105 protein-coding genes, 6 tRNA genes, 1 rRNA gene and 1 pseudogene (2 of these 113 running past the window's edge) are annotated in these 115,343 nt (G+C 42.1%); 3 read left to right on the top strand and 110 right to left on the bottom strand.

Annotated elements, in window-relative coordinates:
* From H9Q76_RS04035 to rpsF, 5 genes are all read right to left on the bottom strand, one after another.
* Nucleotides 1–1,762, bottom strand: the 5' portion of a protein-coding gene (locus H9Q76_RS04035) for a biotin/lipoyl-binding protein (protein ID WP_249321703.1). The gene continues 548 nt to the left of window position 1, outside the view; 1,762 of the gene's 2,310 nt are visible here — the first part of the coding sequence; it begins with the start codon at nt 1,760–1,762; its stop codon lies beyond the left edge, outside the window.
* Nucleotides 1,759–2,772, bottom strand: coding sequence for an efflux RND transporter periplasmic adaptor subunit (locus H9Q76_RS04030; protein WP_249321702.1), 1,014 nt, complete (start codon nt 2,770–2,772; stop codon nt 1,759–1,761). The genes H9Q76_RS04035 and H9Q76_RS04030 overlap by 4 nt, the downstream gene beginning before the upstream one ends.
* 144 nt (nt 2,773–2,916) lie before the next feature.
* Complete coding sequence (gene rpsR, locus H9Q76_RS04025) at nt 2,917–3,189, bottom strand: 30S ribosomal protein S18 (protein ID WP_021984140.1); 273 nt, start codon at nt 3,187–3,189, stop codon at nt 2,917–2,919.
* A 25-nt stretch (nt 3,190–3,214) separates the two neighbouring features.
* Nucleotides 3,215–3,670 (bottom strand): single-stranded DNA-binding protein, encoded by a 456-nt coding sequence (locus tag H9Q76_RS04020; protein ID WP_117780326.1) that lies wholly within the window; start codon nt 3,668–3,670, stop codon nt 3,215–3,217.
* An 18-nt stretch (nt 3,671–3,688) separates the two neighbouring features.
* The gene (rpsF, locus tag H9Q76_RS04015; RefSeq protein ID WP_021984141.1) at nt 3,689–3,979 is read right to left on the bottom strand and encodes a 30S ribosomal protein S6; all 291 of its coding nucleotides are present in this window, start codon (nt 3,977–3,979) and stop codon (nt 3,689–3,691) included.
* Between the two features lie 258 nt (nt 3,980–4,237).
* Between rpsF and H9Q76_RS04010 the strand changes: the two genes are divergently transcribed.
* Nucleotides 4,238–5,509 (top strand): O-acetylhomoserine aminocarboxypropyltransferase/cysteine synthase family protein, encoded by a 1,272-nt coding sequence (locus tag H9Q76_RS04010; RefSeq protein ID WP_021984142.1) that lies wholly within the window; start codon nt 4,238–4,240, stop codon nt 5,507–5,509.
* 67 nt (nt 5,510–5,576) lie between these two features.
* On the opposite strand, the gene H9Q76_RS04005 is transcribed toward H9Q76_RS04010, so the two are convergent.
* From H9Q76_RS04005 to H9Q76_RS03735, 56 genes and pseudogenes are all read right to left on the bottom strand, one after another.
* Nucleotides 5,577–6,524, bottom strand: coding sequence for a hypothetical protein (locus H9Q76_RS04005; RefSeq protein WP_118373956.1), 948 nt, complete (start codon nt 6,522–6,524; stop codon nt 5,577–5,579).
* A 26-nt stretch (nt 6,525–6,550) separates the two neighbouring features.
* A complete protein-coding gene (locus tag H9Q76_RS04000) occupies nt 6,551–8,560 on the bottom strand; it encodes a hypothetical protein (protein ID WP_249321701.1) in 2,010 nt (669 codons plus the stop codon).
* Between the two features lie 94 nt (nt 8,561–8,654).
* Nucleotides 8,655–9,380 (bottom strand): pseudouridine synthase, encoded by a 726-nt coding sequence (locus tag H9Q76_RS03995; protein WP_021984145.1) that lies wholly within the window; start codon nt 9,378–9,380, stop codon nt 8,655–8,657.
* 121 nt (nt 9,381–9,501) lie between these two features.
* A complete protein-coding gene (gene fliD, locus H9Q76_RS03990) occupies nt 9,502–10,188 on the bottom strand; it encodes a flagellar filament capping protein FliD (protein WP_118373954.1) in 687 nt (228 codons plus the stop codon).
* Nucleotides 10,189–10,269: 81 nt separating this feature from the next.
* On the bottom strand, nt 10,270–11,298 hold the full coding sequence (locus H9Q76_RS03985; protein ID WP_021984147.1) for a hypothetical protein: 1,029 nt from the start codon (nt 11,296–11,298) through the stop codon (nt 10,270–10,272).
* Nucleotides 11,299–11,338: 40 nt separating this feature from the next.
* A complete protein-coding gene (locus H9Q76_RS03980; protein WP_117780321.1) occupies nt 11,339–12,868 on the bottom strand; it encodes an oligosaccharide flippase family protein in 1,530 nt (509 codons plus the stop codon).
* A 24-nt stretch (nt 12,869–12,892) separates the two neighbouring features.
* Complete coding sequence (gene alr / locus H9Q76_RS03975; protein WP_227573428.1) at nt 12,893–14,014, bottom strand: alanine racemase; 1,122 nt, start codon at nt 14,012–14,014, stop codon at nt 12,893–12,895.
* Nucleotides 14,015–14,147: 133 nt separating this feature from the next.
* A complete protein-coding gene (gene ectB / locus H9Q76_RS03970) occupies nt 14,148–15,389 on the bottom strand; it encodes a diaminobutyrate--2-oxoglutarate transaminase (protein ID WP_021984150.1) in 1,242 nt (413 codons plus the stop codon).
* Nucleotides 15,390–15,500: 111 nt separating this feature from the next.
* Nucleotides 15,501–16,214 carry a hypothetical protein gene (locus H9Q76_RS03965; protein ID WP_117780319.1) on the bottom strand — a complete coding sequence of 238 codons (714 nt, stop codon included), beginning with the start codon at nt 16,212–16,214 and terminating at the stop codon, nt 15,501–15,503.
* Nucleotides 16,214–17,587, bottom strand: coding sequence for a MurT ligase domain-containing protein (locus H9Q76_RS03960; RefSeq protein ID WP_117780318.1), 1,374 nt, complete (start codon nt 17,585–17,587; stop codon nt 16,214–16,216). The genes H9Q76_RS03965 and H9Q76_RS03960 overlap by 1 nt, the downstream gene beginning before the upstream one ends.
* 467 nt (nt 17,588–18,054) lie before the next feature.
* Nucleotides 18,055–18,975 carry an NAD(P)/FAD-dependent oxidoreductase gene (locus H9Q76_RS03955; protein WP_117780317.1) on the bottom strand — a complete coding sequence of 307 codons (921 nt, stop codon included), beginning with the start codon at nt 18,973–18,975 and terminating at the stop codon, nt 18,055–18,057.
* A gap of 70 nt (nt 18,976–19,045) precedes the next feature.
* Complete coding sequence (gene hemL / locus H9Q76_RS03950; protein WP_181985597.1) at nt 19,046–20,317, bottom strand: glutamate-1-semialdehyde 2,1-aminomutase; 1,272 nt, start codon at nt 20,315–20,317, stop codon at nt 19,046–19,048.
* A 49-nt stretch (nt 20,318–20,366) separates the two neighbouring features.
* Nucleotides 20,367–21,335 carry a porphobilinogen synthase gene (gene hemB / locus H9Q76_RS03945; RefSeq protein WP_118545987.1) on the bottom strand — a complete coding sequence of 323 codons (969 nt, stop codon included), beginning with the start codon at nt 21,333–21,335 and terminating at the stop codon, nt 20,367–20,369.
* 296 nt (nt 21,336–21,631) lie between these two features.
* Entirely contained in the window at nt 21,632–23,146 is a 1,515-nt protein-coding gene (cobA, locus tag H9Q76_RS03940) for a uroporphyrinogen-III C-methyltransferase (protein WP_021985885.1), read from the bottom strand.
* 25 nt (nt 23,147–23,171) lie between these two features.
* On the bottom strand, nt 23,172–23,432 hold the full coding sequence (locus tag H9Q76_RS03935) for a mS29 family ribosomal protein (protein ID WP_249321700.1): 261 nt from the start codon (nt 23,430–23,432) through the stop codon (nt 23,172–23,174).
* 196 nt (nt 23,433–23,628) lie between these two features.
* Entirely contained in the window at nt 23,629–23,961 is a 333-nt protein-coding gene (locus tag H9Q76_RS03930) for a nucleotidyltransferase family protein (protein WP_117780313.1), read from the bottom strand.
* A gap of 162 nt (nt 23,962–24,123) precedes the next feature.
* Complete coding sequence (locus H9Q76_RS03925) at nt 24,124–25,713, bottom strand: hypothetical protein (RefSeq protein WP_117780312.1); 1,590 nt, start codon at nt 25,711–25,713, stop codon at nt 24,124–24,126.
* Between the two features lie 245 nt (nt 25,714–25,958).
* Nucleotides 25,959–26,165, bottom strand: a pseudogene (locus tag H9Q76_RS13965) (imm11 family protein); the annotation flags it as partial.
* Between the two features lie 119 nt (nt 26,166–26,284).
* The gene (locus tag H9Q76_RS03920) at nt 26,285–26,524 is read right to left on the bottom strand and encodes an imm11 family protein (protein WP_117780311.1); all 240 of its coding nucleotides are present in this window, start codon (nt 26,522–26,524) and stop codon (nt 26,285–26,287) included.
* A gap of 193 nt (nt 26,525–26,717) precedes the next feature.
* Nucleotides 26,718–27,182, bottom strand: coding sequence for a GNAT family N-acetyltransferase (locus tag H9Q76_RS03915; protein WP_181985595.1), 465 nt, complete (start codon nt 27,180–27,182; stop codon nt 26,718–26,720).
* Nucleotides 27,183–27,246: 64 nt separating this feature from the next.
* Complete coding sequence (locus H9Q76_RS03910) at nt 27,247–28,509, bottom strand: type II toxin-antitoxin system HipA family toxin (protein ID WP_117780309.1); 1,263 nt, start codon at nt 28,507–28,509, stop codon at nt 27,247–27,249.
* Complete coding sequence (locus H9Q76_RS03905) at nt 28,509–28,829, bottom strand: helix-turn-helix domain-containing protein (RefSeq protein WP_117780308.1); 321 nt, start codon at nt 28,827–28,829, stop codon at nt 28,509–28,511. The genes H9Q76_RS03910 and H9Q76_RS03905 overlap by 1 nt, the downstream gene beginning before the upstream one ends.
* 352 nt (nt 28,830–29,181) lie before the next feature.
* On the bottom strand, nt 29,182–29,385 hold the full coding sequence (locus H9Q76_RS03900) for a hypothetical protein (protein WP_117780307.1): 204 nt from the start codon (nt 29,383–29,385) through the stop codon (nt 29,182–29,184).
* Nucleotides 29,386–29,466: 81 nt separating this feature from the next.
* The gene (locus H9Q76_RS03895) at nt 29,467–30,363 is read right to left on the bottom strand and encodes a DNA-binding protein (protein ID WP_021984368.1); all 897 of its coding nucleotides are present in this window, start codon (nt 30,361–30,363) and stop codon (nt 29,467–29,469) included.
* Nucleotides 30,364–30,450: 87 nt separating this feature from the next.
* Nucleotides 30,451–30,906, bottom strand: coding sequence for a hypothetical protein (locus H9Q76_RS03890; RefSeq protein ID WP_249321699.1), 456 nt, complete (start codon nt 30,904–30,906; stop codon nt 30,451–30,453).
* Between the two features lie 53 nt (nt 30,907–30,959).
* Nucleotides 30,960–31,760, bottom strand: a complete 801-nt coding sequence (locus tag H9Q76_RS03885; RefSeq protein ID WP_249321698.1) for a hypothetical protein — start codon at nt 31,758–31,760, stop codon at nt 30,960–30,962.
* A complete protein-coding gene (gene hemC, locus H9Q76_RS03880; protein WP_249321696.1) occupies nt 31,747–33,231 on the bottom strand; it encodes a hydroxymethylbilane synthase in 1,485 nt (494 codons plus the stop codon). The genes H9Q76_RS03885 and hemC overlap by 14 nt, the downstream gene beginning before the upstream one ends.
* A complete protein-coding gene (hemA, locus tag H9Q76_RS03875) occupies nt 33,197–34,357 on the bottom strand; it encodes a glutamyl-tRNA reductase (protein ID WP_249321694.1) in 1,161 nt (386 codons plus the stop codon). The genes hemC and hemA overlap by 35 nt, the downstream gene beginning before the upstream one ends.
* Nucleotides 34,358–34,710: 353 nt before the next feature.
* Entirely contained in the window at nt 34,711–35,124 is a 414-nt protein-coding gene (locus tag H9Q76_RS03870; protein WP_021984373.1) for a M67 family metallopeptidase, read from the bottom strand.
* 8 nt (nt 35,125–35,132) lie between these two features.
* On the bottom strand, nt 35,133–35,939 hold the full coding sequence (thiF, locus tag H9Q76_RS03865; protein WP_021984374.1) for a thiazole biosynthesis adenylyltransferase ThiF: 807 nt from the start codon (nt 35,937–35,939) through the stop codon (nt 35,133–35,135).
* Nucleotides 35,939–36,148: a sulfur carrier protein ThiS gene (gene thiS, locus H9Q76_RS03860; RefSeq protein ID WP_021984375.1), complete on the bottom strand. Its 210-nt coding sequence runs from the start codon at nt 36,146–36,148 to the stop codon at nt 35,939–35,941. Before thiS ends, thiF begins: the two co-directional genes overlap by 1 nt.
* Nucleotides 36,149–36,195: 47 nt before the next feature.
* Nucleotides 36,196–36,516 (bottom strand): thioredoxin family protein, encoded by a 321-nt coding sequence (locus H9Q76_RS03855; protein WP_249321692.1) that lies wholly within the window; start codon nt 36,514–36,516, stop codon nt 36,196–36,198.
* Between the two features lie 9 nt (nt 36,517–36,525).
* Entirely contained in the window at nt 36,526–36,771 is a 246-nt protein-coding gene (locus tag H9Q76_RS03850) for a sulfurtransferase TusA family protein (protein WP_021984377.1), read from the bottom strand.
* Nucleotides 36,764–37,624: a 4Fe-4S binding protein gene (locus tag H9Q76_RS03845; protein ID WP_117780301.1), complete on the bottom strand. Its 861-nt coding sequence runs from the start codon at nt 37,622–37,624 to the stop codon at nt 36,764–36,766. The genes H9Q76_RS03850 and H9Q76_RS03845 overlap by 8 nt, the downstream gene beginning before the upstream one ends.
* A gap of 39 nt (nt 37,625–37,663) precedes the next feature.
* Entirely contained in the window at nt 37,664–38,884 is a 1,221-nt protein-coding gene (locus H9Q76_RS03840) for an O-acetylhomoserine aminocarboxypropyltransferase/cysteine synthase family protein (RefSeq protein WP_249321690.1), read from the bottom strand.
* Between the two features lie 12 nt (nt 38,885–38,896).
* The gene (locus H9Q76_RS03835) at nt 38,897–40,522 is read right to left on the bottom strand and encodes a sulfate adenylyltransferase subunit 1 (RefSeq protein ID WP_249321689.1); all 1,626 of its coding nucleotides are present in this window, start codon (nt 40,520–40,522) and stop codon (nt 38,897–38,899) included.
* Nucleotide 40,523: 1 nt separating this feature from the next.
* Nucleotides 40,524–41,423 carry a sulfate adenylyltransferase subunit CysD gene (gene cysD / locus H9Q76_RS03830; RefSeq protein WP_021984381.1) on the bottom strand — a complete coding sequence of 300 codons (900 nt, stop codon included), beginning with the start codon at nt 41,421–41,423 and terminating at the stop codon, nt 40,524–40,526.
* A 22-nt stretch (nt 41,424–41,445) separates the two neighbouring features.
* Nucleotides 41,446–41,760 (bottom strand): 4Fe-4S dicluster domain-containing protein, encoded by a 315-nt coding sequence (locus tag H9Q76_RS03825; RefSeq protein WP_021984382.1) that lies wholly within the window; start codon nt 41,758–41,760, stop codon nt 41,446–41,448.
* Nucleotides 41,744–43,462: an adenylyl-sulfate reductase subunit alpha gene (locus H9Q76_RS03820; RefSeq protein ID WP_249321687.1), complete on the bottom strand. Its 1,719-nt coding sequence runs from the start codon at nt 43,460–43,462 to the stop codon at nt 41,744–41,746. Before H9Q76_RS03820 ends, H9Q76_RS03825 begins: the two co-directional genes overlap by 17 nt.
* 29 nt (nt 43,463–43,491) lie before the next feature.
* Nucleotides 43,492–44,553, bottom strand: coding sequence for an ABC transporter ATP-binding protein (locus tag H9Q76_RS03815; protein WP_249321685.1), 1,062 nt, complete (start codon nt 44,551–44,553; stop codon nt 43,492–43,494).
* Between the two features lie 5 nt (nt 44,554–44,558).
* The gene (locus H9Q76_RS03810; RefSeq protein ID WP_118671332.1) at nt 44,559–45,428 is read right to left on the bottom strand and encodes a sulfate ABC transporter permease; all 870 of its coding nucleotides are present in this window, start codon (nt 45,426–45,428) and stop codon (nt 44,559–44,561) included.
* A 96-nt stretch (nt 45,429–45,524) separates the two neighbouring features.
* Nucleotides 45,525–46,361 carry a sulfate ABC transporter permease subunit CysT gene (cysT, locus tag H9Q76_RS03805; RefSeq protein ID WP_021984386.1) on the bottom strand — a complete coding sequence of 279 codons (837 nt, stop codon included), beginning with the start codon at nt 46,359–46,361 and terminating at the stop codon, nt 45,525–45,527.
* Between the two features lie 19 nt (nt 46,362–46,380).
* Nucleotides 46,381–47,382: a sulfate ABC transporter substrate-binding protein gene (locus tag H9Q76_RS03800; RefSeq protein WP_117780296.1), complete on the bottom strand. Its 1,002-nt coding sequence runs from the start codon at nt 47,380–47,382 to the stop codon at nt 46,381–46,383.
* Between the two features lie 12 nt (nt 47,383–47,394).
* Nucleotides 47,395–48,321, bottom strand: a complete 927-nt coding sequence (gene cysK, locus H9Q76_RS03795) for a cysteine synthase A (RefSeq protein WP_021984388.1) — start codon at nt 48,319–48,321, stop codon at nt 47,395–47,397.
* 183 nt (nt 48,322–48,504) lie between these two features.
* Nucleotides 48,505–50,841, bottom strand: a complete 2,337-nt coding sequence (locus H9Q76_RS03790; RefSeq protein WP_117780295.1) for a transglutaminase-like domain-containing protein — start codon at nt 50,839–50,841, stop codon at nt 48,505–48,507.
* Nucleotides 50,842–50,849: 8 nt separating this feature from the next.
* Nucleotides 50,850–51,890, bottom strand: coding sequence for a DUF58 domain-containing protein (locus H9Q76_RS03785; protein WP_021984390.1), 1,041 nt, complete (start codon nt 51,888–51,890; stop codon nt 50,850–50,852).
* A 3-nt stretch (nt 51,891–51,893) separates the two neighbouring features.
* Complete coding sequence (locus H9Q76_RS03780; protein WP_227573444.1) at nt 51,894–52,829, bottom strand: AAA family ATPase; 936 nt, start codon at nt 52,827–52,829, stop codon at nt 51,894–51,896.
* A 30-nt stretch (nt 52,830–52,859) separates the two neighbouring features.
* Entirely contained in the window at nt 52,860–54,032 is a 1,173-nt protein-coding gene (locus tag H9Q76_RS03775) for an NAD(P)-dependent malic enzyme (protein WP_021984392.1), read from the bottom strand.
* A gap of 34 nt (nt 54,033–54,066) precedes the next feature.
* A complete protein-coding gene (locus tag H9Q76_RS03770) occupies nt 54,067–54,327 on the bottom strand; it encodes a hypothetical protein (protein WP_021984393.1) in 261 nt (86 codons plus the stop codon).
* A 31-nt stretch (nt 54,328–54,358) separates the two neighbouring features.
* Nucleotides 54,359–55,036 carry a hypothetical protein gene (locus H9Q76_RS03765; protein WP_117780293.1) on the bottom strand — a complete coding sequence of 226 codons (678 nt, stop codon included), beginning with the start codon at nt 55,034–55,036 and terminating at the stop codon, nt 54,359–54,361.
* Nucleotides 55,037–55,066: 30 nt separating this feature from the next.
* The gene (locus H9Q76_RS03760; protein WP_021984395.1) at nt 55,067–55,945 is read right to left on the bottom strand and encodes an SPL family radical SAM protein; all 879 of its coding nucleotides are present in this window, start codon (nt 55,943–55,945) and stop codon (nt 55,067–55,069) included.
* 23 nt (nt 55,946–55,968) lie between these two features.
* Nucleotides 55,969–60,369 (bottom strand): coiled-coil domain-containing protein, encoded by a 4,401-nt coding sequence (locus H9Q76_RS03755; RefSeq protein WP_249321684.1) that lies wholly within the window; start codon nt 60,367–60,369, stop codon nt 55,969–55,971.
* Nucleotides 60,362–61,075 carry a DUF6063 family protein gene (locus tag H9Q76_RS03750; RefSeq protein WP_021984397.1) on the bottom strand — a complete coding sequence of 238 codons (714 nt, stop codon included), beginning with the start codon at nt 61,073–61,075 and terminating at the stop codon, nt 60,362–60,364. Before H9Q76_RS03750 ends, H9Q76_RS03755 begins: the two co-directional genes overlap by 8 nt.
* Complete coding sequence (locus H9Q76_RS03745) at nt 61,075–62,649, bottom strand: hypothetical protein (RefSeq protein ID WP_021984398.1); 1,575 nt, start codon at nt 62,647–62,649, stop codon at nt 61,075–61,077. The genes H9Q76_RS03750 and H9Q76_RS03745 overlap by 1 nt, the downstream gene beginning before the upstream one ends.
* Before the next feature lie 178 nt (nt 62,650–62,827).
* Entirely contained in the window at nt 62,828–63,691 is an 864-nt protein-coding gene (gene fba / locus H9Q76_RS03740) for a class II fructose-1,6-bisphosphate aldolase (protein ID WP_117780290.1), read from the bottom strand.
* A 75-nt stretch (nt 63,692–63,766) separates the two neighbouring features.
* A complete protein-coding gene (locus H9Q76_RS03735; RefSeq protein WP_021984400.1) occupies nt 63,767–64,267 on the bottom strand; it encodes a CarD family transcriptional regulator in 501 nt (166 codons plus the stop codon).
* Between the two features lie 266 nt (nt 64,268–64,533).
* Here H9Q76_RS03735 and H9Q76_RS03730 point away from each other — a divergent pair, with 266 nt between their 5' ends.
* Nucleotides 64,534–66,840, top strand: coding sequence for a GGDEF domain-containing protein (locus tag H9Q76_RS03730; RefSeq protein ID WP_021984401.1), 2,307 nt, complete (start codon nt 64,534–64,536; stop codon nt 66,838–66,840).
* Nucleotides 66,841–66,862: 22 nt separating this feature from the next.
* Here the strand turns inward: H9Q76_RS03730 and H9Q76_RS03725 are convergent, their stop codons facing one another.
* From H9Q76_RS03725 to H9Q76_RS03520, 42 genes are all read right to left on the bottom strand, one after another.
* Nucleotides 66,863–67,042, bottom strand: coding sequence for a DUF951 domain-containing protein (locus H9Q76_RS03725; protein ID WP_117780289.1), 180 nt, complete (start codon nt 67,040–67,042; stop codon nt 66,863–66,865).
* A gap of 87 nt (nt 67,043–67,129) precedes the next feature.
* Entirely contained in the window at nt 67,130–67,789 is a 660-nt protein-coding gene (locus tag H9Q76_RS03720; protein ID WP_249321683.1) for an HAD hydrolase-like protein, read from the bottom strand.
* A 1-nt stretch (nt 67,790) separates the two neighbouring features.
* The gene (locus H9Q76_RS03715; protein ID WP_117780288.1) at nt 67,791–68,174 is read right to left on the bottom strand and encodes a CBS domain-containing protein; all 384 of its coding nucleotides are present in this window, start codon (nt 68,172–68,174) and stop codon (nt 67,791–67,793) included.
* A 72-nt stretch (nt 68,175–68,246) separates the two neighbouring features.
* The gene (locus tag H9Q76_RS03710; protein WP_021984405.1) at nt 68,247–69,275 is read right to left on the bottom strand and encodes a 3-deoxy-7-phosphoheptulonate synthase; all 1,029 of its coding nucleotides are present in this window, start codon (nt 69,273–69,275) and stop codon (nt 68,247–68,249) included.
* 122 nt (nt 69,276–69,397) lie between these two features.
* Nucleotides 69,398–71,977 carry an FtsX-like permease family protein gene (locus tag H9Q76_RS03705; RefSeq protein WP_249321681.1) on the bottom strand — a complete coding sequence of 860 codons (2,580 nt, stop codon included), beginning with the start codon at nt 71,975–71,977 and terminating at the stop codon, nt 69,398–69,400.
* Nucleotides 71,978–72,028: 51 nt separating this feature from the next.
* Nucleotides 72,029–72,730, bottom strand: coding sequence for an ABC transporter ATP-binding protein (locus tag H9Q76_RS03700; protein ID WP_249321680.1), 702 nt, complete (start codon nt 72,728–72,730; stop codon nt 72,029–72,031).
* 365 nt (nt 72,731–73,095) lie between these two features.
* Nucleotides 73,096–74,181, bottom strand: a complete 1,086-nt coding sequence (locus tag H9Q76_RS03695) for an iron-containing alcohol dehydrogenase family protein (RefSeq protein WP_249321678.1) — start codon at nt 74,179–74,181, stop codon at nt 73,096–73,098.
* 172 nt (nt 74,182–74,353) lie between these two features.
* The gene (locus H9Q76_RS03690; protein ID WP_118671322.1) at nt 74,354–75,025 is read right to left on the bottom strand and encodes a CinA family protein; all 672 of its coding nucleotides are present in this window, start codon (nt 75,023–75,025) and stop codon (nt 74,354–74,356) included.
* Between the two features lie 91 nt (nt 75,026–75,116).
* A complete protein-coding gene (locus H9Q76_RS03685; RefSeq protein ID WP_249321677.1) occupies nt 75,117–76,316 on the bottom strand; it encodes a hypothetical protein in 1,200 nt (399 codons plus the stop codon).
* Nucleotides 76,317–76,355: 39 nt separating this feature from the next.
* Nucleotides 76,356–77,078 carry a metallophosphoesterase gene (locus tag H9Q76_RS03680; RefSeq protein ID WP_249321675.1) on the bottom strand — a complete coding sequence of 241 codons (723 nt, stop codon included), beginning with the start codon at nt 77,076–77,078 and terminating at the stop codon, nt 76,356–76,358.
* Nucleotides 77,079–77,124: 46 nt separating this feature from the next.
* A complete protein-coding gene (locus H9Q76_RS03675) occupies nt 77,125–77,469 on the bottom strand; it encodes an ASCH domain-containing protein (protein WP_249321673.1) in 345 nt (114 codons plus the stop codon).
* A 43-nt stretch (nt 77,470–77,512) separates the two neighbouring features.
* Nucleotides 77,513–78,313, bottom strand: a complete 801-nt coding sequence (locus H9Q76_RS03670) for a metallophosphoesterase (RefSeq protein ID WP_249321671.1) — start codon at nt 78,311–78,313, stop codon at nt 77,513–77,515.
* On the bottom strand, nt 78,310–78,732 hold the full coding sequence (locus H9Q76_RS03665; RefSeq protein ID WP_249321670.1) for a hypothetical protein: 423 nt from the start codon (nt 78,730–78,732) through the stop codon (nt 78,310–78,312). Before H9Q76_RS03665 ends, H9Q76_RS03670 begins: the two co-directional genes overlap by 4 nt.
* Entirely contained in the window at nt 78,729–79,766 is a 1,038-nt protein-coding gene (locus H9Q76_RS03660) for a zinc metalloprotease (RefSeq protein WP_249321668.1), read from the bottom strand. The genes H9Q76_RS03665 and H9Q76_RS03660 overlap by 4 nt, the downstream gene beginning before the upstream one ends.
* 23 nt (nt 79,767–79,789) lie before the next feature.
* Complete coding sequence (locus H9Q76_RS03655) at nt 79,790–80,035, bottom strand: TatD family hydrolase (protein WP_249321882.1); 246 nt, start codon at nt 80,033–80,035, stop codon at nt 79,790–79,792.
* 39 nt (nt 80,036–80,074) lie between these two features.
* Complete coding sequence (locus H9Q76_RS03650) at nt 80,075–81,514, bottom strand: hypothetical protein (protein ID WP_249321667.1); 1,440 nt, start codon at nt 81,512–81,514, stop codon at nt 80,075–80,077.
* An 11-nt stretch (nt 81,515–81,525) separates the two neighbouring features.
* Nucleotides 81,526–84,567, bottom strand: a complete 3,042-nt coding sequence (locus H9Q76_RS03645; protein WP_249321665.1) for a S16 family serine protease — start codon at nt 84,565–84,567, stop codon at nt 81,526–81,528.
* Nucleotides 84,568–84,738: 171 nt separating this feature from the next.
* Nucleotides 84,739–87,855 carry a CHAT domain-containing protein gene (locus H9Q76_RS03640; protein WP_249321663.1) on the bottom strand — a complete coding sequence of 1,039 codons (3,117 nt, stop codon included), beginning with the start codon at nt 87,853–87,855 and terminating at the stop codon, nt 84,739–84,741.
* A gap of 24 nt (nt 87,856–87,879) precedes the next feature.
* Complete coding sequence (locus tag H9Q76_RS03635) at nt 87,880–88,503, bottom strand: hypothetical protein (protein ID WP_249321661.1); 624 nt, start codon at nt 88,501–88,503, stop codon at nt 87,880–87,882.
* A complete protein-coding gene (locus tag H9Q76_RS03630; protein ID WP_249321659.1) occupies nt 88,478–89,344 on the bottom strand; it encodes a hypothetical protein in 867 nt (288 codons plus the stop codon). Before H9Q76_RS03630 ends, H9Q76_RS03635 begins: the two co-directional genes overlap by 26 nt.
* Nucleotides 89,345–89,408: 64 nt before the next feature.
* A complete protein-coding gene (locus H9Q76_RS03625) occupies nt 89,409–89,975 on the bottom strand; it encodes a hypothetical protein (protein WP_249321657.1) in 567 nt (188 codons plus the stop codon).
* A gap of 84 nt (nt 89,976–90,059) precedes the next feature.
* Nucleotides 90,060–90,863 (bottom strand): hypothetical protein, encoded by an 804-nt coding sequence (locus H9Q76_RS03620; protein ID WP_249321656.1) that lies wholly within the window; start codon nt 90,861–90,863, stop codon nt 90,060–90,062.
* A gap of 57 nt (nt 90,864–90,920) precedes the next feature.
* Complete coding sequence (locus H9Q76_RS03615; protein WP_249321654.1) at nt 90,921–91,802, bottom strand: DUF6273 domain-containing protein; 882 nt, start codon at nt 91,800–91,802, stop codon at nt 90,921–90,923.
* 25 nt (nt 91,803–91,827) lie between these two features.
* Nucleotides 91,828–92,133 (bottom strand): SEC-C metal-binding domain-containing protein, encoded by a 306-nt coding sequence (locus H9Q76_RS03610; protein ID WP_249321652.1) that lies wholly within the window; start codon nt 92,131–92,133, stop codon nt 91,828–91,830.
* 37 nt (nt 92,134–92,170) lie between these two features.
* A complete protein-coding gene (locus H9Q76_RS03605) occupies nt 92,171–92,794 on the bottom strand; it encodes a 4Fe-4S single cluster domain-containing protein (protein WP_249321650.1) in 624 nt (207 codons plus the stop codon).
* Nucleotides 92,794–93,279: a hypothetical protein gene (locus H9Q76_RS03600; protein ID WP_249321648.1), complete on the bottom strand. Its 486-nt coding sequence runs from the start codon at nt 93,277–93,279 to the stop codon at nt 92,794–92,796. Before H9Q76_RS03600 ends, H9Q76_RS03605 begins: the two co-directional genes overlap by 1 nt.
* Nucleotides 93,280–93,293: 14 nt before the next feature.
* Entirely contained in the window at nt 93,294–94,142 is an 849-nt protein-coding gene (locus tag H9Q76_RS03595) for a hypothetical protein (RefSeq protein ID WP_249321646.1), read from the bottom strand.
* Complete coding sequence (locus H9Q76_RS03590) at nt 94,139–96,658, bottom strand: ATP-binding protein (RefSeq protein ID WP_249321645.1); 2,520 nt, start codon at nt 96,656–96,658, stop codon at nt 94,139–94,141. Before H9Q76_RS03590 ends, H9Q76_RS03595 begins: the two co-directional genes overlap by 4 nt.
* A 7-nt stretch (nt 96,659–96,665) precedes the next feature.
* Entirely contained in the window at nt 96,666–97,382 is a 717-nt protein-coding gene (locus tag H9Q76_RS03585) for a hypothetical protein (RefSeq protein ID WP_249321642.1), read from the bottom strand.
* A gap of 17 nt (nt 97,383–97,399) precedes the next feature.
* Nucleotides 97,400–97,912, bottom strand: coding sequence for a hypothetical protein (locus H9Q76_RS03580; RefSeq protein WP_249321641.1), 513 nt, complete (start codon nt 97,910–97,912; stop codon nt 97,400–97,402).
* A 15-nt stretch (nt 97,913–97,927) separates the two neighbouring features.
* Nucleotides 97,928–99,046: a GumC domain-containing protein gene (locus H9Q76_RS03575; RefSeq protein ID WP_249321639.1), complete on the bottom strand. Its 1,119-nt coding sequence runs from the start codon at nt 99,044–99,046 to the stop codon at nt 97,928–97,930.
* A 14-nt stretch (nt 99,047–99,060) separates the two neighbouring features.
* A complete protein-coding gene (locus tag H9Q76_RS03570) occupies nt 99,061–100,755 on the bottom strand; it encodes an Hsp70 family protein (RefSeq protein ID WP_249321638.1) in 1,695 nt (564 codons plus the stop codon).
* Nucleotides 100,756–100,794: 39 nt separating this feature from the next.
* Nucleotides 100,795–102,144, bottom strand: a complete 1,350-nt coding sequence (locus tag H9Q76_RS03565) for a coiled-coil domain-containing protein (protein WP_249321636.1) — start codon at nt 102,142–102,144, stop codon at nt 100,795–100,797.
* A gap of 67 nt (nt 102,145–102,211) precedes the next feature.
* Nucleotides 102,212–103,534, bottom strand: coding sequence for a hypothetical protein (locus tag H9Q76_RS03560; protein ID WP_249321635.1), 1,323 nt, complete (start codon nt 103,532–103,534; stop codon nt 102,212–102,214).
* Nucleotides 103,535–103,596: 62 nt separating this feature from the next.
* Nucleotides 103,597–105,264, bottom strand: coding sequence for an AAA family ATPase (locus tag H9Q76_RS03555; RefSeq protein WP_249321633.1), 1,668 nt, complete (start codon nt 105,262–105,264; stop codon nt 103,597–103,599).
* Nucleotides 105,265–105,334: 70 nt separating this feature from the next.
* Nucleotides 105,335–108,079: an AAA family ATPase gene (locus tag H9Q76_RS03550; RefSeq protein WP_249321632.1), complete on the bottom strand. Its 2,745-nt coding sequence runs from the start codon at nt 108,077–108,079 to the stop codon at nt 105,335–105,337.
* 150 nt (nt 108,080–108,229) lie between these two features.
* Complete coding sequence (locus H9Q76_RS03545) at nt 108,230–108,412, bottom strand: hypothetical protein (protein ID WP_249321631.1); 183 nt, start codon at nt 108,410–108,412, stop codon at nt 108,230–108,232.
* Nucleotides 108,413–108,487: 75 nt separating this feature from the next.
* Nucleotides 108,488–108,913 (bottom strand): Mov34/MPN/PAD-1 family protein, encoded by a 426-nt coding sequence (locus H9Q76_RS03540; protein ID WP_249321629.1) that lies wholly within the window; start codon nt 108,911–108,913, stop codon nt 108,488–108,490.
* A 71-nt stretch (nt 108,914–108,984) separates the two neighbouring features.
* Nucleotides 108,985–109,725: a hypothetical protein gene (locus tag H9Q76_RS03535; RefSeq protein ID WP_249321628.1), complete on the bottom strand. Its 741-nt coding sequence runs from the start codon at nt 109,723–109,725 to the stop codon at nt 108,985–108,987.
* A gap of 31 nt (nt 109,726–109,756) precedes the next feature.
* Nucleotides 109,757–110,890 carry a hypothetical protein gene (locus tag H9Q76_RS03530; RefSeq protein ID WP_249321626.1) on the bottom strand — a complete coding sequence of 378 codons (1,134 nt, stop codon included), beginning with the start codon at nt 110,888–110,890 and terminating at the stop codon, nt 109,757–109,759.
* Nucleotides 110,891–110,911: 21 nt separating this feature from the next.
* Nucleotides 110,912–111,253: a LytR/AlgR family response regulator transcription factor gene (locus H9Q76_RS03525; protein WP_249321625.1), complete on the bottom strand. Its 342-nt coding sequence runs from the start codon at nt 111,251–111,253 to the stop codon at nt 110,912–110,914.
* Between the two features lie 158 nt (nt 111,254–111,411).
* On the bottom strand, nt 111,412–111,681 hold the full coding sequence (locus tag H9Q76_RS03520; RefSeq protein ID WP_021984411.1) for a phage holin family protein: 270 nt from the start codon (nt 111,679–111,681) through the stop codon (nt 111,412–111,414).
* Nucleotides 111,682–111,905: 224 nt separating this feature from the next.
* Between H9Q76_RS03520 and H9Q76_RS03515 the strand changes: the two genes are divergently transcribed.
* Entirely contained in the window at nt 111,906–112,853 is a 948-nt protein-coding gene (locus H9Q76_RS03515; protein ID WP_249321623.1) for a GTP-binding protein, read from the top strand.
* Between the two features lie 109 nt (nt 112,854–112,962).
* On the opposite strand, the gene H9Q76_RS03510 is transcribed toward H9Q76_RS03515, so the two are convergent.
* The 7 genes from H9Q76_RS03510 to H9Q76_RS03480 form a co-directional block, all read right to left on the bottom strand.
* Nucleotides 112,963–113,035: transfer RNA gene (locus H9Q76_RS03510), tRNA-Phe, on the bottom strand.
* Between the two features lie 19 nt (nt 113,036–113,054).
* A tRNA-Met gene (locus H9Q76_RS03505) sits at nt 113,055–113,128 on the bottom strand.
* A gap of 28 nt (nt 113,129–113,156) precedes the next feature.
* Nucleotides 113,157–113,238 (bottom strand) — tRNA-Tyr (locus H9Q76_RS03500).
* 17 nt (nt 113,239–113,255) lie between these two features.
* Nucleotides 113,256–113,328: transfer RNA gene (locus tag H9Q76_RS03495), tRNA-Thr, on the bottom strand.
* Nucleotides 113,329–113,358: 30 nt separating this feature from the next.
* Nucleotides 113,359–113,431 (bottom strand) — tRNA-Val (locus tag H9Q76_RS03490).
* 31 nt (nt 113,432–113,462) lie between these two features.
* Nucleotides 113,463–113,536 (bottom strand) — tRNA-Asp (locus H9Q76_RS03485).
* A gap of 110 nt (nt 113,537–113,646) precedes the next feature.
* Nucleotides 113,647–115,343, bottom strand: a 23S ribosomal RNA gene (locus H9Q76_RS03480); it runs 1,182 nt beyond the window's last position.

The raw sequence follows: 115,343 nt of genomic DNA, 5'->3' as shown, positions 1-115,343 counted from the left end.
GCGTATCAATCGCCAGAATATCCGAGTTAAGCTCCAGCTTGCCTCCGGTGTCTCTCCAGAAATCCAACACCTCGCCCTCCTGCTCAGCGCAGATTGACATGACACCTGTTCCGTCATTGTTACAGCTTGCCTCCGTATATGCTTCCTCTGACTGCTTGAGCTGATATGTATAATCCAGCGTCTGTATTTGAAAATCCAGATTCTCAATCTGAATATCGACATCCAGCATAGATGAAAGATTCGGATTTGCCTGTTCTTCTGCATCACCGTCGGTTGCTGTCTGTGCATCCGTACCGGTTGCAAGTGGTGTCTGTCCGGCAGTCAGCGTTGCCTGCTTTTCCTGTTGCAGCGACTGAAGTGTATTCTCATGTGCCTGCACTGCTTTCGTGCGATTTTCTTTCATATCCTCAATTCCTGACCGCATCTCCGCCAGCTTCGCGCTGCCTTCATTCGTTCGAACCTTGAGTAACACATCGCCCTTTTGCACATAATCTCCATTGGATACACAGATTTCCTGAATTGTACCTTCATATGGAGATGTGTAATTGATCCGCATCGTATCTGCAATCGCATAGCGGTTTGTATAAAACATCGAATCATAATTCGTTGGAGCACTTACCGTATATTCCTCATATGCATCCGGCCATGCAGCCTCTGATGTATAATACACTTTTTCTCCCTCAGAAAGCCCGGATATCACCTCTGTATTTACCGTGTCACTGACTCCTGTCTCAATGTAGCGCTGTTCGCGCTGCTCCCCATTTTTTACATAGACAAATGATCCCTGATCGTCCTCATAGATGGAATCATTTCCGACATACAGGGCATCTTCCACGCGGTCTCTGACGAGATAAACGGCGATTACAGAACCGACTGGCGCGCTCTTTTGAGCATCCTCATACTGCATTCGAAGTGCCGGATATTTCTGCTGATTTTCGGCTGTCAGGCGCTCCTGTGTTGTATAGGCATACTCCCGAAGCGAAATTTTCGCGCCATCCTGTATCGTATAATAACGGTCGTATTTCTCCAGAAGCTTGTCTTTGATCGTTGTATTCTGTATCTGAATATATGTATCCTCATAATCTGCAATCGTGATAACATTCATCGAGCTTGTAACTTGATTGCCATATGTAAACTGACGCACATAAGAAACATACCCGCTTGCAGTTGCCTTGAGGGTTCCATCTTCAATGATCTCCTGTTGCTTCTGAATCTGATCATCGTAATCGGCAAGCTGGTGCTTGTAAAGCAATTCATCATAATTGGCATTTTCCTGTTCCGTCTCGATCTCTTTTCCTGTTTTCGCAGCACTGTCAGAATCTCCCAGTTGATTTTCTCCCGCCTGTTTCAGATTCAGCTTCTGTATCGTGAGCTGTTGTTTCTGCACCTCCAGCTCACGTTTTTGCACGAGCAGACTCCGGGATTCTTCCAGATCCTGTTTTGCCTTTTGTGCCGCTTCCAGATCCGCAGTAGCTACCACCTGTCCAGCTTCCACATAATCTCCAACGTCGACAAGGACTTCTGCCACGCTGACCTGTGTCGTCCAGAACACTGCATGTTCTGTTGGCACGATCGATCCATATGCGATTTTCAGATCGCCTACATCTCCCACAGATACTTCCCGGTACGATTCCGTTCCAGATACCGGTTCCAGCAAAGCTGGCGCATCTGCATATTTCGTTCCACAGGCAACCAGAGAGACCGCGCAGAGTACACTCATCAAAAATCCCAGCTGTCGTTTTAGTTTCTGTCCGATTCTCATTTTGCAATCACCACCTTGTCGCCCTCTTTTAAACCATCTTCAATCACTGTATAGCCATCAATCGTTGCCCCAGTCTGCACCTGTATGCCATGTCGGAATCCGTCTTCATCCAGCACATAGACGTAATTGTCATTTCCCACATACACGATTGCATCCTCCGGTACATACAGGACATTCTTGAGCACATTTTTCTCGATCTCCAGATTCAGTGAATCCGAGCTTGGCCGTTTCGCTGAGTCAACCAATGTAAATGTAAGCTGCCGTTTCATCCCGGCATCCGTATCCGACGCCAGCACATCAATCGCTGTCAATCTGACCTCATAGCTTCCAACGCCAAAAGTTGCCGTAAATGTCTGTCCTACCTCAAACGCATAATCATCCTCTGTCGTCGTAGTATAATTGTCTGAGCCATACAGGATCGTTACAACTGCATCTCCGGCATACACGGTTCCATAATCAAGCATATCCGACAGGCTGCTCACAATGCCGCTTCCCTCTGCCTTAATCGTATAAGCTTCCAGTCTTGCGTCCAGATCTTTGATGTACAGTCCTGCAATCTCCTGGTCTTTCTTTAACTGCTCGATACTCTCCTGGTGTTCATCTGTCTGATTGATTGCATCCAGCTTCGTATAATGGTCGATCAGAAGCGCATCCTCTTCCACACGGTTTTCATACTGTCTTCGTTCCTCCGTTATATCCTCCGAAGAGAAGGTGACAAGTGTGTCTCCATTTTGCACGACATCTCCAACATGGACAAATACCTGATCAACCTCCATCTCATCATGATCGGGATAGTATTCTTTCCGTTCAAACTGTTCTGATTTCAATCGCAGATCGAGCACCGGCGCAATGTCTCCATGCACGACTGGCTCGGTTGTGTATGTAATTTTCTCATATTCCGGTATCGTGATCACAAGATCATCCGTCTGGGTTTTGCCGGCACATCCGCTGAGCAGTCCCACACAGAGTACCATCACGGCTGCCATTCGTCTTTTTCTTATCTTTCTCACCACAATCTCCTCACAGTATCCTTTATTTTACTGTTCTTATCTTACCATGAAAATGTATCTAATTTGTATCAATTCGTACATATTATGACAAAAAAAGAACTCCAATCTGCAGAAATCCGCAAATTGGAGTTTTATACGTTCTTCTTACTCTACAACGTAAGGGATAAGAGCTACGTGTCTTGCTCTCTTGATTGCAACTGTAAGTGCACGCTGATGCTTTGCACAGTTACCAGTAATTCTTCTAGGAAGAATCTTACCTCTTTCAGAGATGTATCTCTTAAGCTTGTTTGTATCCTTGTAATCAATTACTGCATTCTTCTCTGCACAGAATACACAGACCTTTTTTCTTCTACGAATTGGTCTTCTCTTCATAGGAGCGTCTGGACGATCGCTCTTCTCTGTCTTATTGTAAGCCATTACTAATTACCTCCATTTAATTTCCTTACTTAAATGGTAAATCGTTGCCTGTCAATCCTGTTGGAATATCCATGAATCCATCTGCACTGGCATTACCAGGTGCTGGTCTGTCTTCCTGCTGATATCCACCGCCGTTGTTTCCAGATGCATTCTTGCTCTCTGCAAACTCCTGCTCTTCTACGACAACTTCTGTTGTATAAACTTTATTGCCGTCCTTATTAGTATAGCTGCCTGTCTGAATACGACCTGTAATCGCAATCTTTGTACCCTGCTTCAAATACTTCTCAGCAAACTCTCCGTTTCTGCCAAATGCAACACAGGAGATAAAATCTGCTGTCTGCTCATTTCCAGAATTGTCTCTTCTCTGGAATCTACGGTCAACTGCAAGTGTATATCTTGCGATTGCTAAAGGCTCTGCAGCCTGTGAATATCTAACTTCCGGATCACGAGTTAAACGACCCATCAAAATTACTTTGTTCATCGGAAATCCTCCTAACTATTACTCTGCGTCCTGTCTAACACAAAGATATCTGAGAACAGATTCCATAATACGAACACTTGCTTCGATCTGAGCTGGAGCTTCAGCGTTTGCATCAAACTGGATGAAGTAGTAGAAACCTTCCTTCATCTTCTGAATCTCGTATGCTAATCTCAGCTTGCCTTTTTCGTCAACGTTTGTGATTGTGCCGCCTGCCTTCTCGATAATAGCCTTAGCCTTATCTACAACAGCAGTTCTTGCGTCATCATCAATCTTTGCGCTAACAACCAACGCCAATTCATACTTGTTCATGTTATTGCACCTCCTTATGGTCTATTGGCCTCCGAACTGGTCGGAAGCAAGGAATATAAAAATATATCACAGAGTTAGATATTACCATACGGAATTTTATTTTGCAAGCAATTTTTTCAGAATTTCTCATTTTTTTCGTCGTTATTTCGCGAAATAACATGCAAAGCTCTCGCTTACACCCGACTGTTGTATTAATATAGTATTTATGTTACATTAAATCATAGTAACTACTATATACCATAGGAGGGTTTTATTACAATGAAAGATGAAACAAAATGCCTGCATGCAGGCTATACACCAAAGAATGGCGAGCCTCGTGTTCTGCCTATCGTCCAAAGTACAACGTATGTGTACGAATCTGCCGCAGAAGTTGCCGGCATCTTTGATGATCCAACAAAAGGACTCTGTTATTCCCGTTTTGCCAATCCAACAGTCATGGCAGTCGAGGAGAAAATTGCAGCCCTGGAAGGTGGTGTCGGTGCCATGTGTACCACTTCCGGACAGGCAGCTACCTTGCTTTCCATCTTAAATATCTGTCAGGCTGGTGACAGCATCATCAGTACCCCTGAAATCTACGGCGGCACGATCAATCTGTTCTCTTTCACTTTGAAGAAGCTTGGCATTGAATGTATCTACGTGGATAAAAATATGTCTGACGATGAGATCAAGGCCTGTTTTAAAGAGAATACAAAGCTCGTGTTTGGCGAGACAATCGCAAACCCGGCGCTGACTGTATTTGATATTGAGCGTTTCGCAAATATTGCACATGCAATGGGAGTTCCATTGATCGTAGACAACACATTTGCAACTCCGATTCTCTGTAAACCTTTTGACTTCGGTGCTGATATCGTCGTACATTCCACAAGTAAATATATGGATGGACATGCCGTTCAGATCGGCGGTGTCATCGTAGACAGCGGCAAGTTCAACTGGGATAATGGCAAGTTCCCAGAGCTTGTCGAGCCTGACGAATCCTACCATGGAACCTGCTATACAAAATCTTATGGCAATATGGCATATATCGTCAAGGCAAGAATGCAGCTCATGCGTGACTTCGGTGTATATCCAGCCGCACATTCTGCATTCCTGTTGAATCTCGGATTAGAGACTCTTCCAGTTCGTATGAAGCAGTATACAGAAAATGCAATGGCAGTTGCAGAATACCTTGAAAAGAGTGACGCAGTTGTCAGTGTCAGTTGTCCAGCACTTCCTTCTGATCCAAACCATGCACTTGCAGAAAAATATCTCGGTGGCAAATCCTGCGGTGTTATCTCCTTTATCATCAAGGGCGGACGTCCGGCTGCGGCAAAATTCATGGATTCATTAAAGCTTGCCTCCAACGAAGTGCATGTTGCAGATATCCGTACCTGTGTCCTGCATCCAGCAAGTGAAACACATCGCCAGTTATCCGACGAGCAGCTTGTTGCAGCTGGTATTGATGCTGGTATGGTTCGTTTCTCTGTTGGTCTGGAGAACATCGATGATATCTTAGAGGATTTAGACGCCGCATTAAAAGCAGCTATGGAATAATTGATAGATTCTGTATCCATAAAAAAGGGTTGAAACAACTATGTTTCAACCCTTTTTCTTATCCTGCTTATATCTGTAATTCCAAAACACTTCCGAGGATTGCTTTCGGTTCCTTCACTTTCCGCTCTTCCGCATAGAATGCTTTGTTGTATTCCTGCAATTTCTGCATTGCGATCGGCTTGTCCACTTCCTCATACATCTGTGCATTCTTTGCACTAACCAGATTCGCCATACTAATAAAGCCAGGTTCAATCGCAATACCGCTGTCTTCTACCGGTGTGTCCGACTCCTTCGCCGGTCCCCACCATTTCATACCGATGGTATCTGCGTATTCTTCCGTTGGTGTCTCACACAGAAACTCCAACGCATACTGTTCTACCTGCTGCTTCGTACACACGATCTTCTTGCACCCAGTCACATGTCCTTTTTCATCCACGCGTCCAATCATCGCTGGATACGTGTCTACACTATTCAGATAATGACAATCAATCTCATGCATCCGTAGCTCTGTACGCTTGATGCCGCGTCGTTTCAGCAAAACTGCGAAATCCGGTCGCACATTCATCATCCAACGTGCAAGCGGATTTCGATATTCGCGTTCTTTTCCAGACCATCCATTGATATGCTTTCCAAGATCGAACCCCGGATTTTCTATATCCAGTTCCTTATCCAGATTGTAAATCTCCGCAGCATTCACTGCCTTGGCATCTACATCCTCAAGCATCGCCCCCTGCGCCTCTTCACCTGCATACAGTGCACGTAACTTCCGGTTTGCAAATGTCACAAGCTTCCGGTTAAATTCAGCTTTACTGTCCGCATAATTGAAGTAATCACGCAGGAACGCCGGCATATAATATGCCTGCATTACTTCGTAAGTCTTATTTGTAAAATTGTCAGAATCGATCTTGACACGTTTGCATCCGTTCAAAATCTGGAACAGATACGCGGAAAACTGAGCTTCATCCCTACACAGGGAGCGCTCTCCATTTATATAGTCATTGATCAATATGTCCATATGTTTTACCACCATTTATTTTTATCTTAGTTCCCAAAAGTATGTATACCGAGCTTTGCGGCTGATCCCTTTGAGAAGTGCCAGTACATTGGTGAACCGTCACATTCCAGTACCACATAAACTGTCTTATCTTCCGATACATCACTAAAATCCAGATCCGGATAATTCTCACGGATATCCGGTGCATCACCGTTCGATGCAGTAAATGTACCTGTGTAAGTTCCACCATACTCTTCATCGTTCGATACAAGCGATACAGTTACCTCTCCATCAAACAATCCATCTACCAGATTACCAGAACGGGTTACCGTTACAAGCTCATCGCCAGCGTCCTCGTTGACAGATGTCTCAGTACCTGCACCGTTCGGTTTATCGTTGCTCCATGCACCTTCATAAACCAGATATGCCTGATTATAACCATCCATCTTGACGAACATCGTTCCCTGTCCACTTCGCACACCGTTCTCGTAATCACCATAATAGAAGTAATAGCCAGAACTCAACAAAGTAGAATATGTGTAAACGCCCGCAGCTTTTCCTGTATAGGAGCTGTCATAGCCATCCGTTGCATAAACATAAGAATCACCGTCCATATTTGCAACAACTGTACTTGCATTATCGGAACCATCCACGTCCATCATGCCTGCATAATCGGAAGCTGACATCAGGCTGATTACCTGCTCCATCAGATCATGTCTGGCTGTCATCAACGCACGCTCTGACTCAATCTTCTCTGTATAAGAAGAGAAGTCCACATCCGACATGCTGTCCGCATATGTATTGATAAAGGATTCTGCCTGATCATACTGCTGTGCATCCATCATATCATCCAAAACAGCATATGCACATGCCTTTCTTCCACTCAGAGCCGACTCATTCGTACTGTCGAGATCTAAAGCATCTCCATAAGCAGCAATCTTATTTTCATAATCAGAGTTATCCATTGCATCGGCACGGTCTACATATGCGGTTACGAGGTTCTTCTTCAGACCGTTGTCATTTGTCAGGTTATACCCTTCCTTATATGCATCGATCAGAGAATCCGTATCACTGTAAAGATCATCTGCGTATTCATAGAATGCTACGATATCCTCACTGTTCTCTGTTACTTTATCTGCATCAAAGCCCGTGATTGTTGTACGGAACTCTGTGAAATTCTCTCTTGCCCCATCGCTTTCACCGGCACTAATCTGTGCGGATAACAAACCGTTCATAGCCGGAACCCGGTCATCAAAGATACCAAGTGCTGCTTCATACGCCGTGACAGCTTCTTCGTAATTGCTGTCTGTCATCGCCTTCTCAGCAACATCCATCTTCCTCTCATACCGTTTCTCTGGCGTAAAGAACAGGAAATATGCGCCTGCGCCCAGTGCCAATACCACAACGACGCAGATAGCCACGATCAGACCTGTCTTTTTCTTCTTTGGTGAACCATCTTTGTTTACTTTTGGCTGTTTTGGTGCCTTCGGTTTTTTCTCCTTCGGAGCTTTCGGTGGTTTCGGCGCCTTTGGCGGCTTTCCACCATTCATCGGCGGCATCTGTCCGTTATTCGGCATCATACCCATCGGTGCTCCCATTAGTCCATTTGGCATCTGTCCCATTGGTGCTCCCATCGCTCCATTCTGCATCTGTCCCATTGGCGCTCCCATCGGTCCGTTCGGCATCTGTCCCATTGGCGCTCCCATCGGTCCGTTCGGCATCTGTCCCATTGGTGCTCCCATCGGTCCGTTCGGCATCTGTCCCATCGGCATTCCCATCGGCGCTCCCTGTGGTGGAAGCATCTGTGTCTTGTCCTCAAACTGTGGTGCGCCCGGTGCTGGTGCTGCACCCATCATCGCTGGTTCTGGTCCAGTCAGAACCGTCGTTGCACCTTCCGTATCATCGTCATCCTCAGGTGGCATATCTTCTGCGCGCAATACCGTTGTCGCGCCCTCTTCTTCGTCCTCAGTTTCTGCATCCATCGCACGTAATACGGTGGTGGCACCCTCTTCTTCATCCACGTCATATCTGGATTCCGGATTCTTATTTTCGTCCATATCGTTTCCTCCTGCAAAATTGCAATACCTTCTTTACAGTTTATACTTTTTCTACCTCATATGTCAACATACTTTCTCGTATTTCACAAACGATTTACCATTCTTCTCTGTTTTTCAGGCTCTGGATTTCCTCTGTGGTAAGTTTCCGATATTCACCACACGCAAGCGACTCATCCAGATACAACGGTCCCATACGCAAACGCTTTAAATATAGCACCTGCATACCTACCGCTTCAAACATTCGTTTAATCTGATGATACCGCCCCTCTGTGATCGTAATTTCGATCTCACTTTCGCTCCCTGCCTTGTGAATCTTCAGTTCAGCTGGTGCTGTGAGCAGCTCATCTCCGATATCTACACCCTCAGCAAAAGCAGCGACCTCCTTCTTCGTGACCATGCCTTTGATCCTTGCATAATAGGTTTTTTCCACATGCTTTCCCGGTGCCAGCAGATCATTTGACAGCTTTCCATCGTTGGTTAAAAGCAACAGCCCTTCCGTATCTTTGTCCAGCCGTCCTACCGGAAATAAATCGCGTCGTTTTTGTTCTGTAATAAGATTCACAACTGTTTTTTCATGTGCATCTTTCGTTGCAGACACCACCCCCTGTGGTTTATGCAGCATATAATAAGAAAAACTCTCATACACGACCATTTTACCCTGCACACAGACAACATCCTGCGCCGGTTCCAGCTTTTCCTCCGCATGGACACACGTCTCACCATTTATGGTGACCTGTTTTGCCTTCAGCAGTCCTTTCACATCCTTTCGGCTGCCAAAACCCGCATCTGCCAAATATTTGTCGATTCGTATTTTTGCCATATTGCACCAGTCCTCCCATTTCCAGACAAAAGAAGAAGATCCACAGTCAACCCGCGGATCTTCCCATTCTTATTATCAATCCTCTTGGGGAGATTGAACTATATATTTCTGTCTCTGCTAATTAGAATAAGCTATCGTAGAAGCTTCCAACTGACGCGCCTGCCACTGCTCCGTACTGATTGTAAAATACAGACGATGAATTTGCAGATGCATCGCTTGCAAGCTGCAACATACGACTCTGTGTATTACTGCCGAAAGAGAAATCTCCGGCAAACAGTTTCTTCACATCCGACATATCTGCGGATGCAAATGCCTCCTCGTCAAATGCAAGTGTGTTATCACTTTTCACCATAATTCCGATCTTGGCTAATGCACTTGTATAATTTCCAGTCTGAGAAGCCAGTCTGGATGCATCCTTCAGTACGCCTGATTTATCTGAATTCTGTGCACTCTCCATCACACTGTTGTAATTGCTGACAAAGCTCTTTACATTCTTCTGGATCTTATCTGTATCCGCACTCTGATACAGCTTCTCATCCTTCAATGTTTTCAGATCCTTCCATGCATCCTCGGATGCCGTCTTTGTCGCAGTATCCTCTGTCTTCGTCTCTATGTTACTCTTGGAAAACTGCTTCTGCGTTGCCTTCTTCGCACTATCGTTCGAATAATAATGCTTTGCAAGCTTCAGATAACTGCCGTTCCGAATGGAGTTGTAATCGCTGAGAAGTCCCATCAATCCACTGCTTGAATTGCTGGAAGATGTTCCAAGCATGCTATTAAAAAAATTGCTGCTAATATTCATACTCATATTCTCACTTCCTTTTTACATTCTCCTACTATTCGTTCTTACCCGTAGTATACTACATATCCCACTGATTTGTAAAGAGATTTACGGATTTGTCGTCGAATCTTCCGTTGTTCCCTCTGTTGTGTCCGCACCTTCACGTTTGAGATAGATAACTTCATCGGTATACATGCCTGAATCGTCGGCGGTCTCTTCCCAAGTTGTCGTGCATGCCTCATCCGTGTATGCTTTATATTCCAGCAATGCAAGCTGTACCGGTTTGTCCACTGGAACTGTATAACTGCTCTCCAGTCCTTTTCCCTCTAAAATCTTGAACGTAACTGTCCGCGTCATCATAGACTCGTGTGCGGTCGCGATTGCCTCCGGATATGTATAAGAATTTCCTTCTGTCACCCAGGAATATGATACCTTTTCCCCATTGGCATCGTAACAATAATATTCAAGCACCTTGTAATTGTCATCCAGAACATACTGGAATACATAAGATGCGTTGTCATTCTTATAATTTGTCTCCACAACCAGATCTCCGTCCTCACGGTAGATATCCTTGATCGTCTGATCCGCCTCTGTAAGGGAGATAATCATATCGTTGTGATTCGTGTTGATGATCGCATCTGCCACATTTGGTTCCGGATAGATCAATGCATAACACGTCTTGTCCTCATCAATCAGATACCAATAACCATATTCTTTATCAAGCACCTGCACGATTCCATTTGAATCCTCGTACGCCTGCAGATACGTGCCGTCCTCGGCAAACCCAAGGAACTGATATTCCGAATACACCTCAACACCATCACTGTAATAGATTGTATTCAAGCTGTAATTGTTTCCACCCGCAAGCAATGTATCCCCTTTGTTTGCATCATAGATTGCTTCCATCGTGACCTTCTTATCTTCCTCTGAAGCGGGTTCGCGCTTCTTTTCCTCTTCCGTTGTATTCTCTGCTTCCTCCCGGATATCTGCCAGAATATCTTCGGTCGTTGTCGCATCACTCTGTGACGCTGCCGCTTCGGTTGTCACAAGCACCAGTTTATCTTCTTTTCCGCATGCAGTCAGTGCAAGCATCGCTGCCGCCATCGCACACGCCACCCATAATTTTAACTTCCTCATATGTTCTCCTTCCCGCTCACATGGTTGCTGCCGCCCCACATTAAGCCTGTCTCTTCAATACGCGTATCACAAGTTTCTTTACTTCTGCAAACTCTCCCATCTTGAAATAAGCCACAAACATCAACAGATTTGACACGATCACAGACACGATTGCCTTCAGGATCAGCGCCAGAATTCCAACGCCCGGTATCTGGCTTGCAACCAAATAGGTAAGTGTACATACAATCGTTGTCACGATTGTATAATACAGAAGCTTCCGTATATATTCCCATGCATTCCGCTTAAATAATACCGTAAACAGGTTGTGCAGAATCCACGGCATACCAACAGCCAGCACCGAAATAACGGTAGACAGGATAACACCATAGATACCAATAAACTGTACAAGAATAATATTCAGCACCAGATTCACAAGTGCCGTCACAAGTGGACGGAACCGGTCTTCATGCCAGATTCCCGCTGCATCTTTGTAAGTGATCAGAATCTGGTTTACCTGGCTGATGAAGAAATACACAACCATGCAAACAACGACTGCAAATGGAAGCATTCGCTTCTCTGTTACCCAGAGCCGCATGAACGGCTGATACAGACAGAGCATAACCGCACTGCACATACCTGCAAGCCACATAATGATAAATGAAAGCTTCTTCAAATCCGTATAATTTTTTTCTTCCGTCTCCACCAGAATGCTGTTTCCGATACCTGCGGTACACGATACAAACACCACATTCATGATTCCGGTTACCGCAGTCAGCACATAGTAATAATTGTTGTAAAATGCATTCGCTGCAAGTCCTAAAAATGCAGATATAACAATCGTATCCGCCGAAGATACAATGACCTGTCCCACCTTCATGGTGAAGAGATCTCTGATACGGTTATTGATTTTCTTTACTGTCTCCTTCGGCAGCTTTCCGACTGCCTTATATTCCGGATACATCTTATTCGCAAAATATGCCGTTACCAGATTCGTAACGATCTGTGTGAAGATCTGTACAATCAGATAGATATAATAATCACCGATTGTCATAACGACAACTAACTGTGCCGCATACTGGAACGTATTCGTCACAAGCATGACCTTGCTCGCTACATCATTTCTCTGGTGTGCAGTCAGCAGACTGTTCTTGTACGCGAGCAGCCAGTACGACATACAGGTACAGAACAGATTGAGCAGATACACGACATAGATGCTCACGCCCTCCGGCATATCACTCTTTACAAGATACGGAATAAACGGCGTCAGAATTCCGCCAACGACTGCGATTACCAGTCCGATGATCCGGTAATATTTCTGATATAATTTTAACAACGCGCAGATCTGCTCTTTATCATTGTCGATAATCGGCTGGTACATGGAATAAACCATCGCTGAACCAACGCCCAACTCCGCAAGGTTCAACACCCACAGCACCGAACCAAACAAGCTGTTTAAGCCGAGATACCCATCGCCCATGTAGTACATAATTGCTGTACGCATGATAAATGGAAGCAGTATCTGATAGCCTTTCAAAAACATGCCAAACACAACATTTCGCGAGGCATTTCTTACACGGGTTTCCTGTTGCATAACTTTCCTCTTTCTACTACGAACTTATGATTCCTGTGTGGAATCAATATAGACACGCGGTACACGCTGGGAGATATTGCATACAATCTCATCGACATTTGTCTGAAGCAGATCTGCCATCCACTGGATGGAAAGGTCTCCGCCAAGTAGCGTCACCTGATCGTTTCTCTGTACATCCGGGATATCTGTCACATCGACCATACACTGATCCATACAGACTCTTCCGATGATCGGTGCTTCCTGTCCACGGATCAGCACCTTTCCTCGGTTCGACAGATCTCTCCGGTATCCATCCGCAAATCCAACCGGCAGGGTTGCGATCTTCGTCGGACGCTTCGTCACGAATGTGCCGCCATAACCAACCTCCGTTCCTGTCGGAACCTCCTTCACCATAACCACATACGTGTACCAGCTCAAAATCTCCTTGAAGTTCTCTTTTTTGAACCCTTCTTCGTCGATTGGATTCAAGCCATATAAGATATCTCCGGCACGTACCATATCGAGCTGCGAATCCGGCATCAGCAAAATCGCCGGGCTGTTCGCCACATGATACTTCGGAAATGTGATCCCCATTTCCTTTAACTTCTCTGTCATACGCAGAAAGCGGTCAAGCTGCTTCCCTGCACTCTTATGATCGTACTCATCTGCACGTGCAAAATGCGTGAAAATGCCTGTCATATTCAGGGATTCCATCTGTGAAATCTCCTTGATTGCTTCAAGCGTCTCATCGTTATCCGGGAACCCGATCCGGCTCATTCCGGTGTCGAGCTTGATCTGTATATTCTGCTTTCTGCCCTGCCGTTTCGCTGCCTCGGCAACCGTCTTCGCATATTCCACCGAGAATACTGGAAAGTCCAGATTGTAACGGACTGCCTCATCTAAGTCATAATCTCTGGTATCTCCAAGCACAAGAATCGGCTCTGTCGCGCCATGCTCCCGCAAGGCAACACCCTCGCTCCACAGTGCAACCGCATAGTTGGTCACGCCGCAGGCTTTCAATGTCGGATACAATCCTTCCGCGCCGTGCCGGTATCCGTCACCCTTTAAAACCGCCATGAGTTCGACACCCGGCTTTAATTTCTTGCGGATCTCTGCTAAGTTATTTTTCAGCATACCAAGATCTACGACGGCTGCTGTTCTTCCCATCCAAGGTTCCATACAATCTATCATACCTTTCCATTTTTCAAGTACATCAAAATTATCTAAAATAAAACACAATCGAGCAGGTTCATACATCCTGCTCGATTTACTTTCTTCACAGATTATCTCTGTACAATTCTTACATCAATTCATTCATTGAATCTCTGATGATATCCAGTCCGCGCATCAATTCGTCATCCGTTGCCACAAGCGCCGGCATCAGCTTCAACACATTGTTATCTCGGCCTGCACGTTCCATGATCAATCCCTTTTCAAAGCACTTGTTACAGATTGCCAAAGCAAGCTTTCCATCTGCAACCTGGACGCCCCAGATACAGCCGATTCCCCGGATCTCCACACCCGGTCTTGCAATGTTCTCATCCATATATTTGCGGATGATTCCCTCTTTGCGCTTTACCTCAGCCTCAACCTTATGGTCAAGCATATATTCCAGTCCTGCCTTCGCTGCAACCATAGAAAGCTGGTTGCCACGGAACGTTCCGTTGTGCTCGCCCGGTGACCAGATATCTAACTCCGGCTTGAACATTGTCAGAGCAAATGGCATACCATATCCACCGATGGACTTCGACATTACGAACATATCCGGTACGATACCTGCACGCTCGAACGAGAAGAAGGTTCCTGTTCTCGCACAGCCTACCTGAATATCATCCACGATCATCAAAATATCATACTTATCGCACAACGCACGGACACCCTGCAGATATTCATTGGAAAATACATGCACGCCTCCTTCTGCCTGTACGGTCTCGATAATGATTGCTGCCGGTTTCTCCACACCTGAGTGGTCGTCCGTAAGCAATGTCTCCATATATTTGATTGTATCAAGCTCCGGGAACATATATGGTGCCGGAATATGTGTAACATCATTCAGACATACACCTGCGCCGCCACGGCTGCCCGCATCACTTGTGAGAGACAATGCGCCAAGTGTCATACCATGGAAACATCCCATGAGTGCCCAGATCTGATTTCTCTTCTTTACTTTACGCGCCAACTTCAATGCAGCCTCTACGCCATTGGTTCCGGTTGGTCCAGGGAACATTACCTTGAAATTCAATCCTCTTGGCTGTAACACCTTTTCTTCAAAGAACTGCAAAAACTCTTTCTTCGGAACAGTCATCATATCCATCGAATGCATAATTCCATCACTCATCAGGTATGCAACCATCTTTTCCTTAATATAGTCATTGTTATGTCCATAGTTTAAGGCTCCTGCTCCGCAGAAGAAATCTATATATTCCTTTCCGTTCTCATCCTTCATGATCGAACCCTTTGAAGTCGTAAAGACCGCAGGGAAGCTTCTACAATAAGAACGTACCTCTGATTCATAATTCTCAAATACTTCAACGTCAGTCATACACTCGTACCTCCTACTCTGTGTGACTCATTTTCTTCATAATCAAGCTATAATATACTCCTCATTCTCTCACTTCGCAAGTGAAAAAAGAATGAATTCTGTATTTCAGACTTAAGATAATTCCAAATCCGGCTTTTCAAACTCCTTCATTTTCTGGTTATAGGCATCCCGCATCGCATCTTCATACGGTATTTTCTCCATATCTGCGCCTAACATACGCAGAAGGTAATGTGTGAAATCCGGGTTTGCTACAAGGATTGGTCCAAGCATGTAAGTCGCAAGAATCTTTCCTTTGCGGATACCTTCAAATACCGACTTCGGATTCATACCAGTTCCCATCTCAACCTTACAAAAGCTCTCCTGCTCCGGGATTCCAAATGTATGGGAGAAACGGCTTGTATAACCAAGCAATGTAATATCATCGAATTTTGCCTTCATCAATGTATTGAAACGGTTCGGGGTTTGTCTGACCGAATAGCTGTTTAAGTACGCCAGAGCTTCCACCTTGCTGCCATCTTCCCGCTTGATGTATTTGCCAAGCAGTTCGAGCGCATTTCCAACGAAGAAGAATACTGTCTTCTCTGCATCAAATGCACGGAAGATCTCTTCCTTCAAAGGAAGCAGACGGCTCAAAATCACTTCCTGACTCTTCTCGCTCATCGAGCACATATATACCAGATCAATATCCTCTGTCAAAAACAGAGGCTTCGCATTCAATGTTGTCTCTACAAATTCTGCATCCGGTAAGCAGAGCTTCAAGTATTGCATATTTCCTTTGTCACCATATAAGGTACAAAGCTCCGGATAAAGGATTTCAATCTTCATTATTTTTCATCCTCCAGTCTCTTCAAAAGCTTCTGCTTCATCTTGCAGGAAATACCATAGGTATCGCAGTCGTATAAGATATATACCTTATCAACGCCCTCTAACTTTACTTTATCGACCGCTGCAACCTCATCGAGATCCCACGCGATCTTCTCCTCCGGGATTCCGGCGATCAGCGCACGCACACGGTGATCGAGACATCTTGGTCCACAGCAGACTACCTGCATTACATCGTCTCTTGCAAACTGCTCGTATTCAAGGTCGTAGATCCAGCCGATAAACTCGATACTCTTCTGTCTGTCGCTGAAGTCATCCTCTGCGATCATGATGACCTTCTTACCAGGCTCTTCTGCCACATACTCGAACGTACGGCAGGAGCTGACTGCGCTCTGTCCTTTGCTGAGTGCCTGAACGACTGTCACATTTCCGACCTTCGTCTCGCTGTAACGGGATTCCGGCACATGGATCTCTGCGATCCGCTTCTTCACCTCATCGGAAGAATATCCAAGCTCCCGCATCATCGTAATTACAGTCAATTCATTATAAATATTAAACAACGCATCATGGATCAGTGCGTATTCGATCTCATTTCCATCCTTTTCACGGACAATTAACTTCTTGCCTTCCTTGTCGACCTTCGTTGCAAGATAATCTGCATCTGCAGACTTGTAATCGCAGTTTGGACAATAAGCATTTCCAATATGATGATAACGAAGGTAGTTGAACTTCAGCTTCGTACCGCATTTTGGACACAATGTATAATCAGCGATCAGGTTGTATGGCTCCGTCTTGTCATCGTCCTGCTTTCCGATTCCGAAATAAACATGCTCACTATTCGGCTTTAAGTTGCTGCTGCACTGCTCATCTGCATTTAAGATCAGCTTCGTTGTGTCCGGGCAGTATGTGTCAATGACACTGAAAATGTAATCCGGATGTGCGTTTCGCTTCAGTGAATCACGGAACAGGTTCGTCACGACGAGATAATCCGGCTTTACATATGGAAGAATCAGACGGGATGCACGCTCGTCCACCTCAAATACAGTTGCGTCCACGCGGCATCTGCCAAGCCAGTTGACGCTGTTCAACAGGTTTGTCACACAGCCCGGCACGATATTCGAACCGGTCCGGTTGCTGACTACCTTCTTGCCTTCCTTCTCCAGCATATCGGTCAGCATGTTTGATACGGTCGTCTTACCGTTCGTACCTGTCACGCAGATACAGAGCGGTGCCTTCGGTGCCTGCGCCATGAAATCCGGGCAGATTTTTCTCGCAACAACGCCCGGGGTGTGCGTGCCGTTGCGCCCCGAAAGGCGGATGATGACTTTGCTGAATTTTGCAGCCATGACTGCGATATGATAACGTAACTTCGACATGATTGTCTCCTTTTTCCTTTTGAACCTCGCTGGTGTGTGATGAGATAAACTTTTCTCCTCATATATCCAAATACAAATTCATTTCATATATGATGTATTGAAACTAAGAAGTACTAGATGTTCTTAATTTTCTTTTTCTCTATGTCCGCCATCGCCGCCAATTCGCCATCCATGGCTCAGTGGCGGCTTGTTTGAACATCGTGTTCAAACATGGCTGCACTCTGAAAGAACATCAAGGACTTCTAAGTTCCAAACATATATATTTCATGAATTTATATTTGAATATATGTTGAAGATTTCTTTGTCCTCATCACAAACCAGCTATACATACAAAATCCTAACACAAGACAATCCTGTCTTGTTTTGCCTTGATTTTTGTATGAAAGTACAATATCTACTGTGTAAAATCCAAGACATTATATATCTTGTGGGTAGGATTGTCAATGTATGGAAATTTCTCTACATGTTTACTGTAACAGATCGTGTTCGAGTGACGCGATCACAGCAGCACCATCTCCGATTGCAGTTGCGATCTGGCGGACAGTCTTGGTGCGCACATCTCCGATTGCATATAGAAATGGTATATTTGTGCGGCAGTCCTCACCGGCACGGATATAGCCGTTCTCCATCTCTACGACCTCTTTTACAAGTGCAGTCTGTGGCTGCATGCCAACCGCGATAAAGATGCCGGATAATGCGAGATCTCGTTTTTCTTCTGTCCGGTTATCCTCGATCACGATATGGTCAACCATGTTCTCACCACAGATCTTTCGTACTTCGGTGTGTGGTAGGAATTCGATATTTGCCGCATCGAAGATCCGCTGCTGCAATACCTTGGCACCGCGCAGCTCATCACGACGATGAATCAGGTAGACCTTCTCACATACATTTGCAAGGTACAGGGCATCTTCAAGTGCCACATCACCGCCACCGACAACGGCCACCGTTTTATTCCTGAAAAATGCACCGTCACAGGTTGCACAGTATGAAACACCGGCGCCGGCAAACTTTGCCTCGCCTTCCACGCCAAGCTTTCGATGGGTCGCACCAGTCGCTACAATTACTGCTGTTGTCTCGATCACACTGCCATCTTCCAGATGCACTTCCTTGTAATCATCCTGATTGGCAATGTCCGTCACCGTACCCTCCATAAATGGAACCTCCAGCGCATCTGCATGTTCCCGGAACTTTACTGACAGATCATAGCCATTTGTTCCGTAGAAGCCAAGCAGATTATCCACACGGTCGGTTGTGACAATCTGTCCGCCGCTGAACATTTCCTTCTCGATTACTGCCACATCCAGCAACGCACGTTTCGCATAGACTGCCGCCGATAAACCTGCGGGACCGCTACCGATAATCACGACATCTTTCCTTGTATCACTCATCGTTTTCCTCCAAACTGGTTTCTATTTCATTCGTTTCATTTTTTAATCAATTTCTTATTTTATCCACGATCTATCTGTGTGCAAATTCTTTCATAACATCAATCGTTTTCCGGATATCTTCCTCTGTATGTGCATCTGAGATAAACATTGCCTCAAACTGCGATGGAGCGAGGTTGATTCCATGATCAAGCATATGTCGGAAGAATGCTGCATACTGCTTCGTGTCGCTCGTCATGGCGGTATCCATATCAACTACCTGCTTGTCTGTGAAGAAAATGCTCATCAATGAGCCGATCTGGTTGACACAGACCCGATTGCCAAATGCCTCTCTTGCTGCCTGTGCAAGTCCTGCGGTTTTTCCTTCGAGCTTTGCATACACTTCCGGATGTGCATCCAGCAGCTTCAATGTCTCAATGCCTGCGGTCATCGCAATCGGATTACCGGACAGGGTTCCTGCCTGATATACCTCGCCAAGCGGTGCCACGCACTGCATGATCTCGCGTCTGCCTCCGTAGGTTCCAACCGGCATACCGCCACCAACGATCTTGCCAAGTGTTGTCAGATCCGGCTTGATATGGAAATATTCCTGTGCGCCACCCGGTGCCAGACGGAATCCTGTGATAACTTCATCGAAGATCAGTAATGCACCATCCGTCTGCGTGATGTCACGCAGGAACTCTAAAAATCCTGCCTTCGGTGGCACAACACCCATATTTGCCGCAACCGGCTCGACAATGATTGCTGCAATCTGTCCCTTATACGCATCGAATAACTGTTTTACGGATTCCTCATCGTTATACTCTGCAACGAGAGTATATTTCGCATAGCCCTCCGGGACACCCGCACTGTTTGCCACCGTCTGTGTGATCACGCCAGAGCCTGCCTTTACCAAAAGTCCGTCACTATGTCCATGATAGCATCCCTTGAATTTCACAATGTAATCTCTTCCAGTAAATCCACGTGCCGCGCGGATTGCACTCATCACCGCCTCTGTACCGGAATTTACCATACGAGACATTTCCATTGAAGGCATATGCGCTGTGATAAGCTCCGCGATCTCCAGCTCTTTTCTGGTCGGTGCACCAAAGGTCAGTCCATCATCGCAGGCCGCCTTTACCGCTTCGATTACCGTCTCCTTTGCATGTCCGAGGATTCCAGGTCCCCATGAACATACATAATCTATATATTCCCTCCCATCCTCATCGAATATACGGGAGCCTTTTGCTTTTTTTATAAAAATCGGGGAGCGTCCGACTGAGCCGAATGCACGCACCGGCGAATTCACGCCACCCGGAATATATTTCTTGGATTCTTCAAATAACTGTTCTGATTCTGTCTGCATGATTATGCTTCCTCCTCATCTATCGCGATACACATTCCTGCGAATCATTTTATTGTTCATCCTGCAGCCATCTAGCCACGTCAAGTGCATGATAGGTTATGATAATATCCGCACCGGCACGTTTCATCGCGATCATGTTCTCCATAACGATACGCTTCTCATCGATCCAGCCGTTTATCGCTGCTGCCTTGACCATCGAATACTCGCCGCTTACATTGTAGACTGCGAGTGGATGCTTCGTCTCGCCACGCACCGCTTTCACGATATCGAGATAAGCAAGTGCCGGCTTTACCATAATGATATCCGCCCCCTCTTCGATATCTGCCTCACATTCGCGCAATGCTTCCCTGCCATTTGCAGGGTCCATCTGGTACGTTCTGCGATCGCCGAATGCCGGAGCGGAATGTGCCGCATCCCGGAACGGAGAATAATATCCGGACGCGAACTTCGCGCTGTATCCCATAAGCAATGTATCCACGCATCCATTTTCATCCAATGCCTTCCGCAGATATGCGATATGTCCATCCATCATGTCGGACGGTGCGATCATGTCTGCGCCCGCTTTGGCAAGTGTTACTGCCATCTTAGCCAACAGCGGAAGTGTCTCATCGTTCAGTATTTTTCCGTCCTTCACCAATCCGCAATGTCCGTGGGAGGTATATTCGCACAGGCACACATCTGCGATAATCAAAAGTTCCGGTGCTTTCTTCTTGATCTCGCGCACCGCACGCTGTGTGATACCATTTTCATCGTAAGCGCCGCTGCCGCATTCATCCTTGTGCTCCGGGATACCGAAGATCAAAATTGCCGGAATGCCAGCCGCCTGTATGCGCTCTAGTTCCTCATCGAACCGATCCAATGTATACTGGTAGATGCCCGGCATGGAATCGACCGGGTTCTTCTCATTGGTTCCTTCTTTGATGAATACCGGGTAGACGAGATCGGATTTGCTGATTTGTGTCTCGCGCACCATGTTTCGCAGTACTTCATTTTCTCTCAATCTTCTTAATCGTATCATGTGTGTATATTCCTCTTTTCCTATAACTTACAGTAATTATAAATGTACCTCTCTACAGGAGTTGAACATACTTACCATTTCTACGCAGACGCGCACGGGTAACATCACATCGCTATGCTCTGTGATAAGTCGTCGACATCCATCCTAAATGGAACTACGTTCCATGGATGTCTCCTCGCTCGGTTCAGCACGCAGTGGTACTAAATTCGCGACAAAGAAACTGTCGCTCATTAAGTGCCAGCGTGCTTCAACGGTCTGCTTAAGAATTGGTAAGTATATCCACCTCCATCTACATTTTACACCTTATTATCTGTATTTTTCACGTCAAACGCACTATCCAATGCCCTTACCAGGCCTTCCGCATCGCACTTCTCCGGAATGACATCGGCGGGCAGACCACATTTTATAAGGGCGTCTGCTGTCACCTGTCCGATTGTGCCAAGTACAATGCGCTTCTTTCCTTGTGCTGGATTCCAGTCTGGCTGTCCGGTCTCGGCAAGGCAATCTGCAAATGCATGCACCCCGGAAGCGCTTGCAAATAAAATTGCATCGTAATTATTTAAGTATTTCCAGTTTTCTGTCCGCGCGCCACGCACATCGTAGATGGATAGAATCTCCGCGTCAATCCGGTTCGCAGATAGAATCTGTTCTAAGACCAGACTTCCTTCCTTCGCCCGCGGAATCAAAACCTTTTCTCCTGATTTTACAATGGTACAAAGCCCATTTGCAAGACTTTCTGTCGTATATTGCTCCGGTATATAATCTGCATAAAATCCATACTGCTCCAGCGCCTGCGCACAGCCACTTCCAACCACTGCAAATCGGATATCTGTAAACTTCCGAAGATCGACTGCACACGCGCGCACCCGGTCAAAGAATAACCTGATTCCGTTCTGGCTTGTGAATACGATCCACTGGTAATCCTTCAAATTCTGAATTGCCACATCCAACTTCTCCATATCCGGACACGTTCTGACATGCATATCACAGATTGAAAACAGCGATGCGCCTTTTTCTTCCAGCAGTCCGCGCAGTTTCTCCCGGAATACTGCCGTGCCAACCACGCCGATCTTGCAGCCATCAATCGCACTGCGCTTCTTATCCTTCATCGTGCAGGCAGCTGTCTGCCCGACGACTATGATTGCCGGTGAAACAAGCTCGTTCTTCGAAACAAGCTTGCCGATCGTCCCTACCGTACCGCGCACGATTGTCTCTCCGGGCAGCATACCATTTGAAATCACACTGACCGGTGTCTCCTCCGATTCCCCCTCTTCGCGCAGTCTCTGCATAATCGGTTCCAGATTCGAAAGTCCCATCAGGAACACACTGGTTCCCTCCTGTTTATGAATATTCGCAAGTGCATCTGCCTCGCCCTTCTTCGTATGTCCGGTAATCACATGGAAACTCCGGCTCATCTCCCGATGCGTCACAGGAATTCCAAGCACCTCCGGCACCGCAATCGCAGAAGTCACACCCGGAATCACCTGAAACGGAATATCTGATTCCTGCAATGTAAGGATTTCCTCACCGCCACGTCCGAATACAAATGAATCGCCGCCCTTTAAGCGGACAACATTCTCGTATTTTCCTGCGGTCTCTACCAGAATCCGGTTGATTTCCTCCTGCTTCTTATAATGCGCACCTGCCTGCTTGCCAACATAGATTTTCGCACAATCCGGTCGCACAAGATCGAGAAGCTCCCCCGTCCCAAGCCGGTCGTAGATTACCGCATCGCACGATTTTAAGATCTGCAAGCCTTTGTATGTAATCAATCCCGGATCACCGGGACCTGCTCCGATTAAATATACCATTTCCAATTCATCCTTTATACATGTGTCAATACAATTTTCCTCGAAATATCAAAAAAGGATTCGATTTTTCAATAGACACTCCAATCCTTAATACTGATAAATCCAGCTTTGCTTTTATAAACAAATCCTTCAGATTTTTTTGATCGTATAACTTTGCAGCAAAACTATGCAGCAAGTCACGATCTGGATTCAGTTCTATTACAATCCAATCCTTGTCTTTACGAAAATGCTTCGATATATCTGTCAGCATTACAGTCTTTCCGCTGCCCCGGACTCCCGTAATCATATAAATCTGCTGGTTCATTCATTCTGACGAAAACGAATCAATAATCTCATTCGTCTGTGCCAATCTGGAGATTGATTCCAACGGACTCTTACCCAAAACTAATGTAAATGGATTTTGCATCGCGCGCCTCTTTTACTGTTCTTTACTCTTTTTTATTATTTTTACTGTTCTTTACTGTTTTGTCAAGAGATTTCCATTATTTCTTCCATAATAGGATAGCATCCCTTTCTAGATTTCTCATAAACTGAGGACTCGGATTTCTGAGCCCAGATTTACTTATCATAAGCTCCACGATCGGCAAATTATAATCATCCGGTACTACATCACTTCTCATGTGCGCAGCCACCCGTGCCGTGGTATTCTCAGATACACACACGAACAGATCAACATCCGAATTGTATTTATGATCCTTTCTTGCATAGCTGCCGTATAAATAAATGCACTGCACATATTCCCAGTAATCTTTCGTTAAAACATTAATCGCATACTTTAATGATTGTTCATGCCGACATTCATTTTCTTTAACCATACACAGTCACCTCTTTCAAGATTATAAATTTATCATAATATTCTTCAAAGAGGGAATCTATATACCCGCTGTTGGAGCTTTCTAAACAGTTAAAAGAAAGCATCAAAAAAAGGAACAACCATAAGATTGTTCCTTTTACTTTACCTATTTATTTTTCTATTGCTACTGTACTTCGTAATAACCATATTCTGGTTCTGTAACAGTTTCTGTTCCCACTACACGACGTTCCTTTTCTCCGTCTATTATATTGCTGTAAGGATCTCCATTCATTATATGATTGTATGTATGGTCTGATATATATTCTCCATCAGCAGCTATGTCATCTTTATAAAATCTTTTTTTACACATAAAACAGTAGCTGTATGGTACCATTTCCACTATTTCTTTCGTCTCAGTATACGCCGGTTCTGTCGCTACCCATACAACCTTATGCGTTTCCGGAACTACCTGATTGCTGTAATATGCATCCCTGATTGTGAATGTTGCTGTCCGCTTGGTTCCTGCTTTGTTGACTCCACAACTGCAGATTACATGGTATTTAGGATCCCAGAATGCGAAGTGCTGTTCCAACTCTTCTTCCGTTCTATAAATATTATTGCAGCTATCACACTGATAATATGTTACTGTCTGTGTCAATGCCGGCTGCAACGTTGGGTTCTGTGGCACTGTTGGTGTCGTCGGTACTGTCGGTACTGTCGGAGTTGTCGGCGTCGTTGGTGTCGGATTCAACGCGTCTTTGTAACTGTCCGACGTTGCAGATACGATACCTGCTACATTTGCTCCGGGAGCTGTTCCCTTCCTGCAGAGTACGATCTGGATTGCTTCCAAACGCTTCGCATAGCGGGCTGTTCCTGCTGCTTCGCCGTTCTTAGCCCAGCCCATCCATCCGAAGGACTGTGCATGTACACGATAGTAGATATCATAATGGTTTGCAAGTTCACCTGTAAGCCGGATCCGGATTGCTTCCAGACGCTTCGCCTGTCCGCTTGTTCCACTCATAGCTCCATCTGCTACCCAATTCATCCATCCATAAGACTGAACATGTGTCTGATACTCAACGCTTCCACAATAGCTCGTTCCCTTAATATCGATACTGATACCTTCGAGACGTTTGCCCTGCCCGGTTGTACCGCTGACCGCTCCATCTTTCGCCCAGGTTGTTTCCCAGCCGTAGGTCTGTCTATGTACACGGTAGTTGATACTTGGTGTCTCAGATGCTATATTCTTCGGAACGATCTGAATCTTGACTTCTTCCAGTCTCTTTGCTTCGCCAGTAGTGCCTGCCAACGCTCCATTGTATACCCAGCCTTGGTTATCTCCATATGTCTGAATGTGTACACGGTAACGGACATCATAATGGTTTGCAAGCTCTCCCGTGAGCCGGATCTGCATGGCTTCCAGACGTTTACCCTGTCCGGTTGTACCAGCTGGCTGACCACTTGTAGTCCAATCCGTCCATCCGTATGTCTGTCGATGTACCCGGTACTGAATCGTTCCTGTGTAACCTGTGTTATTCTTCAGATTAACAGTGATTGATTCTACCCGTTTTGCCTGTCCTCTCGTGCCAAGCACAAGCGTCTCAATTCCATTCTCGTAAATGATTCGTCCGTTTGTGTCACCGTAGCTCTGCACGTGCGCTTTTCCGGACATTCCGATCGATGTTGCAGCTTTGCTCTCAACCGCCGGAAGCTGCGTGATCATGAGCAGTGCTGCAAGAAGTGTTGTTGCAAGTTTTTTCATACCTTTCTTCATATTGATTTCTCCCCATCGTTTATTTATATTTACTGATTAGATTATATCATAAGATTCTATATAATAAAAATGTACAAATTGATATATTGTACATTTTCTAATCTTCTATTTTTTCTTTCATCAGGTAATATTCCTAAATATCTCCGCATCCACCTTCCCGATCTGCCTGTTTTTCTATGTCAGACAGATGATGTACATAAGTTTTAATGTTGTTGGAGTCTCAAAAATATAAAGCAAATATTTTTTTACTGAACAGCTATTTCCGTAAGTGTTATTCCTGTTATACTTTCTTCCTCCATTAGGATCTTAAATTTTTCAGAAACAAACAATGGTACCTGTTGTCTGTTTCCTAATTTGGATACATCCGAATTCTCCGTTTTGTCAGAATATATACCATACTTACTTACTGTATACACTGTCCCAATACCCGAAATTTCGGTCTCAAAATACTTTGATTTTTCTAAACAGAGTGCATCTACGACCCGTAATACATTTGCGAAGTAATATTTTCGGGATAATCATAACCCATTATATTCTTCAACAGTAACTTTCAAGAACTGAATATCTGTATCTACGGATTCAAGGATTTTTTCAATTTCTCGGACACCAAAAACCATCCTTTGTCATTTGCCAAATAATCGGTCCAAACACTTCCTTCCTCGATTGAAAAACGAATAACCGTTTTATCATCCCATTGATTAAAGTACTTACCCATAATCAATGCGTTCTGCGGAATTGTAAACTTGTCATCAAAATGACAGATTATATCATTTCCCCTATTCATATCCATTGACAATTTATAATATTTCATTTTCCTATTCTCTCCAATAATCCTTATACAGCATATTGGGATTATTTCTGGTCATACAGTAGGGACGCTTACATCTACAATGCCTCTATCTCTATTGGTAATCCTAACTCCAGACTATACTCTAATGCATGTTTGAAGACTGTTAAGAAATTGTCTCCATCATCCAACATAGCATTTAGATTCCTGCCAAATCCTACAACGAAATTCTCATATTATGATACTTGGCTGCAACATCTTCAAACCCAACAGATTGGTATAAGGAATATCCATCCTCTGTTGCCTTTAATTCAATAATGCTCACGTTTTCTGCTTTTGCGTCCTCCAACATCATGTTCATTAATTTCTTAGCATATCCTTTTTTCCTATACTCTGGCTTCGTATAAACATTCAAAACAGTCCCCGTCTTCCCGGTAATAAATGATGGGCTCATAGGTTTTTCCACGATCAACAAGAATGCACAGGAAACGATATCCTTCTCATTGCGTGCAACATAGACCATTAGATTCCTATTAAGATGTTTTTCATAATAACCTGGCAATAAGGACTCTATCAATTCTAAATCAACAGCCTCAATTTCTCCTAAATCCTCTTGCAAATATGCGATTCTAAGTTCTGTCAACATACCTGTATCTTGAGCAGTTGCTTTTTCAAATGTCATTGTCATTCCTCCGAATGCTTTTATTAATATCCTCTAACTTTAGATTGGTACAAATACTACGTTCCTACTTGTTATAACATGCATCAAATGCAGGACGCATATATTCTATTTGTCCCCGTGAAAGGTCATATTCTTTTGCCTTTTTTTCCCAATTATTCCTGACAATTGTAAGTATTTCCTCTGCCTCATTTTCCGCCACCTCTCTCTGAATTCCAAAACGGTTTGCGGTATTAATCGCCAGTTCTATCGATATGTTGTTATCACGGTCATCTACTAAAAGTGATAATTCATCACCATATGGAACAGGATTTACGTCGTACAAAGGTGACAACTTCCAACCATTATCTGCAAATAGAAACGCATGGTTACGAAGATGATCATCTGTATTAGTAACCGCCATATTGAATACAATTCGTTTCCATAATTCCATCAAATCAGCCTTTGGATTCGATCCAAAAGCCTTAATAAATGAAACAATATCCAAATAACTTGTCCCATTCTCAGCAGAAGCGCCATCTGTCTTTCCAAGCAATGTCATTGCCGAGGCAAAGTGTATTCTTCTATTACCATCTCTATCAAAACGTCTGACAAGAAAGGTACTTCCAAGTTTTGAGAATTTTTCTAATTTAGATTCCGGAACATTCAGTCCACACAATCTTGCCAAATCATGAACAACCTTTTCCCACGCCCCTGTGTCACATTCATCATTCTTTGATGGAAATTTAGCTATCCACAATTCGCCTTCTGTATCCATTACCGTAGCCTTTGGTCTTGCGCCACCCAAAGAAGATCCCAGCTTTATTAACTGGTTCAACCATTCGTCTGTAATTCCTTTTTCATCATTTTCAAAATTTCGGGAAGCCTCCTCCAATGTCCTTAGTTTTGTCCATGGAGGTGTTGCGGTTTCCTTGTCATCAGAAAGAAATAGTCCGTCGGGATCAAGCTTAAAACGAATCCCTCCCATTCTGGTTTCGTCGTATACCCCCAGCAGATAATCACTATCATGCAGTTTTCTTGGTTTTCTTTGTTCTCTTCCAGCAAGTATGCGTTCCCTTTTGTTCATAAGCACACGTCCCCACCTGTCTGGAGACGCATCCGAAAACATGCCAAAAATATTTTTTCCTGTTGGAAATTGCCGTCCTGTGAACGGTTGCAACTGCGGATCAAGGCTGACTCTCATTTTATTTTTAGCCAACCAGTCGGCATCGTATTCGAAAGAATATGTTTCTCCGCCCTTAATAACTCCAACATAAAGCTTTCCGATTAAACATGGACTATCTTCTGAAAAATCATCATATACATATATGATTTTTTCGTCTATCACCATTATTTTTTTCTCCTTGTTGCACGCTTCTTTGTCAGGAGATTAAGATCCTGCATCTGCCTGCCCATTTCATCATCCTTCGCTACAAGAAGCATATCCTTGTCCATACCTCCTAATGCATGCAAAACAGCGGCATAAATCCCAATCGCAACCGCCGGACTTCCTGACTCGACCTTCCACAAAGAAGATCTACTGATTCCTGCACGTTCAGCCACTAATTCCACGGGCAAATCACGTCTTAATCTTGCTAATTTAATCTGCTCTCCCATTGTTTTCAATATATCTTCTGTTTCGGGTAATATGTTATACACTGCTTTTTTCATTTTTATATCCTTTTCTTTTCAATGTTTATTATTATAAACGTTATACGTTATATAGTCAACAATAGCAAACATTATCATTCCTATATTATTTATTCAAATTGCTGTGCATATCCCCTTTGCGATTGGTGAGCTTGCTTCTAATACATTACAGGAAACAATATTTTCTTCAATGTCCGCTTTTTGCAAATTATTTAATTTACCACTCACATGCAGCTCATTTTTTTCTTCTGAAAAATCACAATAAAATACCAGCTTTACCTTTTTATATCCTTGTTTTTTCTTTTTTTCAGATGTTCTTTCAACAAAAAGACCGGCAAGTATGTAAGACTAAAATCAAGCAGTGCAATAAGCATCAACCATTTATTCGGTGAGGAAAACCTGCCAGCAAGAAGAATACGCAAGGAACTCCCGGCACTCCGGAAACACGATATCCCCGTTTCTTGCTTTCAAGCGGTGCCGCAACATAAGTAGCGATCCAGCACAGCAAGCCAATCGCCCAGAAAACTCCGTCGATTATCCACATTGCTATTGGATAATGTTCATACAAACCGCTCATGTACTCCTCCCAAGTTACCGTTTATCTCCCAATTTCAATGTGTTTTTGGGAGATAAATCAATATTTATACAAAAATGCATCCTAATCCTGATACCTAAGCTGAAAATAATCCATATACGCCTTAAATCTGTCTTGTGCGGTCAAACATGTATCTATCAAATACCCCCGCTCATTCTTCCACTCTTTCAATCCCCGATAATAAAATTCCTTGATATCATCCTCAATGATAAAAGGTGTAATTCCATTACGAAGACATTCTTTGAACATGATCAATCTGCCAACACGTCCATTTCCATCCTGAAACGGATGAATTTTTTCAAACATATAATGAAATTCTATAATATCTTCCAATGTTTTTGCAGAATCGGCATTATACTGTTTTAATAATTGTCTCATTTCTTTTGCAACCTGCTCCGGTTTCGTCGTCACACTCCCACCAACTTCATTTGCAAATCTTTTATAATCACCAACCGCAAACCATGATTTGCGACTATCCGATGTGCCCGATTTCAAAATAGCATGAAGCTGCTTAATAAAGGCTTCACTTAACTTATAATGCGCCTGCTCGATAATCAGATCTATACATGTAAAATGATTTGCCGTCTCTACGATATCATCAACATTTACGGTACCATCCTGTATCCCAATTGTGTTCGTTTCAAAGATATATCTTGTTTGATCGTGCGTAAGTCTGCTTCCCTCTATATGATTTGAATTATATGTTAATTCAATCTGTATCTTATGATATATTCCACCCGAAATACCCGATTCTTTTTCCATTCTCAAACGTGACAGTAAATCTGTTTCTATCTTCTCTGTCCGTTTCTTCCTCTGTGGCTTTACTGCATCTTCCGGTATATCCCACGTTTTCCCGTCTAAAACAGCTCCCGGTATTCTTCCATTTGTGCAATAATTTCTCACACTTCTCTCTGATATATTCCATTTTGTAGCAGCTTCTTTTACGCCAATATATCTCATACATACCTCCATAAAACAAACGTTTATCGGAATAATTATAGCATTATCGGCAATATATCTCAATGATATTGATCTTGATTTTCAATTTTATTTTGCCGATAGCTCCTCTGCATTTTTCCGCAACCACTTATAATCCGATTGCTTCGCCCGCTCCAGATACGCTTCTAATCTCGGTGAGTTGAGCTTCGCCAATACATGCAACGCCATGATTTTTTGATATTCATCTTCCGAAGAACCTGCCGGATATTTCCCACGATCCCAAAATTCAAACGCATAGCGTTCCGCACATTCCGGCTTTAATTCTGCCATCGTCTGAAGTGCCATTCTGGAAGTATATTCATACTCCGATTTAATAAATGAAAATATAAGTTCCGGATCACAACCCTCGCAATCTCCAAGATGCTTCGCAAACTGCCACTCTGCATTCACATATTTTGATCCAATGCTTTTTTTTGCAAGCAATTCAAACCAGTCCCTGTGCAACACCAGTTTCTCTTCTACAAGCTCCTCACACTCATTATCTCTGGCTATTACAAACAGCAATGCATGGATCCGCCCATTTTGTGAACTTTTTAATTTCTCGATATAGTTTTTCTTTATGATTCATAATTTCCTAATTCCACCGTATTATCCGCCATTTTTAATTCAGACGCAGCCACTTGTGCATTCTCCCTCTGCACCTTATCCATATATTTCGTTGTCGTCATCGCCTGAATACATGCAACTGCACAGACGATCGCCCAGAAGATTGCAAATACAATAATATTCTCAAGATTCAGGCGCTCTTTGCGCATTTTGTCACATTCCACATCATCCCGGTACTTCTCTGTATTTCTCTGCCGCCACATAATTACCGCAAGAATAAGCCAGACGCTGTCCAGAACCAGACACACGGTGAACAGAAATGTACAGATATCCTTCATAAAATGCCCCTTCATAAAATGCCATTTGATCAGATACATCACATCCACCACCAGAAACAAGACAAAGCATGCGAAATACATCCACATCCCAATCCGGCTGTGCTTTGCAAAAAGCGATCTTCCTGCCTCACGCGTCTTCGGAAGATTGTTCAGATTATTCCCATATATTTTTTTATTATCCGGGATTTCGTAGCCGTAGGCCCGCAAACGGGCAAAATACAGCTTTGCAGCGAAAAGCACAACATAACACGGAAGTCCTACAAGCACACCTGTATAAACAGCCATGATATAGAACACCTCTGTACCGGGGATTTCGAGAAATGAAAAAACCAGACCGATAAGCAACAGCACCGTAAATATAAGTGCACAGTATTTCGCAGTTTTTGCAGTTATGTTGTCGAATTTTATTTTCATAGATCCGCACCTCTCTTCCTTGACACGATTATATGCTTTCTCCCCATTATTCAAGATCATTTGCGTCTTCCTTTTCTCGTTCCCACACCTCCCGCTTGACCTTTCCACTCCGGGCATTCATCACGCGCACCTGCATAGTCTTGTCATCCTTCCATGTCGCATATACACCGATTGGCTCATGGCAGCCCGCTTCCATCTCACGGACAACCGCACGCTCGGCACGCAGACAGCCCTCTGTCTCCGCATCACTGATTGTCTCTGCCATATGATACGGAAGAGTCCCCTCACACGCTTCCATCGCAATAATACCCTGTCCGGCTGCCGGAAGCATCGCATCCACATCGAGGTATTCATAGACAAGATCCGGTTCCTTCTCGATACCTAACCGTTCGATTCCCGCCGCCGCAAGGATGATCGCATCATATAAGCCATCCCGCAATTTCTGTATGCGCGTCGTGACATTTCCCCGAAGTTCCATGCACTCTGCCTGTGGGTATATCTCCTTAATCTGGCTGCGTCTGCGCAAGCTTCCGGTTCCCACGGTAAATGTATTCTTCGACCGGATATCCGTATCCGCACGATAGATCAGCACATCCTGCACGCAGGCACGCGGCAGAACGCCCGCAATGCCAAGCCCCTTCTTACATGGATTCGGCATATCCTTCGCACTGTGTACCGCCAGATCGATCGTACCGTCCAGCAAGGCTTCCTCGATTTCCTCCACGAACACCGCCTTGCCTCCAAAGGAACTGATTGCCGCCTCTTTCTGCTTGTCACCCTTTGTCGTCACGATCACTTTCTCAAACCGCACATCCGGGTAATGCTTCTTTAATTGTTCGATCACCATATCTGTCTGAATCTGCGCAAGTCTGCTTCCCCGCGTCCCGATCCGGATTCTCTGTTCCTGCATTTTTGCCTCCACAATTGCTGCAAATCTTCGTTTTCTTGCCCGTTCATCCGGCTCCTCTGCCAGAATTTTCTCCCGGATAGCTCCAAGCTCATCCGCGATCTGACCATAGTCTGTCCGAAGTGTCTGCCGGATATCCTTCTTGATCTTCGATGCAAGCATCGGACTGTTGCCTCCGGTAGACACCGAAACAACGACCTCCCCCTGCTTGATGATTGCCGGGAAATAGAAATCACAATCCTTCTTCACATCGACCACATTTACCAATATATGCTTACTTCTGCAAAGCTCCGCATACTGCGAATTAAGCTCCGCATCATCTGTCGCCATGATTACAACGTCCATGCCGGAAATGTCTGCCTCTGTGACTTCCCGCTTCCACACCCGGATTCGTTCCGGCTTTTTCTGGCAATTACCATCAATATTTTCTACTATGCCTGCTGTTTCATCTATTCGTTCCGTATCTGCGATAGCCAGCAGTTCCGCGCAGATCTCCGGTGCTACCACCGTTACACATGCGCCAAACTCACACATCTGTGCCGCCTTCCACGCTGCAACTGCACCGCCGCCTACGATCAGACATTGTTTATCATCGAGTTGTATCATGAATGGAAAATACGCCATCTTCTATCCCCTTTAATACGTGATTTAAGTCCTGTGCATCCAGAACGTCTTTCAACTGGTACAAAAGCCACATCGCGGATTTCTCGCCAAGCTTCTCCGTGATGTCCTTCCTCGTCCCGACAAATGCACGAAATGCAAGCAGCTTCTGCATCTCGTCCACATGTTCTTCAATCAGTAATTCAATCTTCTTTGCCTCGGAAAGTTTCTTTCGGTTATTTTCCGTCGCAAGCGACTTGATATAGTCGAGATCTTTCACGACGCAGCTGGAAAGTCTTCCGATCTCTGCATCAATATCCCGTGGAATCGCAAGGTCTAAGAACAACTGTGGTTTCGTTTCCTTCCGTACTTCCGCTACCTTATCTGCAAGAAATGTATAATGCGGACTGTCCGTCACACTAATAATCACATCCGCCCAGTTTAGATATTCATACCGTTGGTCGTAATGCACCCATTGCACCCGCTCATGTGAGAGGATTTTCTGCAATGCCTGCTTATGCTTCCGGCTCGTCCCGACGATCTGTACCTGCGTATCCGCATCGAGCAGATCCCGCATCACGATGCTTCCCATCTGCCCGGCAGCTCCGATGATGAGGATATGTTTTCCCGCACCAGACTCCAACGCCGCCGTACATGCAAGTGTTCCGACGGATACCGGAAGATGCGTCATCTGTGAAGTCTCAGCCACTTCCTTGGCAAGCCGCAGTGCCCCTTGAAATACCATATTCATTTCCGCATCGGTCTGCCCGCGCTCTTTCGCCGCAAGATACGCCTGCTTGACCTGTCTTATAATTTCAACCTCTCCAAGCACAGCAGAATCCAGTCCACAGACTACGCGGCACAGATGTGTCAGGCAGCTTTTTCCTTCATACCGCATAGCCGCACCCTTCAACGCCTCGACCGGGAATTTCTTTGTATCCGCAAACTGCTGTTCCAGCCATACGAAATCCGTGTCCGTGCCGCTCATATAGATTTCGCTTCGATTACATGTCATAAGTAAAACCAACCCGGCTTCCGGATATGTCTTCGCCACGGCACCTGCCAGTTTTATCTGTTCCTCATCATTGCAGGCAAAGCACTCCCGCTTCGCCGCTGTTAAATTCTTATGTGTGATACTGATGCATATCATAGGTGCTTCTTCCTGTTAACTGTTTTTATTCATATACATACTACATATTATAATTGACATTCTTCTTTCAATCAACCTTAGAAATTGCTCTTGCTTCCGGTTCTGGGTCTTCTGCTTGGTTTTCTATCTCCGAAACCCACGTCGTGGGTTTTTCAGCCCGTTTCCCGCTCGCTACGCCCACATCCTGCTCCACTTCTACGATTTAGTTTCCGGTTCTGGGTTTTCTGCCGGCTTTTCTGTCTCCCGAACCCAACTCGTGGGTTTTTCAGCCCGTTTCCCGCTCGCTACGCCCACATCCTGTCAGCTCACCACGCAGAAACGGCAGGAATCCCCTTCCTGCCGCTCAAATAATCTTATTCGATTACAAGTTCTTCCCTGGTCACATTTTTTTCCTCGTCAATATGGAATGCGTTCAATACCGGGTTTTCTAAATCCATCAAAGAAAGGATCAGATAATTCACCTTGGAATCATATGCCAGACGCTTGTCCTCCTCGGACGGGCGTGATGGGGATTCCGGATGAGAATGGAAGTTGCCGAGCAGCTGGTATCCATTTGCACGCATGTCCTTGACTGCGGCAAGTTGCTCCTTTGGGTCCATCGAGAAATGCTCGTTGCTCGCATCGATATTCGTGAGCAGATACACCTTCTTGATATATCTCTTTCCATCTTCAACGACACCGCCGATCAATCCACAGGATTCATTCGGCAGCCCCTTCTTGCAATGCTCCAGAATCTTCTCATAATCTGCTTTTGTCATCACTAACATGGCTCTACCTACTTTCCGTCACACTCGACCTGTTCATAATCAATCAGCTTGTGAATCGTCGGATGGTCGCCACAGATTGCACATGTCTTATGGTTATCCGGAAGCTTGATCGTATGGAATTCCATCTTCAATGCATCAAAAGTCAGAAGCTTGCCTGTGAGCAGATCGCCGACGCCGATCAGGTACTTGATTGCTTCCATCGCCTGTAAGCTTCCGATGACACCTCCCATCGCACCGATGACGCCAGCCTGCTTACAGGTTGGAACTGCATCCTTTGGTGGTGGATTCTTGAATACACAACGATAGCAAGGGCCTTCTCCCGGCACATACGTCATAAGCTGGCCCTTGAAACGGATGATACCTGCATGGGAAAATGGCTTCTTCGCCATAACACAGGCATCATTGATCAGGAACTTCGCCGGGAAGTTATCGGTTCCATCAATGATGAAATCGTAATCCTTGATCAGATCCATGATATTTTCTGAGGTTACAAATTCACGGTATGTATTGACTGTGACGTCCGGGTTCATCGCATTCATTGTCTCTTTTGCGGATTTTACCTTCGCTTTGCCTACATCTGCAGTTCCATGAATGATCTGTCTCTGCAGATTTGAAAGGTCAACCTCATCGGCATCGACAATACCGATCGTTCCAACGCCGGCTGCTGCCAGATACATTGCTGCAGGTGCGCCGAGACCTCCGGCACCGATGATTAAAACCTTACCATTCATCAGCTTCTTCTGTCCTTTTACACCGACTTCCTGCAGAATGATATGACGGCTGTAACGCTCCATCTGTTCATTCGTAAATGCCATTAAAATGCGCCTCCTCCCATGAAGTACAGGAACTCTACCGTATCTCCGTCCTTCAGTTCTGTCTTGTCAAATGCGTCACTGTCAACAAAGTCATCGTTGACGGTAACTGTTACATAATCCGGATTTTCCACCTTCTCATCTACGATGAGCTTTGCGATGGTTGTTCCTGCTTCTACTTCCTTCTTAACGCCTGCCACTACAACTGTCATTTATTTATCCTCCTTTATTGTGCAATTTTAAAATATATATTTCTACCTTATTCCAGTATACTCTTGACCTTGCCTTCCAGCTCCGGTCGCTTTACCAGTCCGCGGATACGGTCAACTTCCTTGCCATCCTTGAAGAAGAGTATCGTTGGGGATGCCATTACCTGATATTTCCCGGCAAGGTCTGCGTCGAAATTTACATTGACCTTGACAACCTTGACCTGATCCTCGTAATCATCCTCGATTCCGCCAAGGATCGGTGATAACTGCTTACATGGGATGCAGCTGTCAGAATAAAACTCTACAATCACCGGAAGCTTCTCTTTCAGCACTTCCGCTTCAAACTCTGCGGTTCCTACTCGTTTTGCCATCGCTGCCTCCTACTCTTCGACCTTCTTCACGATCAGATCGTATGTGCCGTTCTCGTTGTCGATCAGCTTTAAAATCTGCTGTCCTTCTTCCTTGAAGCTTCGTGGTACATTCTGCACCGGCTCACCATCGTTCATGGTAACTGCAAGCACCTGACCAATCTCCAGTTCTTCCATCGCTACCTTTGCCTTTACAAATGTCATCGGGCAGACAACATCTGTGATATCAACTCTCTCATCAATCTCAAAATCACCCATTATAAGCCTCCTTTATAACTTCCTTAAATTTATCGATTCCAACACGCTCCAGTGTAAAACGGAAACGCTCACTTGGATTTGCGTAATCATCAAAAAACTGAATGGCTGCATCTGTCACACGGAATAACTGTTCCTCCGATGTAATAACCGGAAGGAAGGATTCTCCCTTGCAGATCTGATTTCCGAACAAACCACCAAAGGATACGAGATATCCGCTCTCGCCCTTCCATGCATCTGTCGGACACGCCTTGGCACATCTGCCACAGTAGTTACATTTGCTTGTATCAAGTGTCAGCTTGCCATCCTCGATTGTGATCGCATTCTCGCGGCACGCCTTCACACAGACACCACACATGATACAGCTTGGCTCATCGTAAGAAACAACACATGCGCCCTTGATTCCGACATCATTTTCCTCTGCCTTTAAGCAGTTGTTCTGACATCCAGTCACACCAAACTTAAACTTATGCGGCAATTCTCTCGCATAATACCGTGCGTCTAATTTCTTCGCAATGTCGTAGCTGTCGATATTTCCGCTCGGACAGATCTGATTTCCCTGACATGCAGTTACGGTACGCACACGCGGTCCACACACGCCCGGCTTACAGCCGCCCTTGGCAAGTTCTGCCTTTACTTCCTCCACATCATCAAGCTTGACAAATGGAATCTCCACACTCTGTCTCGATGTCAGATGGACATGTCCATCTCCATATTTTTCTGCTACTTCGGCAATCTTCTTCAGATTTTCCGCTGTCAGATTTCCTCCGACTACCTGTAAACGAAGCGAGAAGTTGTTCTTCTGCTTCTGTCTCATAAATCCACCTTTTTTTAATGCTGCATAATCAACTGCCATCTCTTTTCATCCTCCTGTTGGTAATGCATACCACGACGTCTAAGCGAGTGCCGCTTTGAAATCTTCGATCAGATCCTCGATATCCTCTATGCCCACACTGATTCGGATCAGATCGTTGAAGACGCCTGCATCTTCTTTTTCTTTTTCTGTGCTATGTGCATTCAGCGTTGACTCCGGATGAATGATCAACGTCTTCGTGTCTCCGATGTTCGATACGATCTTTGGAATGCTCAGGTTGTTGATAATGGAAAATGCACGTTCCTTCGAACCTACCCGGATTGTTAAGATCGCGCCATATCCATTTGTAAGCACCTTATCTGCCACCTCATGCCAAGGACTACAGGCTAACCCCGGATAGTTCACCGTAATATCCGGGTATGTATTCAAAAACTCTGCAAGCGCCTTTGCATTACTGCAGGCACGCTCCATCCTAAGTCCCAGCGTCTCCATTCCAATCAGATTGTAAAATGCCGTCTGCGGTGCCATACAGGCTCCCGTATTGCGGAACAACCCATTCCGAAGCTTTGCTGTATAAGCCATTTTACCAAATCGCGCGTATTCTGCAACCCCCGGATATTTCTCTTTGTTCCATTTGAACCGTCCGCTTTCTGTGATCACACCGCTGATCGCGTTGCTGTTACCATTGATATATTTCGATGTGGAATTGACCACGATGTCTGCGCCCTTCTCAATCGGCTTTACCAGATATGCCGTTGCCACAGTATTATCCATCACAAGCGGCAGTTCATGTCGATGTGCCAGCTCGGCGAGTGCCTCGATATCCACGACATCGAGCTTCGGATTACCGATCGTCTCTGCGAATATCACACGCGTCTTCTCATTGATCGCTGCCTCGACCGCATTCACATCGCTGATATCTACGAACACCATCTTGATTCCAAATGCTTCGAAATCATGGAACACATCAATCGAACCGCCATACAGACTCGTCGATGCGACGATCTCCTGTCCGCATGTTACGATGTTCAAAAGAGCGTTCGTGATGGCTGCCATACCGGATGCGCAGGCAACCGATGCAATTCCGCCTTCGAGTGTCGTCATACGTTCCTCAAAGGCAAAAATTGTCGGGTTGTTGATTCGCGTATACGAAAATCCGGTTGCCTTATTGTGAAACAGCTTCTCGTGCTGTTCCGCAGATGGCTGGTAAAAGGCACTTGACTGATACACAGGTGTGAGTGTCGCGCCGGTATTGGCATCGCCCATTTTATTTCCATGTAAAAGTTTCGTATTAAACCTCATAATGGGCACCCCCTAAATATAATCTCTTCCTGCAACGATCGTACCCTCATATGCGGATGCGGTTCTTATCTGCCTGCTGACCTCTTCCTCATTTGTATCACCTGCAAATACGAGATCATAGGTTCCGGTAAGTGTCTTGTCCTGCTTCTCATTGACAAGCAGCAATACGACAAGTCCGGCACGGTGCAGATGCTTCACAACGGTCTCAATCGCCTCGCCATCGGCCGGTGCGTACAGGTATGTATGACGTCCTTCGATGCTCAGTGCCTTCTCCACTTCCTCGACATACGCACGGTTAATTGTCTTTCCTTCTACGAACTTCACAGTAATTGCCTTCTGGCTCTTTAATGCGGCTCTTGTATTTCTGTCAACTCTGCCCTCGTACAATCCGGTTTCTTCGGTATGTACCTGCTCTACGACACCGCAGGCAGAAGTCATATTTGTAACACGGTCGATCAGGATGAACTCGCCCAGTGTCTTATGATTCTTAAATTCATCGACCACGATCTTATCTGCCAGAGAGATCTTGCAGACCGCAATCTCATTTTTGCTTAAGCTGCTAACCTTCTTTTTCTCGCCGGTGTTGACATCGATCGCATATTCGATATCCGTCACGGCTCCAAGGATCATCTTCGTGCCAAGCTTGAAGAAGAAGTTCTTGCCGTTTTGCAGTTCCTCATCATCCATCCACAGCAGTGTTGCTGTGATGGAAGAAGCAACCTTCGCGCCGGATGCAACGGACAAAACGCATCCTCTTGATACATCCACCTCTCGATCAAGCTGGATGGTAACCGGCTGTCCCTTCGCTGCGGATTCGCTGTCCTTGTCACCGATGTAAATGCTCTTTACCTTCGCTGTCTCGTTGCTTGGAAGTGTTGTGATCTCGTCACCCACATGTATGCTTCCATGCTCGATTTGTCCCTGGAATCCACGGAATGTATGGTCCGGACGGCACACTCGCTGTACCGGCATATAAAAGCCCTGCTCACTGTCGTCCTCCGCAATATCGATATCCTCGAGATATGCAAGCAATGCCTTACCTGTGTACCATGGAATATTTTCTGACTTTGTTGTAACATTGTCGCCCTCGGTTGCGGAAACCGGAATGATCGTTACATTTGGAAGTGACAGCTCTTTTGTAAGCTCCGCAATCTGCTTCTCAATCTCACGGAAACGTGTCTCATCGTAACCGACAAGATCCATCTTATTAACTGCAAATACAAAGTACCGGATACCCATCAATGCACAGATTCTTGCATGCCGTCTTGTCTGGACAAGCACGCCCTGCTTTGCATCCACCAAGATTACGGCAAGGTCTGCAAAGGATGCTCCAACTGCCATGTTTCTTGTGTACTCTTCATGTCCCGGTGTATCTGCCACGATAAAGCTTCGCTTGTCTGTTGTGAAATACCGGTAGGCAACGTCGATCGTGATACCCTGCTCACGCTCTGCCATCAGTCCGTCCAACAGAAGGGAGTAATCGATCGCACCGCCGCGGCTTCCGACCTTACTGTCTAATTCAAGTGCCTTTTCCTGATCTGCGTAAAGCAGCTTGGAATCATATAAGATATGTCCGATCAATGTGGATTTTCCATCGTCCACACTACCGCAAGTGATAAATTTTAATAATCCGCTCATCTTAGAAATATCCCTCCCGTTTTCTTCGTTCCATGCTTCCGGCTGCCTCGTTGTCGATAACACGCGTTGTACGCTCGGAAGAAACTGCTGAAAGTGTTTCCTCTATAATTGCATCCAATGTATCTGCGGTTGACTCGCATCCACCGGTCAGCGGGTAACATCCAAGTGTACGGAAACGCACGCTCTTGTACTCGATCTTCTCGCCCGGCAGAAGCTTCATACGATCATCATCTACCATGATGATATTTCCATCCCGGTATACGACCGGCCTCACCTTTGCAAAATACAGTGATGGGATCTCGATGTTCTCACGCTTGATATACTGCCAGATGTCCTTCTCTGTCCAGTTCGAAAGTGGGAATACACGAACTTCCTCTTTCTTCTTGATCTTGGAATTGTAAAGCTTCCACATCTCCGGTCTCTGGTTCTTCGGGTCCCATGCGTGATGCTCATTTCTAAAGGAGAAGATACGCTCTTTGGCTCTTGATTTCTCCTCGTCTCTTCTGCCGCCACCAAAGGCTGCGGTAAATCCGTATTTGTCAAGTGCCTGCTTCAACGCCTGTGTCTTCATGATGTCTGTGTAAGCACTGCCATGATCAAATGGATTGATGCCCTGCTTTACGCCTTCCTCGTTGATATACTCGATCATCTCGATTCCGAGCTTCTTCGCCATGTAATCGCGGAACTCGATCATCTCCTTGAACTTCCATGTCGTGTTGACATGCAGGAACGGAAATGGTGGCTTCTCCGGGTAAAATGCTTTCATCGCCAGATGCAGCATAACGGAGCTGTCCTTTCCGATGGAATAAAGCATAACCGGCTTCTCACACTCGGCTGCCACTTCTCTGATAATGTAAATCGCTTCTGCTTCCAATTCATCCAGATGTGATAACTGTCCCATCCTCTTGTACCTTCCTTTCGATCTAATACTTGTTCGATTCCTTCTGATTGATCACAACCTGTTCGGTTGTGCCATCCCGTTTCTCGATGTTCCAATAAAGTTTGCCGTCCTCTGCATTCACGGTCATCTTACTTCCCATGCCGCCGATGTCTGCGCCAAGGTATAAGGCGATCGCACCGAACTTACATTCCTTGATGCATGAAGAACAGCCCCAGCAGTCTTTCGGGTAGCGCATGCATGCGGTTCCATCCGGATTCTTACCGATCAGGCTGCCCGGACAGACAGCTGCACATTTGCCACATTTCTTACATTTTTCTTTATCAATGAAGATGCTCATAAGCTTCCTCCCTTCCTACTAAGTCACGGAAGATGATTTTAATCTCGCCGTCCTCGTATCTGGAGTTTACATATTTTAACCACGCATCGCTCTTCTCCGGATAATCCAGATTCTCTGCGAAGCTGTGCCAGCGTGTCTCTTTTCTTGCCTCAAGATGCGCAATCACGGATAAGCATACAACCAATCGCTCCCTCAGCTCATAGACAAACATCAACTCGTGCATGTCGTCCGCCTTCACATCTGGCAGAAGCTCCTGCAGCTGCTTGATCTTCTGCTTTGCCAGCTCTAACTGCTTCGCGTTGAACTGGTAATGGGTGGAGATTCCGCCTGCATAATTATCCATGACCTTCTGCATTGCTTCCTCAAGTGCCTCTGTTGTAAACATCCCGGATGGATTGTTCAGGTAATGGCTGTATTCGGTGATCTTATCATCCACAACCGTCTGAAGCTTTGCATCGAATGTCTCATCTGCGGATCTCTCATCCGATGTACCTGCCTGCTCGTCAAGCATCTGTACGATATGCTTCGCCGCAATCTCTCCCTCGACCATCGCGCCTGTCACATATTTTTGTGGACATCCACCTGCCACATCCCCGGCTGCATATAATCCATTGATTGTCGTCTGGCGGTTCGTGTCAACCCAGTAGCCACTCGCGGTATGTCCGCCTACAATATACGGCTCGGTTCCTTCGATCTCAACATTCTGCTCACTCGGCTTCCTGCCGGATTCTAGCCATTTCAGCGTCTGGCTCGGTGCCATGTTCAAATACGCCTTTTTCAGCGATTCGTTCTGTTCCTCTGAAATACCTTCGGTACGAAGATAACAAGGACCTCTGCCCTGCAAATTCTCCATCACCGTGCCATATACACGCTCGGAAGTCGTCAGTCCGTATTTTGTCTCATATACCTCACCAAGTGCATTGACCTGTTTCGCGCCAACGCCCTGTGCGATCGTTCCGGTCGGTGCGATCGTGTCCTTACAACGAAGGGCGATAAACCGCATCTCGAACGTTGTCATCTCGGCACCACCGAGGATCCCCATCGCGAATCCCGCTCCGGTATTAAATGGCGGGTACCACATCTTATGTCTCGAAAAGCCCGGATTGTTCGGTCGGTACAGACCAGCCGCACCTCCGGTTGCGCAAAGCACTTTCTTCGCCCGGATCACATAGACTTTCTGTTCCTCGATGGAAAATCCAATCGCACCTTTGATCTCATTATCTTCGATTAAGTAATCAGTGATATTCACCCGGTTTAAGATCGTGACATCCGGAAGTGCTTCCACTGCCGATGCGAGAAGCGGTTTCATGTTCTCTCCGTTGATCTTGATGTTCCGGTTACCTCTGGCGACGTACTCTCCATTCTCATCCTTTAAGATGACCAGTCCAAGCTGTTCCATCTTCGCCGTCACACGGTTCAAGCCCTCGGACATCGTGAGAAGCAGATCCTCCCGCACGATGTTGTCCGCGTCCTTCTTCGCATACTCCACATAATCTTCCGGCTTTCTGCCTTTTACAATATAAGCATTGATTGCGTTGACACCGGCAGCTAAGCATCCGCTCCGCTTGATGTTCGCCTTTTCCGCTATGATGATCTTGTAATCGGAATTCTCCCTTACGGTAAGTGCCGCATAGCATCCGGCGGTTCCGCCACCGATGATCAGCACGTCCGTATGAAGAAGCTCTGTGTTCTCGATATTCATAAGCAACTCCCTTCCAGTTTTCCTTTGCACTAGATGTAGAATACATCCTGCTCCTGCATCTCTTTATTCTCTAACAAATACGTCTTTTCTTCATCAAATACATATAACCGGTAGATCAGCACATGTACCGTCTCCCCGACGGATACGAGATCTTTTTCGAGCGACCGCTCACCGGTTACCTCAATTCCGTTGATATCCACAACCACATCCATGCGGTTTCCCTTGAAGATCACTTCCTTGACCGTCCCAAGCTCCGCAGCACTGATATACTGATCGAGCTTTCCACTCTTCGAGATCTTCACGAACTCCGGCCGGATCACCGCCTTGTCTGCATGTGGGATTCGTTCAAATCCTTTCAGCCGGTCATAATCTTCCACTACAGATGACCGTCCGATAAACTGTGCCACAAATGGGGTATCCGGGGATTTGTAGATCTCTAGCGGTGTTCCCATCTGCTCAACCACGCCGTGGTTCGTGATGATAATCTCATCCGCAACCTCGACCGCCTCATCCTGATCATGTGTGACGAAGATACTTGTGATACCAAGCTTTGTAACCATCTCTTTTAACCATGTCCGAAGCTCGGTCCGCACCTTCGCGTCAATCGCTGCAAATGGTTCGTCCAACAACAGTACCTGTGGATTCGGAGCTAATGCTCTGGCGAATGCCACCCGCTGCCGCTGTCCACCGGATAGCTGATTCGGATACCGCTTCTCCATGCCGGCAAGTCCGGTCAGCGATAACAGCCCGGTCACACGTTCCTTGATCTGTTTCTTCGGCATCTTCTGAAGCTCCAATCCAAATGCGACATTCTCATACACCGTCATATACCGGAACAGTGCGTAGCTCTGAAATACGAATCCGATTCCACGTTTTGACGCCGGGATATCATTGACGCGCTTGCCGTCAATAAATATATCACCTTCGTTTGGATTCTCCAGTCCTGCGATCATCCGGAGAAGAGTTGTCTTTCCGCTTCCGGATGGTCCAAGCAGAGCGACCAGCTTTCCTTTCTCGACGCCGAAGCTCACATTGTCCGATGCAAGGAAATCACCATATTTTTTATAGATATTTTTCATTTCCACATACATAGTCTCTACCTTGTTCCTTTCGGCTCCTTCTCTTTTCCTCTATGCTCGATAATATTTCTTGCGATCAGTAAGATGATCGCTAAGATCACAAGAATCGAAGATACCGCAAATGCCGCGGTGATCGAGGTCTTCGTGCCTGACATATACAGGGCATCGATCTCAAGCGGCAGGGTGAATGTCTCGCCTCTCGTCTTCGAGAGCGCATTCACCGCACCGAACTCTCCCAGTGCCCGCGCCGTACAGAGGATGATGCCGTAGATCAGTCCCCATTTCATATGTGGGAATGTGATCTTTCGAAATATCGTGAATCCCTTTGCGCCCATCAGTGCAGCGGCTTCTTCCTCATCCTTTCCCTGTACATTTAATACCGGGATGATTTCTCTTGAGACAAACGGAAATGTGACAAATACTGTGGCGAGCACTACGCCCGGAATTGCAAATGCGATTCTCACATCCGTTCCAAAATGCTGATTAAACGCCCGGAGCACCGGGTAGAACCATCCAAGTCTGCCGAAGGTCATCAGGTAGGCAAGTCCTACGATGACCGGCGATATCGAAAATGGGATATCAATCAAAGTTGCAAGAATCTGTTTGCCCCGGAAGGAAAACTTCGTGAGCAGCCATGCGGCGCAGATTCCGAATATCGTATTCACTACAACCGCAATGCCGGTTGCAAGCAGCGTCACAAGTAGCGAGTGACGCACATATTCTGTCGAGATTGACTCAATGTAAAATGTGAATCCCTCCCGCAGGGAATTGACGATTACAGAAAGTAATGGCACAACCAGCATCAACACGATAAACAGTACCGTAATTGTGATCAGTATGATTTTTGTCCGGCGTCTGCTTCGCTCTAATTTCTCATTTTCACTCATGCTGGTTCCTCCTTCCTAATGTATCGCCCCTCACATCCGTTCGGCGGCAGATTGTCAGCGTCATCCTAATATGGGACTTCGTCCCATGGACACTAATTAAAGCAGATTCGTTCTGGCAGATTGTCTCGCCTGAACGATATTGATAAATAACAACAATACAAACGATATAATTAACATCAGCAGTGCAATCGCTGTGGCGCTCTCATAATCGATCATTCCAAGCTTCTGCATGATCACATACGAGATGACCTGCGTCTTGTCCTTCGCGCTGTTTCCCGATATGTAGATGACACTTCCGTACTCTCCGATGCCTCTGGCGAATGCCAGCCCGAATCCGGTCAGCAGTGCCGGTCGTAACTCCGGAAGGATCACAGCAAGAAATGTTTTCCTGCGGCTTGCGCCAAGCATGAATGCTGCTTCCTCATACTGTCCGTCCATCTTCTCTAATACCGGCTGCACCGCCCGCACAACAAACGGGATTCCGACAAAGATCAGAGCAATCACAAGTCCTGCCTTCGTATAAGCGATCCGGATTCCAAGCTTCGCGAATATCTTCCCGTAAAATCCACTGTCCGTAAAAAGCTTTGAAAGCGTGATACCTGCAACCGCAGTCGGAAGCGCAAACGGCAGCTCGATGAATCCATCTAACAGCTTCTTCCCCGGAAACTCATATTTGACAAGTGTCCATGCAAGGATCAATCCAAACACGGTATTGATCACAGCTGCCAGGAAGGAACATCCAACACTTGTCAGAAATGCATTTCTCACATTTTCCTTCATGATAAGCCGGAACCACTCCCCCGGCGAAAGCTTCAGTGCATAGACAAGCACCGATGCAAGCGGGATCAGTACGATCAGGGATAATAATGTAATTACGATTCCAAATGTCAGATGATATCCCGGAATCACACGCGTCTTTTTTGCTTTCTTCATCGCTTTTGTACTCTTTCCTCTACGAATGGTTATAGATCTGATCGAACAATGCACCATCATCGAAATACGTTTCATAGGCGTTGTCCCATCCGCCAAAGTCATCGATACTCCACAGATCGATAGTCAGTTCAAATTTATCTGCATATTCCTTCAGGATTTCTGCATCGGCCGGACGATATCCATAGGTTCCGATCAACCGTTGTGCCTCATCACTGTACAGATATTCAAGATACTGCCTGCTTACTTCCTGCGTGCCGTTGGCATCTGCATTGTCATCGACGATTGCCACACTCGGCTGTGCCAGTATACTGACGGAAGGATTGATGATCTCATATTCACCGGCATAAGAATTCTGGATTGTGATTGCCTCATTCTCCCATGCCACAAGCACATCGCCCTTTTTGTTCTCTACGAAGGTCGTTGTAGCGCCTCTGGCACCGGAATCCATCACAGAAACCCGGCTGTATAACTTCCGCATGAAATCCTGTTGCCCAGATTCTTCCTTATTTACCGTCTTCGCATAGCTTAAAGCAGCCAAGAAATTCCAGCACGCGCCACCGCTGCTCTTCGGGTCGGGCGTAATAACCTCCACATCCTCACGGATCAGATCATTCCAATCCTGAATCTGCTTCGGGTTACCCTTTCTTACAAGGAATACGATGGTCGATGTATATGGAGAGGAATCATCGCTGAATTCCTCTTTCCATCCCGCATCGATCAATCCGGTATTCTGGATCAGTGTAATATCATGTTCGAGTGCGAGTGTTACAACATCCGCATTACAGCCCTCCACGACGGATCGCGCCTGTGCACCGGAACCACCATGCGACTGGATAACCTCCACAGTCTCGCCATATGTATCCTGATAATGTTCCTCGAACATCTGATTATATGCTTCATAGAATTCCCGCGTCGGATCATATGACACATTTGTAATTCGGATTGTCCCGTCCTCCTGCTTTCCGCATCCGGTCAGAAGGAGCGCAAATGCAAGGAGTCCGAGCATCAGTTTTTTCTTCATAATGTTCCTTTTTTATACAAAGAGTGAAGTTGATAAATATCTCTCCCCGGTATCCGGAAGCAATACAACGATTGTCTTTCCTTCATTCTCCGGACGCTTTGCAAGCTCGGTTGCAGCGAACAGTGCAGCTCCGGAAGAGATACCAACGAGTACGCCATCGGTTCTTGCTACATCTCTGGATGTCTCAAATGCTGCATCGTTTTCTACCGGGATGATCTCATCTAAGATATCCATACGAAGCACATCTGGTACGAATCCGGCACCGATACCCTGAATCTTATGTGGACCCGGCTTTCCTCCGGAAAGAACCGGGGAGCTTGCAGGCTCTACTGCAACCACCTTCACATCCGGATTTTTCTCTTTCAGCCCAAGTCCGGTTCCTGTTACGGTTCCGCCTGTACCTACGGCTGATACGAAGATGTCAACCTGTCCGTCTGTATCATTCCAGATCTCCTGTGCTGTCGTTGCCTTATGGATGGCTGGATTTGCAGCATTCTCAAACTGCTGTGGAATAAATGCATTTCCATATTCCTCCTTCAGACTCTCTGCCTTGGCGATTGCTCCCTTCATGCCATCGCGTCCAGGTGTCAGGACAATTTCTGCGCCAAGTGCACCTACGATCTTCCGACGCTCCACGCTCATCGTATCCGGCATTGTCAGGATCAGATGCAGTCCCTTTGCCGCACATACAAATGCAAGACCGATTCCGGTGTTACCGCTTGTCGGCTCAATGATGATCGTATCCTGATTGATCTTGCCATCCTTGATTCCCTGCTCGATCATCGCATTTGCGACACGATCCTTCACACTTCCAAGTGGGTTGAAGTACTCAAGCTTGACTACGATCTTTGCCTTTAAGTCCTGCTCCTTCTCGTAATTTGTAAGCTCCAGAAGCGGAGTATTTCCAATCAATTCGGTTAACTGTTTTGCAATCTTCATCTTTGTTTTCTCCTTTTCTTTTTCGTTTCTATTTTTGCCATTTCCTACATTTCATACCTATTTAGTAGGAATAGTATGCATTCGTTGAGAAGATATTACTACTCAATTCCTACAAAGTCAATAGGTTTTCAAAGGAAAATTAGAAAAATTTAGAAAAAAACAGACATGCAATTTCCTGCATGTCTATTTTTCTGCTGCCCGCCGCAGTTTCTTCAGATATTCCTGCGTCTTTTTATAGGTTGCTTCTTCCACGGACTGATTCGAGAAGCCCGCGATGTTCAAGATTTCAATTACTGTTCCGGCTTGCGGTTCCAACTCTGTTCTCGCCTCTCCCTGTGCCATATGGGTAAGCATATATTGGATTTGATTCTCATAGTTTTTACATGTTGCAAACTCCGTATGCCGTTTCTCGTAACGTTTCACCATCCGGCTGTAATATAAGATCAGCTTATCATTATAGGAAGCTTTGGCAAATCGGATATAGAATAACATCCATAGTACAAACTGTTTTCCAAGCAGAAATACAACAAATCCAGCAGCGATCACAGCCAGTCCATACACGATATTCCGCATCAGATTGTCCGGAATCGTCAGTGCATTTCCATTCTCTGTAACCGTATCGGAACCACTTTCGTCGCCGCCCATGAAATCTGCAAACTCATCCCAGAAATTCGTGATATCCTCATCGTCGCTTGACGACGGTGTCACATCCACCGGATACCAGCCGATTACCGGATCGTACACCTCCACCCATGCATGTGCATCGGCATCAGTCACATCCACTTTTACATATGCAGTCTCACCAATCTCAGAATAGCCATCATAATAATCTGCATAATCCGCGCCATCGACCAGCTCGCCACTTAATATCTGATCGTAATCAATCGCATAACCTTCCACATACCGTGCCGGAATTCCCATGTATCGGAAGATCAGCACCGCCGCACTTGCAAAATAAGAACAATAGCCTTTCTTATTTTCCAACAGGAAATAGTTGACAAAATCCTTTTTCTTTGGTGTCTTTCCCGGACGGACGGTATACGGATAATTCTCCTGATAATAATTTTTCAGTTCCTCGATCACATGATCTGTCGTTCCGATTGTTCCAAGCTCCGATGCAACCTGTGACACCGCCTCTAAATTCTCCTCCGGCACATACAGATCCATATCATTATACGCCACAGACTCTGACGTCACGGATGCACGGTTTCCTGCCACACGCGGATAATAGGTGATCGTATAACCGTTCCGTATCGCTTCTGCGTCCGCAGTATAATACGGCTGATACAACTGAGGATACACACCCACACACTGAATCTCCATCGTTGCTTTGGCACTGCCCTCACGGTTCTCCTCGTATTGTTCTTTCAGCGATCTTACCTCCGCACTCGTGTCCATGCCATCATAATTCCGGATTTCACTCATCGGTGTCCACTCGTTCGCATATGGGTTATATCGGACGCCAGTAAAAGATTTCAGGTAGATCCGGTTTGATGTATATGGTGCCATCTTCACAACCAGATCGGTCTGGTTATCCAGATAAACCGTAGAAACCTCTCCCAGCTTTCCACCTCCAACACCGCCGTTGGTACCAGTTCTGTGATACAAGCCCTCAAAACCGTCGACCAGTAACGTCGACATCGCCGCCATTGTCAGATCTTTATATTTGTTTCCGGTGTATCCGACATTAAATGACTCCTTCGGGCGAAAGCTGCTTGCCGCCGTCACGACCAGTATTGCAGTAACTACCGCCAGTACCCCTGCCTGCACCATTGCTTTCACGTCATAGACATAGGCAACCTCTTTTTTCTTTTTTCCCTGCACCTGAAACTGTGCATTGCTCCGCTTGACTGATACCTGCGGACTGTAATGCTTTCCCGCCTTAAATATAATCGCCATAGCCACACCGGCAAGCATCATAAGCACATACAACAGATCCGGCTCCATCGTCAGATAAAGCGGAATCAGATTCAGACACATGATAATCACGATTGCCGTCACATACTGCATCCGTCGGGAAATATAGACATTTAATAAGATGTCAAGCACAATACCGATAAAGAGTGCCACAAACGTGACTGTCACATACCGGTTGCCAATTTTCTCCTCATATAACCTCTGAATATCCACATCGAAATACTGGGCTGCATTATCGACCGTGATGTTCACGATCGCATAAAATCCACTGTTGATGTAATCGCGGAATGTAAATACCAGAAATGCAAAGGTGACAAACAAAAACAGATAACCGAGGTTTTCCACCATCAATCGGTAATACAACATTGCACAGCCAAGCGATGTCAGTAAAATCAAAGCATGGCAAAGCCCGACATGAAACGAAATGTCAAATGCCGTCAGATAAAAACCGATACTTCCCATCGAAAGAAGATAGACAATGAAGCCCTTCAACAACAGAGTAAGCACCCGGTTTTCCTTCTTCTCGAAGAATTCCTCCTGCAGGTACACACCCTCGCACAGTTCCATCGATTCAATTGTATCTGCATGTTTCTTTTTTGCCATATTATAACCTACTCATTTTCCCGCACCTGCATCTGCGCACCCTGTCCATCACTAAATACATGCAGATATGCATGCATTTCCGGGTGCACCAGTGCCATATGATCTGCCGCTTCACTCGGATTCTTATATGCCTTCTCATAATACAAACGGGCAAACGCCGCATCTAGTTCTTCCTTATAATCAATCCTCACATCTTCATATTCATAGCGGTTTGTACTCCAATACAAAAGCCGCACGGTCGTCTGCTCCTGTATCAGTTCCAGAATCACGGAATACGTCATCGTCAGAATCGCCGCCAGATTCACCGGTTGATCGATAAAAAGCTCCGGCACGATCACAAGCTGGTGATCCGACATACTCACGCGATCCTTCACCATCAGGATATCCCGCTTTGCTGACAGCTTCCAGTGGATACTCATCAGCTTATCGCCCGGAATATACTCCCGGACTTCCTGCACGTCAGAGAAATCATTGCCCCGTTTTGAGCTTTCCTCGCTCTCCAACATGCCCTGTTCAAGTGCCGTCTTTTCATATGCGATATCCGTCACAGCCCGCGGCAGGATACTAAGCTCCGCCGTCTGCTCCACGTTTTTCTTCAATCGAAAAAATCCCATCAGATCTTTGATATACACACGTGACACACTGATCTTTAACAGTCCCGGATACGTCGCCACAACCGGAAGCGTAAGGGTATATCCTTTTCCCGCATGTACCGGCACGGAAAATACCTGTTGCCCGATCGTCTCCATCAGAGTGTTCTCCACATTTACGATCAGCTTCGTATCCAGCGAGACAAACCACGTTGGATTTTTGATCTGTATCGTAAAATACGCAGTCTCCCCCTGTACCCCATAGGAATCCTGCGCATGATGAATCTCTACCTGCAAATAATGCCGCAATACCCACACCGACATTGCGGAAAGGATTGGTCCAGCCACCATCAGCACAAGCACCAGAAAATAAAACTGGCTATGCAGAAAATAGTAGATCATCCCATTTACAAAGAGCAATAACCCATATCCAATTATCCGAACAATATATTCTGCCAATCCTTATACCCTCGGTGCTGTAACATTTGCGATCACCATTCCGATCGCCTGCTGCATTGTGATACCCTGTGCCTTTCCACGTGCTGACAGCTTCACTCGATGTCCTAATACATCACGCGCTACATCCTGCACATCCTTGGCACAGACATAATCTCTGCCGTCGATCACTGCCATTGCCTTTGCCATACGCAAAAGTGCGATCGTACCTCGCGGGCTGGCACCCATCGAAAAGATCTCCATCGTCCGGGTTGCCTCCACCAGATTTACAATATACTCATAGATTTCATCTTTCACATAGAGATCATTTGTCATCGCACGCAACGCAAGCACCTCTTCCATCGAGATGACTTCCTGCACCTTCGAAAGTGGTTTCCCTGCATTTCCTTTCAGAATTGCCACTGCATCTGCATGACTTGGATACCCCATGGACAAACACACCATAAAACGGTCAAGCTGGGATTCCGGCAGCATCTGCGTACCAGAAGAACCATATGGATTCTCTGTTGCGATTACGACAAATGGATCTGGCAACGGCCGGGTCACACCGTCAACCGTCGCCGTTTTTTCTTCCATAACTTCAAGCAATGCGGACTGTGTCTTCGGCGAGGTTCGGTTAATCTCATCCGCTAAGAACAGATTCGTAAATACCGCACCTTCCCGGTATTCAAACTCCTTGGTGGCAGAGTTATACATGGAAAATCCCAGGATATCACTCGGCAGTACATCCGGCGTAAACTGCACACGCTTATAGTGCATTGACATACTCTTTGCAAAGGTTGTTGCAAGCGTCGTCTTACCTACACCCGGAATATCCTCCATCAGAATATGTCCGCCTGCAATCACGGCAGCAAGAACCTTCTTTACAACATCCTCCTTGCCCTTGATCACTTTATTTACTTCCGCCTGCACCTGTTCGAGCTTCTGACTCATTCCGTCCATCTGCACACCTCCCGCATCTTTACAACTATCTTATTCCTTTACGATTCCGAGCTTCTTTGCCTCATCCGATACTGCCTTGGCAACGACCTTTGCCACTCTCTCATCAAAAGCACCCGGAATGATATACTCCTCATTTAATTCCTCATCTGTTACGATCGAAGCAATTGCCTTGGCTGCCGCAATCTTCATCTCCTCTGTGATTGCCTTTGCCTTCGCATCCAGCGCACCACGGAAAATACCAGGGAATACAAGCACGTTGTTGATCTGGTTTGGATAATCAGAACGACCGGTTGCCATCACGCGCACGCCGCCCTTCTTTGCTTCCTCTGGCATGATCTCCGGTGTTGGATTTGCCATTGCGAATACGATTGGATCGTTTGCCATCGATGCGACCATCTCTGCAGTTACAATATTCGGTGCAGACACACCGATAAAGACATCCTTGCCCTTCATGATCTCAGCAAGCGCCCCAGTCTGCTTATCTTTATTTGTCACCTCTGCCATCGCTGCTTGTGCCGGATTCATCCAGTCCTCACCCGGACAAAGTGCTCCGTTTTTATCGACCAGTACAACATTCCCGATACCGAGTGCGAGCAACAGCTTGCAGATAGAAATACCTGCGGAACCAGCTCCATTGATCACAACATTTGCCTTATCAAATGGCTTTCCAACCAGCTTCAATGCATTGATCAATCCTGCCGATACAACAATCGCTGTACCATGCTGATCATCATGGAATACCGGAATATCCAGCTCTTCCTTCAGACGGCTCTCAATCTCAAAACAACGTGGAGCAGAAATATCCTCCAGATTGATACCACCGAATACCGGTGCGATCCGCTTTACTGTTTCCACGATCTCATCGACATCTTTTGTATCCAGACAGATTGGAAATGCATCCACGCCTGCAAACCGTTTGAACAGCACAGACTTTCCTTCCATAACTGGAATCGCAGCCTCCGGTCCGATGTCGCCAAGTCCAAGTACAGCCGTACCATCGGATACAACAGCAACGGTATTTGCCTTGCAGGTATATTTGTATACGTCAGCCGGATTCGCATGAATCTTACGGCATGGCTCTGCAACACCTGGTGTATAAGCGGTGCTTAAGTCATCGCGGTCATTGATTGCGACCTTGGAGACAACCTCCAGCTTTCCGTGATTTTCTTCATGCATCTTCAAGCTCATCTGATTATAGTCCATCTTTGTTTCCCTCGGCTTTCTTATTTCATTTATTTTAGTTCATCTTTACATGATCAATTTCGTCATTGCAGTTTTTGATTGACTCTTTTGCAGCGTCAATCTTCTCTACCAACGGCGAAAATTCCGGATCCATCTGCGCACCCTCTTTTACCTTATTGTAGAAGATCTCACCGATTGCCTCATATGTCTCCTTGATATTTGCCTTTTCCTTGCTGATCTTTGCTTTCAGCTTTGTAACCTCCACTGCGTCACCAGCTTCACTCTTCACTGTCTTTACAAAATCCTTAAATGCCATTTTCATACCCTCCTACACTTTTTCTATTTTACTAACAGGTACTGCCTGTCTTTTTATACAACTTCAAACCATACATCTGTCCAAACAGATTTACCACTGCACAAACCAGATTTGCAATCAGCACATACAGGTAAATCGTATAAAGTCCGATCTGCTTATGCATCTCCACTCTGGAGAACATATTGGCGATATCTCCGGTCTTCGAATGTCCAATCAAATAAAGCACCAGTGTTGCTACCGCCAGTATCGTCATCGCAACGGAGATTGGGAAGAGTGGTTTCTTCTTTGGATTGATTGCTGTTACCGTACCTACCAGAGATAACACCACTTGTACCGCCATCAGCAGTCCCATCACATACAGAAAGATGCGGATCGATGGACTGAAATCCGCCGCAACCAGATTATCGCTCAAAAGCACGATATCGGTCTGAGTCTCATCATACAGAGTCTGCAGAATATAATAAAATCCTCTTGCTGCTACAATCATCGCAACCACTGCGGAAGCAGCTGCCATAATCGTCATGATCATAGACATGCCGGAATAGAAATTCATCTTCACATCTGCGGCTGTCTCCGGCTGCGCGTTCTTTGCTTCTACTGGTTTCGGTTCTGGCTTTTTCTCTGCCTGCGGCTGTTTTGGCTGCGCCTTCTCCTGTGCCTGTCTCAGCTCCTTTTTTTCCTGTTGTCTTTCTTTTTTGCTCTTACTCATCTTCTCCATCTCCTCATATATCTACCATTTTTACATCATGTCAAACAAACTGAGCTGTGTTCCAATCGTCTTATTCTTATACTCCCGCGTGAACCGAAGCAGTTCTTCCTTATCATACTGGATTCCATGCGCCTCGCAGGTCTCACGGATGCACGCCATAATCTCGGTATAATTTTTTGTCTTCAATGTCTTCTCGTCTGCGTAAACTGCCTCATACTGATCGTAGATATCCGGGAAATTCTTATAGAGCTGCTGATAAAACCGCTCCCGGTTTCCCTCTCTTAAAACCGGACACATTTTGTCCGTCAGGATTCCATATACGCCCGCTTTCACACAGTACGACAACAACCCCTGTATGTTCTCCATGTCATCATTGATAAACGGCAGGATTGGTGCCAGGTTGACGATCACTGTGATGCCCCGCTCCGTGAGCTGCTGCATCAGCGAAAACCGCTCTGATGGAAGCGACGTTCCAGGCTCTAACTTTTTCGCGAGCGAATCATCATAGGTACTCAGCCGCACGATCACGATGCATTTGGTCTTACGGTTGATCTTATCTAAGATATCAATATCCCGCAGTGCAAGCATTGAATGTGTATGTAATACCAATCCAAAATCAAACCGCTCGATCTGGTTCAGACACCGCCGCACCAGTTGCAATTCCTCTTCGAGCGGAATATACGGCTCCGACGAAGAACCGATCTGTATCATGCTCCTTGTCCGCTTTTTCTTCAATGCATACTCCAGCATATCCACAGCATGGGCTTTTACCTCGATATCTTCAAATTCGTGATCCATCCGGTGGCAGGTACTGCGTGCATCGCAGAACACACACGAATAACTGCATCCCCGATAGATATTCAGACCATTCTGCGGAGATAAAATTGCTTTTACTTCCTTGTAATGCATAACTTATCCTCTGTCTTTCCCTACTATATAAAATCGAAGCTCACCTGTTCATATTCAAGATCCTGATAAACAAGTTCCTCCTGCTCGACTTTGCTTGTATAATCGACAACTACGGTCAGCTGCTTTCCGCCTGCCATCTGTTGTCCTAAAATATAATTGACATCGAATCGTCCGGTGATTGCTGGTGTTGCCCCACGTGCCGGCACGATCAGCTGTACATGATTTGCCGCAAGCAATGCGAAGATCGGCTCCCAAATATACACATCCTTCGCCGCACCAAACGGGTTATCAATAAAGATCGTCTTTGTTCCTGTATCCTCATTTCCAATCCGGTACATACCGGAAATGTAATTGATGATGGAAATCAGGAATTGGATATAAATACCCTGCGACTGTCCGGTACTTCCAACGGCCTCCTCGTATTTCAGATAACGGCTCTGTTCTTTGATTCTTTCCCGCTTATACAGACTCAGCTTGATCGCATTCATATCGGTTACAATCACACTGAACAATTTCTTTAAAGTCAAACTGTTCCTAATAAATTTCATCCGGTCGCGATCCTGCTCATAATCATCTGCCTGTGCCACGATGCGGTCTACATAATCCGACATCCGCTGTTTCAAAAACTCATCCTTCACATATGGCACCTGTAAGCCTACCATCTGGATCACTTCATCCTCCATGATAATCCGGGAAAGCTTCGGTAATTTATCCAGCTCCGTCCGCACATCCAAACACCGTTGCAGGCACTGCTCCTCGAAGTTTGCTTTGAGCCCCTCCATATCGGTCAGACTCTTCTCCACACGGTCACGTTCCAGACGCACATATCCAACCATAGACTCCAGATTGTCCACCAATGCCTTTGCCTCTGCATAATTCTCTGGAATCCGCACATCGTCCCGGATCGTTCCCGCAAGCTCATACGCATGCATCTCATCAAACGCCTGTGCCGTATTGCCCTTAAATTTGAGCAGCTCATTTTTCGCACGGTCAAGCTGTTTGCATGTCCGGTCGAAATTCATAAGCTGGGATTCAAACATCTCCCGTAATGTCTCTTTATCCTCTAACATCGGTGTCGCATCTTCCAGACTGATCTCATGTGTCGTTACGATCCGCTTGACATCCTTATACAGATCTGTCATATACCGCTGCCGTTTCTCATAGGTACGATACTCTTCGTCGCACGCCTTTGCTTCCGCCTCCAGCCGTGCCAGCAATGTCTGCCCGCTTTCAAGACTGGCAATGATCTCTGACTCACTTGCATCCACTTCCTCGTAAGAACCATATCCATTCTGGATATTCTCGATTGCATATTGAATGCTTCCATCTAACTTATCTGCTTTGGAGCGGATCTCGGAAAGCTGCCGTTCCTCTTTCTTTAACTGTTCCTTCGTCTGTGCAATATTCTCCCGGCATACGGTAAGCACCGCATCATCCGAGAAATACAGCAGATTCCGGCTTTCCAGATCTGCCAGTTCTTTAAAATCAACACCTCTGCGCTCGATTGATTTTCTGGATTTTTCCATCGAAGCAAGCAATGTGGCGATCACGAGCTGCTTATCTTCCATCGCACGCATATCGCCGCGGTTCTCATCAACCATTGTCCGGAATCTCGCCCGTAAATCCTCATCCGAAATCGTTAATACTTCGTATTCCTGATCGACATTATAATAAGACTCATAATTATCTTTCCATTCACGTACAAGCGTATCCAGCTGTTCCTGCATGAAACGTATTTTCGCTTCTGTTTGCTCTGTATCAAGCCGGCTGTCTCCGCCCTGTGCCACGAACGATGCTTTCTGTTCTTCCAGACGCTCCAGTGCCTTTTCTGCCTCTGCCTGCCGCTGTTCCTGTGTAGCAATCACAGAGGTTAACTGCTCCACGGTATATAACCGGTTCACATCCTGTATGCATGCTTCGTATTCCTGCTTACAATTTTCCTGTTTTTCTTTCGATGCCGCAATCTTCTTGCGGATTATTTCGAGCTCATCCATGCATGCGGTAAGCTGCGTCTCTAATTCCGTCGCCGTCTTTCTTGCATCTGCCAGACGTTTTCCTGCCTCCAACAGATCCCGGTCAGACAGACGGATTAAAAATGCCTGATCCTCCCGGTATGCAGAAAGCATCTCCTCCTGCATGGCAAGCTGATCGCCAATCTCTGTTTCCCGCTGCCGCTCCTTTGCGACCAGTGTGCTGATCGTCTCGGCATCCAGCAGATACTCCGGTGTTGCCGACACCGCAAACACATTGTCTCCGAGATGCATCGCCATGTCTTCCATCCGGTCACGGTCGTAAATATAGACTGGAACTTCTCCTGTATCAATCGTGCGGATATTCGGATCTTCTGCCAGGGTATCGTAGTCCTCTGCCACAATCCCATAAACAAGCTGTGGATTTGCTGAAAGTACCGCCGCCTGCTTGTCCGCCGGCAGAGCCGATACATAATCCATTCCGTACATAGCTGCACTTCCATGCCGTGTCTCAATATAATCCAATACCTTCTTGGCAGCCTCGGATACTCCGATCAATCTGCCCTCCGCCAGTCGCTCCGCATTCTTGGCGCATTCCACTCCCTGCTTTTTCAGTGCCTCTATCTTGAGCACCGCATCACGGATACGATCTGCCAGCACATCCGACAGTGCTTCCATCTCGGATGCCCCGTAAATTGTCTGTATCTTATGCAGTTTTTCTGCCGCTTCCTCAAATGCCTGTTCCTTCGTCAGAAGCTCCGCAAGCTGCTTCTCATTTTCTGCCTGTTGCAGACGAAGCTGCATCAGCCGTTCCTTCTGCGCTTCTTCCTTTTTCCTGCAATCTGCGACAAGCGCTTCCTCCTGTGTCTGCTGTTCCTGCAAAGATGCCAGTAACTCTTTGGACTCTGCAAGCTGCTCATCCACTTTCGTAAACCGGATCTCATTCATCTCCATACGGATTGCGGAAAGCTGTTCGGATAACTGCCGGATCTGCGTCTCAGCCTCCTGCTTGCTATGCTCATACACTGCCTGCTGCACCTGCATCTCAGCAAGCATCTTCTCATTATATTTCTGCTTTGCGACCTCACGCTTTAATTCTTCCGTATCGGCTGCAATCTGGTTGCGCAGGTTCGTCATCTGCACATCCATGCGCATCTTTATATTATAGGCATAGGTATATAACTGTGTCTCATCAAAGGCTGACGCATTCATCTGCGCCTTTACCCACGCCTCCAGTTCATCCTTTTTCCTGCGGTCATCCACATATTCGAGATACTCGTTAATACTCTCTTTTTTTGCGAACTCCGCCTGCTCAGTCTCCAGACGGCTCTGTTCCAGTTCAAGCTGTTTTTCCGCCTGTTTAATCTGTCCGTAAAGCTGTTCGAGATGTCGTTTATCCCGTGCAACCTTCAGGCATTCCATCCGTTTTCTCTGGTCGTCCTTTGCCGCACGCTTCTCATTGCGCGTCTGCTCCAGCTTTTCCAGCGTCTCGGCATCATTTTTTACAAACTCTTCTCCAGTCACGCAGATATCCGCCAGAAGCTTCTCCATATTCGTCTGCTCCTGATACAGACTCATAAATGACGCGACTTTATCCCGCAACACCTCGATCAGCTCCGCCTGATGGTCATAGCTTGTAATATCCTTTTTCTTCTTAGCAAGGATCGTAAGTTGCTCCTTGATATCCATGAGCATCTTCGCCATTGTGTCAGAATCCTCGCCGTCACGCATCGTCTTTACTGCATACGCTTTCTCGATGATGCCCTCGATCAGCAGATCCTCCACGACCTTTCGCGTCGTCTTATAATTCGTCTCGAAGTAGGTACGCACATGCCCCTCGGTCTTATTGATTCCTCGGATGATCTCCCACTGGCTCTCATGCAGACCATATCCGCTGATAAACCGCTGGTATTCACCCTTCCGGTCAAAGATGCAGACCTTCAGTGACATATCACGATGTTCTAACTCTTTCAGATAATTCCGCAATCCCTGAAACGTGATGCGCTCTTTGTCCTTCGACAACGGCAGATTGATAATATCATTTTTATTGTACTCCCGGTAGAAAATACAGTAATTGAAATACTCAATCGCTGCCACATCCTTCTTCGCCGTCTCGCCCTCGACATCCTTCGCTTTGCGCGCGCAGAATCCCGTCGTCATATAGCGATAGCCTTCCTTGCGATCCTGCTCATCCAACTTCCATTCGACGAGAGAATGGATGGTTGTATTTCCATTTCCGGTACGAAACAGCTTTTCAATCGGCTGTTTCTCATCGAGTGTACAGTTTGGAATCATGTTCTGCATCAAAAGCAGCATCAGCACACTCTTTCCACCACCATTTGCCAGATCGTACAAAGTGTTCTTTCCATACATCCGCATGGTAAAATCATCGTAGTACTGCGTTCCAAAATTATATTTTACATTGTTGACACGAATACGGTTGATACTAGGCATTTGTCTCTCCTCCCAGTACTTTGTAAATTTTTCCTTTGTACTCCTCGAAATAGTTCTCCACGATCGCATGGAAACGGTCAGTTGGATAATAGCGGTCTTCCACCGCGATAAATAATTTCTGTTCCTGTAAGAAATTAAACGTCAGTTTCACATATCCGGTACGGGACGCACGGCTGGCACGGTTCTTGTCCTTCTCATCGGAAGTCACAAGTGGAAGCTCATCCCACAAAAGCGCCAGTGACTTGAAACTGTCCGCTTCCACATCACTCATGGAATACACAGACAGATCCTTTGTAATTGACGCAAGATACGTTGTTACCTGCTCTAAAATATCTTCGAGCCGCACATATTCCTTCACCTGATACGATGCGGAATCCTGATAGAACAGTAACAGGAAATTGTACATGATAAAATATACCATATACAGCTCCCGGTTTAACCGTAGCCCAAGCAGACGCTTCATATCATCGTTTGTATATCCAAACACGCGGTTTCCCTCACCGGCAGTCAGATAGACCGCATCCTGATATTCATATAAATTCAAATTCAGTTTTTTCATCATCTTGGTTACAATGTCGTACACAGCAGCATTTGCATAAAATTCTTCATACAGATCCCGTGTGTCCGGATTGCTTCTGGAGATTTCCTGCCCGGTAATCAACGCGGCATATACATCCAATGCTTTTTCCAGATTTCGCTGTTCCATTACTCGGCTGCCTCCCTTTCAAAATTCATATCCGTTACCACAAACGGCTCGACGGCTTCTATATCCTGCATCTGTGGTTTGATCTCTACCTCATCCGTTCCAAATGTGATTGTGAATCGAATATCTCGAATGCGTTCCTTTTCTTCCTCTGTCAGATGTTCGACGACCATCTCTTCTAACATCGTTTCCTGCTTCTCGAGCATTTCATCAACCCGATACGACCGCTTCCCGGATAAATGTACCAGGAACGCATAGTAATCGCGGTTTGTATAGATTTCCTCGCCAAATTTTATTTCAAGGATTCCATTGTATTCCTTCAAGGTAACACGATTCCACTTCTTCAACTGATCGCAGAGCTCGTAGAACAGGTGGGCGAAGTTTCGTCCGATCTTCTCCTCCAGAATCTCGTCCTCATACTTGAAATCTGGTGTCAGTTCCCGCTTTTCAATCTTCTCTGTCTCCTGCTTCTCATCACTTCGAAGCGTCAGGATATTGTCGATGTTCCGCATCGTGAAATACTTATCCATCCGCGGCGCAAACAGCGGTTCCAGCACATGTGCCAGCAGATCCGGCTGATCCAGCTTCATGATCGTATTTAACGCCTGCTTAAAATCAAAGACTGGTCTTAATTTCCGTAATTTCGCCCGGTTGATGATCTGATCGGACAACTGTGACAGCTCGGTTGTCTCACCGATCAGGCGGCTATGATTGTAGATTGTTTTCTTTAACTCTGTCTCCAACTGGCTGATCTCCGAGAGTGCCTTCGAATGCAGGGTCGGTGAACCTCCATCGGTATCGCGTTCAAACTCTGCCTTTTCAATCGCCTTATCGACCAGCGCCTTGTTCTTCACAAATAATTTCTGCTCTTCGGTAAACCACTTTGCCGTCGTGTCCATGAAATGTTCATACGCCTTTGCACCCTCGAACACATCCACTCCAAGCAGCTTTACGACCTGCTCCTTCTGCTCAATCAGCGAGATCACCTGACTGTTGATCCGACGAACCACATCGATACCGCCCTTGAAGTTGTTCGCATTGATCATCTTCTCAAGCAACAACTGGGATACATTGATCTTGCTCTCGTCTTTGATTTCCTTCGTATCCAGATAGAACTCAATGCCCTCTGGCGTAATCGTATAATAAACCGTCCCCTGCGCGATATGACTGTCAATCAGCTTCACGCGTGCGACCTTGTTTTCCCGCACTTCCGGATCATAGAAATGAAACTCAAACGCCCGCCCGTCATTTTTAATCTTATCAAAAATATAGGAGATCAGTTCGCGCAGCTCTACCAGTTCCTCTTCCAGCTTGAAATCCCGCGTCAGAAGTTCCCGCAGGAAATCCTCATATTCTTCATACGTGACGTCCTTTTCGTGGAAATTGTTTTCATTGATGAAAAACCGCAAGGACGCCATCGTGATATATCCCATATCTAAAAACGCATACTTACCTTCCTTGTACTGTGTAAAAGTCGTCTCATTCAACACGAAAAACGGATAGTACTTTTTCAGATTCTGCATCCGCGCACTATGTTCTGCAATTATATCGTTGATCATTACGTGTTTTAAAGCCATGCGTTTTCTCCTGGTTCGGCAGTAGTTTACATAAATGGGCATACTGCCGCATAATTATAATAATTATAATACATGCAGACACAGGAAACAAGAGAAATACAGAAGAAAAACGTTGAAAAAAGTCGCCCTACATGATGTAGAGCGACTCGCATCTAGTCTTTTTTAAAGAAGTTACTTATTAAGCCTTACCAACAGATCCGAAAAGTTCCATCTTCTCTTTTACTGTTGCCTTGATAGCTTCTGCACCAGGTGCAAGGAGCTTACGTGGATCAAATCCCTTACCCTCGAGATCCTTACCAGCTTCAATGTACTTTCTTGTAGCTTCCTGGAATGAAAGCTGACACTCTGTATTTACGTTGATCTTAGATACACCAAGTGTAATTGCCTTCTTGATCATATCAGCAGGAATACCTGTACCACCGTGAAGTACGAGAGGCATAATGCCTGTCTTCTGCTGGATAGCATCCAATGTCTCGAAAGAAAGTCCCTTCCAGTTTGCCGGATACTTACCATGGATATTACCGATACCTGCAGCAAGCATGTCTACGCCAAGATCAGCGATTGTCTTACATTCTTCAGGATCTGCACACTCACCCATACCTACAACGCCGTCTTCTTCTCCACCGATAGAACCAACTTCACACTCGATAGAAAGACCAAGCTGATGAGCTACGTTTACGAGCTCTGTAGACTTAGCAAGGTTCTCTTCGAATGGATAGTGAGAACCATCAAACATGATAGATGTGAAACCAGCCTTGATACACTTATAACATCCTTCGTATGTTCCATGATCCAAATGAAGTGCTACTGGAACTGTGATTCCAAGTTCCTCGTCCATAGCCTTAACCATAGCTGCAACTGTCTTGAATCCTGTCATATACTTTCCGGCACCCTCAGATACACCAAGGATAACTGGGGAGTTGAGCTCCTGTGCTGTTAAAAGAATTGACTTTGTCCACTCAAGGTTATTGATGTTGAACTGACCAACTGCATAATGACCAGCTTTAGCCTTTTTCAACATTTCTGTAGCTGAAACTAACATTTGTAATTCCTCCATTTTTCTTTAATTTTATCCTAGATAAGCATATTATACTATACTATCCGAAAAAATAAAAGACTATTGCTTACAATAATCTAAAAATTTCTCTTTGATTTCTTCCCGGTCTTTTCCCATAACCAGAGAAAGCTCACTGTATAAGCCCTCCTCGGCGAGCTTCATATACCGTTCATCAGTTACCGTCACTTTCTTGCCATGTGACTCACGCTCTTCTTTCCGGATCAGAAGTGCCTTGATTACCTTGACACACTGGCGCAGATCACAGCTTTTCATTGCCTTTTTGTAACTGTCATCCCGCATCCGCTCACTCTCTACCTGCAATGGTTCGATTTCCTTGACCTCTTCCATCAAAGCTGCCGCCTCATCGGCTGTGATCACACTCCGAAGCACAACCCGGCTATTGTCTGTCGGGCAAAACAACCGACTGTCCCTTGTCTTTTCCGGCACTAACACATAATACAATTTGTCTTCATCAATTCCCGCTATATCCGGATGTGTGATCTCCTCCACCCGGCATATACCATTGCTTCCATATACGATATAATCGCCTACATGAAACACTCTCTCGCCTCCATCTTTCTATTAAACCCTCTTATATTCTACCTATTTATAATATCACTTTTGCAGGCAAATCGTAAGTCGGTTTTTCTGAATCTCCAGATTTTCAGCACTTTTGCAAAGATAGTTTCCTATTTTTTTGTGTTTTTTCACAATAGTATGCTACAAATTTTACAATTTTTGAAAATTATGTTGAATTTTCAGTTAAAATGTCGATAATGAAATTATAAGGTTCGTGGTTTGTTTTATGGAACAAGGGGGAATTTTCTTTGCGAAAAAATATAGGATTGCTAATCAATGATTTGAATACTCCATTTACATCAGAGGCAGTCAAAGGTGCCGAGCTTGGCGCACGTGCCATCGATGCAAATATGTATATCTTTCCGGGTATGTATCTTGATAATACCCTTATTTCTGATGACCATTTACAGTACGAATATCAGTATAATACCCTGTTCCAGTTTGCAAATGATAATCACCTGGATATTTTATATATTATGATGGGACTGATCGGTTGTCGTATTGATCTTGACGCCCGCCGCAGATTCCTTGCACAATTTCTTGGAATTCCGGTTGTCATCCTCTACACCGATATGCCAGGGTATCCATCTATGATTTTTGATAATCAGGGCGCCTTCATGCAGGGCATCCGGCATCTGATCGTCGATCACGGTGCGAAGAACATCGGTTACGTCAGCGGTCCAAAGACCAATATTGACGCAATGGAACGTCTGAATGCCTATCGCAAGGTTCTGGAAGAACAGAATATTCCATATAACGAAAACTATGTTGTCTATGGCAATTTCGAGGATAGTAGTGAAAAGCTGATCGGAGCTTTCGTCTCAACCCATCCGGAATTAGATGCCGTCGTATTTGCAAATGATGAAATGGCAAAAGGCGGATATCGTGTATTTGCCAAGCTTGGACTGAAGGTCGGCAAGGACATCTTAGCAATCGGCTTTGATAATGCGCCTTACGCGTCCACATTAAATCCACCTCTCACAACCGTCGAGGCAAACGCAGCTGAGCTTGCATACAAGGCAATCCTCCATATGGCGGATTTCTTAGATGAGAATACAGCACCTGTCGCACAGCGTGTTGCAACCCATTATATTCACCGCTGCTCCTGTGGCTGTGCGAACTACGATTATGATTCTCTGGCAGCAAAACTGCAATTGGTTGGACTTCTCGACGAGAAGAAACGTCCAGAGATTCTGAAACATATTATGAACTATCTGTTCAGCACTTACGCTGACACAAACATCATCCTCCAGTTAAAGGATGACCTGTCCGTATTTTTCCGTCTGATCTGCGATCTGACAACATCAAACGATATTGCAGCAGATCGAATGGATGTCCAGACATTGTTCACACAGATTATCGAACAGCCGATTTTCTCCTATACTTCGGTAGAGCTTTTTGTGAATCTGCTGTTCTCCTTACAATTTGTATTGGAGCGTCAGATTGAAGATCCAGAGAAGCGGATTACGTTCGTCGATGTCTTTTCATCGATGTATCAGCAGCTTTCCATCTCCAACTTCCGTACCTACCAGAAGCAGTACGGCAGTATGGCACAGATCACACATCTGGTGGACGAAATCAGCGCAAACCTGTCACAATCCAGACTGATGGATCTTCCATTTGAATCCATCCTGAAAAATATGAGTGCGATTGGTATCCACTCTTCGTTCTTATATACGTTCAAACAGCCGATCAATCATCCACACGACACAGTATTCCGCAAACCGGATTCGCTGTTGTTACGTGCCTATACGATTGAAAACCAGTCCTTCGGTGTACCGAAGAACGAACAGCTTGTAACAATTAACAGCATTTTCAACAACACAAAGATGCAGCAGGATAAACGGAGAACTTACATCCTTGCACCGCTGTTCTCACAGGAACAGTTGCTTGGTCTGATTGTCTGTGATACGGAGCTTGATTATTTCAATATGGTTCCATCCCTTGGCATCCATATTTCTGCCGCGTTAAAGACGATGCTTTTGTTAGAACAGCAGAAAGAAATCAGTGAACATCTGCAGCAAAACTTAGAGCAGATGTCCAAGCATAATCTGATCTTAAAGGAGATCTCCAAGACCGATCAGCTGACCGGCTTATACAACCGCTGGGGATTCTTAGACTACGTCAAGACGATCATTGAGAATCCGATGAACCAGAACCGAGAGGTACTTGTTCTCTATGCAGACATGGACAACCTGAAGATGATCAACGATAAATACGGGCACGACGAAGGTGATTTTGCCCTCCGGGAAATCGGTATGATCTTAAAAGAAGCATTCCGAAATACCGATGTTATCTCCCGCTTCGGCGGAGACGAGTTTGTAGCTTTCGCACTGCTTGGTATTCCAAACTACGAAAAGATCATGAAGCATCGTATCGCAGAAATCACAGAACGCCATAATCAGATGGTTCAAAAGCCATACCGGATTGAGATGAGTATCGGTATCTGTGAAGTTGCCTGTACAAAAGATCTGGATATCGAAGAGGTGTTGGAACAGGCAGATAAAAAACTGTACATCGAAAAGAAAGCGAAGAAAGAAAAGCAAAAAAAGTAGAGCCAACCGCTCTACTTTTTCTTTATTCCTCTACAAATCCACGGAAGCCTTTTTCCACAACACGTCTTGGAATCATCACCATATGTCCACAAGTCTGGCACTTCAACCGGAAATCCATGCCAACACGCTGGATCTCCCATGTATTTCCACCACACGGATGCGGCTTCTTCATTCGAATGATCTGTCCAATCTGAAAATCCATTTATTATAACCTCTTTCCTATGTTACATCGATCATCCCCAACAGTATTAACACTATACAGAAACATAACCGCCCGTATTCTCATGTATTATCGCAGGATGATCTGCACCATCTCTTCCGCATTCTCTGCAAGATATCTGCAATCACAGGCTTCAAACTCTTCTTTACTGCCATATCCAAACAGTACACCGATCGTCTCGATTCCAAATGCTCTGGCACCGATTACATCGAACTCCCGGTCACCAACCATAATGATATCGTCCATCGAAGGTTTTCCCTGATCTGCCGCAATCCCGGCAAGCAGATACTCAATCACCGCTGCCTTTGAATCTCTTGATTTGTCAAAGGTACTGCCTGCAATGATATCAAAATATCCATCCAACTTCAGATGTTCCAGAATCTGTTTTGCATAAAGCTCCGGCTTCGACGTTGCCACATACAGATGACAACCACGCTCCTGAAGCGTCTGAAATGCAGCTTCCATCCCCGGCATAATACCATTTTGGTAGATACCCTTCGTGCTGTAATATTCCCGGTAATACAACACCGCCTGTTCTGCCTCTTCTTCCGAGAGTCCATGAAATTCCCGGAACGAATCCCGAAGTGGGGGTCCAATGTAAGGATACAACGTCGTCCGATCTTCTACTGTAATTCCAAACTTCGAAAGCGCATACAACACACCATTGATGATGCCCTCTTCCGGTTCCGTAATCGTCCCATCAAGATCCAAAAATACATACTTATACATATCAGTTCTTCAGGTACAGAATGATACTCTTTCGTGTGATAATGCCGATAAAGCAATCCCGGTCATCTACCACGCAGAGGAAATTCCGATCCAGAATCCTTTCCATAATCTCATCTTTTTCTACAGTATTTAATACTTTCGCGCCTTCGTCTTTGTTGACGATATCTGCTACCTTATACTTTGCGAGGTTCTCACGTCCGTGTTCCATGACCGCACGCAGGAAATCACCCTCACTGGCGATCCCGACATACCGTCCCTGGTCATCCACCACAGGGATTGCCGTATATGTGGCACCAAGCAGAAATGCGACTGCCTGATCCAGAGGATCATTTGCATTTAAGTACGTCAATGTGTGCTTCGGAATCAAAATACTAAATATATTCATATGTAACCTCCTGGCTCAAAATAAGCTGCTGATTGATTCGAACCAGCAGCTTATCCATAAGTCTCATTTTGCTTACAGCTGCTCTGCCATCTCCAGAAGCAGTCTCTCTGTCTTCTTCCATCCAAGGCAAGGATCTGTGATTGACTTGCCATAGCATCCACCACCGATTGGCTGATTTCCATCCTCGATGTAGCTCTCTACCATAACACCCTTGACCAGATGCTTTACCTCATCACTGTGTCTTCTGCTGTGCAGAATCTCATTTACGATACGAGGCTGCTCATCCCACTTCTTACCAGAGTTGTTGTGATTTGCATCCACAATACATGCAGGATTCACAAGCTTATACTTGCCATACGCCTCAGCAAGGTACTTCAGATCCTCATAATGATAATTTGGAATGGAACGTCCGCTCTTGCTCAAAGATCCACGTAGGATACAATGTGCCAATGGATTTCCATCGGTCTTTGCCTCATAACCGGAGAACAGGAATGTATGTTTTGCCTGTGCCGCCACACAGGAATTGAGCATGACAGCGAAATCACCGCTTGTCGGATTCTTCATTCCAACCGGAACGTCAATACCGCTCGATGTCAGACGATGTGCCTGATTCTCCACACTTCTTGCACCGATTGCCACATAAGATAAAATATCCTCGAGATATGGCCAGTTATCCGTATACAGCATCTCATCGGCTGCAGTCAGTCCTGTCTCACGGATTGCTTTGATGTGCATCTTTCGGATTGCCTTCACACCCTCGATGAAATCCGGCTTATCCTCCGGATTCGGCTGATGCAGCATGCCCTTATATCCGGAACCATTTGTACGTGGTTTGTTAGTGTAGATTCTAGGAATTACAAAAACCTTATCCTTGATCTTCTCTGCAACAGCTGCCAGTCTGCAGAGATAATCAAGTACGGAATTCTCATAATCTGCGGAGCAAGGACCGATGATCGCAATAAACTTATCAGACTCACCGGTAAATATCTTCTTGATCTCAGCATCTCTTTTTGCTTTGATCTCCTGTAACTCTTTGTCCATCGGATGCGCTGCGCGAATCTCTTCCGGCGTTGGAACCGCCTTTACCATATGTAAACCCATTTCTTTTTCCTCCAAATATTACTTATGCGTCTTTGTCAATATTCGTAAATACATATCTGAGCTGCTTTATTGCATACACAGCCTGACTTGCACACACAGACACAATTTATATTATAACATACTTACTCAATAGACTTCAATGATTCCGCCATATCTATTTTATCAATTTTCCGGCGCATCACCAGATCCACAATAATCAGGAATGCCAGTACAATCAGGACGCTATACAGATAACTGATATTCATGATTCTCGTTGCAAATGCCACCATATCGACCTGAATCTGGGACATAACAAACCGATGCAGCAAACAGCCAAGTGGAAGTCCGACAACGATTCCCATCAGCGTCAGTATGAAATTCTCCCGAAAAACATACGATCCTGTCTCTCGCGGATAAAAACCAAGTACCTTGATTGTTGCAATCTCCCGCACACGCTCCGTAATATTGATATTGCTTAAGTTGAATAACACGATAAATGCAAGCGCACCCGCACTGCCAATTACAAGTCCGACAACCGCATCCATCATCTTCATCATATTCTCCACACGGTCTTTGATGTCTGCAACAACTGAGACGCTCATCACATTGGAGAGTGCAGATAATTTCCCGCCTGCCTCATAAGCGGTACTGTCTGTATCGACATGCAAATACATTGTATTTGCCTCGCATGCTTTGTCAAAATACTGCTCATAGCATTCCGGTGTGATATATGCGTAGTGCCATACATAGTTTTCGAAGATTCCCGATACGGTCAGCGTCACATCTCCCGCATCCGTATCATGCAAGGTAATCGGATCGCCAACCGTCACATCCGCAATCTCCGCAATCTTCTTTGACAACATCACCTCACCGTTTCCCGGATAAGTGCCATTGCTGGTTGTCATGTCAAACTTCACAAAGCTTTCTAAATCTTCCGGCTCTGCAGCAATCAGATACACTGTTTTAATTGCAGAAGCTGCATGATATTCTACCGTGCTTTTGAGGATTGCTGTGGAATCCTCAAAGCCATCACCGACAGCATCCTCCACCTCCTGCTGTATATCCTCGTTATATGTGCCATTCAGGGTTACTTCCATATCGTAAGTATCGATATCACCATACTGAAACTCGGCCAGATTTGATACTGAATCCTTCACTCCAAGCCCCGTCAGGACAAGCGCCGTGCATCCGGCGATACCAAGCAGCATCATGAACATACGCTTCTTGAATCGGAATACATTTCGTGCGGTTACCTTATGTAAGAACTTCATCGGCTTCCAGATAAATGGAATCCGCTCCAGTAAGATACGTTTTCCTGCTGCCGGAGCCTTCGGCCGGATCAGCTCTGCCGGCATACACCGAAGCTCATTGATACAGGCAAGGAATGCCGTTCCCATTGAGCAAAGCAGCGACACAATCAGGCAGATTACCAGAAGTCCTGGTGAAAAATAAAATTCAATGCCTGTTCCGAAATCATACAACATCTTATACGCCTCAGATATTACATATGGGAACAGATAGCTTCCTCCGAAGAATCCGATCACGCAGCCAAGGAACGCCGAGCTTCCGGAATAAATCAGATACTTCGCCATAATGCGTCCATTCGTATAACCAAGTGCCCGGTATGTTCCGATCTGTCCACGCTCATCATCCACCATACGTGTCATCGTCGTCGAACAGACAAGTGCCGCAATCAGGAAGAAGAAAATCGGGAATACCTTTGCTACGCCATCGACGATGTTCGTATCATTGTCATAGCACATATAACCGACATTCGTCGAACGATCCAGCACATACGTCTTTACATCTCCAAATGCTTCCTTCGCCGCCTGTTCTCCATATTCCTGTACGAGTGCATCCTGTTGTTCCTGCGTAAGAGGCTGTAACTGTTCCATCTGGGCTATCTGCTCCTGTGTGAGCGTTCCGCTCTGCGCATCCTGCATCATCGCCTGTAATTCTTGCTGTTGCTTTTCAACCGCGTCCTCCACAAGTGTCCTGCCCAGCTCTGTCACAAGCCGGTCATACCGATCATCGGTAACCGCCTTCAATGCAGTCTCCATATCCGGTGTGACATCATCGATAAAATCATCATACGCATCCGTATAGATATCATAGGAATCCTGACTTTGTACATAGATTTCCTTATATGCATCAAAGGAAAATCCGCCTTCCGGAATAAAGATAAATGCACTGATCCGTCCATTTCCAAGATCCGTCGTTCCACGTTCGATATTGATATAGATTGGCGAATTCACCGTACCGACAACTTTGTATTTCTTGTGTGCAAATGCATCTTTTGTATCCTGCGTGTTGCTGTCCGCAATCTCAATTTCCTGTCCGATGATATCCTGTCCCTTGAACTGATATGCATCCACCACACATTCATCGTCTGCTTCCGGCATACGACCATCCCGCAGTTCCAGTGTATTCACATGCTCCGTAATGGACTGTGCGCGCAACACCTTCTCCTTACCATCCGCATCTTCATAGATCATATCCTCGTAGTAAGAGCCATCTGCCGCCAGCACATGCTCCTGCTTCCGCATTTCCTCTACCGCATCTGCATCAAATCCAATCGAAGAAAGTAGCCGGAAATCATAGAAGTTATGCTCTCGCAAATACTTATTTCCGGTTTCCACCATGCCCGGCTTTGTCACCTTCAGTCCGGAGAAAAATCCAACGCCCAGCGCAATGATTGCAAGAATTGCCAGGTACCGTCCCATACTCTGTCCAATTGTTCTACGTATATTTTTTCTATATGCCCGCATCTTCTATCACCACTCAATTTCTTCTACCGGTACAATCTGTTCATTCATCTTCACCGAAGCAATCTTACCACTCTTTACCTTAATGATCCGGTCTGCCATCGCTGTAAGTGCCTGATTGTGGGTGATGATTACAACGGTCATGCCACGCTTCCGGCTGCAATCCTGTAACAGCTTTAAGATTGCCTTACCGGTCTCATAATCAAGGGCACCGGTCGGCTCATCACAGAGCAAAAGCTTCGGATTCTTTGCGAGCGCACGCGCGATTGCCACACGCTGCTGTTCGCCTCCGGATAACTGTGCCGGGAAGTTATTCATACGTTCTTCCAGTCCGACATGCGTAAGTACCTCCGATGGGTTCATCGGATCTTTCGATAGCTGCGATGCGATCTCGACGTTCTCCAGCGCTGTCAGGTTCGGGATCAGATTATAAAACTGAAATACGAATCCGATATCCCGCCGTCTGTACGTCGCGAGCTGTTTCTTGTTGTAATCCGAAACCGCTGTGCCATCCAGATACACCTCTCCTTCAGTCAGGCGATCCATACCGCCAAGGATATTGAGCAGGGTGGTCTTACCTGCCCCCGACTGTCCTACGATGACACAGATCTCACCCTTCCCGATCTCAAAGGATGCATCCTTTAAGGCTTCAACACTGACATCACCGGTCTTATAGGTTTTGCTTACGTTCTTAAACTCTACATAACTCATTTGCGTGTTCCTTTCTAATTTATCTGTGATAATTGCAAAATAATTCGATATACCTGAGTATAACATACTGTTTCCCTGCGATATATCAATTTCACGAAGCATATAATGTATTGCAGCCAAGAAATACTAAATGTTCCAATCTACAATCTCTCATGCTTCCGCAGCCGCTGCCAATTCGCCATCCCTGGCTCAGTGGCAGCTTGTTTGAACATCGTGTTCAAACACTGCTGTTTTATTTATGGAACATCAAGTATTTCTAAGTTGCAAACATATCATATGCTTCATGAAATTATATATCACAGGTGAACAATCATGTTATATCTCAGGCATATCCAATTATATTTTGCAATTATCTATAACTAATATTACTTCCTCCAGCTCGCGATTCTTAACAATACTTCCTTGTCAAGTGGATATGGGCAAAGCGCAAGCTTCGCTTTATTTTCGGCTACAATATCAACAACCTGACGGATGTTTTCTTCCGGCAGGATGCCGCAGTCGCTCACAACCTGAAAGAAATCTGCAAACTCGTCCACAGAAGAAAATCCAATTGTCGATAACAGATATTCCTGATCCGCTATATCTGCTTCCCAGATATATCCCGGCAGGAAATATCCGATTGAAATGCCATGCGGCACGCCAAGTTCATACGTGATCGCATAACTTAAACTGTGCGGAATCGTCGTTCCCGTCTGTGCGATCGCCATACCTGCGAGTGTCGATGCCAACAGGAAATTGCTGTAATCCTCGTCTGTCATCTCCCTCATACCAAGCAGGGCATCCTTGCTTCTCGCCCAGACCTTTAGGCCCTGATCAACGAACATCCGGCTGTAATCCGTCGCGGTCGTATTCAGATAACTCTCAATCATATGTCCAAGCGCATCAATCGCGGTCTGTCCAATGACTTTCTTCGATGCAGTCTTCAGATATTTCGGATCCGCCAATGCAAGCACCGGGAATACGCGGTGCGGCAGGGATGCCTTTGTCCGTTTCGCATGGACAGTAAGCACAGCGACGCCCGTCACCTCTGATCCGGTTCCACAGGTCGTCGGAATCGTCACAACCGGAAGTGCCTTTGTATGTGCTGCACTCTCATACAGATACTCCGCATCCTTCTCCGGGTTGGCAAGCATAATCGCAATCGCCTTTGCCGCATCCATCGGTGAACCACCGCCAATCGCAATTACAAAATCCACGCCATTTCTTTTTCCAAACTCGGTCGCTTTCATAACCGTTTCCACAGAGGGATTTTCTTCGATCCCATCATACTGCACATGTTTCTTTCCATATGCATCAAGTGCTGCCTCCACATCTGCAAGCGCTCCATTCGCGCGTGCGGAATATTTTCCTGTCACAATCAGTGCGTAGCTTCCATAGCCTGCCAATTCCTCTGCATGTACCTTTACTGCATCTATCTCCTGGTATACTTTTGTTGGTATGTAATATTTCATATTCTGTCTCCAATCATCTGCCTGATTCCGAAGTTTCCCCGCGGTACAGACTTCTAATAATATGTTATAATGAATATCCATATTTTTCAAGCGTTGCTTTGTGAATTGTTTGTGTTTTGCGCAACCAAAAAGACATGATATACATTTTGATGTGTATATCATGTCTTTCTTTTTACTCAAACAATCTCATCAATACATCATAGACTTCCTTTGCCACCGCCAGTTTGTACATTAACCGGCTTGGCTGCTGTGGAATCTCAACAACATACGACCGGACACTACCTTTCAAGCTTATCGCGAAATATACCTGTCCGGGAACCGATGCATCCGCATTATCCGGATCTGTATTTCCCATCGTTCCGGTGACTCCAATTCCGATGTCCACACCATACATATTCGCGCAGGCGGTCGCCATGGCTTCCGCTGTCTCCTTCGAATACACTGTATACTTATGAATCACCTCTGCAGACACACCCTGCATGATCTTCGTCTCATTGCTATAGGTAATGCTCGCACCTTTGAAGATGGCAGATGCCCCTTCTGTATCCGTAATCAGAGACGCAATCTGTCCGGCAGTCGCACTCTCCATCGTCGTGATCGACATGTTCCATTCGATCAGAAGTTCTGTCAATTTACGATAGTCCTGGCGGATATCTTTTTCCACATATTTTTTCTTGACTGGACGAACCTTCGGTTCTTTCTTCTTGTCTGTTTTTTCCTTTTTTGCATTCTCCTGCTTCTCTGTGTCTGGATTCTGCAAGAGTTTTGCTTCCTCACAGTATGGGCAAACTTTGTATCTGTCTCCGTTATAAAAATGATCATTTTCACATTTTCTGATATTCATAATTTTAACCTCGGTTATGTTTATTCATTTAAAAATTATCTTTATTATAACGTAAATGCAGGAAAATAACCAGAATTTAATATGAAATAGCTCATGCTTTCATCTCATTTATCTTCTCATACAAATTACTTGCCCTATCCCCTATAAACTCATATTTGACAATGCGCCTTTTAAATTCATCTCCGATCCACATGGCCATTCTGCAATAATGCAGAGCCTCTTTCTCTCGTCCTGGTATTTTACAAAGCAGTTCCGCTATATTGATACACGTCCAAGCTATAGCGGGATCGTTTTCTATAGGCCATATCCCATTATAGTCCTTTTTTCTAAAAAATAACGCATCCTTCAACAGTTGTTCTGCCAAATCGAGTTGCTGATTTGTTCTTGATAAGAAACTTCCGAGATTATCTTTTAGCCAGGCAATTGTCGACAGAATTTCCTCTTGGGAATGTGGTTGAAACAACATTCCTATTCTTTTAGCATATATAAGGTTACCATAATCCTCCATTATTTTTTCATACTTACTGATTGCATCTTCGGTAAGTCTTATTATCTCATCCGTCCTTTTACTATCAGAATCTTTTGTTGTCATTTCCATAAATGCGGCCAGAAGTTCTTCTGAAATAGCCTGTTCTATATCTGAATCAGCTTTATTACCTTTCAACATCTCTTCCGCTTTCTGAATATTTTCATCATCCGCAAATAATCTTAGGTCATAATAATAAGCTGCCTTCACATCTCTGTAGGTCCAAAACCATACTCCCCAGTCACTTGGGCTTGTTAAACTTTCATCGCTACATTCATCTCGCATGAATGCCAGCGTATGTTTTTGTTTTTCAAAGTATTTTTCTTTTTCAAAAACAGCCACCTCTGCTGCCTCCAGATACATACTGGGTTCAAAACAGACCGGCGCATATACGTGTTCTTTCTGTTTTTTGCTGTCAAATGACTGGGTTTCAACTTTACGGATTGGAATCTGATATCCCTCTTTGTTTGCTCTCGGCAATTCAATATCATACTTTGTTAACAGCTGACGCACACTTCTTATTAATTGCTTAATACGTCTTCCATCCCGTTCTTCATTATAAAAGGTATCATATTCTTTATCATACACTCGCGCAAATAGCTCCTCTTTTGAAGCTCTCCGTCCATCCACGCTTGCTTTTACAATCACCCGCAACGCCTTCTGTCGGTATCCTATAAAATCCCAGGTTGTTTTCTCCTTGTACAGAAAGTGGTCAAGTGATTCTTCAAAACATAAATCATCGCTTAAGTAAATTTTTCTTATCATACTTCTCTCCTTCTTCCCATTGCTCATATTCTAAGTTGTCTAAACTGTTACTACCTGATCCGTCTCAACACAATAACAGCTCAGGCATCCTCCATTCGCTTTATGTCCATTTCCTGTATCGATATCCATATAAGAATCGTTCTTATATACCCGATATGATCCATCCAGATTAAGATTCGTAGTTGGAACATGTCCACATATGATATATTTATCCAGCTTTCTTCGTATTGCAGCTGCACAATCATGAATATCTCCCGATATCAAAAACTGATATTCGTTCTCCTTTACACCTCTCTGTATAGACTCTTCCACATCCACAAATCCATCTTCGTTATATACTAAATAATCTATGTCGATACCGGAATGAATCACTATCGTCTCTCCATATATTGGACTATTCAGTTTTGTGTATATCGGTAAGTTCTTTATAAACTGTTGTAACTCATGTTTTTCAATCTGGGATAACTCATCTACTTCCTGCCTTGTCTTCTGTCCCCCGAATCGGTCCCAGGTTCCTGCACTAAGCGTTCCCTGTAAATACATTTGAAAGAAAAGCTCATGATTTCCTTTCAAGAGCATCACATTATAATCTTCGCTTTGCACCATTCTCTTCACATATTTTAAAAGCCTTAACGGCTCCGCTCCACGATCAACGATATCTCCAACTAAAATCAGCATATCCTGATTATTGTAACTGATTTTATGTAATATGTTTAAAAAACCTTTATAATCCGAATGTATATCTGATATCAGATAAGTCATAGACTATCATCCTCCCTCACTTCATCTTAACAGTACACTATATAAATTAGTCAGTTCGTTCCATCTCTATTGCAAGTACTCCATTTTTTTGCTCATCTTCTACAGAATAATATGTATACATCTGCTCTACAGCCAGATCTTTTGAAATATTTGCAAAGCCACACTTCTCAAAAGGGATTTCCTCAAACATATCTCTGAATGATTTATAATGATACAACCCTTTAACAATAACTTCCATTCTTTCATTCTGATCTTCAAGTTTTTTGAAAACAATATGGTCATCAACCTTTATCTGTTTTCTTTTTACATCAAGTAATCTTAATTCATAAATTTTCTCTCCTGATCTTATAGCTTCAAATGGATCTTTTTTCAATTTCATATAATGAATCATTGTCTTATCTCCTTTCGTTAATATAATAAAGCATTTGGAATGACTAAGCCAAAATATCTTCAAAAGAATCACTCTTCTTCATGGTCATAAATTTGTTTAAATCAACTACATTTTCATTAAAAAGCATGAGTTTCTCTTTCTCGCCATCCCATGGGTATAATCTATCTGCATGAAAGTGCCCCCACGCCCAGCGTCGATAATTCAGTGTTGCTTCAATCTCTCCCAGATACATCTCCATCGTTTTATCTATCTGCGATTGGGCAACTATTGTATGAAATAAATCTCTCGGCTCATAAGCGATAGGACAAGTGTGGGAAATGACCAAATCAAAAGTTTTTTCTTTCTCAATAAGCATTCTCCCATAATCCATTTCCTCTTTTGTAAGTTGTTCATTCTCGTACCATGTCCAGTGATTATACAATCGTACCCATTTATCTATGCTGTATGCCCCAGGGATTGACAGTGTTCGGTATCCATCGAACAAATAGCTGGCAGGTTTGTCGTCAAGGTACTCGATACTTGGAAACTCCGTTTCTGTATATACTGTACCGTTATATTTCTGTTTGGTTATCCATTTATCCGGATACTTATCTACTACATCTGTCACCCGTGCTTCGTGGTTCCCCCGGAGGAGGATATAGGTAAATGGAAATCTTGACAAATTCTTCTTGAAATTTGCATCCCGGTTACCGGTAATCGCAAAATTACATCCCACATCGCCAAGAAGGATTATAGAATTCTTACAGGCATCTAGTTCTAATCTATCTCTATTTTGATTATAGAAATATTCAATTGGGCCTGACTCCCCATGGATGTCCCCAAGTAAAAACCAATTTTCTCTCATATGCTACCATCTTCCTCTTCTCTGACTTCATTTAAAAAAGTATCTTTTTGCTCTGGCCAGATAATATTAGAAACGAAACACATCATTATCTCTTCTGCGGATAATAAACTCATATACACAATCACCCTAAATATAATTTTAGTAACTAAAAAGATATCCACAAAATACCAATCTACAATATTCACTCCCATCTTCACATTGAACGGGATTGTTGAGAACAAAGTAATCACGAACATCCATATTCTTTCCCAGCCTCTCATAAAAGACACACTTTTTACGACCAAAATTAATAGAATCATAGAAACAGGAATATTCCACCAGCTAAACCTGTTGTGTGCCATACCATATGACTGAAGAATCAGCAATCCAATAGTTATAATCCCAATCATTGTTTTGAATATGTCATATCTTCTGTTCATGAAAACACCCCTCCCACGAAGATACTTATTTCTGCAAGAATTAACAATGGTATAAATATCTGAAATACCAAGACAACCATACTCGTACATATATTTGCGATTCCATTTATACCATTCTTTCTAAAATAATTTCTGCGTTTTTTAGCGGAAAACATTTGTTTTAGATTAGCCTTAGCTGCATCTACAATTGATCCTCCAAACAACGCACGCATTGTATGTTCCCCATCAAAATTTTCCACAAGGCTAATATTTATAAGTGCCAAAATTACATTTTGCACAACTGCATATAACATTGCAATTTTCCACTCTCCAAGAAATGAGTTCTCTCGTACAGATGTCATCAAAATCATTAACAGACCAGACAATAAAAGATTCACCTCTATCCCTGCAAGATATATCTGTGCTTTCTTTCGTCGATTCGTAACATCTGTTGCATCAATCATCACATACGCCCCAGGCAAAATTCCACGAATCATAAATCCAGCCTCTAAAAATGCACCTTTTATATTCGCCAAACAAGCAATTGCATGCCCCACTTCATGCAAAATCATCCCCAATAACAGTCCACCAACAATACCTGTAATAACATTCGCAAAAAAATAATTACAATTCATGCCAAACTCGATATCATATCTGGATATTCGAAATAAACCATACAGGAATACTGGAAGAAATGTCAGCCATAATAAGGAATTCAATATCTTAGGAATAATAGTTCCTGCATATTTTCTCTCTGGTATATAAACTGTATGCAACATGATCCCATCAGCGTGAAGTGTCCTTCCTTCATCCCGAATCAGCACTTCACTATCTAAATAGTCATAATACTCCTCACATTCTTGTTTCGTAAAACCCTTTATTTTACAGGGATTCCTATTTCCGTCTAATCTCATGAGATATTTTGCTTGTCTGTCTGTAAGCTTTACCGTTTCCTGATTCAGACAGTTTCTAGCCGCTATACCATTCTTCGTAGATTTTAAGATTACCCAATTCGCTTTGCAAGGGTATCTTCCATCAATATTTATCTTTGGCACACCTCTCACATCCCTTTCCTTGTTTAAATACCATATAATCTTTTGGCATTCATTGTAGTTTCTCTTTCCACCTTTTTTATATCAATCCCTTTAAGATCCGCAACTACCTTGGCAATATACGGAATATTCAACGGCGTATTTCGCTTGCCCGGAATCCCTTCCGGTATTACATATGGTGAATCATTTTCCAAAACAATTGCCTCCAATGGCACTCGTTTTACGATATCTCGAAGTTCTGAACTTTCCGAATATGTAACTGCATCTCCAATCCCAGCATATATCCCATATCTTTTTGTTTCTCCTTCAATTTATCTTTGCTCATTCTCTGCATTTTCTTGCTTCTTGGCTTCTTTTTCCTTACGTTCCTCTTCCTCAATCTGCCTTTCAAGTTCTGCAATTATACTATCAATCTTTCTGTTATATTGCTCCACTGTCATATTATCTGCAGCCTCATCTAGTATCTTTTTCAGTTCCTCTTCTCCTTCAAAATGCACTTCAGACTCCTCTTCCACTTCTCCAAAGAAAAATTCAATACACTTAATAACTCCTGTTCCAGAATTATTTACAATCCGTTCATATGGATTTGTTTTTATATTGTCTAGCAGATATATCAAAGCATCAATGGTTCCTTTCTCATCCAATTGCTCATTTTCGATGGACATAATATATCCCATCGCCTCTATATAACCATCGGCTTTGATAATATCTCCATCATGACAATACGCTTCTATTTCCGAAAGCCTGTCTACAACTTCATTCATCATAAATGGAATCGGAATGTCATCAAAGAAGTGTTCAAATCTAAGTCGATTTCCTAACTTATTGTCAAAATTCATACGATCAAAATCGTAAAGTGTAAATAACAAGCCTTTCCAAAGCATCTCTTTACTAACTCTGTCAGAATTTAAACAATTCAATATCTGATCTCGTGACATATTTTTGATGTTTCCCAGTTCTTTCCTTGTTCCATTGCTCTTCAGGCAGATAAGCATGCCTTCTTCAACAAATAAAAGAGTTCCATTCTCGAGTTGATCAACAATTTTCCCATTTATCCTTGAGTAACTATATCTTCCACCTCTTATATTTCTTGCCCTTATAATTAATTCCTCTGTTGATTGAACAAACACTGTTCCGTTATCAAAATAATAAATTCTGCCATCTAGCAATGTTTCATTTCCGAGCTGCGAATCCTCTCTATCATCATACTCCTGACTGAAAAGCGAACTAATATTCTCGTTCTGATGAACATACAAATGAATATACTGTCCATCTTTTTTCGTAAAAAACACCTTATCCTGGCAAACATAAAAATCAATCCAGTCTTCATTCAATGGAGGTTGAAATGCCCTACCTGCATAACTATTGAGAACTCGCTTAACCCCTTCATAAGATTCCCTGCCACAAAGAGAATTCTTCATATTTGGATCGCTGCATAATTCTTTGGTAATCCACATTATAAATTCTCTAAGATCAAATGAATCCTGCTCATGAATCTCGGTATTGACCAATACCACATCATTGGTATGTCTTGAAATCACCTGCATTTTTGATAGATTCATATCTCTGGTCAGAAAATTTTCTATTTTCTTTCTGGTCGTGTTTGCAATCATACCCGCAGCAGCTAATCTGCCAAATACATACCTAAGACGAGTCACACAACTGTCAAACTCTGTTCCACCTGTGTAAATTGTCTTATATGTTGCCTCAACAATATTGCCCAAATAATCAAACGTCATAAACGGATGCATACATTCACCCCCTACTCCCACACATACTTTATTACTTCTTCTACTGTATCAACGGGAACTATTTCTATATTCAATCTGTCAATTTCCTTCCTTTCCACCAGTCTCTTATAACACTCTGATGGAACAATCACGTTCCCAATCGAAGCGCGTTCTGCAGCTATACACTTCTCATACACGCCACCTACAGGGCCTATATTCCCAAAAAGATCAACACTACCAGTGAATGCAACATTCGGAAGTGTTTTCTCTAATAAGCATGAAAGTATTGACATGGTAATCGTTACTCCCGCGGAAGGGCCGTCCTTTTTTGCCGCATCTGTCATATGAATATGGATTTTTGGTAATTTCTTCTTCATATATTTACTTACATAACAACATGCAATTGAAACAGATTCCAAGCAGGAGCCTTCCAGCAACCCAGTTATCTCAACCTTCTTCTCCTGATATGGGTTCACGACCGTCTCCACAGCTGTACTCACTCCAATCCCTCCTGCAGTAACTGCAAGAGCTTGCGCCATACCACATTTTCCTACAGACCGGGGCGGAATATCATTAAATCCAAAAGATCTTCGTTCTCCCAAAAATTCTATAATAAAACTCTTATTAACACTTACCGTTTTCGCAAATTTCCCTTTATTATTTCTGGCTATATTCATAAGAATATATTCAAAATCTCGTTCGACATTTCTCATACCTGGTACAACATCGTAATCATGAATGTATAGATCCAATGCATCATTTTCAATTGTCAACTCTCCAATCGAAAACTTTTCTTTTAGCTTAGGCAATATATAATTCGAGATAATTACTTTCTTATCCTGCATAGAATAATTACTATATTCAATTATTTCCATACGATCTCTGATCGGTAAAGGAATGCAGCTAATATCATTAAAAGTAAGCATTACAAGAAAATTATTCTTAGGAATACTGCACTCCAAATACTGATCATATATATATTCCTCGTTAGGATCAAGGAACTCATACAATGCATTAAAAAATTCCGGAGTCGCCTTGTCCACCTCATCTAAAATAATCACATCTGAATAACATCCATGGCCACTTTTTGCTAACTCCCTAACAATCATCGAAGGTCCTGCATTACGTAAAACCTTGTTTGTTCCTTTTATTATTTCAGCGCCACCGGCACCACCTACATTTATTTTCACACAATTTCGTTTTAAAGCTCTGGAAACACTAATAGCAGTACTACTTTTACCTGTTCCCGCATTACCATCTAATCCTATAATCGTCATTTTATTTGTATTATGTTCTAACTGCTTTGAGAGAATAGCTGCCTCTATTCTTTCTCCAAAATCATTCTGGAGATAATGCGTCTTACTTAACTCCTTAATTACTACCCCAATAGCAAAAGGTTCTATCCGTCCAGTAAAGATATTACTAAGATAATGGATTGCATCTCTTGCATATTCTTTCTGACTTTCATCACTTTCCCAGTTCAGGATTTCAAAAAGTTTAATTACTTTCTTCTGTATACATGCAGGATATTCATCATAACACGTAAAGAATTTATGCTCTGTTCCAGTAATTTCCCGCACATATGTGTTGCGTGTCTTTTCATAATCCTCCTCTGCATAATAAAACTCATTAATATCTCTTACACTGTAGTCTGGGAATATTTTTTCACCATTTGTCACTGTATTAACAACAATAGAACGTATCAAATTATCCAACTTATTCATATCCCTGTTGGCAAATTTATAAATAAGCGTCCTACAACATTCATCTGGAATCATTTTGGAAAATTCAATCCCATATTCCCGACAATACTTTGGTGCAATAATCTTATTAATTGTTTCTATAATCTCATTCTCTTCTGCATCCTGGAAGTAAATAGTCGTCATATTTGCTCTTAGTGACATCGGGATATCCTTTATGTCACTACATGTCACAATCACAAACATATTAGATAAATTAATCTCTACTTCTACAAACTTGTCCAAAAATGAAGTCTTCTGGAGTACAGGGGTCAGTGTGTTCCTAATTTCAGGATCGTAAGATTCAAAGTCCTGAATAACAAGCCCTCCTCGTACCCCTGCCTGTTTGATACGTTCAAATATTAAACCTGATCTCGCATTCTCATATATCTTTGACGTACCTGTGAGTGAATCTGTCTCTTTCATATGGATACCTGCAAGGTTAAGCACTGAATACCCCCGCCCAATGGAAGATGCAATTGTCTCTGCCAGCTGGTTAATACCAGTATCCGGATGACCGATCAAGCATATCGTTTTAGGCATTATTTCTGATATATTAGCAGCTTCAAACTCAGTATATATTTCTTCTAACTGTTTGCGATGCCCAATATGTGTTACATTGATTTTCTCCCTGAGATAAGAGATATCTATATATTTATAGTCAGCATCCCTGATCCAGTTAAACTCCATTATGTCTGCCATTTGCTTTAGATAATTTTTCTTTTCAGAAGCTGAACAGTTCTTATCCAGTCTGCATCTCACAGATTCATATATATCCCGGAATTCCTGTGGCATAACCTTCTTTAATACCATATAAAGTGCATCATACTCTTCTGGATCTTTATATAAGATTTTTTCCGATTCTTTAACCTGCTCCTGCTTGTCCACGAGCTCAAGCTTTTTTAAACCCAGATCTCTTTGTATCTCTGGACTGAATTTTTCAATGTTGCGCTGAAACATCTCCTTCTCTTCTTCTGAAAGCTTATTACTATTCGCAATATTTTTCTCTCTGTCCGTCACATCCTTACAGGAACGAATATACCACGTTTCCCCCACTTCCTTCTTACATAAAGATTTCAAGCCCGAAATATATACAATTCTGTTTTCGAGACCATCAAAATATTCTGCTTTACGATTGGTTAAAACACACTTTTCCTTTCCGCCTACTTCTACTTTTAAAATAGCCAGCCCCTCTGTATTCGCACCTATCTCCAACAATCTGACGGTCTCACCTAAAGTTTTGCACCCTTGATTCGTAATATCCTGCTTAACTGCACCAAATGCACGATCCTCCATCTTAGTGTTTACATCATATAATGCATCTTCAAATGTCATCCCCATGTTCCTCCTTAATCTAACCTCATCGATCTGTATAATATTATTCTTTATAAGACATCTTCCTCTCTAATTTTGCTGTTTCATATATGTTATATCTCTATAATCAAAAAAAGGTCGCATAAAAATAGACACATTTTTTTAAATGTGCCTATCAAAGTATTCATTATATTATAACCAAAGAACAAAGCCTGCCCAATAAACAGGGTTTGAAAAAAGCCTAGTATCTTTAGGATAATGTGCCAACTCCCTCATACTATCCGCAACAAGTCCCATCCGTCGCACTCTCTGTTCCCCAAACCAACCATCTCTTGTAAGTTCTTCAACTGTCACAGACATCAGGTATTTCTTAGCTCTCCACAAAGCTTCAGAAACCGACATATCCTTTAAATTCTTATAAAATCTGGTCATAAGAACGGCAGACGCCAGATCATCAACCTCCCACAAACTAATAATCGCTACTTGCACTCCTTGAGTTATAAATGCGGTATTCATCCCAAAAAGCCCTTCTTCATAGCTTATATCTCCTGATCCCGAAAAACAAGCTGACAGAACTACTAACTTCACCCCCGTCCAATCATATGTGCATATTTCCTCTGCACTCACAAGTCCTGTTCCATATTGGGAATCAATCTTTCCTGTTGCAATCCAATCATTTGCACCAGACATAAAAAAACACGTTTTTCTAAGTGGCATATCATATAAAAGATACCTATTTTTTTCCAAAAAAGTATTGTCCATCAAATGTTCACCATGCGTTGCTATATGTAATATCGGAGCATGAACTTCCCTAAATATATTTTTATTCGCATTCTGTTTCTGTATTACTTCAGTTTCCAACACATCTGCTACAGCCTGAACTTCAACCTTAGTTAATGGTAATGCCCCAAATGTTCTATCACTTTCCAATACCCGATTCTTGTCTATCGTAAATCTGGGATTACCAACGACCATACATTTCTCAACATTTCCAATTGGAACATTATTTTCTATCCAATCGTTCATCCACAAATCATTTTTTATGTTTCTAAGTGAATTTACATAATTTACATTATAGCTCTCAGCAAGATATCTTCCAGACGAATCAAGTAATATATCAAATGCAAACGCTGATAACTCTATATCGCCTGATATGATTATTTTTTCAATATTACACTCTAATTCTATCACTTTGAATACTGGTAAAATAAGTTGATTATACAACATATTTTGAATATTTTTATTCAACCATTTAATCATCCCTCCAGAAGAATTTCCACACCCCCTACTCCTTCTTATCTCAAGATCCAACGAACTAAATACTGTACGAATATTATATGCGTTTATCATATCTAGTCGCCGAACATAAACTTCTGCTCCTTGTCTGATCGCAACAACTACTCCATATCTTAAATTTCTTTCTGTAACATCCTTCTGTTCGTTCGTAAACTGCACATAATCTATATATATTGTCTTATCCGGAATCAGCAAAAAAAGGTCTTCCACACTCTTCCATGCAAACTCGCTATCATCCGTCCATTCTTGAGAAGTATATATTTTCTTCTCTAATTCATGTATTTCGTATTTCAGTTCACCAACTGCATCATCAACCTGATGACCATAATATCTTACTCCATCCAAATCAAGCAACCTTCTATGTAAGTCATTTAACCTTTTCATTTCAGGAGTATTTGCATATTTTATTTTACGTTTTCTTAATACATCTGGATACACATTTTTCATATTGCATACCAATTCAAAGAATTCATCGTCGCTACATGATATATCGTTTCTATACACGGCTGCAACTATAACCTTAAACAATATACCTACCCTTGATACCTTGTTTATCAGTCCTCTCTCATCTCCTACATCACAGGCCTGTTCCAATCTGAAAGGAGTTCTCCTTGCAAGTGAAAACAAAAGCGACCCTAAACTATCCCTGTCCATTATTCCCTTTATTCTATCATATTCCTTAAACACAATCTCTATAACTGCATCCATATCAGGAGAATATCTATTGCTCACACAATATAAATTGTCAAATGCAGACTTACTCCTCTGTATATCTCCTATGTATTCATAAAAAATAACCTTTACCTGCCAGTAAAATAAAATTCCCCCATCTATATCCTCCGGATTCAATTGACTTCCTATCAAATTCAATACCCGTTCCACATATGCTACATCTTTATCCTTTATTTTTTTGTTATTTATATTTAATCGTATACTATTCAGAATCATTCCAAACATTGTTACAGGCAACTTTTCCACATCTGACTGCCATAGCCATGACATTACACGCTGTGCTGCCTCACCACTGAATTCATTCTCTGATAAAAGATTCCACGTATTATATAATACTGCAGCCCCCATAGATTCCTGAATTCCATACTTGTTTATAATTTCAAGTCCCTCATTAAGATACTGTATACTCTTTTCCAACATTTCCTGGCAACAGAAACAGACTATAAGATTGTTTATCAATGCAAGTCTCAGCTCGCTGAACTGCTCTGAATCTTCACACATACCATATCCCTGTAAAGCACACTGCTCTGCATTGGCATATTTCCCTTGTTCCACCAATATGCTGGATTCATACAACCACAGTTTAAGCATTACAGTATTTTTTTTATCATTATCATCGTTCAGTTTTTCCACCCAGTTCTTCAATTGATCAGCATACTTCTTATACTCCTTATACCTATTTAGAACCATATATGTATCGCACATATTTTCCAGACAACATACATAATCAACCTCTGTTATTTCTTCAATTTTTGAATAAATATCAAGGGACATTTTCCCCATTTCTATACACTTCTCATCCCTCATAACATTCATTAGCTGCATCATTTTATCAGCATAAAAAAATGGAAATTCATTCAAACATTCTCGTATAATTTGAGTATTAATATCTTCATATGCTAAATTAAACCAATCAATATCACCAACATACGCAAAACATACCGCCAATTCTATACACACTACCTGAAAAACTTTGCTATTCTTCGAAAATGATTTACAAAACCTCTGGTATACCATGCCTAAAAGTCTATCCGCCTCATCAATTCCAAACTCATCACAACACGCACCTAATACAGCCTCAAACATCTCCATAACAAAGTATACATTTACTTGTTCACATTCATATGCTGATACAGGAATTATTTCATCATCAAAACACGCAAAAAGAGCAGAGACATCCTTATCAAATTCTTCACACATTAATTCAGGTGTCTCTGCCACTAATTCACTGAACACATTATTCTTTATATCTTCTACAATTTTTAATAGCCTGTCTTCCATATCCTTCGCAACACAAATTATTATCTATTCTTCCATATTTCCAATACTAATCTCATATCTACCTGATACATCAATTGGTATTAAAACTTCATATCGATCATTTCGTCTTAGCATATTTACGCTGCAACTCTTGCCGTCCAAAGTTTTCGCCTCTAATACAGGTTTTCTTCCATTCCACTCATCAGCGTCTAATGTAATTTTGAGGCCTTCTGTATCAAGTATAATTTTATTGTAATCATTTTCTTCATCAACAAGTGCCATTTCATTTTTTTGAATTTCACTTGATCTAGTAGCAAGTGCAATCGGATGCTCAAAATTATATTCAAATGAATTCAAAAAATTATCAATACCATCAAGTGTTAATCTTATTCCTTTTTCTATAGAAACTACTATTCTCGTTGCTACCCTCATCCCTCCTGTTTTATTTACTTCATATTTTTCAGACGCATATTCTTCAAGTGTATTATCCACAACAATATCATCCTGCACCTGCTTTACTCTCAATAATTTATCATACACATCACGACATTCACGACATTTCAATATATGGGACTGAACCTTATGAAGTAATTTCATATTGTCTGGAGTGATATCTCTCATATACACACATTTTTCTATATCTTCAAAATTTATGTGTTTTGTCTTCAAAACTCATCTCTCCTTCCAAACGTTCAAGATAAACCTTATACATGTCTTGAACTTTCTGATTTATACGATTTGCCCCATCAACAATCTGCCTTACTGTAAGATTAAAACGTCTGTTACCCACCAAACTGCCATCTTTCTGCCTTATATTAAGTTTCTCCTTCAATGGTGCAAACACCGCCTCATCTATATTGGAACAAAACACCCCTTTAAAATCTGCTACTATATTATCATATATTTCATATAGAGTCACATTTCTGAGTATTTTTTCTGCTTCTGTTGGCTTACCACTATATTTACTCTGTATCATCCGCGGAATAATCATCTTAGAATAAACAAATCCAATCAATCTCTCCGGAGAAACATTGATTGAGAATATATCATGTAACACACTCTCCAAAGCCTCTGATATAGTTTCATCCATATGTATTGACTCTGGCTCATTTTGCATACTAGCTGTCGCTTTTTCAAGTTCTTTCGGAAAATATTCGTTGCCACTTTCATCCTTGACTGTCCTGTCAATCGAATCATGCTTTCCGTTGTCTGTTTTTTTTCTCCAATTACTTATTTTATGCTCAACGATAGCATTCAACCACGTCTGTCTCTGTGCCTCATGCAAAGTTTCCGAATTAAGAATATAATTGGGTAATCCTTTTATAACAGCCATCTTTATCTCTTGAAGGATGTCCTCCCTATCCTCTTCTTTATCCACTGAATTCAGGAGTTTCCATTTCGTTTCACGCTCTATCATTTTACTGATATCAGCATATATTTGTACATCGCCATTTTCGTCCTGCAACTCTGACTTCAAATGATTAAAAAATTCCTGAGACGCAAATCGCATTCAATGTCACCTCCTTCTTAACATCAATAATAAACTTCATACATATTATTATAATTATATAATATTACTTTTTTTCTAACTCTTCCAACTCTTCTATTTTTTTGTCTAGCTCCTTTATCATATCATTCAGGAACATCTGTTCAGTTATCCCTATTTTATCAAGATTATAATAACTCATAAAACTATTTATTTCCTCAGTTATTTCTTCATATGATAGGCCAAATCTGTTACCTTTTATCTCGTCCTCAATCCATTTCTGCACTATTTCCTTATATTTGTCTGACTCCCTTAAAATGTATATGCTTATATCTGATCTAACTTCACGAATAGAAATTTTTCTATAATCAATCTTATACCGTTTCAATAGTTCATATATATAACAATCCTCAACATATCCTTGTATCTGTTGCATTTGAGCCGCTGCATATACCACAACTCTATACTCTCTAGTCTGTCTAATATCAATATTTCCTGTCTTCTCCTCATATTGATCTAACTTATTTACACTTTGTTCTTTTTTTGTTTTGTTGTTTTGACTTTCTTTTATTATCTCTTTGGGTATTAGACAATCCTCTGGAACTTTAAACAACGTCAGTACAGGTATACAACTATAAACATTATCCTTTTCCATTACATTACCTCCATTTACACAATACTATTTCACATTTTACATCATACCCATATACACAAATCAAAATATCCGTATATACAACAACTATAATTTATCTTTCTTATAAACTTGTTTCAATGATCCTCTATATTCAACAAAAGCATCACCACTGATTTCCATCATTAATACAGGAAAAAGTCTTGCCTTTCTGAAATATATATTATATGCTTCCGGCATTATATCCCCATCATTATTTATGTACCTATATTTCAACTCATTGTCTTGTAACCAACAATCATAAAACAATTTATCATTCAAATACTTATTTATACTATTTATTTCTTTTTCTTTTGGCAAGCCTGCATATATGACTTTAAATTTATCCATTCCTTCATAACGAAAATTATTCATTGAAAAGTCAGCCTGTATCTTTCCATCTGTAATCTCACTCAAAAATTTAATATCCTGATATTCCAAAGCTATCAATTCAACCCTGTTTTCATCCTTAGATAAAACTAACCATGATGATACGTTTCCATCCCAGCTATTCCCAAAATATATAACATCCCAACGTTTTAGCTGAGCTACATTACATATATTGTCTATATTACAGTTTTTTCCCTTTGTGTTTTCCGCAAAATATGCTATATCTTCCTTAACGATTTCCAAGCTTAATCCATCTTTATCAAATCCATTTGAATGAACTAATTCAATAATTTTATTATCCGATAATCTCCCTATTTGGGACAGTTCAACCCAATATGGTAAAACTTGCATATATCGTGAAGATCGACATTTGCTTTCCGATTTTATATTATAAAATTTATTACTAGTATTATCTAAAAATGGTATTTTAAATAAAGTAACTATATTTTGACAATCTTTACATATTCCCTCATGATTCTCCATAAACTTCCCACATCGCAAACAAAAGCTATCCATACTCTTCTTCACCCTTTTTTCATTTTATAAATGTATTTGTATATCTCCTGCATATTTCCATACTTCTATTTTATCTAGATTTATCCAAAGTGCGGGACATACTCCAATTCCAACACTTTTAGCTCCCCACCCATAAGAATAAACTTTTCCGCTTCTCAAAACTGCCATAACCAGATCGTTATCATATCCTTTTGTTCTTAACCACCACGCTCTTTTATTAATATTATTAATTAATGTATTTTCTTTATTCATATTATGTATGGCATATGGTGACATTCCCCTATATCGCATTTCATCATCACATTCCGCTAATGATTGAAATCCATACTGTTCATTACAAATTTCACTGTAAGACAACAAAAAAATCTTATCTGATGAGTTAACATCCGGCAAATCTGTATTAAGAATAGCTTCTCTTTCAGAGTATGTAAAAGCAAGATGATAAAAAAAACTATTTAACCATGCACGCAAAGAACTATATTTCCATCTGTTCTCTGAATAGCCAATATCAAATGGCCTACTATCTATACAAATATCTGCAATTACAAATGCTTTATTACCCTTAATATCTAATACACGCCACTTTATAGGATCCCTCGTCTTTCCGCTATTAATAAATTGAGGATATTCCCCGAAGTAAATACAATCATATATAACTGTATTATTATCTTTATCTATCATAGGGGACCTTAAACTTTTCAGTCCAAATTGATAAACACCTGTGTTAGAAATTATTTGCTCTTTATCTCCACTTTCTTCTTTGATTTGTAATACTTCTTCTTTATTGTGACTATATGTTTTGTCCAAATTTGGTACGCTGAACATCATATATATTGTCGAACATTTATCACATAAAACGGCATTAGTATTTATCTCTCTTCCACACTGCAGACAAAAATTAACCATTGTTTTGCACCTCCTGTCATAAATTTTACCATAATCCTCTTCCACAACACATCTTATATTTCATTCCACTTCCACAAGGACATGGTTCATTTCTTCCAACCTTTGATACATCTTTACCTCTTACCGGATATGTTCTATATTCATCCGCAAATTGTTGAGATTTTATATATTTATCTATTGATCCCCGAAGTCTTAAATGTTCTCTTCTTAATGTATCTATATCATCACACACTACAGGAATTTCAAACAACGACAGTATGTGCTCATAATTACAACATTCTATTCCATTTTCTTGCATCAATCTACCACATTTCATACAATATTTTATCATGTTTTAATAACCCTCTATATATCCTAAATATAATCACTTAAACAGACAATTCACATTGACCATCTTTAGCTGTTATTTTATGCCACTCCTGAAGCGTTGTCTTAGTCGGAACACCAACCATAACAACATTTTTGGGGGTTGCATAAATCTCGATATTTCTACCTTTTTTATTAAATAAATCCCTATATCCCTTATATCGATCTGTCATAAATATTACATTTTGATTTGACGATCCCCTAAGATTAATTCCATCATTCAACGCATCTATATATTGCCCATCTATCAATATATCTACATAATTATCTAATATTTCATCAATCCTATCGTTTCCTAATTTTCTCAGTTCTGTAACTGTATATCCTGTGTATAACATCACACCAAGGGTGGTTCGTTTACATATTTTAGCCAGTAATTCATACAAACCATCTATCTGCAAGAATGGTTCACCTCCGCTAATAGTTATCCCCTCTATACTTTTCTGTTGAAGTATGTATTTATAAATATCCTCTGTCTCTACAAGATGTCCAGATTTAACATTTCGGGTCTCTGGTGACATACATCCTTTACACATGCGATTACACCCTTGAAACCATATAGCAAATCGCTCCTCCGGACCTAATGCCCTTGTCTTAGGAACAAAATCATGAATTCTTATAAACATTATATAACCTTTACTCTCCTTGAAAGTCTTATACTCATCTTATCTGTTATTCCCATTATATAATCTAAATCCAATAAACACTCTGACACTTCCAAATCCACATTCTTTCTAAGAGACTCGTCATTATACATCTGATCCACTATATACGATAACTCATCTTTTAATTGCGCTACATCTACATCCGTGGATTTACCTCTATATGTCATCTCCGCAATATCTAATAACCTGTTTGATAATAATTTTAACTTCATTAATAAATCATAATTTTCAAAATATACCCTTGCTTCCTCACTTACATTAAACATAGGTTCTATAAAGGCCTCAATCAACTGGCGTTTCTGCACATCATCCATATTTTTGCTCATCGCATCCAATCCATTATCCTCCACATAATGAATTATTCCCTGTTCAAGCTTTTTCTTATCCGAATACTCAATATGACGCTCTTCAACTATATAATTATAAATAATTTCTTCAACGCTCATTCTTACACATCCTTTCAACCCATATATTTATTCATATATATCGTCTTATATTGAATAAACAATCGTTCCTTTGCATGTCTGATCTCATCCATATCCTGACTGTTCTCTACAACATCAATATCCTTAGAAAATCTGTTCCATGCACTTTCATCATTTCCACTCAATCTATTAAACTCTCTTTCTATACTCTTTTTATCTGTGCCGAAATAAGCTGCTTCTACATTTTCTTGACCTACCAACTTTTCAAGACGTTCTGCCCATACTCTTGCTTCTGGATAAGACACAATTGACTCACTTGCGTCGTCCAGTTCTTGCGATCTTAACTCCCTCATTGTATACATTTCTGTAATTCCTTCATTAATTTTCTCGTTTTTATCCGTGATTCTCCCATCTTCATGAAAGGTCGTTTCTCTAAGACCGCTAACCAATTTTGTATCCCCATTTTCCATATTGATTTCTTGTCTATCAGCACATAAATGCATTGTTTCATGAACAGACACATGCTCGATTACTGGCATTGAAATATCTTTTATAAATATATTTCCTTCCTTATCGCAATGCCCAACAACATTAAACGGAACCTCCTCAAATCTATCAACATATTCCTGACTTGAAATAACATTAAGATGATCTTTAGTTTCGTCCGAATCGAGCATTTCCCGCTGTGACTCATTCATGACGTCACCATGCTCTTCCATCATATCTCTCTTTGTTTCATCATGCACTGCATCAGCAATTTCCTTGGACGTTATTTCTTCATTAGAAGAGAAATCACATTCATAGGATATCTCATTATTATTTATATCCCTATTCCCTGCTTTTGTCTCATAGACTTCAGATTCTTCCTCGTATAATTCTTTCATATCACACCACTCCCAATCGCATAGGCGTACAGCACAATACGCTTTTCTCTCATTCCATAGTTGTTCGAATTATAATTAGTTACAATATATCCTAATGCACACAGTTTATCATGTACATTCAAATTATATCTTCCAAAAAATTCATCCACCATCCGAGTAACTACATTTCTATCATATCTATTCATCATAACCTTCTCTATAAACATACGTGTATTTATGTCCAAAGGTACAATTCTTTCTATCCGCTCATCACGACCAAACAATCCTTTTTCACAGTACAAATAAGCCAAATTCAAAATTTTGTCATGGCATCTTTGTCCGACATCAACCTGCGCAGCAATTTCATTTCCAAGACTCGAAATTACAGCCTGTCCACATCCCAGCATAGATAACAACCCTCTCTGATATTCATTTAACCGCAAATGATATGCAACCATATCTACATCTTTTTCACTTGCTGTTGCATGAATGATCTTTGTACCCGTAGTGTTGACCGCTTCCATATTCAACTTTGATGGACTCTGATCTGCTATAACAATTCCTATTCCATACTCACGAAGTTCAGTCAGCATACTAGTAAAATACTGACTTGCCAAAGCTTTTGAACTGATTTCTGTTCCTGGTAAAATATTGGAAATAATATTATGTGCCTCTTCCAAAACAAGAACACTCTTCAAACTTCTAGAACCATTCTGTTTCCTGATATACTCATTTATCTGAATCAACAATATATTTGCCACAAATGGTTTCATTTCTAGTGACAAATCATCTAATTCTATAACACAACAATGATTACACAGAAATTCACCGGTTATTTGCTTATCACTGCCTCTACTATCTAAGCATCCCGTATTCATCAAATCATTAAGTCTTGCAGAAAGAGCACCTTCTATATCCTGCTTGACCTCTCTTCCTGAACGAATGTAGTTGTCGGAATATTCATCTAAATTGTTCAGTACATCTTTGATTGTTGGATACTTTTGACGATTTTTTATAGCAATATCCGAACACAACCAATTAAATTTCTTATATGTATATGTAAGTAGCCCCTTAAATTCTATTCCTATTCGTTTTTCTAAATCAAATGCCCCTGAAAACGCATACATTAATTCATCAATATGATTACCTATTTTTACCCCATCTTCTGGTTCAAGAGGATTAATCAACAATGGTCGTGCATCATATCCTGAGGAAAATACATACAAATCATCAACGACATTCATCATTTTCCAATAATCTTTCTTGGCAGGTTCTATGACACAAAAAGTCTTTGAACTTCTATACACATTTTCTAATATAGACATGACCGTGTTGGTTTTTCCGCCTCCTGTAGCACCAGTAACCAGAACATGTCTAAGCAAGCTGTTAAATTCCACCCTATATGGTTGCTTACTATTACTCATAACGCCCAACTCAAATGACTGTGCAACATCTGTGACAGGAGCCATATTATATCTAAAATCATGTTTACTATCTGAACTAACATTTGTATCAATTACTTCCAAACCACGGTGGCTATATAACGGCAACTGAAACAGACTTGCCAAATCATTTCCTGAAACATATGACACCAAACTGCCCTTTAACAGGCTCTGGTCTATATTGTATGTTGGAATTGCATATCTTGCCTGTGGAATAATCATTCTGTTCCTTGCAAACTCATTTCTGTCAATAAAAAAATATTTTACATTTTCTAACCCCAATGTATCTTCACTTTTTAAACAGCCTGCAAGTGTCGTACCAAGTTTTTGTGCATCTGTAACATTTGAAGCTGTAAACCATACAACACTTTCCCATAAGCCGCCCACAAGGTTGTTATAGTACTCCTTCAATTTTTCAAGATAATTTGCCAATCTACTATTTCCAGGAAAATCATTGTGTATCTCTATTCTCGATCCACTTCCGAATGTATTATTTATGTTCAAAAAAGATTGTGATAAATTTAGTAATTCATATATTGAATTTTGAATACGACGCATTTTTACATTTTCTACAGGTCTGGCTAAAATACACACCATGGAATCCATATCCTGCATTACATTCATAATGCTATCCACAATATCGTTTTCTATACTCACTTTACCTGTTACTATTCCCGAACACCTGCTAATCCTTCTTCGATCAATATCTGTTATAAACTTATTCATGCAATTCATGCTTGGCAAAGCATTGCGCAAAGCATTATCGATTCCCGGGGTTGTCTCAGAAGCCAAATAAATCTTCTGCATTCCATCTATAGATACAATAATATATGCTACTGCCGCACCAATGTTATGATATGAACTCAATGTATCTAAAACTGCTCTTTTTATTTCTGATATATTTCTATCATCATTCTGTAATTTCCTGTATGATGCAATCTCCACGTACCTCATATTTGAAAGAACATCATAATCATTTTCATACGACATCCATCTGCCGTTAAACCCTTCCATATATTCACCAGACAGAAAGTCATATATCTCATCTGTATGTGCCAAAAAATCTTCATATATATGAGTATAGTAATTTGCCATAATTCATCTAATCTCCAAAAAAACTTTTAATAAATATCAAAAATGCAATAATCAATATTGCATATGTTACAACCTTCGCAAGCAGTGCCACCACTATCCCCGAACTAACAAGGTAGTAACTGAGAAAAACTACAAGAAGCAAAAGTAATGAAAAAAATATCGCTGGTATCTGAGGTGTTGGCCTTATCTGTGACTCTGTCTCATTTGAGTATATTTTTGTCGCTACATATCTGTCTCCTCTTTTCTTCACTACCACACGCACATCATCTCCATAATTTAAGCGCCCTTCTATATCTCCATAAAATATCAAGTCTCTTTTTTTACCTGACAAACGTCCTCTGTGAAATTCTTCTAGTCTGAAAACCGTCTCATGAGATGTATTTCCAAACTGATATGGTTCTCCTCTAAATATCGCATTAATTATTTTTTTTAGTCTATTATGGTATCTTGCATGAGAATTTACCTCTGTAACCGTTCCTCTGTAAATATATCGAAAACCTTCTCTTGTCTCAAAACTCGGTTCTGCGCTGACAGAAGACGACTGTGAATCCCCTGTTCCTGATCTGTTTACGGTGGCATTACTTGACACAGGTTTTACCACACTACCAGTTGCTCTATGTACTACAGTACGTCGATATGTAACCAATGTAGCTCCACATAATGGGCATGTTGTTATCTCATCATCATATAACGCATAATCATTACAACTTGGACACTTTTTCATGTATATTCTCCCCCGTGTTAGGCTAATGTTATCTCATACGGTCCAGCTTTACTATATTTCTTATCTGTTCCTACATAAATCCATAAATTTAATTTTGCATCAATATATAACCCAACTCGCCAATAATCATCACACTTTATCGGCTTAATCTTTGCATATATAATATACTCTTTACCAGCATATTTATAAGACAGTTCCAGATCCTGTGCCTCTTCACTATATAACCACTGCCCAAACGACACTGGAGACCAATAAATTCTATCTGAACACATAACTCCATCAGCCAAAATAATTTTTTTCCTGCCCTTGCTCTCCAATCCGCCATCTGCTCCTCTTAACTGATATTCATATGCATTTACAGCAATCTCCGTTATCTTAGGAAGTATGATTTTGTTTCTCATATCCTGGCATCTCTGAATCTCTCTATTTTCCGCGTCATCATCTAATGTATTTACATATTGGCAACCACATCTGGTGCACTTCATTTCAGAGTTCTCCATCGAGCGACCACAACATCTACATATCTTCATATATTTAACCCCTCCTTATTTACCAATATCCTTATTTCTCTTTACAATCAGATCTAATATCTTTTTATATTCCTTGCCATATATATATATTAATTCTTTTATTACTTTCTCCATGGAATCAAACCACAAGTTTAATTCCTCTACATTTTGGGGCGTTCTTGGAAGAATACCTACTCTGCCATCTTCATCTACCTTTAATATTTCCTGTGCTCCATCAATTGAATACAAATCTATTACTACTTTATCATCACATACCATTTTATATATCCCTGACAGTTCTTTGATGTCCTCATCCACTCCCCTCTCTTTTACTTTAATTTCTTCTAGTTTATCCTGCAGATTTTTCTTTTCTTCCTCCAATTTTTTTGTATTCTCTTCATATATGCTCTCCTGCTCATCTACGTCTCGTTCTAGTTTCTTTATTTCGTCGGGCAACTCTTCTATCCTTTTAACTGTTTCTTTATATCTCTTTTCCAGTTTTCCTTTTTCCGCTTCTTTTTTCTTTTTTTCTTCTGTTGCTTCCTGTAAGTTATTCTCAACCATCTCATAGTCCTGTTTTGCTTTTTTTAGCTCACTATCAGCAGTGATAAATTCCTCATTCCGTTTATTAAAGTCACTTTCATACTTTTGTTTTTGTTTCCGTAACGCATCCAAATCTACTTTTTCGAGTTCCTCTATCTTTGCCTTATTTTCTGATATTTTTTCACTTACGTCTTTATATGCTTTCTCTTTTTCGACAAGAGCACCTCTTGTTTCCTGAAGTGTTTTTTCTTGCTCTTCCATTTTCTTTAATTTTATGCCAAGATCTTTCAGCTCTTTATCTGCATTATTCAGTTTCTCTGAAAGTTCATTTATTTTTTTCTGCACAAATGCAGGCACTTGTGCCAGTCCTTTTCTTATACTAACATCATACATACACTTTTCAGCATTACGCATTCTTAAAAGCTTTGCTGGTAAAGTATTTGGAGCATCCACTTCCATCTCCTGCAAAGAGCGTTCTGGATCATCGTCATATTGGAATACATCTTCATTAATATTATTGTGTAATTCCACCAAATTATCAATTGAGATTGGATAATCATCCTGTACTTTCTCCTCTAAAGTTCTTATGTATTTTTTTGTAATCTCAAACATTGGCAACCTCCTTTTTACTTGACGGTTCGCAAAGACCCTAATATTGAATCTATATTTCCTAATCTAATTGGTTTCGGTTGAGTATTTTCAGGCAGGTCTACATATTCACCATTCTCATTCTGTTTTTGAACTCTAACATGCACAGTTATCACTAACGATTTATCCAGGGATATCCCAAATTTGAATACATCTGCCTTAGTAATACTATCTAAACTCTCCAAATACTCTCCATCGAGTTCCCCATGTTCCACATGAATATCCATCCTTGCATCCTCGATTGTCGTATCCGCTCTGTTTATAACAATATCCCGTAATCTTCCACTAAAATTTTCACTACGCCAATAAACCTTGTCTGGAGCAATCACATCTCCTTTATGTACTGCATAGTAAACCTTATCAAGTTTGCCATTTCGCATACTTGCAAACCCTATATGATATGGTGCAACCCGCTTGATATCTATGACTCCCTCAGCAACTAATGCTGCTCCATACGATATAGCTTTTTCACAATCACTGACATTGCTCATCATATCTTTAAATCTTGGATCATCCATCCCACCATAAGAAAAGCTCTTACATATCTGTTTTTGAGTTAAGTAAAAATTACAAAAACCTCCAACCATTGCAATTTTTAAATTTTCATTTTCTATTTTTTTAGCATCTATATACCCTTTCATATCATCCAGTTTTTCTTTTAATACCGGATTAATCACAACATCATATGCCTTCTTTAAATCCCCATATGTGATATTATAATTTTCTCCTGATACATATATATCACAAAATGTTTCCTCCAGAAGTTCTTTCATTCCTCCATCAAACACATAAGAAAATACCAACTCATCAGTCATTTTATTATTGTCAAAAAATGAATCAGTTCCTTCAATTAACGCTCCCTCAATATCATTAATGCAATCGTAATAATCTTTATCTTGGTTATTCATTTCAATTCCATTTCTTTTACAAACCAATTCCAAAATTTTTTCGATAAATGCCAGACCTGCACTTCCTAAGTTGTTGCTTCCATCTGATATTCCCGCACCTGATCGCCTTACTAAAGTTATTTCACAACGTTCTCCATTATATTTCACATCGCAGAGTGACAAATCCAATGTACCTCCACCATAATCTACTAACAGAATCTTTCCATTATAATGTTCTTTCCTGTTCTTGTAATAATTATCTGTAAAATACGCACAAGCAAGTTCCGGCTCACTTATTACCTCTACCATTTTTGCTCTACTGTTTTCTTTTACAATATCCTCTATAAACACTCGACTATCATTTGCCTTATTACTATCAAACCATACGGCAGGAACACCTACTACCACTTTATCAAATTCCACAGGGATTCTTTCACAAGCACGTGCTTGATCAAACAAAAATCTTATATAAATCTCTGTAACCTTTTCTGGAGTAATAACTTCATCATATCCACGATCATGGCGTTTTTGCTTGCTTTTCTCTGTAAGCATCATTTTAAATCCTCTATACACTACAGATCCAGCTTCTTTCATTTTTCCTAACGCGTTTCTACCACACACTAAATTACCACTTGAATCCTTTACAACCAATGAACTTATGCTTTCCTTTAAATTTGCTGCTTTGAGTCTTAATGCATCTATACTATAATCATCTGCCGCATCAGATCTTTTGTTTACTCTTGATATTACAGAATATGTAGTTCCAAAATCCAATCCTATGTTCATACTGCTTACCTCTCTAATCGTTTATTGTTTAATTTTTAACTAAACATCCAAACTTAGAACCTGTTTCATGTTATTTATTCGTTTTTCCCTTAGTGCCTCATACTCTTCATACATTGATTCTTTTCCTTTAGGTTCATATTTAGTTACTCCTCCTCCATTGAACTTACTAATAATTTCTTCCCATACGATTCTGGCTCCTTCTTCACTGTAACCATATAAATTTAAAACAAATTCAATATCTCCAGTCTGATATTCGGTTTTTCCATTTCGAAGTCTTACCTTGTTTACATTTCTACATGACAACACCTCCAGAACTGCATCTTGTCCTGCCCCATTGTCAAATTCACCAATATAATTTTTTCTATAATCTCCGTCTACAAATTTACTTCCTGTCTCCGTCCAGCCTTCTGACTCCATTATATTAGTAAGCGTTTCAGCAATACTTATCAAAGCATTAAAATCCTCCGCTCTGCGAAGGGCATAATCCAAACAAGCTTGAAAATCCTCAAGCAACTTATTTAATAAATCATACGATCTTTGCAGACCCTCAATATCCATCTGTTTTTCATAATTAACCTCATCTGCTGTAATTACATTGTAATTTTCTATCAGTATTTTATGAACGCCATCTGACCAATACTTTACATTTTCCTCCTCTGGTACACTCCCATCATTTGATGCCATCTCCTCATATGGAATATCCGCATATTGGTTTATTTGTTCTTCTACACTTCTAATTTTATTGCATAGACTTTTGAATTGCTCATTCTTAATCTCTAGCTCTGCATAATACCTTGTAGCATCAACAATTTTCTTCTGCGCAAGCGCTATAGCAGCTTCATACGACTCCCCTTTTATATCTTCCTGAATGAACCGAATACTTTCTCCTATCTCATTTACCTCATTGGGCAAGAGTAATTCCCCGTATAATTTTTTCATTTTATCAAAGCAATCTTTAAGGCTGATTTTATATACCAGAGCTTTTTCTTCGTTTGTTTTTAATTTCTTTTGAATTTCGGCAAATCGATCATTTATTTCCTTCGTAACCTTTTCGACTTTCCTGTTCACATTATCAACATCCCACTTAACTTGTGACAATTCAGCCTTAATCGCATCAATTTTTTGTTTATTTTCGACATTCATGCGTCCGATATTTAATCTTATTTCAGTGTCTAAACTGGACAGTTCGTCTTCAAGAGTGCCTTTTACCCCCTCTAATTTAATATCCATCTCCTTATTTTGTTTTGTTATTATTTCATCCAAGGATGCATCAACCTGTCTGGCTTTTTCCTCTTTCAGCTTAAGTTCATCTAAAAAACTCCTCTTAGCATCTTTTAAATTTTTTTCTTTCTTCTCGAAGTTTTTATATACAGAATTATTTACATACATAACGTACCTCCGAATCTCCATTTCACCTAAAAATCTACTTATTAGCAAAAACAAAGAAAACTTATTACTAAATCAACGAATCTGTCATGGTCTTGTCTACAAAATCATCTGCTGAATTGATTCTTTCGCAATTCTTAATATCCCTCTCCGTATAAACTGTACCTATTCCACAATCACATAACTCATTACGAAGTGCCTCTTCCTTCATCTCCTTCTGAACCGAATCGTCATCATCGATATACCATGACACGGAAGGACTTTCACCACCTGATGAAATAACCACCGCAACTTCATTACCTGCACCATCATCCCCTTTCATTGTAATAGGATCTCTTTCATCATTATTTTCTACCGTCGTTATATCCCAACCTGCAGCATTTAATGCCGATACCATCGACTCTGCAGTGCTTGCTGCTGCAACAGCACCCATCATAAGTTCTCGTGATTCACTGTCACAAAGTGAAAGTTTTCTTTTAATTACATCTAAATTCTGTTTAATTATTTGTAACTCCTCTATAGAACAAGTTCTACCAAGTTTTTCCTCTTGCTGACAATATTCTTTCTCGATATCATTAAAACTCAATCCATCACAAAGTCGTTCCGACCAGCGGCGAATATTGTATTCATACTCCTCTGTTTCTCCATCAACCACAATTGATAACACTGCTTCATCAGATGTCAATTTCATCATGTTTTTCTTTACATCTGAACATTCCTTATATATTTCCTCTAACATAATATTCGCACGCTCATTAATTGCAATTAATTCAGTTAATAGCTTACTTGCTTCCAATATACCTGTTTGAGCTACTGCAATACCTGCCAGATAAGTTCCAGAACTTATATTGTTATTTAAATTGTTATATATATTGACCAAGCCGTTATACTCCATTGGTTTATGTATCTCTGGATATAAATGTGAAATCTGATCTAATATGTCTTTCAAATGAGTTGCATAACAATTCGCCTTATCAGCTTCACTATTTTGAGCATCTACAATACTTTTAAATGTCTCATTAAAAGCAGTTGCTACTTCATTAATTTTTACATTTATTATTGATATATCTGCTCCAGTCTTTTTAATATCGCTCCGAATATCAGAAACTTGATTTTCAAAATTATTTTTTGCATTAATTACAGCCATATCCCCTGCTGTTTTTACGCTATTCATGGATTTATTAAACGAATCCATCAACGAGGATAACGCATGATCCAGCCTTTTTTCATTGTTGTTACATATATTGGCATAATCATTTTTCTTATTGTTAATATATCTATCTATCTCCTCTATTTTTGATTTTGTCTTTATTACAAATGCCTCGTCTTTCTTAACTTCTTCTTGACGTTTTCTCCATGCATCATCATTAACATAAGTCTCGTTATAACTCATTTTTCTACCTCCAACTTTCTCAAATTTTTTTATTTATACTGTTTAACATCTAAAATAATATGCTATGATATCCCATTAATGTCTTCCGCAATTATCTTTGTTAGTTCTTCTTTCCCTACTTCTTTTTTTGATAATCTTAAAGCTTGCCGGCTTATTGATGCCTCCATCAGATTTCTAACATATCTACCATTTCCAAAATGTTCTTCATGACTAGCAGTTTCTAGTTTGCTTCTCAGTGCATCAATTGCCTCTTCATCTAATTCATATTTTTGCGCACTATACATTTCCTGCGCAATCTGCATCAACTCATCTACTGTATAATCAGGGAACTCGATAATATTGGAAATCTTAGCTTTTAATCCATCGTTTTTATCTAAGAAATCATCCATCTCTTTACCATATCCAGCTAAAATTACCACAAGTCTATCCCAATTTTCATACATCATCTTAAATAGCTCACTTATTGCTTCTATTCCAAAATCATTTTCTCCTCCTGCTAATAATGAATATGCTTCATCAATAAATAAAACTCCATCTAATGCAGATTCAATTACTTTTCGTGTTTTAAGAGCTGTTTGTCCTACATACCCTGCCACTAGATCAGAGCGGTCTACTTCTACCAACTTATTTGTTTTAAGAATATTCATATTATATAAAATATCTGCAACTATCCTTGCCATAGTTGTCTTTCCTGTACCTGGATTTCCTTTAAACATCATAAGCATGGTTATAGTTTCATCCACTAGGAAATCATTTTCTTTTCGCTTCTTTTGTATCTCCTGCCCCAACTTCCATGCTCTGATAATTTCTTTAACCCTATCTAATCCTATTATCTTCCTAAAAACCTCTTCAAGATCAAACTCCGTTTCTTTCATTTGGGTGTTAATATCGTCAGTCAATTGAGCGTCAATATCTTTAGCCAATATAATATCCAATTCAGATGGCAAATAATCCTTTTTTTTCTTTAATCGAGAGTTTTGTTTTCTTATTGATGCCTCCATCAGATTTCTAACATATCTAACATTTCCAAAATGTTCTTCATGACTGGCAGCTTCTAGTTTGCTTCTCAATGCATCTGTTGCTGCTTCATCTAATTCATATTTTTTCTCACTATACATTTCCTGAGCAATCTGCATCAACTCATCTACTGTATAATCTGGGAACTCAATAATATTGGATATTATAGATTTTAATCCAGCATTACTATCTAAGACATTATTCATCTCGTCACCATATCCAGCTAAAATCACCACAAGTCTATCCCTGTTGTCATACATCATCTTAACTAGTTCATCTATTGCCTCTTTTCCAAAGTCATTTTCGCCTACTCCTAATAATGAATATGCTTCATCAATAAATAAAACTCCATCTAATGCAGACTCAATTACTTTTCGTGTTTTAGGAGCTGTTTGTCCTATGTATTCTGCCACTAGATCAGCTCGTGTTACTTCTACCAACTTATTTGTTTTAAGAATATTCATATTATATAAAATATCTGCAACTATCCTTGCCATAGTTGTCTTTCCTGTACCCGGATTTCCCTTGAAAATCATATGTCTCGTCATAGTGTTATTAATACCAGTATCCTTCTGTACCTCTAACATATCTTTCCACTCACGAATTATATTTTTTACACTGTCCAATCCAATTAATTCAGAAAAAGCATCCTCAAGATTGAAATTCTTATTTGACTTTATAACTCCATTAGCATAATTTTCATTACAACTCATTTTTTCTACCCCCAAATTTCTCATCTAAATTTCTCAAATTTATACTGTTTAACCTTTACAGTAAAAAATGCTATAATATCCCATTAATGTCTTCTGCAATTATCTTTGTTAGTTCTTCTTTCCCTACTTCTTTTTTTGATAGTCTTAAAGCTTGCTGGCTTACTGATTTCTCATATATATTCCTAACTGTTCTTCCATTTCCAAAATGTTCTTCATGACTAGCAGCTTCTAGTTTGCTTCTCAATGCATCTGTTGCCTCTTCATCTAATTCATATTGTAGAGCACCATACATTTCCTGAGCAATCTGCATCAACTCATCTACTGTATAATCAGGAAACTCAATAATATTGGAAATCCTAGATTTTAATCCAGCATTACTATCTAAGACATTATTCATCTCGTCACCATATCCAGCTAAAATCACCACGAGTCTATCCCGGTTTTCATCCATCATCTTAACAAGCTCATCTATTACTTCTTTACCAAAATCATTTTCCCCTCCTCTTGATAACGAATATGCTTCATCAATAAATAAAACTCCATCTAATGCTTCCTCAATTTTCTTTCGCGTTTGAGGTGCACTTTCCCCTACATATTTTCCCACTAAATCAGCTCGTGTTATTTCTACCAACTTATTTGTTTTAAGAATATTCATATTATATAAAATATCTGCAACTATCCTTGCCATAGTTGTCTTTCCTGTACCTGGATTTCCTGTAAACATCATATGCATGGTTTTAGTTTCATCCACTGGGAGGCCATTTTCTTTTCGCTTCTTTTGTATCTCCTGCTCCGATTTCCATGCTCTGATAATTTCTTTAACAGTATCTAATCCTATTATCTTATTAAAAACCGCTTCAAGATCAAACTCCTTTCCTTTCATTTGGGTGTCAATATCTTCAGTCAATTGAGCGTCAATATCTTCAGCCAATATAATATTCCATTCAGATGGTGAATAATCTTTTTTTTGAGTTAATCGATATGCTTGATTATTTATTGATTCCTCCATCAGATTTCTAACATATCTTCCATTTCCAAAATTCCTTTCATGACTGGCAGCTTCTAGCTTGCTTCTCAGTACATCTTTTGCAGCTTCATCTAATTCATATCTTTGCGCACTATACATTCCCTGTGCAATCTGCATCAACTGATCTACTTCATAATCGGGAAACTGAATAATATTGGGAATCCTAGATTTTAATCCATCGTTTTTATCTAAGAAATCATCCATCTCTTTACTATATCCAGCTAAAATCACCACAAGTCTATCCCTGTTGTCATCCATCATCTTAACAAGCTCATTTATTGCTTCTATTCCAAAATCTTTTTCTCCTCCTGCTGATAACGAATATGCCTCATCAATAAATAAAACTCCATCTAATGCAGACTCTATTACTTCTCGTGTTTGGGTAGCTGTTTGTCCTACATATCCCGCCACTAGATCAGAGCGTTTTACTTCTACCAACTTATTTGTTTTAAGAATATTCATATTATATAAAATATCTGCAACTATCCTTGCCATTTTTGTCTTTCCTGTACCAGAATTTCCCTTGAACATCATATGTCTCGTCATAGTATTATTACTACCAATATCTTTTTTTTGCTCCTGTACCTTTAATCTAGCTTTCCATTTACGAATCAAGTTTTTTACATCGTCTAATCCAATTACTTCGGAAAAAGCCTCCTCTATGTCAAATATTTTATTAGACTTTATATTATCCTTAGCATATCTTAAGTTAACTCTCTCAAGACCATAACTACTAACATCACTGTGTGGTGTATAGTCCCATTCTTCATCATCAATCTTATCTTTATATTCCTCCACTATAGAATTCGCGTAATTTTTCAATATATCGAAAATTGTTCTAGTTCCAACATCAGAACTAACAAAAGTATCATCATTATCTTCCACAATAGGTTTCTTATTTTCAACATGTTCGAATATAGATCGTCCTAATAAATAAGACTGAGTCACATTTAGATTAGCAAAATACCTTTTTTGACTATCTGACTCTATATATTTTAATCGCAATATACAATTAGCTATATCACTACTATTTAATCCTGACACTTTTATCAATCTTTTTTTTAAAATATCTGAAATACTTGCCTTTTTCCCAGCTACATGGTTACCATAAATTGTTGCCATATCGCCGTCCATCGTCCTAACCGCTTCATCATTTGCCCAATTTACCAAAAATTGATCTTCATTATCAAGTTTGAAGATTACTACATTTTTCGTCCTAGCCGCATCATTTAGGTTTCTCGTTAACATACGCCCTCGCTTCTTATATTCTCCTCCAAAAAATCGAGATATTGGCATAACCAAAGCGGTTTTTATATATTCCGATGACAAGCACTCCCCCACATGAGAATTCCACTGTGTTTCTGTCCATATTACTTTTCTTTTACCAAACATTGGCTGCTTTGGCTGTTTCTCATCTGATTCAGGTTTTGTGGGTGTTCCCGCCCTCTTTAAATTATTTAATTTTAAAGCACTTAAACCATTATTACCGGCACTTTTTTTTATATTATCTATCAGCTCCGCTTTTTCCTCTTTTGACAATCTTCTATTTTCCTTCTCAAATTCCTTAACTTTTTCAAACGACATTTTCGAGAATTCATCATAAGAAAAGGCTGATACATCTTCATCAAGGAATACTATCCTCTCGTATCCTTCATTTATAAGAACCCTATACAAATACTCATCTGCTGTTATTAATTCCAATGTATTCATAATAATTTCTTCACTTGACTTGCATACAAAATATCTAATTCGCGATCCCCCTGAACCAATATCAAATAAATTTGCCATCTTAAACCTCCAGTTATCTTTATGTCATATATTGTATGAAGCATCTTGCCCATTTGGATTTTCCCTAAAAAGCAGATGTTTTTTGTAGTTCTACATTAAAAGGGATGAATGTATATATTAATGTTCACATTCATCCCTTCGTCCTATGGATTACTTTCTTGTAAAGTACCCACTACATCCATTCGAACTTTCGTAAGGATAATAGTATGCCTTATTTCTTGTACACCAGATTTTTCCACTGCTGTCTCCACCAGGTTCAGACCATCCGCAGTCTCCACAACAATACGCACAGCATGTTCCCTCGCTTAATTTTACTTTTTTCTTTTCCTCCATAACTTTTTTCTCCTTTCTCTTGTACTTTATACATAAACAAAGATCTACAAAATCTTTGTACATGTAACATATTCTCTAACATATTTTATCTATAACGCTTATCCCACATTGATATATACTGTTACTTTTAATTAAATACATATAAAATGTTTTTCTCACAACTAATGGAAAAATAACATACTCAAGGCTATTTTCTTGTAATATTTTTCTTGCATAATGAATATCCGCATATGATAACTCATTTACATCTTCTGGATGACTATGTATTATCCCCGCAAACTCAATATCATCTTTTAACCATTGATCTAAAATTGTATTAATTTTTTCTACATTAGGGACATATCTATACTGGTTTATATCTGCATTATCATCATAGAAATATTTGCATATTATTCCATTTTTCCTCCCTAACACTCCACCGGTTTCAGGAGGCTGGACTGCAATTGTATCCAATATTTGGTCATATACTTCTTTTGTCATCAAAATATTTTTATTAATCATTCCTCATATCATATTTGTTAATACTATATATTTTCATTTTATGACTTAATTCGTTGCCTGCTTCTAACACTTTATTTATTACCTGTCAAATACATGAAAAAAATATATAAATAATATAATCCATAAATTTCTGAAACTACTCCAGCAAGTCTAATCATGTTACAAATAATCCCATAGAAAAAAGTTTTGATAATTTCTAAAACGGTCGCTCTATTTTTATTTCTAATAAAATTAAACATTGATATACTGACTATTACGCAGGGAAAAATTATAATTCCCTTGGGAGCATCCACAAAAAAATTTACGCATGTTACCCCTATTAATAAATTTTCAATTATAAAGAATATCCACATTAAAACATCTATCAAAAGAACCTTTTGCATACGTTCAAACTTTAAATCCATCCAGGCTCCAACTAAATATTCAGCTCCGAAACAATCTATTAATACATTTCCTAATGAATTGTTTTCTGCATATCCTTGTCTTTTCTCTATATTTTGATAATCACTTTGTTCTTTACTGTAATATGTATATCCATCTGTATCTACTTTACCTATCAATGTATTATTTCGATATACATTTTCTTCCATATCAAAACATCCTATTTCCCTTTTCAAAAAAGGATTAAACGAATCGTATACCTTATTCCCCTCATATGAACATAACTGTTTTCTATCTTCTGCAACCTTATGTTTTTCCGTTTCCTTACTAATGTTAGAGTTCTTGACATCTATTTTATTTTGTTCTACAGGAATCTTAAACAACAACAGTATATGCTCATAACTACAACCATCATCAAAAATACTATACATATATTATAACCTCCTATTTTTAGAACATTTCTTAATCATCACTCCTATCTTCCTCTGAATCAAAGTCACATACAATCTCCGGCTCTGTTTTTCTTGTAATAATCATTGCCCGCAAAAATATAAATATCAACAATGCATTGGTATAATCCGCCACAAGAGAATCACATCTATCATATGGCTTCGTAAATCCAACGCCAATCTGCCATATAGTTAACATTACAAACATAATAGTTACCCAGCGTAAAACATCTGCTCTGCCTATTGAATACTCAGATGTGCATTTTACCGCAACTGCAGAAAAGACAATATTAACTGCAAGGATTCCAGATAAGCTCATAAAAAAAGGATGAAACGATGACATGCTAAAATCCATATATTGCATATATAAGCTATGGAGTTTCAAAGTAAATCCATCTTCCCCCGCCATACCGAGAAGATTAAACACAATACCCCAACAAAAGATTGCTATGATCGCTATCCATATAAATACTAAAATATTATATTTTAGAGAACTTTCTTTTTTAGTAATGCACTGTACAAATGCAGCAATTATTATCGAAAGAAAAATAAGCAATATAAATAAATACTGTAATCTATCTTCAGGCATTTGGAATCTATAGAAATCATTTGTATACTCCGGTTTTTGATACAATGTTAATACATAAACCAATACCATGCTGATAAAGCCAACTATCGCAATATATCCCTGATAACTTAATTTATTTTCAAATAGCGGAAATACAAATATACCAAGAGCAATCACACTGCCTGCACAGCAAATGATTGCCATATCCGGATGACCTGTGGGAATTGCAATGGCTAACAACGCTGCTACAATTGGTAACAAAATGCCTGCGCCTATAATCGTACAGATTCTATACGACGCTGATTTTTTTAACTTTTTTTCATGACTCTTTATGAATTTATCTGCCAACCACTCATATGGGATAAGCATAAGGATGATTCCAAGAACAATACAACCTATGTTTCTATTTATTACCCACTTGAGAAAGTCAGTCTCCACACGTTCCCCTGTAGATTCTAGAATCGGGAGATTACAAAACATCACATATTGACTTGCTATATATACCATCACAGCCAGAATTCCAATTACAATTGCCTTGATCTTATAAGTTCTCGTTGTTATTTGTTCCTTATTATCCATGTATTCTCTCCTTTGTCTTTATCACTCCAGAATCTTCCTCAACTCTCCATAATACCTCCGGCTCACTGGAACCTCTATCTTCCCACACTTTATAGCTGTACGGCTTATTTTCGATATATCTGCCATGCGAACCATAAAACTCTGATGCACGCGGACAAATCCATTATTGACCAGTTTCTCCTCAATCTCGGAAATCTTCGAATAAAATGTCATCTCTCCACACCCCAGATGCAAGACGATTTTCCGTCCTCTGCTCTCTACATATTCTATAGATGCAATCGGGATTGTCCTCTTTTTCCGATTGATAATTGCCTCCAAATAACGGTCATTTTCCCTTACTGACTCCACATTATTTTCAACCATATTGCACACACTCTCCTAAATGTTTTATCCTTCGCAAATCTATTTACTTTTACATAAATAATCTGTCATTTTTTACATAATATCACATAAATTTTTGTTTTTTTGCGTTCATGCATAATTGGTGCGTATTCCGTCAAAATTGGTTTATTTGCCTGTTTTCACTCCTCTTTTTTGCTCTGTTTATACACCTGATTGATCCCCGTGGATGCAAATCCGGACATAATTCCAACTGAGATTGCTGTAATAATATCCTCTGCCGGGAAGCTCTTCATTACATACATAGCAGGCACCGCAACGATTCCTCCCACGATGCCGACAATCACCGGAATCGTCTTATCGCTGATCTTCTTGCTCGCCTTACACCCGATTCCAACCAGATAACAAATGATCACAATCGGCAGCACCGTTACATAACTTGAAATATCCATCTTTTCTCCGCAAACATTCTCTTATACTATTTCTATGTCACGTCCGTTCAGATTGACAACAAAACAATCTGCTATTGAGATATTTTCTTATGTAACCGTAGAAAATATATTTGACGCTCATTTCGGACAACTATATAATGAACTTGATTTTAGAAACACCATGAACAACAGCATAGAAATATAAATCTGCAAATTACACATTTCTTGAAAAGGAGATTATAAAAATGATAAAAATAGATTTAATTACCGGATTCTTAGGTTCCGGCAAAACAACTTTTATAAAAAAATACGCCACCTACTTGTTGCAACAGGGAATGAACATCGGCATCCTCGAAAATGATTTTGGAGCCGTGAATGTTGATGCCATGCTGTTGCAGGATATCTTAGGGGATCACTGTACATTGGAAATGGTTGCAGGTGGCTGTGATGCCGACTGCCACCGCCGCCGGTTCAAGACGAAGCTGATCGCTATGGGCATGTGCGGCTACGATCGTGTCCTTGTAGAGCCATCCGGTATCTTCGATATGGACGAATTTTTCGATGCATTACACGAATCCCCCCTCGACCGCTGGTATGAAATCGGAAATGTAATTACCATCGTAGATGCCGATCTGGAACAGACATTATCCGAATCTTCCCGTTATCTTCTCGCGTCACAGGTAGCACAGGCTGGTGCCCTTTTATACAGTCATGTTCAGGAAGTAAGCTCGGAGAAACTTATCTCTACCAAAAACTATGTAGACCAATCCTTTGAGATTCTCCATACTGAAAAGAAACCAACTCCTTCTATTACACTAGAAAAAAACTGGGATGATTTAACCGATGCAGATTTCAAAGCCATCCTTTCCTCTGGCTATCATTCCGCAGATTACGCCAAATTATGGTTTGATGATAAGAAAACATACGACAGCTTATATTTTATGAATATGGATTTCACAGAAGAATTTCTGAAAGAATCCTGCACCAAAATCCTAAATGATCCTGCATGTGGAAAAGTATTTCGAATCAAGGGATTTCAGAAACTCTCTGATGGATCGTGGATTTCCCTCAACGTTACACATCAAAAAACAGAAATTCAGCCAATTCCAAATGGTCAGGCAATCTTAATCGTCATTGGAGAAGGACTGAACCAGGCAGCCATTGAAGGGTATTGGGGAAAGTCAAATATTTAATTCTGTTTTCATAATTTCTGCACACCTTTTGCACACCTAAGTGATTTTCAACCATAAAAAAACGGCGGAAACCCCTTGATTCTACGTGGTTTCCGCCGAATAAAAAAGATGCCCAGAGCCGGAATCGAACCAGCGACACGAGGATTTTCAGTCCTCTGCTCTACCAACTGAGCTATCTGGGCATGTATCTTATGTAATTAGTAGCGGGGACAGGATTTGAACCTATGACCTTCGGGTTATGAGCCCGACGAGCTTCCAGACTGCTCCACCCCGCGATATTAAATTATTCCTAAATAGGAAAAGTGGGCGGAGGTGGATTCGAACCACCGAAGCATAAAGCAGCAGATTTACAGTCTGTCCCCTTTGGCCACTCGGGAATCCGCCCAAATTTTTAAACTGATAAGCCGATGATCGGACTCGAACCGATAACCTGCTGATTACAAATCAGCTGCTCTGCCAATTGAGCCACATCGGCATATACGATGCTGTCATCAATCAGTTTAAGTGGGACCTATAGGGCTCGAACCTATGACCCTCTGCTTGTAAGGCAGATGCTCTCCCAGCTGAGCTAAGATCCCATATATTTAATTATGTAGCTTTCGCTACAAGCGACCCGGATGGGGTTCGAACCCACGACCTCCGCCGTGACAGGGCGGCGCTCTAACCAGCTGAGCCACCGGGCCATCCACCATTGTTTACACAATGATAAAAGGTAACATATACCTTCAGAACTTCATACAAAGATCTTATATCTAACCTCTTAACAATCCATCTTTCCGTTCTCAAAACCTCTAAGGATAAGCCCTCGACCTATTAGTACTTGTCAGCTGAACGTGTTGCCACGATTACACTCCAAGCCTATCAACCTTGTAGTCTTCAAGGGGTCTTACTCTTATGATGGGATATCTTATCTTGAGGGGGGCTTCACGCTTAGATGCCTTCAGCGTTTATCCCTGCCGGACTTGGCTACTCTGCCATGCTGTTGGTACAACAACAGATACACCAGCGGTCCGTCCATCCCGGTCCTCTCGTACTAAGGACAGCTCCTCTCAAATATCCTACGCCCACGCCGGATAGGGACCGAACTGTCTCACGACGTTCTGAACCCAGCTCGCGTACCGCTTTAATGGGCGAACAGCCCAACCCTTGGAACCTGCTACAGCTCCAGGATGCGATGAGCCGACATCGAGGTGCCAAACCACTCCGTCGATGTGAACTCTTGGGAGTGATAAGCCTGTTATCCCCAGGGTAGCTTTTATCCGTTGAGCGATGGCAATCCCACTTTATACCACCGGATCACTAAGTCCTACTTTCGTACCTGCTCCACCCGTCGGTGTCGCAGTCAAGCTCCCTTCTGCCTTTGCACTCTTCGAATGGTTTCCAACCATTCTGAGGGAACCTTTGAGCGCCTCCGATACCCTTTCGGAGGCGACCGCCCCAGTCAAACTCCCCGCCAGACATTGTCCCCCAGCCGGTTCACGGCTGTAGGTTAGGAATCCAGTACTACAAGGGTGGTATCCCAACAGCGGCTCACACGAAACTGGCGTCCCGTGATCGAAGCCTCCCACCTATCCTGTACAGGTAGTACCGAATCCCAGTATCAAGCTGGAGTAAAGCTCCATGGGGTCTTTCCGTCCTGGCGCAGGTAACCAGCATCTTCACTGGTATTTCAATTTCACCGGGTGTGTTGTTGAGACAGTGCCCAAATCATTACGCCTTTCGTGCGGGTCGGAACTTACCCGACAAGGAATTTCGCTACCTTAGGACCGTTATAGTTACGGCCGCCGTTTACTGGGGCTTAAATTCAAACCTTCGCTTGCGCTAAGCTCTCCTCTTAACCTTCCAGCACCGGGCAGGCGTCAGCCCATATACCTCACCTTTCGGTTTTGCATAGACCTATGTTTTTGCTAAACAGTTGCTTGGGCCATTTCTCTGCGGCCTCTTCCGAGGCACCCCTTCTCCCGAAGTTACGGGGTCATTTTGCCGAGTTCCTTAACAACACTTCTCCCGCCGGCCTTAGGATTCTCTCCTCATCCACCTGTGTCGGTTTACGGTACGGGCGCATATATCACAATAGCGGCTTTTCTCGACAGCTGGCTCATACACTTCCCTACTCTTGTTCGGTACGCGTCACGTCTTCAGATTGAATGGTGGATTTGCCTGCCATTCTCCTACCTCGCTTGCCCCGGTCTATCCATTCCCGGGTTGTACTTTCCATCTGTGTCCCCACATTTCTGAATATATGCGGTACAGGAATTTCAACCTGTTATCCATCGACTACGACTTTCGTCCTCGCCTTAGGCCCCGACTTACCCAGGGAAGATCAGCTTTACCCTGGAAACCTTAGATATTCGGCCTTTAAGATTCTCACTTAAATCTCGCTACTCATTCCGGCATTCTCTCTTCAATACAGTCCACAGCTCCTTCCGGTACTGCTTCGTTCCGTATTCAATGCTCCTCTACCAATCTTTCGATTCCTAAGCTTCGGTG

It is taken from the genome of Wujia chipingensis, assembly GCF_014337155.1.
Classification (GTDB): Bacteria; Bacillota; Clostridia; order Lachnospirales; family Lachnospiraceae; genus Coprococcus_C; species Coprococcus_C hominis.
The sequence above is the reverse complement of the archived record's forward strand: the minus strand, read 5'-3'. Positions and strand labels throughout refer to the sequence as shown.

What these genes read in the sequence shown, in the direction of transcription:
- rpsR (WP_021984140.1), bottom strand. Translation starts at nt 3,189, where the DNA reads ATGGCTTACAATAAGACAGAGAAGAGCGATCGTCCAGACGCTCCTATG.
- H9Q76_RS04020 (WP_117780326.1), bottom strand. Translation starts at nt 3,670, where the DNA reads ATGAACAAAGTAATTTTGATGGGTCGTTTAACTCGTGATCCGGAAGTT.
- rpsF (WP_021984141.1), bottom strand. Translation starts at nt 3,979, where the DNA reads ATGAACAAGTATGAATTGGCGTTGGTTGTTAGCGCAAAGATTGATGAT.
- H9Q76_RS04010 (WP_021984142.1), top strand. Translation starts at nt 4,238, where the DNA reads ATGAAAGATGAAACAAAATGCCTGCATGCAGGCTATACACCAAAGAAT.
- H9Q76_RS04005 (WP_118373956.1), bottom strand. Translation starts at nt 6,524, where the DNA reads ATGGACATATTGATCAATGACTATATAAATGGAGAGCGCTCCCTGTGT.
- H9Q76_RS04000 (WP_249321701.1), bottom strand. Translation starts at nt 8,560, where the DNA reads ATGGACGAAAATAAGAATCCGGAATCCAGATATGACGTGGATGAAGAA.
- H9Q76_RS03995 (WP_021984145.1), bottom strand. Translation starts at nt 9,380, where the DNA reads ATGGCAAAAATACGAATCGACAAATATTTGGCAGATGCGGGTTTTGGC.
- fliD (WP_118373954.1), bottom strand. Translation starts at nt 10,188, where the DNA reads ATGAGTATGAATATTAGCAGCAATTTTTTTAATAGCATGCTTGGAACA.
- H9Q76_RS03985 (WP_021984147.1), bottom strand. Translation starts at nt 11,298, where the DNA reads ATGAGGAAGTTAAAATTATGGGTGGCGTGTGCGATGGCGGCAGCGATG.
- H9Q76_RS03980 (WP_117780321.1), bottom strand. Translation starts at nt 12,868, where the DNA reads ATGCAACAGGAAACCCGTGTAAGAAATGCCTCGCGAAATGTTGTGTTT.
- alr (WP_227573428.1), bottom strand. Translation starts at nt 14,014, where the DNA reads ATGGGAAGAACAGCAGCCGTCGTAGATCTTGGTATGCTGAAAAATAAC.
- ectB (WP_021984150.1), bottom strand. Translation starts at nt 15,389, where the DNA reads ATGACTGACGTTGAAGTATTTGAGAATTATGAATCAGAGGTACGTTCT.
- H9Q76_RS03965 (WP_117780319.1), bottom strand. Translation starts at nt 16,214, where the DNA reads ATGAAGATTGAAATCCTTTATCCGGAGCTTTGTACCTTATATGGTGAC.
- H9Q76_RS03960 (WP_117780318.1), bottom strand. Translation starts at nt 17,587, where the DNA reads ATGTCGAAGTTACGTTATCATATCGCAGTCATGGCTGCAAAATTCAGC.
- H9Q76_RS03955 (WP_117780317.1), bottom strand. Translation starts at nt 18,975, where the DNA reads ATGAGTGATACAAGGAAAGATGTCGTGATTATCGGTAGCGGTCCCGCA.
- hemL (WP_181985597.1), bottom strand. Translation starts at nt 20,317, where the DNA reads ATGCAGACAGAATCAGAACAGTTATTTGAAGAATCCAAGAAATATATT.
- hemB (WP_118545987.1), bottom strand. Translation starts at nt 21,335, where the DNA reads ATGATACGATTAAGAAGATTGAGAGAAAATGAAGTACTGCGAAACATG.
- cobA (WP_021985885.1), bottom strand. Translation starts at nt 23,146, where the DNA reads ATGGTATATTTAATCGGAGCAGGTCCCGGTGATCCGGGATTGATTACA.
- H9Q76_RS03935 (WP_249321700.1), bottom strand. Translation starts at nt 23,432, where the DNA reads ATGATTACGGGAGTCCGGGGCAGCGGAAAGACTGTAATGCTGACAGAT.
- H9Q76_RS03930 (WP_117780313.1), bottom strand. Translation starts at nt 23,961, where the DNA reads ATGGTTAAAGAAAATGAATGTCGGCATGAACAATCATTAAAGTATGCG.
- H9Q76_RS03925 (WP_117780312.1), bottom strand. Translation starts at nt 25,713, where the DNA reads ATGAAGAAAGGTATGAAAAAACTTGCAACAACACTTCTTGCAGCACTG.
- H9Q76_RS03920 (WP_117780311.1), bottom strand. Translation starts at nt 26,524, where the DNA reads ATGAAATATTATAAATTGTCAATGGATATGAATAGGGGAAATGATATA.
- H9Q76_RS03915 (WP_181985595.1), bottom strand. Translation starts at nt 27,182, where the DNA reads ATGACATTTGAAAAAGCAACTGCTCAAGATACAGGTATGTTGACAGAA.
- H9Q76_RS03910 (WP_117780309.1), bottom strand. Translation starts at nt 28,509, where the DNA reads ATGGTGATAGACGAAAAAATCATATATGTATATGATGATTTTTCAGAA.
- H9Q76_RS03905 (WP_117780308.1), bottom strand. Translation starts at nt 28,829, where the DNA reads ATGAAAAAAGCAGTGTATAACATATTACCCGAAACAGAAGATATATTG.
- H9Q76_RS03900 (WP_117780307.1), bottom strand. Translation starts at nt 29,385, where the DNA reads ATGAGCGGTTTGTATGAACATTATCCAATAGCAATGTGGATAATCGAC.
- H9Q76_RS03895 (WP_021984368.1), bottom strand. Translation starts at nt 30,363, where the DNA reads ATGAGATATATTGGCGTAAAAGAAGCTGCTACAAAATGGAATATATCA.
- H9Q76_RS03885 (WP_249321698.1), bottom strand. Translation starts at nt 31,760, where the DNA reads ATGATCTTGAATAATGGGGAGAAAGCATATAATCGTGTCAAGGAAGAG.
- hemC (WP_249321696.1), bottom strand. Translation starts at nt 33,231, where the DNA reads ATGGCGTATTTTCCATTCATGATACAACTCGATGATAAACAATGTCTG.
- hemA (WP_249321694.1), bottom strand. Translation starts at nt 34,357, where the DNA reads ATGATATGCATCAGTATCACACATAAGAATTTAACAGCGGCGAAGCGG.
- H9Q76_RS03870 (WP_021984373.1), bottom strand. Translation starts at nt 35,124, where the DNA reads ATGTTAGTGATGACAAAAGCAGATTATGAGAAGATTCTGGAGCATTGC.
- thiF (WP_021984374.1), bottom strand. Translation starts at nt 35,939, where the DNA reads ATGGCATTTACGAATGAACAGATGGAGCGTTACAGCCGTCATATCATT.
- thiS (WP_021984375.1), bottom strand. Translation starts at nt 36,148, where the DNA reads ATGACAGTTGTAGTGGCAGGCGTTAAGAAGGAAGTAGAAGCAGGAACA.
- H9Q76_RS03855 (WP_249321692.1), bottom strand. Translation starts at nt 36,516, where the DNA reads ATGGCAAAACGAGTAGGAACCGCAGAGTTTGAAGCGGAAGTGCTGAAA.
- H9Q76_RS03850 (WP_021984377.1), bottom strand. Translation starts at nt 36,771, where the DNA reads ATGGGTGATTTTGAGATTGATGAGAGAGTTGATATCACAGATGTTGTC.
- H9Q76_RS03845 (WP_117780301.1), bottom strand. Translation starts at nt 37,624, where the DNA reads ATGGCAGTTGATTATGCAGCATTAAAAAAAGGTGGATTTATGAGACAG.
- H9Q76_RS03840 (WP_249321690.1), bottom strand. Translation starts at nt 38,884, where the DNA reads ATGAGGTTTAATACGAAACTTTTACATGGAAATAAAATGGGCGATGCC.
- H9Q76_RS03835 (WP_249321689.1), bottom strand. Translation starts at nt 40,522, where the DNA reads ATGAGCGGATTATTAAAATTTATCACTTGCGGTAGTGTGGACGATGGA.
- cysD (WP_021984381.1), bottom strand. Translation starts at nt 41,423, where the DNA reads ATGGGACAGTTATCACATCTGGATGAATTGGAAGCAGAAGCGATTTAC.
- H9Q76_RS03825 (WP_021984382.1), bottom strand. Translation starts at nt 41,760, where the DNA reads ATGAGCATCTTCATTGATAAAGAAAAATGTAAGAAATGTGGCAAATGT.
- H9Q76_RS03820 (WP_249321687.1), bottom strand. Translation starts at nt 43,462, where the DNA reads ATGAATATCGAGAACACAGAGCTTCTTCATACGGACGTGCTGATCATC.
- H9Q76_RS03815 (WP_249321685.1), bottom strand. Translation starts at nt 44,553, where the DNA reads ATGTATGTGGAAATGAAAAATATCTATAAAAAATATGGTGATTTCCTT.
- H9Q76_RS03810 (WP_118671332.1), bottom strand. Translation starts at nt 45,428, where the DNA reads ATGAGTGAAAATGAGAAATTAGAGCGAAGCAGACGCCGGACAAAAATC.
- cysT (WP_021984386.1), bottom strand. Translation starts at nt 46,361, where the DNA reads ATGAAGAAAGCAAAAAAGACGCGTGTGATTCCGGGATATCATCTGACA.
- H9Q76_RS03800 (WP_117780296.1), bottom strand. Translation starts at nt 47,382, where the DNA reads ATGAAGAAAAAACTGATGCTCGGACTCCTTGCATTTGCGCTCCTTCTG.
- cysK (WP_021984388.1), bottom strand. Translation starts at nt 48,321, where the DNA reads ATGAAGATTGCAAAACAGTTAACCGAATTGATTGGAAATACTCCGCTT.
- H9Q76_RS03790 (WP_117780295.1), bottom strand. Translation starts at nt 50,841, where the DNA reads ATGGCAAAAAAGAAACATGCAGATACAATTGAATCGATGGAACTGTGC.
- H9Q76_RS03780 (WP_227573444.1), bottom strand. Translation starts at nt 52,829, where the DNA reads ATGGACGGAATGAGTCAGAAGCTCGAACAGGTGCAGGCGGAAGTAAAT.
- H9Q76_RS03775 (WP_021984392.1), bottom strand. Translation starts at nt 54,032, where the DNA reads ATGGACTATAATCAGATGAGCTTGAAGATGCATGAAGAAAATCACGGA.
- H9Q76_RS03770 (WP_021984393.1), bottom strand. Translation starts at nt 54,327, where the DNA reads ATGGCATTTAAGGATTTTGTAAAGACAGTGAAGAGTGAAGCTGGTGAC.
- H9Q76_RS03765 (WP_117780293.1), bottom strand. Translation starts at nt 55,036, where the DNA reads ATGAGTAAGAGCAAAAAAGAAAGACAACAGGAAAAAAAGGAGCTGAGA.
- H9Q76_RS03760 (WP_021984395.1), bottom strand. Translation starts at nt 55,945, where the DNA reads ATGCATTACAAGGAAGTAAAAGCAATTTTATCTCCGCAGAATGGTCTG.
- H9Q76_RS03755 (WP_249321684.1), bottom strand. Translation starts at nt 60,369, where the DNA reads ATGCCTAGTATCAACCGTATTCGTGTCAACAATGTAAAATATAATTTT.
- H9Q76_RS03750 (WP_021984397.1), bottom strand. Translation starts at nt 61,075, where the DNA reads ATGGAACAGCGAAATCTGGAAAAAGCATTGGATGTATATGCCGCGTTG.
- H9Q76_RS03745 (WP_021984398.1), bottom strand. Translation starts at nt 62,649, where the DNA reads ATGGCTTTAAAACACGTAATGATCAACGATATAATTGCAGAACATAGT.
- fba (WP_117780290.1), bottom strand. Translation starts at nt 63,691, where the DNA reads ATGTTAGTTTCAGCTACAGAAATGTTGAAAAAGGCTAAAGCTGGTCAT.
- H9Q76_RS03725 (WP_117780289.1), bottom strand. Translation starts at nt 67,042, where the DNA reads ATGGATTTTCAGATTGGACAGATCATTCGAATGAAGAAGCCGCATCCG.
- H9Q76_RS03720 (WP_249321683.1), bottom strand. Translation starts at nt 67,789, where the DNA reads ATGTATAAGTATGTATTTTTGGATCTTGATGGGACGATTACGGAACCG.
- H9Q76_RS03715 (WP_117780288.1), bottom strand. Translation starts at nt 68,174, where the DNA reads ATGAATATATTTAGTATTTTGATTCCGAAGCACACATTGACGTACTTA.
- H9Q76_RS03710 (WP_021984405.1), bottom strand. Translation starts at nt 69,275, where the DNA reads ATGGGTTTACATATGGTAAAGGCGGTTCCAACGCCGGAAGAGATTCGC.
- H9Q76_RS03705 (WP_249321681.1), bottom strand. Translation starts at nt 71,977, where the DNA reads ATGGGACGGTACCTGGCAATTCTTGCAATCATTGCGCTGGGCGTTGGA.
- H9Q76_RS03700 (WP_249321680.1), bottom strand. Translation starts at nt 72,730, where the DNA reads ATGAGTTATGTAGAGTTTAAGAACGTAAGCAAAACCTATAAGACCGGT.
- H9Q76_RS03695 (WP_249321678.1), bottom strand. Translation starts at nt 74,181, where the DNA reads ATGAAATATTACATACCAACAAAAGTATACCAGGAGATAGATGCAGTA.
- H9Q76_RS03690 (WP_118671322.1), bottom strand. Translation starts at nt 75,025, where the DNA reads ATGAATATCAGAAAATGTGAAAATGATCATTTTTATAACGGAGACAGA.
- H9Q76_RS03685 (WP_249321677.1), bottom strand. Translation starts at nt 76,316, where the DNA reads ATGATAAGAAAAATTTACTTAAGCGATGATTTATGTTTTGAAGAATCA.
- H9Q76_RS03680 (WP_249321675.1), bottom strand. Translation starts at nt 77,078, where the DNA reads ATGACTTATCTGATATCAGATATACATTCGGATTATAAAGGTTTTTTA.
- H9Q76_RS03675 (WP_249321673.1), bottom strand. Translation starts at nt 77,469, where the DNA reads ATGATTCATTATATGAAATTGAAAAAAGATCCATTTGAAGCTATAAGA.
- H9Q76_RS03670 (WP_249321671.1), bottom strand. Translation starts at nt 78,313, where the DNA reads ATGAGAGAAAATTGGTTTTTACTTGGGGACATCCATGGGGAGTCAGGC.
- H9Q76_RS03665 (WP_249321670.1), bottom strand. Translation starts at nt 78,732, where the DNA reads ATGAACAGAAGATATGACATATTCAAAACAATGATTGGGATTATAACT.
- H9Q76_RS03650 (WP_249321667.1), bottom strand. Translation starts at nt 81,514, where the DNA reads ATGCATCCGTTTATGACGTTTGATTATTTGGGCAATATTGTTGAGGCA.
- H9Q76_RS03645 (WP_249321665.1), bottom strand. Translation starts at nt 84,567, where the DNA reads ATGACATTTGAAGATGCATTATATGATGTAAACACTAAGATGGAGGAT.
- H9Q76_RS03640 (WP_249321663.1), bottom strand. Translation starts at nt 87,855, where the DNA reads ATGGAAGACAGGCTATTAAAAATTGTAGAAGATATAAAGAATAATGTG.
- H9Q76_RS03630 (WP_249321659.1), bottom strand. Translation starts at nt 89,344, where the DNA reads ATGCGATTTGCGTCTCAGGAATTTTTTAATCATTTGAAGTCAGAGTTG.
- H9Q76_RS03625 (WP_249321657.1), bottom strand. Translation starts at nt 89,975, where the DNA reads ATGGAAAAGGATAATGTTTATAGTTGTATACCTGTACTGACGTTGTTT.
- H9Q76_RS03620 (WP_249321656.1), bottom strand. Translation starts at nt 90,863, where the DNA reads ATGGAGAATCATGAGGGAATATGTAAAGATTGTCAAAATATAGTTACT.
- H9Q76_RS03615 (WP_249321654.1), bottom strand. Translation starts at nt 91,802, where the DNA reads ATGGTTAATTTTTGTCTGCAGTGTGGAAGAGAGATAAATACTAATGCC.
- H9Q76_RS03610 (WP_249321652.1), bottom strand. Translation starts at nt 92,133, where the DNA reads ATGATAAAATATTGTATGAAATGTGGTAGATTGATGCAAGAAAATGGA.
- H9Q76_RS03605 (WP_249321650.1), bottom strand. Translation starts at nt 92,794, where the DNA reads ATGTTTATAAGAATTCATGATTTTGTTCCTAAGACAAGGGCATTAGGT.
- H9Q76_RS03600 (WP_249321648.1), bottom strand. Translation starts at nt 93,279, where the DNA reads ATGAGCGTTGAAGAAATTATTTATAATTATATAGTTGAAGAGCGTCAT.
- H9Q76_RS03595 (WP_249321646.1), bottom strand. Translation starts at nt 94,142, where the DNA reads ATGAAAGAATTATACGAGGAAGAATCTGAAGTCTATGAGACAAAAGCA.
- H9Q76_RS03590 (WP_249321645.1), bottom strand. Translation starts at nt 96,658, where the DNA reads ATGGCAAATTACTATACTCATATATATGAAGATTTTTTGGCACATACA.
- H9Q76_RS03585 (WP_249321642.1), bottom strand. Translation starts at nt 97,382, where the DNA reads ATGAAAAAGTGTCCAAGTTGTAATGATTATGCGTTATATGATGATGAG.
- H9Q76_RS03580 (WP_249321641.1), bottom strand. Translation starts at nt 97,912, where the DNA reads ATGAAGATATGTAGATGTTGTGGTCGCTCGATGGAGAACTCTGAAATG.
- H9Q76_RS03575 (WP_249321639.1), bottom strand. Translation starts at nt 99,046, where the DNA reads ATGTTTGAGATTACAAAAAAATACATAAGAACTTTAGAGGAGAAAGTA.
- H9Q76_RS03570 (WP_249321638.1), bottom strand. Translation starts at nt 100,755, where the DNA reads ATGAACATAGGATTGGATTTTGGAACTACATATTCTGTAATATCAAGA.
- H9Q76_RS03565 (WP_249321636.1), bottom strand. Translation starts at nt 102,144, where the DNA reads ATGTATGTAAATAATTCTGTATATAAAAACTTCGAGAAGAAAGAAAAA.
- H9Q76_RS03560 (WP_249321635.1), bottom strand. Translation starts at nt 103,534, where the DNA reads ATGAGTTATAACGAGACTTATGTTAATGATGATGCATGGAGAAAACGT.
- H9Q76_RS03555 (WP_249321633.1), bottom strand. Translation starts at nt 105,264, where the DNA reads ATGAGTTGTAATGAAAATTATGCTAATGGAGTTATAAAGTCAAATAAG.
- H9Q76_RS03550 (WP_249321632.1), bottom strand. Translation starts at nt 108,079, where the DNA reads ATGGCAAATTTATTTGATATTGGTTCAGGGGGATCGCGAATTAGATAT.
- H9Q76_RS03545 (WP_249321631.1), bottom strand. Translation starts at nt 108,412, where the DNA reads ATGGAGGAAAAGAAAAAAGTAAAATTAAGCGAGGGAACATGCTGTGCG.
- H9Q76_RS03540 (WP_249321629.1), bottom strand. Translation starts at nt 108,913, where the DNA reads ATGATTAATAAAAATATTTTGATGACAAAAGAAGTATATGACCAAATA.
- H9Q76_RS03535 (WP_249321628.1), bottom strand. Translation starts at nt 109,725, where the DNA reads ATGTATAGTATTTTTGATGATGGTTGTAGTTATGAGCATATACTGTTG.
- H9Q76_RS03530 (WP_249321626.1), bottom strand. Translation starts at nt 110,890, where the DNA reads ATGGATAATAAGGAACAAATAACAACGAGAACTTATAAGATCAAGGCA.
- H9Q76_RS03525 (WP_249321625.1), bottom strand. Translation starts at nt 111,253, where the DNA reads ATGGTTGAAAATAATGTGGAGTCAGTAAGGGAAAATGACCGTTATTTG.
- H9Q76_RS03520 (WP_021984411.1), bottom strand. Translation starts at nt 111,681, where the DNA reads ATGGATATTTCAAGTTATGTAACGGTGCTGCCGATTGTGATCATTTGT.
- H9Q76_RS03515 (WP_249321623.1), top strand. Translation starts at nt 111,906, where the DNA reads ATGATAAAAATAGATTTAATTACCGGATTCTTAGGTTCCGGCAAAACA.